Source organism: Burkholderia perseverans (assembly GCF_022870505.1).
Taxonomy (GTDB): domain Bacteria; phylum Pseudomonadota; class Gammaproteobacteria; order Burkholderiales; family Burkholderiaceae; genus Burkholderia; species Burkholderia plantarii.
This window is the reverse complement of record NZ_CP045094.1, coordinates 1093772-1206125: the sequence shown is the minus strand read 5'-3', so window position 1 is coordinate 1206125 and position 112354 is coordinate 1093772. Positions and strand designations below refer to the sequence as shown.

111 protein-coding genes and 3 tRNA genes (2 of these 114 cut by a window edge) are annotated in these 112354 nt (G+C 65.9%); 31 read left to right on the top strand and 83 right to left on the bottom strand.

Annotated elements, in window-relative coordinates; translation table 11 throughout:
* Window positions 1–1785, top strand: partial view of a phosphocholine-specific phospholipase C gene (locus tag BpN12_RS20075; protein ID WP_246797206.1) — the 3' portion only. 312 nt of this gene lie to the left of the window's left edge; only the last 1785 of its 2097 coding nucleotides appear in the window; its start codon lies beyond the left edge, outside the window; its stop codon occupies window positions 1783–1785.
* 136 nt (window positions 1786–1921) lie between these two features.
* Here BpN12_RS20075 and BpN12_RS20070 read toward each other — a convergent pair whose 3' ends face one another.
* The 5 genes from BpN12_RS20070 to BpN12_RS20050 form a co-directional block, all read right to left on the bottom strand.
* Window positions 1922–2764, bottom strand: a complete 843-nt coding sequence (locus BpN12_RS20070; RefSeq protein WP_246797205.1) for an NAD-dependent epimerase/dehydratase family protein — start codon at window positions 2762–2764, stop codon at window positions 1922–1924.
* Window positions 2765–3009: 245 nt separating this feature from the next.
* Entirely contained in the window at window positions 3010–3768 is a 759-nt protein-coding gene (locus BpN12_RS20065) for a FadR/GntR family transcriptional regulator (protein WP_055138221.1), read from the bottom strand.
* Window positions 3769–4022: 254 nt separating this feature from the next.
* Window positions 4023–4490 (bottom strand): DUF2214 family protein, encoded by a 468-nt coding sequence (locus BpN12_RS20060; RefSeq protein WP_246797204.1) that lies wholly within the window; start codon window positions 4488–4490, stop codon window positions 4023–4025.
* 130 nt (window positions 4491–4620) lie between these two features.
* Window positions 4621–5793: a hypothetical protein gene (locus tag BpN12_RS20055; RefSeq protein WP_246797203.1), complete on the bottom strand. Its 1173-nt coding sequence runs from the start codon at window positions 5791–5793 to the stop codon at window positions 4621–4623.
* Between the two features lie 220 nt (window positions 5794–6013).
* On the bottom strand, window positions 6014–7078 hold the full coding sequence (locus tag BpN12_RS20050; protein ID WP_042624252.1) for a glycosyltransferase family 4 protein: 1065 nt from the start codon (window positions 7076–7078) through the stop codon (window positions 6014–6016).
* 643 nt (window positions 7079–7721) lie between these two features.
* Between BpN12_RS20050 and BpN12_RS20045 the strand changes: the two genes are divergently transcribed.
* The 7 genes from BpN12_RS20045 to BpN12_RS20015 all read left to right on the top strand — a co-directional run bounded on the left by BpN12_RS20045 (window position 7722) and on the right by BpN12_RS20015 (window position 15909).
* Window positions 7722–9554, top strand: a complete 1833-nt coding sequence (locus BpN12_RS20045; RefSeq protein WP_246797202.1) for an ABC transporter ATP-binding protein — start codon at window positions 7722–7724, stop codon at window positions 9552–9554.
* A 458-nt stretch (window positions 9555–10012) separates the two neighbouring features.
* Entirely contained in the window at window positions 10013–10390 is a 378-nt protein-coding gene (locus BpN12_RS20040; protein ID WP_246797201.1) for a DUF2946 domain-containing protein, read from the top strand.
* Between the two features lie 93 nt (window positions 10391–10483).
* Window positions 10484–12676: a TonB-dependent receptor gene (locus tag BpN12_RS20035; protein WP_246797200.1), complete on the top strand. Its 2193-nt coding sequence runs from the start codon at window positions 10484–10486 to the stop codon at window positions 12674–12676.
* 15 nt (window positions 12677–12691) lie between these two features.
* Window positions 12692–14164 (top strand): PepSY-associated TM helix domain-containing protein, encoded by a 1473-nt coding sequence (locus tag BpN12_RS20030; protein ID WP_246797199.1) that lies wholly within the window; start codon window positions 12692–12694, stop codon window positions 14162–14164.
* Window positions 14165–14177: 13 nt separating this feature from the next.
* A complete protein-coding gene (locus BpN12_RS20025; RefSeq protein ID WP_246797198.1) occupies window positions 14178–14558 on the top strand; it encodes a DUF2946 domain-containing protein in 381 nt (126 codons plus the stop codon).
* 252 nt (window positions 14559–14810) lie between these two features.
* On the top strand, window positions 14811–15374 hold the full coding sequence (locus BpN12_RS20020; protein ID WP_246797943.1) for an SCO family protein: 564 nt from the start codon (window positions 14811–14813) through the stop codon (window positions 15372–15374).
* A 76-nt stretch (window positions 15375–15450) separates the two neighbouring features.
* Entirely contained in the window at window positions 15451–15909 is a 459-nt protein-coding gene (locus tag BpN12_RS20015) for a copper chaperone PCu(A)C (RefSeq protein ID WP_246797197.1), read from the top strand.
* Window positions 15910–16068: 159 nt separating this feature from the next.
* Here the strand turns inward: BpN12_RS20015 and BpN12_RS20010 are convergent, their stop codons facing one another.
* The 24 genes from BpN12_RS20010 to BpN12_RS19895 form a co-directional block, all read right to left on the bottom strand.
* The gene (locus tag BpN12_RS20010; protein ID WP_246797196.1) at window positions 16069–16785 is read right to left on the bottom strand and encodes a GntR family transcriptional regulator; all 717 of its coding nucleotides are present in this window, start codon (window positions 16783–16785) and stop codon (window positions 16069–16071) included.
* A gap of 32 nt (window positions 16786–16817) precedes the next feature.
* Window positions 16818–20420, bottom strand: a complete 3603-nt coding sequence (gene uca / locus BpN12_RS20005; protein WP_246797195.1) for an urea carboxylase — start codon at window positions 20418–20420, stop codon at window positions 16818–16820.
* Between the two features lie 12 nt (window positions 20421–20432).
* Window positions 20433–22265 carry an allophanate hydrolase gene (gene atzF, locus BpN12_RS20000; RefSeq protein ID WP_246797194.1) on the bottom strand — a complete coding sequence of 611 codons (1833 nt, stop codon included), beginning with the start codon at window positions 22263–22265 and terminating at the stop codon, window positions 20433–20435.
* A gap of 241 nt (window positions 22266–22506) precedes the next feature.
* On the bottom strand, window positions 22507–22758 hold the full coding sequence (locus BpN12_RS19995) for a hypothetical protein (protein ID WP_246797193.1): 252 nt from the start codon (window positions 22756–22758) through the stop codon (window positions 22507–22509).
* A complete protein-coding gene (locus BpN12_RS19990; RefSeq protein ID WP_246797192.1) occupies window positions 22745–22978 on the bottom strand; it encodes a DUF2274 domain-containing protein in 234 nt (77 codons plus the stop codon). Before BpN12_RS19990 ends, BpN12_RS19995 begins: the two co-directional genes overlap by 14 nt.
* Entirely contained in the window at window positions 22975–24258 is a 1284-nt protein-coding gene (locus tag BpN12_RS19985; RefSeq protein ID WP_246797191.1) for a TraB/TrbI/VirB10 family type IV secretion system protein, read from the bottom strand. The genes BpN12_RS19990 and BpN12_RS19985 overlap by 4 nt, the downstream gene beginning before the upstream one ends.
* A 2-nt stretch (window positions 24259–24260) precedes the next feature.
* Window positions 24261–25250, bottom strand: a complete 990-nt coding sequence (trbG, locus tag BpN12_RS19980; protein WP_246797190.1) for a P-type conjugative transfer protein TrbG — start codon at window positions 25248–25250, stop codon at window positions 24261–24263.
* Window positions 25247–25954, bottom strand: a complete 708-nt coding sequence (trbF, locus tag BpN12_RS19975) for a conjugal transfer protein TrbF (RefSeq protein WP_246797189.1) — start codon at window positions 25952–25954, stop codon at window positions 25247–25249. Before trbF ends, trbG begins: the two co-directional genes overlap by 4 nt.
* A 25-nt stretch (window positions 25955–25979) precedes the next feature.
* Entirely contained in the window at window positions 25980–27371 is a 1392-nt protein-coding gene (trbL, locus tag BpN12_RS19970) for a P-type conjugative transfer protein TrbL (protein WP_246797188.1), read from the bottom strand.
* Window positions 27368–27664: an EexN family lipoprotein gene (locus tag BpN12_RS19965; RefSeq protein ID WP_246797187.1), complete on the bottom strand. Its 297-nt coding sequence runs from the start codon at window positions 27662–27664 to the stop codon at window positions 27368–27370. Before BpN12_RS19965 ends, trbL begins: the two co-directional genes overlap by 4 nt.
* An 11-nt stretch (window positions 27665–27675) precedes the next feature.
* Window positions 27676–28404: a P-type conjugative transfer protein TrbJ gene (gene trbJ / locus BpN12_RS19960; RefSeq protein ID WP_246797186.1), complete on the bottom strand. Its 729-nt coding sequence runs from the start codon at window positions 28402–28404 to the stop codon at window positions 27676–27678.
* Entirely contained in the window at window positions 28401–30851 is a 2451-nt protein-coding gene (gene trbE, locus BpN12_RS19955; protein ID WP_246797185.1) for a conjugal transfer protein TrbE, read from the bottom strand. The genes trbJ and trbE overlap by 4 nt, the downstream gene beginning before the upstream one ends.
* Window positions 30852–30864: 13 nt before the next feature.
* On the bottom strand, window positions 30865–31134 hold the full coding sequence (locus BpN12_RS19950; RefSeq protein WP_094854453.1) for a VirB3 family type IV secretion system protein: 270 nt from the start codon (window positions 31132–31134) through the stop codon (window positions 30865–30867).
* Window positions 31131–31514, bottom strand: a complete 384-nt coding sequence (locus tag BpN12_RS19945) for a TrbC/VirB2 family type IV secretion system protein (protein WP_246797184.1) — start codon at window positions 31512–31514, stop codon at window positions 31131–31133. Before BpN12_RS19945 ends, BpN12_RS19950 begins: the two co-directional genes overlap by 4 nt.
* The gene (gene trbB / locus BpN12_RS19940) at window positions 31511–32533 is read right to left on the bottom strand and encodes a P-type conjugative transfer ATPase TrbB (protein ID WP_246797183.1); all 1023 of its coding nucleotides are present in this window, start codon (window positions 32531–32533) and stop codon (window positions 31511–31513) included. The genes BpN12_RS19945 and trbB overlap by 4 nt, the downstream gene beginning before the upstream one ends.
* Window positions 32530–32994 (bottom strand): ribbon-helix-helix protein, CopG family, encoded by a 465-nt coding sequence (locus BpN12_RS19935; protein WP_246797182.1) that lies wholly within the window; start codon window positions 32992–32994, stop codon window positions 32530–32532. Before BpN12_RS19935 ends, trbB begins: the two co-directional genes overlap by 4 nt.
* Window positions 32991–35006 (bottom strand): conjugal transfer protein TraG, encoded by a 2016-nt coding sequence (locus BpN12_RS19930; RefSeq protein ID WP_246797181.1) that lies wholly within the window; start codon window positions 35004–35006, stop codon window positions 32991–32993. Before BpN12_RS19930 ends, BpN12_RS19935 begins: the two co-directional genes overlap by 4 nt.
* 221 nt (window positions 35007–35227) lie before the next feature.
* Entirely contained in the window at window positions 35228–35476 is a 249-nt protein-coding gene (locus BpN12_RS19925; RefSeq protein ID WP_246797180.1) for an EexN family lipoprotein, read from the bottom strand.
* Complete coding sequence (locus tag BpN12_RS19920; protein WP_246797179.1) at window positions 35473–36420, bottom strand: LysR family transcriptional regulator; 948 nt, start codon at window positions 36418–36420, stop codon at window positions 35473–35475. Before BpN12_RS19920 ends, BpN12_RS19925 begins: the two co-directional genes overlap by 4 nt.
* A 103-nt stretch (window positions 36421–36523) precedes the next feature.
* Window positions 36524–37504, bottom strand: a complete 981-nt coding sequence (locus BpN12_RS19915; RefSeq protein WP_246797178.1) for a zinc-binding alcohol dehydrogenase family protein — start codon at window positions 37502–37504, stop codon at window positions 36524–36526.
* Window positions 37501–38226, bottom strand: a complete 726-nt coding sequence (locus BpN12_RS19910; RefSeq protein ID WP_246797177.1) for an SDR family oxidoreductase — start codon at window positions 38224–38226, stop codon at window positions 37501–37503. Before BpN12_RS19910 ends, BpN12_RS19915 begins: the two co-directional genes overlap by 4 nt.
* 57 nt (window positions 38227–38283) lie before the next feature.
* On the bottom strand, window positions 38284–39123 hold the full coding sequence (locus tag BpN12_RS19905; RefSeq protein ID WP_246797176.1) for an SDR family oxidoreductase: 840 nt from the start codon (window positions 39121–39123) through the stop codon (window positions 38284–38286).
* A 39-nt stretch (window positions 39124–39162) separates the two neighbouring features.
* On the bottom strand, window positions 39163–40476 hold the full coding sequence (locus BpN12_RS19900) for an aldehyde dehydrogenase family protein (protein WP_246797175.1): 1314 nt from the start codon (window positions 40474–40476) through the stop codon (window positions 39163–39165).
* Window positions 40477–40617: 141 nt separating this feature from the next.
* Window positions 40618–41244, bottom strand: coding sequence for an NADPH-dependent F420 reductase (locus BpN12_RS19895; protein ID WP_246797174.1), 627 nt, complete (start codon window positions 41242–41244; stop codon window positions 40618–40620).
* Window positions 41245–41342: 98 nt separating this feature from the next.
* Here BpN12_RS19895 and BpN12_RS19890 point away from each other — a divergent pair, with 98 nt between their 5' ends.
* A complete protein-coding gene (locus BpN12_RS19890; protein WP_246797173.1) occupies window positions 41343–42233 on the top strand; it encodes a LysR family transcriptional regulator in 891 nt (296 codons plus the stop codon).
* A 36-nt stretch (window positions 42234–42269) separates the two neighbouring features.
* Here the strand turns inward: BpN12_RS19890 and BpN12_RS19885 are convergent, their stop codons facing one another.
* From BpN12_RS19885 to BpN12_RS19840, 10 genes are all read right to left on the bottom strand, one after another.
* Complete coding sequence (locus BpN12_RS19885) at window positions 42270–44243, bottom strand: relaxase/mobilization nuclease and DUF3363 domain-containing protein (protein ID WP_246797172.1); 1974 nt, start codon at window positions 44241–44243, stop codon at window positions 42270–42272.
* On the bottom strand, window positions 44240–44695 hold the full coding sequence (locus tag BpN12_RS19880; protein WP_246797171.1) for a hypothetical protein: 456 nt from the start codon (window positions 44693–44695) through the stop codon (window positions 44240–44242). Before BpN12_RS19880 ends, BpN12_RS19885 begins: the two co-directional genes overlap by 4 nt.
* On the bottom strand, window positions 44692–45282 hold the full coding sequence (locus BpN12_RS19875; protein ID WP_246797170.1) for a S26 family signal peptidase: 591 nt from the start codon (window positions 45280–45282) through the stop codon (window positions 44692–44694). Before BpN12_RS19875 ends, BpN12_RS19880 begins: the two co-directional genes overlap by 4 nt.
* Window positions 45279–45824, bottom strand: a complete 546-nt coding sequence (locus BpN12_RS19870) for a DUF2840 domain-containing protein (RefSeq protein WP_246797169.1) — start codon at window positions 45822–45824, stop codon at window positions 45279–45281. Before BpN12_RS19870 ends, BpN12_RS19875 begins: the two co-directional genes overlap by 4 nt.
* On the bottom strand, window positions 45821–46096 hold the full coding sequence (locus tag BpN12_RS19865; RefSeq protein ID WP_246797168.1) for a chromosome partitioning protein ParB: 276 nt from the start codon (window positions 46094–46096) through the stop codon (window positions 45821–45823). Before BpN12_RS19865 ends, BpN12_RS19870 begins: the two co-directional genes overlap by 4 nt.
* Entirely contained in the window at window positions 46093–46731 is a 639-nt protein-coding gene (gene parA, locus BpN12_RS19860; RefSeq protein ID WP_246797167.1) for a ParA family partition ATPase, read from the bottom strand. Before parA ends, BpN12_RS19865 begins: the two co-directional genes overlap by 4 nt.
* Window positions 46732–46972: 241 nt before the next feature.
* Complete coding sequence (locus BpN12_RS19855) at window positions 46973–47809, bottom strand: replication initiator protein A (protein WP_246797942.1); 837 nt, start codon at window positions 47807–47809, stop codon at window positions 46973–46975.
* Window positions 47810–47835: 26 nt separating this feature from the next.
* Window positions 47836–48117 carry a helix-turn-helix transcriptional regulator gene (locus BpN12_RS19850; RefSeq protein ID WP_246797166.1) on the bottom strand — a complete coding sequence of 94 codons (282 nt, stop codon included), beginning with the start codon at window positions 48115–48117 and terminating at the stop codon, window positions 47836–47838.
* A gap of 125 nt (window positions 48118–48242) precedes the next feature.
* Complete coding sequence (locus tag BpN12_RS19845; RefSeq protein WP_246797165.1) at window positions 48243–48998, bottom strand: DUF7011 domain-containing protein; 756 nt, start codon at window positions 48996–48998, stop codon at window positions 48243–48245.
* Between the two features lie 323 nt (window positions 48999–49321).
* On the bottom strand, window positions 49322–49672 hold the full coding sequence (locus BpN12_RS19840; RefSeq protein WP_027793668.1) for a DUF2958 domain-containing protein: 351 nt from the start codon (window positions 49670–49672) through the stop codon (window positions 49322–49324).
* Window positions 49673–49990: 318 nt separating this feature from the next.
* Between BpN12_RS19840 and BpN12_RS19835 the strand changes: the two genes are divergently transcribed.
* Window positions 49991–50284 (top strand): helix-turn-helix domain-containing protein, encoded by a 294-nt coding sequence (locus BpN12_RS19835; protein ID WP_246797163.1) that lies wholly within the window; start codon window positions 49991–49993, stop codon window positions 50282–50284.
* A gap of 70 nt (window positions 50285–50354) precedes the next feature.
* On the opposite strand, the gene BpN12_RS19830 is transcribed toward BpN12_RS19835, so the two are convergent.
* On the bottom strand, window positions 50355–50672 hold the full coding sequence (locus tag BpN12_RS19830) for a DUF736 domain-containing protein (protein WP_246797162.1): 318 nt from the start codon (window positions 50670–50672) through the stop codon (window positions 50355–50357).
* A 273-nt stretch (window positions 50673–50945) separates the two neighbouring features.
* On the opposite strand from BpN12_RS19830, the gene BpN12_RS19825 reads away from it, so the two are divergent.
* Entirely contained in the window at window positions 50946–51197 is a 252-nt protein-coding gene (locus tag BpN12_RS19825) for a hypothetical protein (RefSeq protein WP_246797161.1), read from the top strand.
* 239 nt (window positions 51198–51436) lie between these two features.
* Here the strand turns inward: BpN12_RS19825 and BpN12_RS19820 are convergent, their stop codons facing one another.
* Together BpN12_RS19820 and BpN12_RS19815 are read right to left on the bottom strand one after the other, a co-directional pair.
* Window positions 51437–53488, bottom strand: a complete 2052-nt coding sequence (locus BpN12_RS19820; RefSeq protein WP_246797160.1) for a ParB/RepB/Spo0J family partition protein — start codon at window positions 53486–53488, stop codon at window positions 51437–51439.
* A gap of 78 nt (window positions 53489–53566) precedes the next feature.
* Window positions 53567–54391 (bottom strand): DUF932 domain-containing protein, encoded by an 825-nt coding sequence (locus tag BpN12_RS19815; RefSeq protein WP_246797159.1) that lies wholly within the window; start codon window positions 54389–54391, stop codon window positions 53567–53569.
* 614 nt (window positions 54392–55005) lie between these two features.
* Here BpN12_RS19815 and BpN12_RS19810 point away from each other — a divergent pair.
* The 5 genes from BpN12_RS19810 to BpN12_RS19790 all read left to right on the top strand — a co-directional run bounded on the left by BpN12_RS19810 (window position 55006) and on the right by BpN12_RS19790 (window position 59712).
* Window positions 55006–55896: a LysR family transcriptional regulator gene (locus BpN12_RS19810; protein ID WP_246797158.1), complete on the top strand. Its 891-nt coding sequence runs from the start codon at window positions 55006–55008 to the stop codon at window positions 55894–55896.
* A 136-nt stretch (window positions 55897–56032) separates the two neighbouring features.
* Window positions 56033–56701: an epoxyqueuosine reductase QueH gene (locus tag BpN12_RS19805; RefSeq protein WP_246797157.1), complete on the top strand. Its 669-nt coding sequence runs from the start codon at window positions 56033–56035 to the stop codon at window positions 56699–56701.
* A 272-nt stretch (window positions 56702–56973) separates the two neighbouring features.
* Window positions 56974–57957 (top strand): DUF1852 domain-containing protein, encoded by a 984-nt coding sequence (locus tag BpN12_RS19800; RefSeq protein WP_246797156.1) that lies wholly within the window; start codon window positions 56974–56976, stop codon window positions 57955–57957.
* A 27-nt stretch (window positions 57958–57984) separates the two neighbouring features.
* On the top strand, window positions 57985–59013 hold the full coding sequence (locus BpN12_RS19795; RefSeq protein ID WP_246797155.1) for a methionine synthase: 1029 nt from the start codon (window positions 57985–57987) through the stop codon (window positions 59011–59013).
* A 189-nt stretch (window positions 59014–59202) separates the two neighbouring features.
* Window positions 59203–59712, top strand: a complete 510-nt coding sequence (locus tag BpN12_RS19790; protein WP_246797154.1) for a flavin reductase family protein — start codon at window positions 59203–59205, stop codon at window positions 59710–59712.
* 22 nt (window positions 59713–59734) lie between these two features.
* Here BpN12_RS19790 and BpN12_RS19785 read toward each other — a convergent pair whose 3' ends face one another.
* From BpN12_RS19785 to otsB, 7 genes are all read right to left on the bottom strand, one after another.
* Complete coding sequence (locus tag BpN12_RS19785) at window positions 59735–61189, bottom strand: methylenetetrahydrofolate reductase C-terminal domain-containing protein (protein ID WP_246797153.1); 1455 nt, start codon at window positions 61187–61189, stop codon at window positions 59735–59737.
* A gap of 188 nt (window positions 61190–61377) precedes the next feature.
* Complete coding sequence (locus tag BpN12_RS19780; protein WP_246797152.1) at window positions 61378–61701, bottom strand: helix-turn-helix domain-containing protein; 324 nt, start codon at window positions 61699–61701, stop codon at window positions 61378–61380.
* 33 nt (window positions 61702–61734) lie between these two features.
* The gene (locus tag BpN12_RS19775) at window positions 61735–62070 is read right to left on the bottom strand and encodes a helix-turn-helix domain-containing protein (protein ID WP_246797151.1); all 336 of its coding nucleotides are present in this window, start codon (window positions 62068–62070) and stop codon (window positions 61735–61737) included.
* Window positions 62051–62431 carry a type II toxin-antitoxin system RelE/ParE family toxin gene (locus BpN12_RS19770; RefSeq protein ID WP_246797941.1) on the bottom strand — a complete coding sequence of 127 codons (381 nt, stop codon included), beginning with the start codon at window positions 62429–62431 and terminating at the stop codon, window positions 62051–62053. Before BpN12_RS19770 ends, BpN12_RS19775 begins: the two co-directional genes overlap by 20 nt.
* Before the next feature lie 176 nt (window positions 62432–62607).
* On the bottom strand, window positions 62608–63813 hold the full coding sequence (locus BpN12_RS19765) for a tyrosine-type recombinase/integrase (RefSeq protein WP_246797150.1): 1206 nt from the start codon (window positions 63811–63813) through the stop codon (window positions 62608–62610).
* Window positions 63814–64055: 242 nt separating this feature from the next.
* A complete protein-coding gene (gene otsA / locus BpN12_RS19760) occupies window positions 64056–65459 on the bottom strand; it encodes an alpha,alpha-trehalose-phosphate synthase (UDP-forming) (protein WP_246797149.1) in 1404 nt (467 codons plus the stop codon).
* Window positions 65456–66208: a trehalose-phosphatase gene (gene otsB, locus BpN12_RS19755; RefSeq protein ID WP_246797148.1), complete on the bottom strand. Its 753-nt coding sequence runs from the start codon at window positions 66206–66208 to the stop codon at window positions 65456–65458. The genes otsA and otsB overlap by 4 nt, the downstream gene beginning before the upstream one ends.
* A gap of 406 nt (window positions 66209–66614) precedes the next feature.
* On the opposite strand from otsB, the gene BpN12_RS19750 reads away from it, so the two are divergent.
* Together BpN12_RS19750 and BpN12_RS19745 are read left to right on the top strand one after the other, a co-directional pair.
* Complete coding sequence (locus BpN12_RS19750; RefSeq protein ID WP_246797940.1) at window positions 66615–67226, top strand: SCO family protein; 612 nt, start codon at window positions 66615–66617, stop codon at window positions 67224–67226.
* A 37-nt stretch (window positions 67227–67263) separates the two neighbouring features.
* Window positions 67264–68136, top strand: coding sequence for a cytochrome c oxidase assembly protein (locus BpN12_RS19745; RefSeq protein WP_246797147.1), 873 nt, complete (start codon window positions 67264–67266; stop codon window positions 68134–68136).
* A 40-nt stretch (window positions 68137–68176) separates the two neighbouring features.
* Here BpN12_RS19745 and BpN12_RS19740 read toward each other — a convergent pair whose 3' ends face one another.
* Together BpN12_RS19740 and BpN12_RS19735 are read right to left on the bottom strand one after the other, a co-directional pair.
* The gene (locus BpN12_RS19740; protein ID WP_246797146.1) at window positions 68177–68680 is read right to left on the bottom strand and encodes a GNAT family N-acetyltransferase; all 504 of its coding nucleotides are present in this window, start codon (window positions 68678–68680) and stop codon (window positions 68177–68179) included.
* 140 nt (window positions 68681–68820) lie between these two features.
* Window positions 68821–69687 (bottom strand): pirin family protein, encoded by an 867-nt coding sequence (locus BpN12_RS19735; RefSeq protein WP_246797145.1) that lies wholly within the window; start codon window positions 69685–69687, stop codon window positions 68821–68823.
* Window positions 69688–69812: 125 nt separating this feature from the next.
* Here BpN12_RS19735 and BpN12_RS19730 point away from each other — a divergent pair, with 125 nt between their 5' ends.
* The gene (locus tag BpN12_RS19730; RefSeq protein ID WP_246797144.1) at window positions 69813–70718 is read left to right on the top strand and encodes a LysR family transcriptional regulator; all 906 of its coding nucleotides are present in this window, start codon (window positions 69813–69815) and stop codon (window positions 70716–70718) included.
* A gap of 144 nt (window positions 70719–70862) precedes the next feature.
* Window positions 70863–71366 carry a GAF domain-containing protein gene (locus BpN12_RS19725; protein WP_246797143.1) on the top strand — a complete coding sequence of 168 codons (504 nt, stop codon included), beginning with the start codon at window positions 70863–70865 and terminating at the stop codon, window positions 71364–71366.
* Window positions 71367–71512: 146 nt separating this feature from the next.
* On the opposite strand, the gene BpN12_RS19720 is transcribed toward BpN12_RS19725, so the two are convergent.
* The 5 genes from BpN12_RS19720 to uvrC all read right to left on the bottom strand — a co-directional run bounded on the left by BpN12_RS19720 (window position 71513) and on the right by uvrC (window position 75005).
* Window positions 71513–71586, bottom strand: a tRNA-Cys gene (locus BpN12_RS19720).
* Window positions 71587–71698: 112 nt separating this feature from the next.
* A tRNA-Gly gene (locus tag BpN12_RS19715) sits at window positions 71699–71774 on the bottom strand.
* Between the two features lie 61 nt (window positions 71775–71835).
* Window positions 71836–71911 (bottom strand) — tRNA-Gly (locus BpN12_RS19710).
* A 163-nt stretch (window positions 71912–72074) separates the two neighbouring features.
* Complete coding sequence (gene pgsA / locus BpN12_RS19705) at window positions 72075–72668, bottom strand: CDP-diacylglycerol--glycerol-3-phosphate 3-phosphatidyltransferase (protein ID WP_246797142.1); 594 nt, start codon at window positions 72666–72668, stop codon at window positions 72075–72077.
* A 78-nt stretch (window positions 72669–72746) separates the two neighbouring features.
* Window positions 72747–75005: an excinuclease ABC subunit UvrC gene (uvrC, locus tag BpN12_RS19700; RefSeq protein ID WP_246797141.1), complete on the bottom strand. Its 2259-nt coding sequence runs from the start codon at window positions 75003–75005 to the stop codon at window positions 72747–72749.
* A gap of 77 nt (window positions 75006–75082) precedes the next feature.
* Between uvrC and earP the strand changes: the two genes are divergently transcribed.
* The 3 genes from earP (at window position 75083) to BpN12_RS19685 (ending at window position 78745) form a co-directional block, all read left to right on the top strand.
* Entirely contained in the window at window positions 75083–76282 is a 1200-nt protein-coding gene (gene earP / locus BpN12_RS19695; protein ID WP_246797140.1) for an elongation factor P maturation arginine rhamnosyltransferase EarP, read from the top strand.
* Window positions 76283–76522: 240 nt separating this feature from the next.
* Window positions 76523–77080 (top strand): elongation factor P, encoded by a 558-nt coding sequence (gene efp / locus BpN12_RS19690; protein WP_042624240.1) that lies wholly within the window; start codon window positions 76523–76525, stop codon window positions 77078–77080.
* A gap of 264 nt (window positions 77081–77344) precedes the next feature.
* Window positions 77345–78745, top strand: a complete 1401-nt coding sequence (locus BpN12_RS19685) for a sigma-54-dependent transcriptional regulator (RefSeq protein ID WP_246797139.1) — start codon at window positions 77345–77347, stop codon at window positions 78743–78745.
* Between the two features lie 63 nt (window positions 78746–78808).
* Here BpN12_RS19685 and nagZ read toward each other — a convergent pair whose 3' ends face one another.
* The 22 genes from nagZ to BpN12_RS19575 form a co-directional block, all read right to left on the bottom strand.
* Window positions 78809–79837, bottom strand: coding sequence for a beta-N-acetylhexosaminidase (gene nagZ, locus BpN12_RS19680; protein ID WP_246797138.1), 1029 nt, complete (start codon window positions 79835–79837; stop codon window positions 78809–78811).
* Window positions 79838–79881: 44 nt separating this feature from the next.
* The gene (acpS, locus tag BpN12_RS19675) at window positions 79882–80304 is read right to left on the bottom strand and encodes a holo-ACP synthase (protein ID WP_246797137.1); all 423 of its coding nucleotides are present in this window, start codon (window positions 80302–80304) and stop codon (window positions 79882–79884) included.
* Window positions 80305–80314: 10 nt separating this feature from the next.
* Window positions 80315–81088 (bottom strand): pyridoxine 5'-phosphate synthase, encoded by a 774-nt coding sequence (gene pdxJ / locus BpN12_RS19670; RefSeq protein WP_246797136.1) that lies wholly within the window; start codon window positions 81086–81088, stop codon window positions 80315–80317.
* A complete protein-coding gene (gene recO, locus BpN12_RS19665) occupies window positions 81085–81948 on the bottom strand; it encodes a DNA repair protein RecO (protein WP_246797135.1) in 864 nt (287 codons plus the stop codon). The genes pdxJ and recO overlap by 4 nt, the downstream gene beginning before the upstream one ends.
* Window positions 81935–82834 carry a GTPase Era gene (gene era / locus BpN12_RS19660; protein ID WP_198249822.1) on the bottom strand — a complete coding sequence of 300 codons (900 nt, stop codon included), beginning with the start codon at window positions 82832–82834 and terminating at the stop codon, window positions 81935–81937. The genes recO and era overlap by 14 nt, the downstream gene beginning before the upstream one ends.
* A gap of 60 nt (window positions 82835–82894) precedes the next feature.
* Complete coding sequence (rnc, locus tag BpN12_RS19655) at window positions 82895–84181, bottom strand: ribonuclease III (RefSeq protein WP_246797134.1); 1287 nt, start codon at window positions 84179–84181, stop codon at window positions 82895–82897.
* A gap of 144 nt (window positions 84182–84325) precedes the next feature.
* Window positions 84326–85222 (bottom strand): signal peptidase I, encoded by an 897-nt coding sequence (lepB, locus tag BpN12_RS19650; protein WP_246797133.1) that lies wholly within the window; start codon window positions 85220–85222, stop codon window positions 84326–84328.
* 16 nt (window positions 85223–85238) lie between these two features.
* Window positions 85239–87032 carry a translation elongation factor 4 gene (gene lepA, locus BpN12_RS19645; protein ID WP_246797132.1) on the bottom strand — a complete coding sequence of 598 codons (1794 nt, stop codon included), beginning with the start codon at window positions 87030–87032 and terminating at the stop codon, window positions 85239–85241.
* Window positions 87033–87245: 213 nt separating this feature from the next.
* On the bottom strand, window positions 87246–87494 hold the full coding sequence (locus BpN12_RS19640) for a glutaredoxin family protein (RefSeq protein ID WP_246797131.1): 249 nt from the start codon (window positions 87492–87494) through the stop codon (window positions 87246–87248).
* Between the two features lie 7 nt (window positions 87495–87501).
* Complete coding sequence (locus BpN12_RS19635; RefSeq protein WP_246797130.1) at window positions 87502–89037, bottom strand: DegQ family serine endoprotease; 1536 nt, start codon at window positions 89035–89037, stop codon at window positions 87502–87504.
* Window positions 89038–89054: 17 nt separating this feature from the next.
* Window positions 89055–90107 (bottom strand): MucB/RseB C-terminal domain-containing protein, encoded by a 1053-nt coding sequence (locus BpN12_RS19630; protein WP_246797129.1) that lies wholly within the window; start codon window positions 90105–90107, stop codon window positions 89055–89057.
* Between the two features lie 5 nt (window positions 90108–90112).
* Window positions 90113–90727 (bottom strand): sigma-E factor negative regulatory protein, encoded by a 615-nt coding sequence (locus BpN12_RS19625; protein WP_246797128.1) that lies wholly within the window; start codon window positions 90725–90727, stop codon window positions 90113–90115.
* 86 nt (window positions 90728–90813) lie between these two features.
* Window positions 90814–91413, bottom strand: coding sequence for an RNA polymerase sigma factor RpoE (gene rpoE, locus BpN12_RS19620; RefSeq protein WP_042624228.1), 600 nt, complete (start codon window positions 91411–91413; stop codon window positions 90814–90816).
* Between the two features lie 94 nt (window positions 91414–91507).
* A complete protein-coding gene (locus tag BpN12_RS19615; RefSeq protein ID WP_246797127.1) occupies window positions 91508–91978 on the bottom strand; it encodes an RNA polymerase subunit sigma in 471 nt (156 codons plus the stop codon).
* Window positions 91979–91989: 11 nt separating this feature from the next.
* Window positions 91990–93228 carry a beta-ketoacyl-ACP synthase II gene (gene fabF, locus BpN12_RS19610; RefSeq protein WP_246797126.1) on the bottom strand — a complete coding sequence of 413 codons (1239 nt, stop codon included), beginning with the start codon at window positions 93226–93228 and terminating at the stop codon, window positions 91990–91992.
* Between the two features lie 163 nt (window positions 93229–93391).
* Window positions 93392–93631, bottom strand: a complete 240-nt coding sequence (gene acpP, locus BpN12_RS19605; RefSeq protein WP_012735022.1) for an acyl carrier protein — start codon at window positions 93629–93631, stop codon at window positions 93392–93394.
* A gap of 149 nt (window positions 93632–93780) precedes the next feature.
* Complete coding sequence (gene fabG, locus BpN12_RS19600; RefSeq protein WP_246797125.1) at window positions 93781–94530, bottom strand: 3-oxoacyl-ACP reductase FabG; 750 nt, start codon at window positions 94528–94530, stop codon at window positions 93781–93783.
* A gap of 44 nt (window positions 94531–94574) precedes the next feature.
* Window positions 94575–95507 carry an ACP S-malonyltransferase gene (gene fabD / locus BpN12_RS19595; protein ID WP_246797124.1) on the bottom strand — a complete coding sequence of 311 codons (933 nt, stop codon included), beginning with the start codon at window positions 95505–95507 and terminating at the stop codon, window positions 94575–94577.
* Between the two features lie 72 nt (window positions 95508–95579).
* Entirely contained in the window at window positions 95580–96569 is a 990-nt protein-coding gene (locus BpN12_RS19590; protein ID WP_246797123.1) for a beta-ketoacyl-ACP synthase III, read from the bottom strand.
* On the bottom strand, window positions 96570–97676 hold the full coding sequence (gene plsX, locus BpN12_RS19585; protein ID WP_042624222.1) for a phosphate acyltransferase PlsX: 1107 nt from the start codon (window positions 97674–97676) through the stop codon (window positions 96570–96572). It lies immediately after the preceding gene.
* Window positions 97677–97811: 135 nt separating this feature from the next.
* A complete protein-coding gene (gene rpmF / locus BpN12_RS19580; protein WP_012735017.1) occupies window positions 97812–97991 on the bottom strand; it encodes a 50S ribosomal protein L32 in 180 nt (59 codons plus the stop codon).
* 100 nt (window positions 97992–98091) lie between these two features.
* Entirely contained in the window at window positions 98092–98736 is a 645-nt protein-coding gene (locus BpN12_RS19575; protein WP_198252593.1) for a DUF177 domain-containing protein, read from the bottom strand.
* A gap of 243 nt (window positions 98737–98979) precedes the next feature.
* On the opposite strand from BpN12_RS19575, the gene BpN12_RS19570 reads away from it, so the two are divergent.
* Together BpN12_RS19570 and BpN12_RS19565 are read left to right on the top strand one after the other, a co-directional pair.
* Complete coding sequence (locus tag BpN12_RS19570) at window positions 98980–99606, top strand: Maf-like protein (protein WP_425306353.1); 627 nt, start codon at window positions 98980–98982, stop codon at window positions 99604–99606.
* Complete coding sequence (locus BpN12_RS19565; RefSeq protein WP_246797122.1) at window positions 99603–100325, top strand: SAM-dependent methyltransferase; 723 nt, start codon at window positions 99603–99605, stop codon at window positions 100323–100325. Before BpN12_RS19570 ends, BpN12_RS19565 begins: the two co-directional genes overlap by 4 nt.
* Window positions 100326–100418: 93 nt before the next feature.
* On the opposite strand, the gene BpN12_RS19560 is transcribed toward BpN12_RS19565, so the two are convergent.
* The 4 genes from BpN12_RS19560 to BpN12_RS19545 are packed head-to-tail and all read right to left on the bottom strand — an operon-like array spanning window position 100419 to window position 103516.
* Window positions 100419–101411, bottom strand: coding sequence for a S49 family peptidase (locus BpN12_RS19560; protein WP_246797121.1), 993 nt, complete (start codon window positions 101409–101411; stop codon window positions 100419–100421).
* 55 nt (window positions 101412–101466) lie between these two features.
* Entirely contained in the window at window positions 101467–101850 is a 384-nt protein-coding gene (locus tag BpN12_RS19555) for a Rieske (2Fe-2S) protein (RefSeq protein ID WP_246797120.1), read from the bottom strand.
* Window positions 101847–102506 (bottom strand): HAD-IA family hydrolase, encoded by a 660-nt coding sequence (locus BpN12_RS19550; protein WP_246797119.1) that lies wholly within the window; start codon window positions 102504–102506, stop codon window positions 101847–101849. Before BpN12_RS19550 ends, BpN12_RS19555 begins: the two co-directional genes overlap by 4 nt.
* A 5-nt stretch (window positions 102507–102511) precedes the next feature.
* Complete coding sequence (locus BpN12_RS19545; protein ID WP_246797938.1) at window positions 102512–103516, bottom strand: RluA family pseudouridine synthase; 1005 nt, start codon at window positions 103514–103516, stop codon at window positions 102512–102514.
* A 722-nt stretch (window positions 103517–104238) separates the two neighbouring features.
* On the opposite strand from BpN12_RS19545, the gene BpN12_RS19540 reads away from it, so the two are divergent.
* From BpN12_RS19540 to BpN12_RS19515, 6 genes are all read left to right on the top strand, one after another.
* Window positions 104239–107640 carry an Rne/Rng family ribonuclease gene (locus tag BpN12_RS19540; protein WP_246797118.1) on the top strand — a complete coding sequence of 1134 codons (3402 nt, stop codon included), beginning with the start codon at window positions 104239–104241 and terminating at the stop codon, window positions 107638–107640.
* Window positions 107641–107898: 258 nt separating this feature from the next.
* Window positions 107899–109011 (top strand): GTP 3',8-cyclase MoaA, encoded by a 1113-nt coding sequence (moaA, locus tag BpN12_RS19535; protein WP_246797117.1) that lies wholly within the window; start codon window positions 107899–107901, stop codon window positions 109009–109011.
* A 112-nt stretch (window positions 109012–109123) separates the two neighbouring features.
* Window positions 109124–109678 carry a molybdenum cofactor guanylyltransferase MobA gene (mobA, locus tag BpN12_RS19530; protein WP_246797937.1) on the top strand — a complete coding sequence of 185 codons (555 nt, stop codon included), beginning with the start codon at window positions 109124–109126 and terminating at the stop codon, window positions 109676–109678.
* Between the two features lie 118 nt (window positions 109679–109796).
* Window positions 109797–111062 (top strand): molybdopterin molybdotransferase MoeA, encoded by a 1266-nt coding sequence (moeA, locus tag BpN12_RS19525; RefSeq protein ID WP_246797116.1) that lies wholly within the window; start codon window positions 109797–109799, stop codon window positions 111060–111062.
* A gap of 38 nt (window positions 111063–111100) precedes the next feature.
* Window positions 111101–111376, top strand: coding sequence for a hypothetical protein (locus BpN12_RS19520; RefSeq protein WP_012735005.1), 276 nt, complete (start codon window positions 111101–111103; stop codon window positions 111374–111376).
* Window positions 111373–111870 (top strand): GNAT family N-acetyltransferase, encoded by a 498-nt coding sequence (locus BpN12_RS19515; RefSeq protein ID WP_246797115.1) that lies wholly within the window; start codon window positions 111373–111375, stop codon window positions 111868–111870. Before BpN12_RS19520 ends, BpN12_RS19515 begins: the two co-directional genes overlap by 4 nt.
* Window positions 111871–111937: 67 nt before the next feature.
* Here BpN12_RS19515 and BpN12_RS19510 read toward each other — a convergent pair whose 3' ends face one another.
* On the bottom strand, window positions 111938–112354 hold the 3' end of the coding sequence (locus BpN12_RS19510; protein WP_246797114.1) for a DNA recombination protein RmuC. 1053 nt of this gene lie beyond the right edge of the window; the window shows 417 of its 1470 coding nt (coding positions 1054–1470); its start codon lies off the right edge, out of view; the stop codon is at window positions 111938–111940.

Sequence of the window (112354 nt, the reverse complement as noted above, 5' to 3'; positions counted from 1 at the left end):
TCGAACCTCGGCCTGCAGTTCATCCAGGATCTGCCGCACGGCTGGCAGGACATGCACGCGGCCTGGAACCACGGCCGCTACGACCAGTGGGTGCCGAACAAGGGCACGACGTCGATGGCCTACCTGCAGCGCGAGGACATCCCGTTCCACTACGCGCTCGCCGACGCGTTCACGATCTGCGACGCCTACCACTGCTCGATCCCGAGCTCGACCGACCCGAACCGCTACTACATGTGGACCGGCTACGTCGGCAACGACGGCCAGGGCGGCGGCCCGGTGCTCGGCAACGACGAATTGGGCTACGGCTGGACCACCTATCCCGAGGTGCTCGAGAAGGCCGGCGTGTCGTGGAAGATCTACCAGGACATCGGCGAGGGGCTCAACGCGGCCGGCTCGTGGGGCTGGACCAGCGACAACGCCTACATCGGCAACTACGGCGACAACTCGCTGCTCTACTTCAACCAGTACCGCAACGCGCAGCCGGGCAACCCGCTGTACGACAAGGCCCGCACGGGCACCAACATCAGCGCGGGCGGCACGCTGTTCGACGTGCTGAAGGCCGACGTCGCGAACGGCACGCTGCCGCAGGTGTCATGGATCTGCTCGCCGGAAGCGTATTCGGAACACCCGAACTGGCCGGCCAACTACGGCGCCTGGTACGTCGAGCAGGTGCTCGCGACGCTGACCTCGAACCCCGAGGTGTGGAGCAAGACCGCGCTGTTCATCACCTACGACGAGAACGACGGCTTCTTCGACCACGTGCCGCCGCCGTTCGCGCCGCAGTCGCGCGACAACGGCCTGTCCACCGTGGCCACCACCAACGAGGTGTTCGCCGGCGACGCGAGCCACATGGCCGGCCCCTACGGCCTCGGCCCGCGCGTGCCGATGATCGTGGTCTCGCCGTGGACCAAGGGCGGCTGGCTCTGCTCGCAGACCTTCGATCACACCTCGCTGCTGCAGTTCATCGAGGCGCGCTTCGGCGAGCAGTACGACATCGCGGCCTCGAACGTCTCGCCGTGGCGCCGCGTGGTGTGCGGCAATCTCACCACCGCGTTCGACTTCCGCGATCCGGACGCGCGCCTGCCGCAGTTGCCCGACACGAGCGGCTACGCGCCGCCCGATCGCACCACGCACCCCGACTACGTGCCGGTGCCGCCCGCCTCGCAGGCCGTGCCGCAGCAGGAAGCCGGGCTGCGTCCGGCGCGCGCGCTGCCCTACGAGCTGTTCGTGTTCGGCCGCATCGACGCCGCGAGCGGCAAGTACAAGCTGACCTTCGCGAACAGCGGCCGGGCCGGCGCGGCGTTCCAGGTGCAAGCCGCGAACCGTATCGACGGCCCGTGGGCCTATACCGTCGAGGCCGGCAAGAAGCTCGCCGACAGCTGGAGCACGGCGGCCACGCTCGGCCTGTACGACCTCTCGGTGTATGGCCCGAACGGCTTCTTCAGCCGCTTCCGTGGCACCACCGCGGCCGGCGACGGCCGCACGCCGAACCCCGAAGCGCTGTACGGCTACGACGTGATCAACGGCAACCTCACGCTGCGCCTCACGAACCGCGGCAAGGCGCCGGTGCGGCTGACCGTGTCGAACGGCTATGGCGGCCACACGCGCACCTGGGAGCTGTTCCCCGGCCAGCGCATCGACGACTACTGGGATCTGCGCGGCAGCCACGGCTGGTACGACCTGACGATCAGCGACGGCACCGCGTCCGGCTTCCTGCGCCGCTTCGCCGGCCACGTCGAGACGGGCCGCGCGAGCACCAGCGATCCGGCGATCGCCACCGCGTAAACGGCGACGGCGCCCGTCGCGCAATGCGACGGGCGCCGTCTGCCGGGTCTTCGCGCCGCCGCGCGCCTCGCGCGCGGTGGTGCCCCGCCCCGCCGTGCCGCTCACGCGACCGGCGGGTTGCTTGTTTCTGGCCGCCTCAGTTCGTGAGCTTCGGCTCGCCCTGCGGTTCGCCCACCACGAAGCCACCGCCCTGGTAGCGCTGCGCCGGATCGTCGAGATTGCGGTCCGGGCCGGTCGACGGGAACAGATGCTCGAACGGCGCCGAGCTGTCCTGCGGGCGGAAGCCGAGGAACGCGGCCTTGGCGTTGTCGATCCACTTGGTGCGGTTGTCCGACACGCCGTAGACGATCGCGTGGCCAACGCGGTTCGTCATCAGCGAGCAGCGCACCAGCTCGATGAAGTCACGGAAGCTCAGGAACGTGACCAGCATGCGCGGGTTCTTCGGCACCTCGAACGACGAGCCGATCCGCAGGCACACCGTCTCCAGGCCGAAGCGGTCGAAGTAGTAGCGCGACAGCGACTCGCCGAAGCACTTCGTGACGCCGTACAGCGAATCGGGACGTTGCGGCGAATCGACGTCGACAACCTCGGTGACCGGATGAAAGCCGACCACGTGGTTCGAGCTCGCGTAGACGATGCGGCGCACGCCGAACTGGTGCGCGGCCGCGTAGAGGTTGTAGACGCCGCGGATGTTCGCCTCGATCAGCGCGTCGAACGGCGCGTCCACCGAGATGCCGCCGAGGTGGATCACGGCGTCCACGCCCTCAACCAGCGCGTTGACGGCCGCACGATCGGCCAGGTCCGCCACCACCGCTTCCTCGTGCGGCGCGACCTCGCCGAGCGGTGCGATGTCGCTGACGCGGACGATGTCGGCCCAGTCGCCGAGCGCGGCGCGCAGCTGGCGGCCGAGATTGCCCGCGGCGCCGGTCAGCAGCAGGCGGCGGAACGGCTTGGCGGTCGTGGAAGTCGGCGAAGTCACGGCGGAATCCTCTCTGGATGGCGAGTCGAAGCAGGTGGCAAGGCGCCGATGCGGATGCATCGAAGCGCGAAACCGCGATCTTATACGATGACTGACGTTTTAGGCTACTCGGCGAGAACCCCTAGCCGCGCCGGCCTCGCCTCATGCAGGCATATCGCGGACGGCGGCCCCGGCGCGGCCCGCCTACGCTTGTTTCCTATCCCGGCGGCGCGTCCGGTGACGCGCCGCCGAGATGGACCGGACCGTCAGTCGGCGCCGTCGCGGCCCGCTTCGGCCGCTTCGTGCGCGCGACGCAGCCGTTCGCGGCTATTGGTCAGGTGGGTGCGCATCGCGGCGCGCGCCGCCTCCGGATCGCGCCGCGCGATCGCCTCGAAGATCGCCTCGTGCTCGTGGTTCAGGCGCCCGACGTAGCGCTCCAGATCGTCGCCGGCAAAGCGCGCCGAATTCACGCGCGCGCGCGGAATGATCGAGGTGCCGAGCTGCGTCATGATGTCGACGAAATAACGGTTGCCGGTGGCCTGGGCGATCTGCAGGTGGAAATGGAAATCGAGCTGGGCCGTGTCGCGGCCGCCCGAGGCGCTCTGCGCGATCGCGTCGAGCGCGCGGCGCAGCGAGCCGAGGTCGGCGTCGTTGGCGCGCTGCGCGGCGAGGCTCGCGCATTCGCTCTCGAGACTGATGCGCAGCTCGAGCACGGCGAGCACGTCGCGCAGCGTGGTAATGGTGGCCGGATCGATGCCGAGCGTGCGGCGCCGCTCCGGCGCCAGCACGAAGCTACCGATCCCGTGGCGCGTCTCGATCAGGCCGCTCGCCTGCATCCGCGAGATCGCCTCGCGCACCACCGTGCGGCTCACGCCCTGCGTCGCCATCACTTCCGTCTCGGTCGGCAGCTTGTCGCCGGGACGCAGCGCGCCGTTCTCGATCTGCGAGCTCAGCGCGTCGACGACGTCTTGGGCGAGGCTGCGGGCGCGGCGGCGCGGGGGCACGGGAAGCGCGGGCACGGACATGGGGCCTTATCCTTAAAATAGAGATCCGACCCGACGGGAAGCGGATCAGATCGAAATGGCGCGGCCATTATACTGCGTCACAAGTCATCCGATGACTGATGTTTCCCCCAATCCCTTGATGGACGGGGCCGCGGCGGCGTGGCGCACACGGCGGTCGGATGTCGAATCATCGCACTTCTTGACGGGCGTGGACAGGTCGGCCTGTCCGGCCGCCGCCGCGGTCGGCACGGCAAAGCCGAGCCGCCGCAGCCGCCTCAGCCGGCACCGACGCCGCGCGCCATGCCGGCGGCGGCGAACACGATGATGATGATCAGCGCGGCCTGCGCATGGCAGATACGCGAATAAGTGAACGCGCGCGCGACGTCGGGCAGCTCGCCGCGCCGCACCGTCGCGCGCCACCGCCACAGCGCGCTCATCGGCCGGATTTCGAGGATCAGGATGATCACGAAGGCCGTCATCTTCAGATGGAACAGCGGCTCGTGCAGGTAATAGGCGCTGCCCTTCTCGAAGCCGCCGAACGCGCGCATCAGCCCTGTGACGAGCAGCACCAGCGCCGTCAGCCCCCAGCCCGTGTCGGCGCGGAACACGGCCTTCAGGTCGGCGACCTGCGTGACCGGCGCGGCGGCCACGCGCTTGAACGCGCGGTTGCGCGTAGCGCTCGCGGCCAGCGCGAGGCCGAACGCGCTCAGGTGGATCGCGGCCAGCAGCCAGTGGATGATCATCGGGATGTCCTTTCTCGGGCGCGCCGGCGGGCGCGACTGTCGTGCCATGCATGCGCGGTGCGGCGGGCAAGACCATCGGGGAGACGGCCGGACCGCCGCTGCGCGAGGCGATCGTGCCACATGACAGGCGTCAGCCGAACTGCCGCAGCGTCGCATCGAGCGCGCGCGCGGCGGCGCGATCGCCCTCGGTCGCGAGCGGCGCGCGCATCACGATCTTGCGGTTGTGGCCGACCGCCGCCGGCGAATTCCAGAGCAGTTCGACCTTCGGCCGCGAGAACGGCCGACCGCGCGGCATGTCCGAGGTCGCCGGCACGCCGGGTCGGGAGGGATCCGGCTCGGCCGGTTTCGGCCCGGCTGGGGTGGCCGCTTCTGCAGCCGCTTCTGCGACGGCAGGGGCCGGCACGGGCCCGGAATTTGCGTCGACGGGCGCCGGTTCGAGGTTCGAAGAACGGTTCGACGGCACCGCGCCCTCGCCCGAATCCGGCCCGGCTGCGTGAGCAACAGGATGATCGGCCGCATGACCGACGACGGCATCGGATGTGTTGCCGTTGCCGGCCGCCGTGCCCACGCCGCTCGGCGCGACCGCGGCCTCCGGCCCGGCCTGCGAAACCCGTGCAACCGGCGCAACCGGTTCAGCCGCCGCCGGCGCAAGCGGCGCCACCTCGGCCGGGACGACGGCAGCCTGCGGTTCACCCACTGCCGCGGGCGGCAGCACGGTGCCGCGCGGCCAGCGGATCGCCAGCTCGCGCGCATCGTATTGCCCGACCTTGCGGCTTTCCATCCAGACGACCACGGTGCGCGTCAGCACGTCGAGCGAGATCGCGTAGCGGCCGATCGCGAAGCGGCGCGCGGCGATATTGGTGCGCCAGAGCGGCTGCGGGCGGCAGATCCAGACCACGGCGGCGTAGAGCACCGGCGCGGCCAACAGCCAGCCGTTGCTCGCGATCACCGCGTGCAGCGCGCGGCGCCAGCCGGCAAACCAGACGAACGCGCCGACCGACCAGGCGGCGAACAGGAAGCCGAGCAGCGCGAACAGGCGCAGCGCCTGGCGCAGCCATTGCGGCAGCGGGTGGCTCGGCCGCTCGGCGCGCGCGGCGGCGCCGGGCAGCGTCATCAGCAGGAACAGGAACACCAGGTTCACGCAGGCCCACGGCGACGACGCCATGGTCGACAGCGTCGACCAATCCATCTGCGCCATCGCGTGCAGCCAGCGAACGAACAGCACGAGACCGATCGCGCGCAACGCGAAAATGACGCCGGCTCCGGGGGCCGGACTCGCGCGCGTGATTTTCGTTCTCGCCAAAACCTCTCTCCTGTCGATCTCGCTGGTGCCGGATTTTACGGCACGGCCATTATAGGGGCATGACCTGCCGCGTCAGACGAAACCCGTCGCATTGCCGTCAAACGCACCGGCCGCGCGGCGCGGATACAACACCGGCGCGCCCCAATGGACAACGCCCCGCGGGGCAAACCCTGCGGGGCGTCGGAACGCGCCGGACCGGCCGGCGCGTTACTGCATGCGATCAGTTCGCGTTGACTTCGCGCAGCACCGTGCGGCGGTTCTGGCGCAGCAGCTCTTCATAGACCTTCACGTAGTTGGCGGCCATCACCTTCGACGAGAAGCGCGATTCGAACGCGCCGCGCACCTTCTCGCGCGGCAGCGTGTCGAGCCGCTTGACGGCGGCGATCGCCGAGATCTCGTCTTCGACGACGAAGCCCGACACGCCGTTGTCGATCACTTCCGGCACCGAGCCGCGCTTGAACGCGATCACCGGCGTGCCACAGGCCATCGCCTCGATCATCACCAGGCCGAACGGCTCCGGCCAGTCGATCGGGAACAGCAGCGCGTGCGCGTTGCCGAGGAATTCGGACTTCTGCGATTCGTTGATCTCGCCGATGTACTCGACGTGCGGCAGCGCGAACAGCGGCTTGATCTTCTCTTCGTAATAGGCGCGGTCGGCCTTGTCGAGCTTCGCGGCGATCTTGATCGGCATGCCGGCCTGCTCGGCGATGCGGATCGCGGTGTCCACGCGCTTTTCCGGCGAGATGCGGCCAAGGAACGCGAGGTAGCCCGGCTTGGCGTCCTTCGGCGGCGTCAGCAGGTTTTCCGGCAGACCGTGATAGACGGTCGGCTGCCAGTTGGCCTGCGGCAGCGGAATGCGCTGGTTGTCCGAGATCGACACCACCGGCACGGTGTTGAACGTATTGAAGATCGGCTGCAGTTCCGGCAGGTCCAGGCGGCCGTGCATCGTCGTGACGTGCGGCACCGGCTGGCGCGAGAACAGCGAGAACGGGTAATAGTCGATGTGGAAATGCAGCACGTCGAATTCGTCCGCGCGGCGGCGCACTTCCTCGAGCAGCAGCATGTGCGGGGCCATCACGTCGCGGATCGTCGGGTCGAGGCGCAGGGCCTGCGGCCAGAACGCTTCGAGCTTCGCGGACGTCTGCGAATCGCCGCTGGCGAACAGCGTCACGTCATGCCCCATCTCGACCAGTGCCTCGGTCAGGTAGGACACCACCCGTTCGGTACCGCCATACAGCTTCGGGGGAACCGCCTCGTGCAACGGAGCGATTTGAGCGATTCGCATCTGAGTAACTCCTAAAATATCGGCAAAAAGTCAGGCTGGATCAACCGTAAGCCTTGCCGTCCGGCGAGCCGGACTGATCAAAACGTCGGACAAAAAACGACCGGCTCGCGGTAACGAGGCGCCGCCTGCTGACGGCGCACTTGCATTCAACGCAGGGTGCCGCGCGCCGTTGACAGCATCCCGTAAAATTTCCTTCATCCTGCGGGAATCGGCACCGGGCATCCTGTAAAAATGACTCAGGGTTAGCCCGAGGGCCATTATCAGACCGAACAAAAGCCCCGGCGCGGAACATTTCAAAGACTTTACCTTGTTACAAAGGCGCAACATTTTGCAACCCTTGGATTTTCAAGGCGGAATTAGAGTAGGACCATCGCTGGCGGCGCCGCGGCAACCTGACTGGTCGGCGTCGCCTTTTCGTTTCGACGATTCCCGACGTCCGCGCGTGCCGCGCGGAAAGCATGCGAGCCGGCGGATTTTATCCCAAAATGGATCGCAGACCGTAGCTCGATCGGATGCGATCGGGTGCGGCACAAACTCCGGGCTTGTTTACAATGCCGGCTTTCGTCCGCTTCGTGGACCATCGCGGCACGCTGTCCGCACCGCGCGCGCCGCTTAACCTCCGTTTCGACCACACGCACAAATTTTGGAAGCTCTCACACCTGCCCAGCGCAACGCCCACAACGCGAAGCTCTCGAGCTATGCGAGCCACCCTCTTGCGTTTCTGTTTCGCTACATCCGCAAGCATCCCGTCGCCCACCTGATCGTGCTGGCCAGCGTGCTGGCCGCCGTCGGCTGCGCGCTCGGCTCGCAATACGCGATCAAGCACCTGATCGACGTGCTGGCCGGCGGCCGCCATCACCCGGGGCCGCTGTGGGCCGCGTTCGGCCTGCTGGTCGGCCTGATCGCGGCCGACAACCTGCTCTGGCGCATCGGCGGCTGGGTCGCCGCGCATACGTTCGTCGCCGTCACGGGCGACCTGCGCCGCGACCTGTTCCAGTACCTGAGCGGCCACTCGCCGACCTATTACGCCGAAAAGCAGCCCGGCACGCTCGCGAGCCGGATCACGGCCACCTCGAACGCCGTCTACACGTCCGAGAACACCATGGCGTGGAACGTGCTGCCGCCGTGCATCGCGGTGGCCGGCGCGATCGTCATGATCATCGTCGTCAATCCGATGATGGCGCTGGGCCTGTTCACCTGCTCGGCGGTCCTCGCGATCGTGCTGTTCAAGCTGGCCGGGCGCGGCTCGGCGCGCCACCATGCGTTCGCGACCAAGGCCGCGGCCGTGGACGGCGAGCTCGTCGACGTGATCGGCAACATGGCGATGGTGCGCGCGTTCGGCATGACGCTGCGCGAGCAGAAGCGCTTCGGCCAGACCGTCAAGGCCGAGATGGACGCGCGCCAGCAGAGCCTGCTCTACCTCGAAAAGCTGCGGCTGCTGCACGCGGTGATCACGGCGATGCTGTCGGCCGGCCTGCTCGGCTGGGCGCTGCTGCTCTGGGACCAGGGCAAGGCGACCTCGGGCGACATCGTGCTGGTCAGCTCGCTCGGCTTCACGATCCTGCACGGCACGCGCGACCTGGCGGTCGCGCTGGTGGACGTCACGCAGCACATCGCGCGGCTCGCCGAGGCCGTCAAGACGATCCTCGAGCCGCACGGCATGCCGGACCGCTCCGACGCGACCGAGCTGAAGCCGAGCGGCGGGCGCGTCGAGTTCGAGCACGTCACGTTCGCCTATCCGGGCCGCCGGCCGATCCTCGACCATTTCGACCTGCGCATCGAGGCGGGCCAGCGCGTCGGGCTGATCGGCAAGTCGGGCGCCGGCAAGTCGACCGTGCTCGCGCTGCTGCAGCGCTTCTACGACGTCCAGCAGGGCGCGATCAAGATCGACGGCCAGGACATCGCGGCGATCACGCAGGACAGCCTGCGCCAGCAGATCGCGCTGGTGCCGCAGGACATCTCGCTGCTGCACCGCTCGATCTACGAGAACATCGCCTACGGGCGCCCCGAGGCAAGCCGCGAGGAAGTGCTGGCCGCCGCGCGCGACGCGCGCTGCAGCGAATTCATCGAGGCCATGCCCGACGGCTACGACACGATCGTCGGCGACCGTGGCGTGAAGCTGTCCGGCGGCCAGCGCCAGCGCATCGCGATCGCGCGCGCGATCCTCAAGGACGCGCCGATCCTGCTGCTCGACGAGGCCACCTCGGCGCTCGACAGCGCGTCCGAGGAAGCGATCCAGGCCGCGCTCGACCGGCTGATGGTCGGCCGCACCGTGATCGCGATCGCGCACCGGCTCTCGACGCTGCGCAACTTCGACCGGATCATCGCGATGAGCACCGGCAAGGTGATCGACGACGGCTCGCCCGAACAGCTGCGCAACCGCCCCGGCATCTATCGCGACCTGCTGACCAAGCAGCACGGCCGCCACATGATGCCCGACGACGACGCGACGCTCGGCGACGAACGCGTCGCCTGACGCCTCGCGCGACGCGTACCGATAAAAAATGGCCGTTGTCAAGCCTCTCGTAAAGCTAGACAATGGCACGAAAGATCTTGTGGGGCAAAGGGTTGTGACAGATTTCGATTGCCCCTCCCTTTGATCGCCTTTTGGGCTAGGAGCCACATAGGCGCTTCGTGGTGGTAAGCCCGTGGCCGTCATAGCGAACAAGATCGCACTGAAGCCTCCCAGCCGAAGAGCAGCGACCGTACCGTCGCGCCAGTTAGAGTTATCTCATTCCACGAGAAAAATGCGATCGCCGTAGCGGTTTTCGGTGCAACGCGTTCGACACCGCGCGGCGTGGTCCACGCACTACTTGTGCAACGAGTGCGAGATTAGCAGATAGCCGTTGGTTGTTGTGTCTTACACCGACTTCTGCAAGCGACCGGACGCTGTTCAGGTGATAAACTGTTACTACTTGTTTCTGCCTGTGCTCCATGCTCGCCCGATCCCGCAACCACCTGACTGCATGGCTTGGCCTCGTCGCCATGTGGCTTGTCGTGCTTGCGCCGCTCGTCAGTCAACTGGTGGTGTCGTCACATCTGCACAATCTCGACGATGCGCCGATCTGCTCTGTCGTGCCGATGCCCGGCGATATGTCGCAACACAGCACGCACAGCCAAAGTGACATGCTCGCCGCGTGCGGCTATTGCGACCTGCTGGCCGACCACATTGCGATTCCATCAATGCCGCCCGTGGTGCCGCCGTTTGTGATAATGGTTGTGTTTGCTGCCGTAGCGGTGCTGTCCACTCGCTTTACTCCTCTAGGCGCTTTCCCATCCGGAAAACCGCGCGCCCCTCCCGTTTTTTCCTGATCGCAAGCCAGTCAGTTCACGACGCCTGAACGCGTCGTGCCGCCGTCGCGCACGCAGACGGTATGTCTTGTCACGAATCGAAAAAACGAACTCATGAAGTTAACCATTCTCGCCACTTCGCTGGCGCTGCTTCTGCCTGTGCAGGCTGCACTGGCAGACAACACGGAAAACACGGAAAACACGGCCACGCTGCCACAAATCGTCGTCAGCGCCAGCCGCGACGACGCCACGCTCGCGGAAATTCCACAGAGCACGACGATCATCACGCGCAAGGACATCGAAGCCAGCCCGGCCCAGACCGTTGATCAGTTGCTGCGCAACGTCGCCGGCATCAACCTGAGTACCGTGCCCGCGACGTCCAAGGACCCGACCGGCCAGTCGCTCGGTATGCGCGGCCTCGGCAATGTCACGGTGCTGGTCCTGCTCGACGGCGTGCCGATCATGGACCCCTTCTACGGCACCGTGCAGTGGAACAAGGTGCCGCTCGCCAACGTCGACCGCATCGAGATCGTGCGCGGCGGCTCGGTCGTGTGGGGCAACATGGCGGTCGGCGGCGTGATCAATATCGTGACGAAGAAACCGACCGACAACTCGGGCACCGTCACAGCCAGCTACGGCAGCTTCGGCACGCGCTCGGCCTCGCTGAACCAGAACTTCAAGGTCAACGACAAGCTGGCCTTCAATTTCTCCGTCGACCAGCTCGACTCGCACGGCTATCAACTGACGCCGGCACAGTATCTCTGGCGCTTCCCGAACAAGGGGCCGATCTGGACGCGCGACACCAATGTCCAGTTGATCACCTACCTGCATCCGTGGGCGAGCCTGACGGGTTACATCCGCTTCGGCTATCACATCAACGACGAGGAGATCTCGTACCAGTACGGCAGGAACCGGCAAACCAGTCCGGATTTCGCCACCAGCTTTACGCAGAAACTGGACAAACACAGTTCGGTGACTGCCAGCGCCTGGGCTCAGGAAGTCAGCTTCGACAAATACAACGGCGCGAGCTGCTACTGGAAAGCTTCGGGCGGATGCCTGTCCCTGCCCGCCACGCTGACCGGCCTGCCGGCTGCGCAGGCGGGCGACAGCATCGACCAGTATTACACGCAGCATGGCGACCAGAGCTACCATGAAGTCGGCTTTTCGACGATGTATTCGCGCACGATCGGCAAGGTATGGCGCGACTTTCAGGTGGGCGTCGACTACCGGCGCCTGAGCGCGTCCGACAGCGAGCTGATCTACAACACGCCGACCGTGTTTGGAGCACCCACCGGCACGCTGGCCGCGTCGGTCGGCGGCAGCGGTGTGCAGAGCTATAGCGGCCTGTTTCTGCAAACCCGTATCGCGCCGATCGATCCGCTGCTGATCACGCTCGCGGCACGGGTCGACCGGTTCTCCAGCAGCATCGCCTCCACCGAGGGCAACAATCCTCAGCTCGGCGGCGGCACGACCGTGACGCGCTTCGATCCGAGCATTTCGGCCCGCTACTTCGTCACCGACGAGCTGTCGCTGCGCGCGTCGCTGAACCGGACCTTCCGCGGGCCGGGCCTGAACAATACGCTGCGCTCCTACGGCAGCGCCGCATCGACGCCGTCGATCGCCGACCCGTCGCTGGTTCCGCAGAACATGCTGGAACGCGAAATCGGCCTCGACTACGACCGCGGCCCGCTGGATCTCAGCGCGACCTACTTTTCGTACTCGATCAAAAACGCGATCCTGTCGACGACGAGCCCGGCATCGGGCGCACCGTCTGCCTATCAGCAGGCACTCTGCCGCGATTTCCTCGCGGGTTCGTCCGGCACCACCTGCAACTTCTACAGCAACGCCGGCAACGAACGCTCGCGCGGCGTCGAGCTGATCGGTTCGTACCGGGTCATGCCGCAACTGGGCTTTAACGGCTCGTTCACGTGGACCGATGCGACCCTGACCAGCACGACCAGCAATACGCCGCTCGGCGTGCAGATCGCGGGCATCCCGCGATTGATGGGCAATTTCGGCGTGACCTGGACGCCGTTCAGCCAGCTCGAACTGACGGCCCAGGCGCACTACATCGGCCGCATGAATTACGCAAGTTCGATCTCCACCGGAACCCATACGCAGGGCTCGAATACGGTGTTCGACATCGGCGCGCGTTATCACGTCACCCATGCCATCGACGTGACGCTGGCAATCGACAATCTGACGAACCGGACTTACACCGACAACACCTGGACCTACAATTCGCCGTACACGCAGACGCTGTCGCCGCCGCGCATGGCTTTTGTAGGCGTTCAGGCGAAGTACTGAAAGAGGTGACGCACGATGAATCCACGTCCTGAATCCGTGACCGGCCCCGCAGCCGGAACCCGTGGCTACCGCACGCTCTGGCGCTGGCATTTCTACGCCGGCCTGTTCGTGATGCCATTTCTCGTGGTGCTGGCGATCACCGGCACGATCTACTGCTTCCAGCCGCAGATCGAACCGCTGCTGTATCCGCACCGGCTCGTCGTCGCGCCGCAGACAACGCCGCGTCTCGACGCGGACACGCTGCTCGCCGACGCCCGCGCCGCACTGCCGGCGGCCGCCGTCGTGACGACGGTCCGCATCGCGTCGCGTGCGGACCGCAGCACCGAGTTCATCGCCCGGCTGCCGGACGGGCGCAAGGAAAGCGTGTATCTGAACCCCTACGACGGCGCACCGCTCGGCACACTCGACGTGGACAGCCGCTTCATGCAGGTCGACCGGATGATCCACCGCAAGCTGCTGCTCGGCAAGCCCGGCGAACTGCTGATGGAACTGGTCGCGTGCTGGACGCTCGTGATGATCGGCACCGGCGTCGCGTTGTGGTGGCCGGCCGGCAAGACCCGTCTGGGACCGGCGCTGAAACCGGATTTACGGCTGCGCGGGCGTCCGCTGTGGAAGAGCATTCACGCGACGCTCGGCATCTGGTTTGCCGTCGGCGCGCTCGCGTTCGTTGTGACCGGCCTGCCGTGGACGGGTTCGTGGGGCAGGCACTTCAAGGAGCTCGCCACCAGCGCCGGGCTCGGCTCGCCGCGGGGCGCATGGGGTGGCGGCCTGCCGCTGCACTCGAAGCTGCCCGGCAAGGCTGCCGGCAGCTCCGCTTCGCCGCCTGCCCATGCAATGGCGTCCGATATGGGTTCGATGCCCGGCATGACGATGGACGACACGCCGCTGCCCCAGGTGCCCTGGGCGGTGGGCGCCGTGCGCGTACCGGATTCGCCTGATGCGGGCTCGCCCGGCGTCCATCCGCTGTCGCTCGGCAAGATCGTCACGCAGATGCGTGCGGAGGGACTTGAGGACGGCTACGACATCCTGCTGCCGAAATCGCGGGACGGCGTGTACGTCGTGTCGTATTTCCCTGTCGATCCGAAGGGCGAACACACGATCTACATCGACCAGTACAGCGGAGCGGTCCTGAAAGACATCCGCTATCAGGACTACGGCGTCGTCAGCAAGGTGATCTCATACACCACGGCGCTGCACATGGGCCGCTATTTCGGCCTCGCCAACCAGATCATCTGCACCGTGCTGTCACTCGGCATCGCAGGGCTGGCCGCGACCGGCTGCGTGATGTGGTGGAAACGCCGGCCCGCGCGTTCGCTCGGCGCGCCGGCAAGAGACTTGCGCGCGCCAGCGATGCGCGGCTGGAAAATCGCGCTGGTCGCGCTCGGCATCGTGTTTCCGCTCATGGGGATGACGCTGATCGCGGTCTGGCTGCTCGACCGTATTGCGTTCAGGGACACAGCGCGAGCCTCGTCCCAACCCAACGCCTGACCGATACCGGAACATGACGGCCCGCTCCCGCAACCACCTGACCGCATGGCTTGGTTTCATTGCCATGTGGTCGGTCGTGCTTGCGCCGCTCGTCAGTCAACTGGTCGTGTCCGCACGTCTGCACGACCCAGGCAACACGCCGCTGTGCTCGGCCATGCCGGTCTCCGGCCGCGCAGTTCATAGTGGCCCGGCCGATGTACTCGCGGCGTGCGGCTACTGCGATCTGCTCGCGGACCATGCCGCACCGCCCGCCGTGCCGCCGTCACGGCCGCTGCTCGTGCTGCTGCTCATAGGCGCAGTGGCAACGACGCTCTCTCTCCGTCATACGCCACCTGGCCGCTTCCCCGCCGGGCGCCCCCGTGCGCCACCCGTGCTCCGTTTCTCGAACCCGTAAGCGCCTGACGTGAAGCCGCGCCATTCCGCGCGGTGGCTTCGCGTCTGCTACTTTCTCGCGCCGCCATGCGGAGCCCGCTTCACGACCTGCGGGCTGGCCCGGCACGCATACGCGAGAGTCGAAGTACGACCTGGACAGAAAACGACATCGGCTGTCATGAACCACAGATCAACTTTCCCGCGCCCGTTCATTGCGGGCCGCCGATGCTGGGCGGCCCGTGTCACTACCGTTGCGCTCATCGCCGCCTGCTCGATGGGCGGTGCCTTGCTCGCCGGCTGCAACCAGCAGCAGGCGCCGGCCTTCCAGAACCTGAACATCACCGGCAATACGCAGTTCGGGCACGACTTCACGCTCGTGGATACGAACGGCAAAACGCGCTCGCTTGCCGACTACAAGGGCAAGGTCGTCGTCCTGATGTTCGGCTACACGCACTGCCCGGACGTCTGCCCGACCACACTGGCCGAGCTGTCGCAGGCCATGCAACAGCTCGGACCCGACGCGCAGCACGTCCAGGTTCTGTTCGTGACCGTCGATCCACAACGGGATACCGCGCCGATCCTGGCGCAATACATGGCCGCGTTCAACCCGACGTTTCTCGGACTGCGCCCGGCCGACAACGCGCAGCTCCAGCAAGTTACGAAGGCGTTTCGGATCGTGTACCAGAAGGTGCCGGGCGCGACGCCGGACAGCTACACGGTCGACCATACGGCGGCCAGCTTCGTCTTCGACCAGAACGGCAAGCTGCGCCTCTATGCACGTGACGGGCAGGGTTCGACACCATGGATTCATGACCTGAAACTGCTGCTCGATAACTGAACGGCAATCGCCGCAAACCCGGTGCCCGCGTTTCGTCACGTTCGCGCCGGAACCTTCACTCCAACCGGAGACAATGATGAAAATCCTGATGAAGAAAACGTTCGTTCTCGCCGCCACACTCTGTGCAGGCTCCGCAACGGCATTCGCCGCGCCCGCTTCGTCCGTGATGATATCGGACTGCTGGGTCCGCGCCTTGCCCGGCAACCTGCCGTCCGGTGGCTATTTCAGCGTGATGAACATGAGCGACAAGCCGGTCGACCTGACCGGCGTGCAAACACCGGCCTTCGGAATGGCGATGCTGCATCAGACACAGAACAACGGCAGCATGTCGAAGATGGTGATGGTCGGCAAGGCCACTGTGCCCGCGAACGGCACGCTCAAGTTTGCGCCGGGCGGCTATCACGTGATGCTGGAGAAGCCGAAGCAGTGGGTCCAGGCCGGAGCGTCGATCCCACTGACGTTCTCGTTCAGCGACGGCGAGAAGGTCACTAGCGACTGTGCCGTGAAAAGCGCTGGCACTGCTTCGCCGAACTGAGCGCCCTCGCACGCCGGCCTGCCATTGGTAGGTCGGCGCACCGACAGGCACCATTGCGCGGCGCACGATGCAGCCCAAATCAAAGAGAAAGTCCCGATCAGGGTGATGTCGGTGCGCGACAGCGCCATCGTAGTGCGCCGCGCACGTATACGGGACGGGCTATGCGCCTTGCTGGGCGGCGTAACGTTCGCGGGCGGTCTGCATCATGTAGAGCGTGATGCGTTTGACTTCGGCCTGACTCTCGCCGATGTGAGCACGGATCATCTTCTGCGCGAGTGCGGCATCGCCCGCGCCGACGGACTTGAGAATTTCCGCATGTTCTTCGTAGGTCGCGGCAACCCGCAGCGGCTTCGTGAAGTCCAGCCGGCGGATGATGCGGATGCGTTCAGTCACATCCGAATGCATCCGGGCCATTTCCAGGTTGCCGACCGCTGCAACCAGTCCGGCATGGAATCCCTCGTCGAGCGCGGCCGCCTTCGCCGGGTCCTGCTCACGCTTTTTAGCCGGCACACACCAGATTTCCCTCAGCGGATCGAGCTTCAGGTTCAGTTTCTCCGCGACGATCCGACTGATCGCCGTGGTCTCCATCATCACGCGAATCTCGTACAGATCCTCGAAATACTTGAAGTCGAATGCACGGACCTGCCACCCGCTCTTGAAGCTCACGTCCACGTATCCTTCGCGCTGCAACCAGAACAGCGCCTGCCGGACCGGCGTGCGGCTGACCTGCATGCGCGTCGCAATATCGCCCTCGCTGAATTTGTCGCCGGGCAGCAGGCGGAAATCAAAAATGTCCGACTTCAGCTGCGCATATATCTGCGCGGCGAGATTGCTCGCGCTCCTTGCCGGTCCGACCGGCGTGTCGTTGTCCACCATCGAAAATTCCACAGACAGTTAGCAGGAGACGGTCATTCCAGCGAGACCAGCGGATCGCCAGCATTGATCATCATACCGGGACGACAGTGGATGCCCTTCACGACGCCATCGTGAGGCGCGGAGATGTGAAACTCCATCTTCATCGCCTCCAGGATCAGGAGCAGATCGCCCTCACGCACCGCGGCACCCGGCTCGACAACCAGCTTCCACACGTTGCCCGTGATGTCCGCAGCAACAACCGAGCCAGTCAGCGCCTCGTCTGGGACAGCATCGTTGACCAGTTCGCCGCTTTCGTCCGCACCCGACGACTGGGTTGCCCAGTGTGCCACCTCGGCATCGAACGCCTGTTTCTGCGCGGCCCGGAACCCTTCGAGTTCCGGCTCGATCCGCCTCAGGAACGCGTTGTATTCGCCGAGATCGAATACCTCTTCCTCGATACGGACGCCCTGCCTCCCTTCCCGGAAGTCGTTGCGCAGCGTGTCAAGTTCGCTCTCGGTGACCGGATAGAACCGCACCTGATCGAAGAACCGCAGCAGCCACGGCTTGCCGTCGACAAACACCTCGTTCTTGAGGAACTTGTTCCAGATCGGCAGTGTGCGTCCGACGAGCTGGTAGCCGCCGGGCGAGTCCATGCCGTAGATGCACATATAGACGCCGCCGATGCCTACCGTTCCCTCCGCCGTATACGTCCGTGCCGGGTTGTATTTGGATGTGAGCAGGCGATGGCGCGGATCGACCGGTACCGCGCAGGGCGCGCCCAGATAGACGTCTCCCAGCCCCAGCACCATGTAGCTCGTCTGGTAGATTGTGTCGCGCACTTCGTCGGCAGACTGCAGACCGTTGATCCGGCGGATGAACTCCGTATTGCTCGGCAACCACGGCGCCGTGTCGCGTACCGACTGGCGATAGCGGGCAACCGCGTCCAGCGTCGCGGAATCCTCCCAGGCCATCGGCAGATACACGACACGGCTCGACACCTTCATGGTCGCGATACCGGTCAGCGTCGCGTCGGTTGCCGCCAGCGCATCGACGAGCACCTTCTGGTCGATGATGCGGCTGTCGTAGCGCACCTGCAGCGAGCGCACGCCGGGAGAAAGCTCCAGCACGCCGGGCACGGCGCCCGTCTTCAGCGCTTCCATCAGCGCGTGAATGCGGAACCGCAGATTCAGGTCGAGCACGTTCTCGCCGTATTCGACCAGGATGTACTTGTCGCCCGCCTGACGGAATACCGTCTTCGGCCGGTCGCCCTGAGCGGCCGCCTCGAAGAGGACCGGCGAACCCCGCTCTGCGGAGAAAGCCGGACCGCACAGCAACGCATCGCTCCAGTCGCGAATGAAGGCGTCCTGCCGCTGCTCCAGCGCGAGTGCCTCGTCAAACGACATTTCGCGGAAACGGATGCGGTCGCCCGGCTTGACCTGCCCGACCTTCCACAGCTCGCCCTTCGCGATCGTCACCGGGCAGACGAACCCCCCGAGACTTGGACCATCACGCGTCAGGATCACCGGCATGTCGCCCGTAAAGTTGATGCTGCCGATCGCGTACTCACAGTCGTGGATATTCGACGGATGCAAACCCGCTTCGCCACCGTCCGAACGGGTCCATTCGGGCTTCGGACCATTGAGCCGGATGCCGAGCCGGTTCGAGTTGTAATGAACCTCCCACTCGCTGTCGAAGAATTTCTCGATCGATGCGGGCGAGAAGAAATCCGGCGCGCCATGCGGGCCGTACAGCACGCCGATCTCCCAGGTGCGCCCATAGGCCGGCACGAGTACTGACGGCAACGGTGCGGGGGCGTACAGCGGCGCGAGATCGGCGGTCGCGGGCAGCAACGGATCGGCAATCGGCAGCACGTCAGACGGACGCAGCGTGCGCCCCGCGTGACCACCGAACTGCCCGAGAGCGAACGTGGAACGACTACCCAGATACAACGGGACGTCCAGACCGTTGCGCACGGCCAAATAGGTCCGGCAGCCGCTCGTCGCTTTGCCGATCCGCAGCGTCTGCCCGGCCTGAACGGGAACGGGCGACCAGAATGCAACCAGCACCCCGTCGAGTTCGGCATCGGTCGGCGCACCGGTCAGTGCAATGACGGTATCGCAGTGAAAACGAAGCGTCGGACCCAGCACCGTCGTCTCGATGCCTGCGGCTTTCTCTCCGTTACCGACGATCCGGTTGGCAAGACGGAACGCCCAGTCGTCCATCGGCCCCGAGGGCGGCACACCGATGTCCCAGTAGCCGACGCGGCCCGGATAGTCCTGGATGGTCGTATAGGTTCCGGCGTCCACCACTTCGATGACGGCGGGGCGGTAGGCAAAGCCGTCGAGATAGCGGGTGGACACGTCGCCCGACCGGAAGCCGTCGCTCGCGATGATCCGGCGCAGGTAGTCCAGATTCGTCGTGATGCCCGACAGGCGGGTTGCATCCAGTGTGCGCGCCATCGCGACGATCGCCGCCGCACGGTCTTCACCATGTACGATCAGCTTTGCGATCATCGGATCGTAGTGCGCGGATACCTCGGTGCCGGTCTCGACCCAGCCGTCCACCCGCACATCAGGCGGAAAGCTCACTTCGGTCAGTGTGCCAGGACTCGGCGCGAAGTTGCGCAGCGGATTCTCGGCGTAAATGCGAACTTCGATCGACGCGCCCCGGGGCGTCACCGGCCGGTCGAGCGCAGGCGGTACACCTGCCGCCGTGAGGATCATCCACTCGACGAGATCGATGCCGGTCACGCTTTCCGTGATCGCGTGCTCGACCTGCAACCGCGTGTTGACCTCCAGGAAGTAGAACGCCTGCTTCGCGGCGTCGTAGATGAATTCGACCGTGCCCGCCGAACGGTAACCTACCGAACGGCCCAGGCTCTCCGCAGCAGCAAGGAGCCGCGAACGAACATCGTCCGGAAGATTCGGCGCGGGCGTTTCCTCGACCACCTTCTGGTTGCGCCGCTGCAGCGAGCAGTCCCGCTCGCCCAGCGCCACGACGTTACCGCTGCCATCGCCGAAAATCTGCACCTCGACGTGACGGGCGCGATCGACGAAGCGCTCGACAAATACGCCGCCATTGGCAAAAAACGACTGCCCGAGGCGCTGCACGGACTCGAACGCCGCAACGAGTTCGGCTTCGTCATTACAGCGCGTGAGGCCGATTCCGCCACCGCCCGCCGTGCTCTTGAGCATGACCGGATAGCCGATCGAGCGCGCCGCTTCACGTGCGCAGTCGGCGTCGGCCAGCAGACCCGAACCCGGCGTGAGCGGCACGCCAGCCTTCTCCGCCAGTTCGCGCGCCGCGTGCTTCAGGCCGAACTGTTCCATCTGCTGCGGCGTCGGGCCGACGAACGCGATGCCTTCGGCTTCGCATCGGGCCGCGAATTCCGCATTTTCCGACAGGAATCCGTAGCCGGGAATGATGGCCTGCGCGCCGGTCTGCTTCGCGGCGGCAATGATGAGGTCGGCGCGCAGATAACTTTCCGCCGCGGTATTGCCGCCCAGCGGTACGGCAACGTCCGCAGCCGTCACGTGCAGACTGTTGCGGTCCGCATCGGAATAGACGGCCACCGAGCGGACATCCATCCGCTTGAGCGTACGCGCAATGCGGCACGCGATCTCGCCACGATTGGCGATCAGAACAGTATCGAACATGGCAACCCCGGATCAGGAACGTGACGGTGCGTTATTGGCGCGCTGGCTCTCGATGTAGCTCGCCCAGCCACCGAATCCGGTGATGTCGCGCGCCTCCTTTAGCGCATAGGGCTCGCAGATAAAGCCCTTCACCTGCCGGCCATCGGCAAGCGTAAGCGTACCGATGCCGAGCGGCGCGGGCACACCAGCGACGAACGAACCAAACTCCGCCACGGGCACGTCCCACAGTTCGACCTTGATCGGCGCGCCCGCATCCGCGCGTGCGAGTCCCGGTTTAGGCGGTGTGGTATTGGCAAGCGCATAGAGCCGGTACGTGTCCGCCGTAGTCGTCGCCTCGGCGAAGCGCGCATTGCGCGAGGTCAGTTCGTGATTGAGCGGCATGCCGCGCAGATGGGCGCCGACAACGGCGACACGGATCGTGTCATCCGCTGCACTGGCGTTACCGGCAGGCTTCGTCGCGTCGCCTGCAGCGAGGGGCAGCCCGGTCGCGCCGCGCGTGAGCCCCGTTGCCTGATGCCACGACGCTGCGAACTCCGCGAGCGCCTTCTCGCGCCATGCGTCACCGATCAGCGTGATGCCGAACGGCAACCCGTCTTCACGCAGGCTGGCCGGCACCGCAATCGCGCTCCAGTCAAGCAGATTCACGAAATTCGTGTACTTGCCGAGGTTGCTGTTGAGGCGAACCGGATCGGCCAGCAGTTCGGCAATCCGGTAATGGGTCGGCGCGGTCGGCACCAGTAACGCGTCGAACTGGATCAGCAGTGCGTCGGCGCGGCGCTTGAGATCCGCCAGACGGTAGAGGCCGTCGAACGCATCGGCGGCCGAGAAGTTGCGCGCCTTGAAGATGATGTCGCGCACGACGGGATGGATGTCGGCCTCGTGTTCCACGGCGAAATCACGGATCGCGGCGTAGCGTTCCGCCACCCATGCGCCGTCGTAAAGCAGCGCGGTCACTTCGTCGAACACCGAAAAATCGACCGGCACGCAGGTCGCACCGAGTGCCTCGATGTGGGCCACCGCTGCCTTGAAGGCTTTTTCCGACACGGCATCGCCGAAGAATTCCGGCTTTGCGGGAATGGCGAAGCGCGGCGCCGCAGGCACACGCCATTGGCGGGAAGACGGCGGCGCCTCGCGCGACAGGCCATCGGTCAGATCAAGCGATGCCGCGACGTCGTAGACGCGGGTCGCGTCCTCAACCGTCGTTGCGAACACCGAGACGCAATCCAGGGTACGGCAGGCCGGTACCACACCGGTATTGCTGAACGCGCCGCGTGTCGGCTTGAGCCCGACGATGTTGTTGAGGCCGGCCGGCACGCGGCCCGAACCCGCCGTATCCGTGCCAAGCGAAAACGGCACGATGCCGCGTGCGACGACAGATGCCGAGCCTGAACTCGACCCGCCGGAGATGTACTCCGGGTCGAACGCGTTGGACGGAATGCCGTAGGGCGTGCGCACGCCGACGAGCCCGGTCGCGAACTGATCGAGATTGGTCTTGCCGACCAGGATGGCCCCCGCGTCCGTCAGCCGCCTGACCAGCGTGGCGTCGTTTTCCGGGGTATAGGCGAATGCGGGGCAACCGGCCGTCGTCGCGAAACCCACGGCATCGATGTTGTCCTTGACCGCGAACGGCACGCCGTAGAGCGGAAGACGGTCGATGTCGCCACCCACGGCATCGAGCCGATGCTGCAACGCCTGAAGTTGCGACTGAAGGATTTCAGATGGGGCGACCGAAATCCATGCCGCGTCGGGCTTCGTGAGTGCTTCCCGCAGATCGGCCAGCAGGCTTGCCGGCTTTGCTCCGCCACGGTAGGCATTGAGCCAGTCTGAAATTGTCCATCCGCGCATCTGGTATTCCCTCTTGTGTACAAGTTTGAGGGAACCCTACTCAAGATCTGTGCCAGGAGATAGCAAATGACCTTAGAAGGCTTTGCGCTCAAGGCGGCGGCCCGTCAGGCGATGCACAAAGAACCCAGGCGCGCACAGACATGGCGCATCACGATGTTCTGACGTGGGGCGCAGGCTCATGCTTGGTGCGCATCACACCACCGGTCGTCCGCTAAGTCTGCGATCAGAGACCACCGGCAGGTCAGACGTGCAGGTGCTCGTGACGCTCGGCGACGTCGCCGTGTCGATGCAATGAACGCTCAACCAACGCAGAAATCATGTGAAGGCTCGCAAACCGGACACCCCGCTGGCTGGTGATGCTATCGGCGAAAACCGCCACATCTGTGTGTATGCATGATTCTTGATGTTCACGCATAAAACAATGATTTTGTGCGTGAAAAAGTTGAATCATGTTGAGCAGACCGGCTGCACTCAAGCTATTACTCTTCTTCACGCACCGGATTCGTTCGCCGAAAAATGCGATCCCCCACTATGAATGCTTCCAGCATATGCGGAATCAGCACCGTGGCATCGACAGCTTCGCCATAGGTCTGCGCGTGCAGCGCGGCGTAGCGATCGAGGTCAGCCTTGAGCGTGGTTGGACACGCGAAAGTCAGCTTCACGCTTTCGGTTTTCGGCAGCGGCCCGAGCCGCAGTTTGCGCGAAGTGCTCATCGTGAAGCCCCCCGGTTGAAGAACAACGGCTGGTACGGCCGCAGCACCAGATCGCGGTTGACGATAATGCTGACCGGCAGGCCCGGCCGCTCGGTCAAGGTCGGCTGGATGTTGAGGTTGCGGCGCGTGAACTCCTGGCCGACCTGATTGGCCGTGTCCTGCGAGCTATCCCGTAACGCGATGACGGTATTGCCATTGGCGTTTCCCTGATTCGAGACGGCCAGCTCGGAACCCACACCCAGCACGGTGGACAGTGCAGCACCCGCGAGGATGCGTCCCCAGTGCCAATCGACGCCATCCTCCAGACCGGCATAACCGGCCGGATCGGCACCGGCCAGGTTGTCGAGCGTGAGCGAAGACGTGTCCGGCAGGATGATGCGGTTCCACACGATCTGCACGCGGCTCTGCCCGTAGGCGACCTGGCTGTTGTATTTGCCAAGGATGCGCGAACCCTGCGGGATCAGCAGATAGCGGCCCGTCGCCGTGTCGTACACCGGCGCCGTCACGGTGCCGATCACGTCGCCCGGCAAATCGGACTTGATGCCCGTCACCAACGCCGCCGAAATCACGGTGCCCGCCATCACCTGATACGGCGAGGCCGGCATTTGCAGATTGCCGGAATTACGGGTTTCCGTAGTTCCGGCTTTCTGGAATGCCTCTTTCTGGTCTTGCCGGTTCTGCACAGCGGTCGGGTCGGTAGGCTGCGCCGCCGTCGAAGCCGGGCCGGCCGCCTGTGGGTCGAATCCGGTCAGGCCCGATGCCGGCGCGGCGGAAACAGCCTGCGTGGGCGCCGCCGCGGTGTGCTGGCTGCTGGAACGGAAGAACACCGACGATCCCGCCGCGTCCTCGGCCTCCTTGCGCATCGCGTCGCGCTCGGCAGCGGCCGGGTCGTTGCCCGGCGGCATGGCCGGCAACGGCGGTTGCGCGTTCACGATGGCCGGGCCGAGGTCGCCCGGCAACGGCGGCCCGAGGGGCGGCACGTTGGCCGCGGGCTTCGGCGGCAGCTTCGAGTAATCGGCCGGCAGTTGATCGAGTTCTTCCGACTTTGCTACCCGATCGACATTGTAGAGCTCCTTCGCGTCGCCCGCGTCGCGGTGCTTCGGTGCTTGCAGCGACCACATCGTCGCGCCCATGACGGCGACGGCCAGGCCGCCCGCGAGCATCGTCAACGTGCGCCGGTTCAGGCGCGTCACCGGACGCGGTTGTGCGCGCAACGTCACGTTCTCCGGCGCGACCTTCGGGGCGACGCCTGCCACGTCAGGGGTTTCGTCCTGGCTCATGGTCAGTTCCCCCGCGCGCTGTCCGTGCGCTCGATCCGCACGACGTCGCCCTTGTCGCCGCCCAGGCGCAGCTCGGCCGCGCCGAACAGGCGATCGACGATGTAGTACGGCGCACGGAAACGGTAGTTCACCAGTTGTCCGTCGCCCTGCGCGCCGATCACGAACAGCGGCGGCAGATCGCCCTGGGCGATGCCCGGCGGGAACTGAATATAGACCTTCTCGCCATCGTCGAAGGCACGCAGCGGCTTCCACGGCGGATTGCTGCCGCTGATCGCGTAGCGGAAACGGATCTTCTCCAGCGACAGGCCGGTATCGACGGGCGCGGCGGCTTGTGCGGCCTGATCCTGATGCTGCAAGGCCAGTATCTGGTCTTTCGGATATTCCCAGGACACGGACGCCATCCATGTCTTCTCCGTCGAGGTCAGCTCGATCAGGTAGGTGCGCCGGCTCGTCGTGATGACCAGATTCGTCTTGAGGCCCGAGCGAATTGGCTTCACCAGCAGATTGACGCGCAGATCGCTGTCGGCACCGCTGGACGTGTCGCCGACGATCCAGCGCACAGTGTCGCCGGCCGCGACCGTCACCAGTTCCTCGCCGGGCTGGAGCGAAACCACGGTCACGCGCCCCGGCGCGGTATAGACCTGATACAGCGCGCCGTCGCTGAAGGGCCACACCTGGATCGCATTGACGTAGCCCTCGCGCGTCGGTGCCATGCGTGCTTCGGCATTGGCGCGTGACACGCGCGCGGCTTCGTCCGCGGGTTCCGGTGCTGGCTTCGCGTCGGTTGCATCGGGCAGCGGCTTCATCTGCGCCGGCATCGGCAGCACCTTCGGCACCTCCACCACTTCGACCGGCTTGGGCGGCTCGGGTTGTGGCTGCGCCTGCACCGGCTCGTCGAGCGAGATATGCGGCGGTGGCTTGCCCGGCGAGGCGCAGCCCGACAGGGCCGCGAGCGTCAGCACGAAAGCGTAAAAACGGAAAGACGGGCTCATGGTTTGGCTCCTTCGGCAACATCCAGATCACGGCTCCACGACAGGCCATGCACGTAGAGTCCCAGGGGGTTCTTCCGCACCCGTTCTTCCGTGTGCGGGGTTTGGTGGACAAGCGTGATGGCCGCCGTCCAGTGTTCGGGCTTCGCTGCCGCTGCACCGTTGACGTAGTGCTGTTCGTTCCAGCGCACGTTGAACGACATGTCGCTGACGCGAACCACGCTGACGACCTCGACCGTCACCGACTCCTTGCCAACGCGAGCAAAGGGGTCGTTCCTGCTCGCGTAGTCGTTGAGAACAGCCGCGCCGCGATCGGTGGTGTAGTTGTAGGCTTCGATCCAGTTCTGGCGGACAACAATCGGGTCGATGGAAAGCGAGCGGGTCAACTTGATGAAGTCCTCCAAGAACTTGCTGATGTCCGCATCTCGCGGGTTGTACTGCGTCTTGGCTTCTCCGACGGCCAACACCTGGCCCGCATCGCTGACGCGCACCACGTAAGGCGTAACCATCGACTGCGTGGAGCGCCAGACCAGGCCGCCCGCCATCAGCAGCGCGAGCGCGAGACAACCGAAGGCCATGAGGCGCCAGTTCTTCGCCTGCACGCGCGCCGAGCCGATGCGCTCGTCCCACACCTGCGCGGCGGACTGATACGGAGTGGCAGGCTGCGGCGTACTGGCGTAGCGCACCTGGGGTCGCTTGAATCGCATGGCAGGTTCTCCTCAAAAGGTCACGTCATTCGTCGGGCTGGCCCAGGCTTGGGCCTTGTCCCGACCCGCCGCCATCCCCGCCGCGCAGCGTGTGTGCGGCCGTACTCGCGGCATGGCTGATCTGCTGGCGGCGATGCAGCCGCTTGGCCCAGGTGGGTTGTTTCTGGTCGGCGGGATTGGTCGGCGCATCGCCGGCTGCGGTCTGGCCAGAGGCCGATGCGGCAGCACCGGGCGAAGCACTGCCGCCAGCCGCCGGCCCGGCACTGTCCGGCCGGAACGCGGCTGCGGCACGCTGTCCGAACGAACGCGCACCGGTAGCGGCCTTCTGGCCGACCGCCTGCGCGCCGGTTCTGGCGACGTTGCCAAGGCCCGCTGCTGCGCCTTTCGCGCCACCTCCGGCAGCAGCAGAGCCGGCCTGAAATGCCGCGCCAGCACTGCCCGCCGTGGATGCGGCCATGCGCGCGCCCTTGCCGAGCGCACTGGCGGCGGCCGGCGCCATACGTGCGCCAGCCACTACCGCACCACCGACGCCGGTAGCGGCAGCGCCGATAGCAACGGCAGTTCCGGCGGCGCCCAGCGCCGCACCGGCCATCGCGCCCGCGCCGAGCTGCGGCGCACCAGACACAAGGCCGGTCGCAATGCCCGGCCCGTAGATGCCGAGCGCGAGCATGGCGAGCGAGGCCAGCATCACGACCAGCGCGTGGTCGATGGACGGTTCGGCCGGCGTCGTCGGGAACTGGGCAAACAGGCCCGTGCCGATGCCGACGATGACGGCCAGCACCAGCACCTTGATGCCGGCCGACACGACATTGCCGAGCACCTTTTCGGCGAGGAACGCGGTCTTGTTCCAGAGCGCGAACGGCACCAGCACAAAACCCGCGAGCGTAGTCAGCTTGAACTCGATCAGCGTGATAAAGAGCTGCACTGCCAGCACGAAAAAGCTAACGATGACGGTGAACCACGCGAGGAACATCACGACGATGGGCGTGATGTTGATGAAAACTTCGGGGAAGCCGGCCATATCGCCGATCTGTTGGAGGATCGGCATACCGGCGTCGATGCCGGTCTTGGCGAGATGCCCCGGTTGCAGGAACGTCTCCATGCTCACGGCCGAGCCGGTCGCGGTCAGGCCGAGGCCCGCGAACGAACGGAACACGATGCCGGCCAGCCAGTTGAAGTTGCCGATGATGTAGGCGAAGGCACCGACATAGAGCACCTTGCGGATCAGCTTGGCGAGCACGTCTTCGCCCTGGCCGGTCGCATGGCCGAGCGCCCAATACAGCCCGGCCAGCGTCATGTCGATCACCACCAGCGTCGCGGTCAGGAACGCGACTTCGCCGTGCAGCAGACCGAATCCGCTGTCGATGTAGGTGGAAAAGACGTTGAGGAAATGGTCGATGATCGAAACGTCGTTCATGGCGTTTCTCCTTCATTCGTAGCCGGCACTGGCCCGTCGAACGTGGCTGGAATCGGCGGCAGGTCGGCAAGCGTCTGGTATTCGTCCGGGCCGACATGCCCGGAGAAGAAGCGCCGCACGTTCGCCTGCGTCACCTGCGCGCAAAACGCGCCGTCGTGTTCGCCGCGACGGCATTGCGCGACGAGCGTGTGCAGCCGCGTCGGGTCGGCTGCTAGCGCATCGACCGAGAGCGCCTGCGGCCGGTCGCAGCCAGCCAGCAGGCACAAGACGATGAGGACAGGTGCGCGTGTCATGGCTGTGCCCGTCAGTTCCCGTAGAAGCTCACTGATTCCGGCGTGTACGTCGTGCCGGTGCCGAGGAACCGCTGCGTGATAAGACGGCCCTGTTCGACGGCCGCCGCCTGCCGCGCCAGTTCCAGCGACGCGGCACGTCCCTGCGTGAGCTGGAGCTGCTGCGTCTGGATGGATTGCTTGGCCTGCAACGCGAGAAGCTGGTTGGTCGCCTGCTGCGCTTGCAGCGCGCCAGTCGCCGATTGGCTCTGGCCGACGAGATCGGTCAGCACGCCCTGATCGTCGGTCAGGTTCTGCGACACCTGCGCCTGCATCTGCATCGCGGTCTGCAAGCCGGTGAGCGAGTTCTGCCAACGCTCGTGTGCGTCCTGGTACATCTGGTTGCTACTCGTGGTCGCCGCGTACTGCGTCGGATACAGGCGCGCGAACTGCTGATCCATGTTCTGCACCTGGAACGCCAGCCCCTGCGCCTGCGCGATAAGCTGCTGCGTGGTGGCGAGTGTCGATTGCAGCCGGCCAACTACGTTGAACGGCAGGCTCTCCAAGTTGCGAGCCTGATTTATCAGCGACTGCGCCTGGTTCTGAAGTTGTCGGACCTGGTTGTTGATCTGCTCCAGCGTGCGCGCGGCGGTCATCGTGTTCTGCACGAGGTTGGTCGCGTCGATGACGGCCCATTGCGCGTGCGCGGCCGGCATGACGCCGACGAAGGCTGCGACAGCCAGGGCGAGAAAACGGATTTTCATGGCGAGTTCTCCAGCGACTGGGAAGCGAGGAAGGACGCGGCGGATGGCGCGGACGGCAGCAGGTCGGCGGCCCAATCGAGGCCGCGATGGCGCAGCCAGGCACCGGCGAAGCCCGGCACGCCGGCATCGGCCAGCACACCGTCGATGTCGCGCTGGTCTTGCGGCGTGGAGGCACCCGCGAATGCGAGCGCGACCGACCCCAGGTCGAGGTCGAACAGGCGGTTGCCCGCGATGGACTGGTAGTAGTAGTCGCGCTTGGGCTGCGCGGTGGCGACGATCTCGATCTGCCGGCTGTTGAGGCCGAAGCCTTCGTAGATCGTGCGAATCTGCGGCTCGGTGGCCTGCGGATTCGGCAGGAAGATGCGGCTCGCGCAACTCTCGATGATCGCGGGTGCGATCGACGAATCCTTGATGTCCGCGAGCGACTGCGTGGCGAAGATGACGCTAACGTTCTTCTTGCGCAGCGTCTTCAGCCATTGCCGAATGCGTGCGGCAAACACCGGGGCATCGAGGAACAGCCAGGATTCGTCGAGGATCAGCAGCGTCGGCGCACCGTCGAATCGCTCGTCGAAGCGCGCGAACAGATAGCCGAGCACGGCCAGCACCGCGGCCTTGCTGTGCATCAGTTCTTCCATCTCGAAGCACTGCACGTCGGCCGCACCGAGCCGGTCGTGGTCGGCATCGAGCAGCCGGCCATGTGCGCCGCCGAGCACATACGGCGCGAGCGCCTGGCGCAGCGCATTGGATTGCAAGAGCACCGACAGGCCCGTGAGCGTGCGCTGTTCGAGCGGCGCACCGGCCAGGCTGCCGAGTGCCGACCAGATGGCGGCTTTCTCGTCCGGGCCGACCGTGACGCCTTCATGCAGCAGACGGCCTTCGACCCATTCGGCCGCCCAGGTACGGTAGCCCTCGCGGTCGATGCGGGCGAGCGGCTGGAACGCGATCGACCCATCCGCGCCGAGGTCGTAGTGCTCGCCGCCCAGGCCCAGGACGGTTGCCCGCATCGAGCGGCCCATGTCGAAAGCGAAGATGCGCACACCGGGATAACGACGGAACTGCATCGCCAGCGTGGCGAGCAGGACGGATTTACCCATGCCGGTCGGGCCAGCGATCAGCGTGTGGCCCACGTCGCCGATGTGCGTGACGAGCCGGAACGGCGTCGCGCCTTCGGTGCGCGTCACGATCAGCGGCGGGCCATCGAGATGCGCGTTCTTCTCCGGCCCGGCCCATACTGCCGACACCGGCATCAGATGCGCGAGGTTCAGCGTCGAGACGATGGGCTGGCGCACGTTCGCATACGCATTGCCAGGCACGGCCGACAGCCACGCCTCTACCGAATTGAGGGTTTCGGGAATCGTCACGAAGCCCCGGCCCTGAATCGCGCGCTCCACCATGCGCAGCTTCTCGTCGGCCGTATCGGCCTCGGCATCGAGCACCGCCACGGTTGCCGTGACAAAGCCATAGGCGACCTGATCGCTGCCGAGTTCCTGCATCGCGGCGTCCGCATCGACCGACTTGTTGCTGGCGTCGGTGTCAACGAGCGGGGTTTCCTGCTGGAAGATCGTTTCGCGCAGCAACGCGAGGACGTTCTTGCGCTTGGCGAACCACTGCCGGCGCAGGCGGCCGAGTTCCTTTTCGGCCTCCGACTTGTCCATGCAGATAAACCGCGTGCTCCAGCGATACGCGAAACCGAGCCGGTTGAGGTCGTCGAGAATTCCCGGCCAGGTCGAGGTCGGAAAACCGCGCACGGTCACGATGCGCAGGTGCTGGTCGCCGAGCATGGGTGCGAGGCCGCCGATCAGCGGCATGTCGGCCAGCAGCGCGTCGAGGTGGAACGGTATTTCCGGCACGCCGACGCGAAAGCGTCGCGTCGAGACGGTCGCGTGCAGATAGGTCAGCGTTTCGCCGTCATCGAGCCAGTCTATTTCCGGCATCACGCCGTCGAGCAGATCGAAGACGCGCGCGGTTTCCGCGACGAACGCGGTCAGGCGCTCGCGCCAGTCCACGCCGGCCGTTGGCGTGTTCTCGTAGAGCAGCTTCGCCGCACGCGCACGGGACTCCTCGGGCGGCAGGTATTGCAGCGTCAGGTGGTAGCCGCTCTCGAAGTGGTTGCCCGATTCCTCGAAGGTCGCGCGGCGTTCTTCATCCACCAGCCAGGACAGCGGTTCGGGGAAATCCGAGTGCGGATAGTCCGCCGCCGTGCGGCGTTCGGCTTCGACGTACAGCACCCAACCCGCGCCGAGCCGGCGCAGCGCGTTGTTCAGTCGGGCCGTGGTGGCAATCAGTTCGCCTTGCGTGGCGCTGTCGAGGTCGGGGCCGCGAAAGCGCGCGGTGCGCTGGAAACTGCCGTCCTTGTTCAGCACGACGCCTGGCGCGACCAGTCCGGCCCACGGCAGCCAGTCGGCAAGCAAGGCCGGACGCTGGCGGTATTCGGCGAGGTTGAGCATCGCGGCATCCTCCTCACACGTCCAGCAGCGGCTTGTGCTTCAGGTGCCGGGCGAACACCTGCATGAACTGCGGATCGACGCGCGCACCCCACACGGCGAGCGAATGGCCGACGATCCATAGCGCGATGCCGGGAATCCACAGTTGCAGGCCGAGACCCACGGCACCGGACAGCGTGCCGTTGGCGATCGCCACGGTGCGCGGCGCACCGCCCATCAGGATCGGTTCGGTGAGCGACCGATGCAGTGGCACCTCGAAGCCCGGCAGGTCGTTGGCCGTGCTCATACGACAGCCCCGCCGGAGAAGCTGAAGAACGACAGGAAGAACGAGGACGCCGCGAACGCGATGCTCAACCCGAACACGATCTGGATGAGCTTGCGAAATCCGCCGCTGGTGTCGCCGAAGGCGAGCGCCAGACCCGTCGAAATAATGATGAGCACCGCGACGATCTTGGCGACCGGCCCCTGGATCGAGTCGAGGATGGATTGCAGCGGCGTTTCCCACGGCATCGACGAACCCGACGCCTTCGCCGTGCCGGCCGCCATCAGCATGACGACGGCGAGCATCAGCCCGTGGCGTGCCGGCCCGGCCAGGCGACGCAAGCGCGCGAGAATGGAAAGCGGATTCACGGAAAAACAGAAAGCAGCAACGTGCATCTGCGTCATGGCAGTTCTCCAGAGTGGTCGGGGGACGGGAAAGGCAGTTCGGGATGCGGCGACAGCTCCAGCGCATCCGCCAGGCGGTAGCCCTCGCCGTCGAAGCCGATGACGCGGGCGATGCTCTCGATGCGGCGCTTGCGGCCGCGGCCGGCGATGTGGATGACGACGTTGACCGCCTCGGCGACCAGCGCGCGAGGCGGGTTCACGGCCACTTCGAGAATCAGTTGTTCCAGGCGCAGCAGTGCGCCGACGGCGGAGCCGGCGTGGATCGTGGCGATGCCGCCGGGGTGGCCGGTGCCCCAGACCTTGATGAGATCCAGTGCTTCGCCGCCACGGACTTCGCCGACGATCACGCGATCGGGACGCAGGCGCATCGTGGCGCGTACCAGCTCGGTCATCGACACGACGCCCGCGCGCGTGCGCAGCGGAACGTGGTCGCGCGCCGTGCATTGCAGTTCGATGGTGTCTTCGAGCACCAGCACGCGATCGCCCGTAGCGGCGATTTCCGCGAGCAAGGCATTGGCGAGCGTGGTCTTGCCGGTACTGGTGCCCCCCGCGATCAGGATGTTCTGCCGCTCGCGCACGGCATCGCGCAGGAACGTCGCCTGCGCGTCGGTCATCATGCCGTCGGCGACGTAGCGATCGAGCGGGATCACGCCCACGGCGCGCTTGCGCAGCGCGAACGCCGGGCCGGGAGACGCTGGCGGCAGGATGCCCTCGAAGCGTTCGCCGGTTTCGGGCAGCTCGGCGGTCAACAACGGCTGGCCGCGATGCACTTCCGCACCGACGTGTGCGGCGACCAGGCGGATGATGCGTTCGCCGTCGGCTTCGGACAGCTCCACGCCCAGCGGCGCGCGACCGGACGACAGCCGATCGACCCACAGGGAGCGATCGGGGTTGAGCATGATTTCCACCACGTCCGGGTCTTCGAGCGCGGCGGCGATAACCGGCCCCATCGCCGTGCGCAACATGCGGATGCGCCGGTCGAGCGAGGTGCTGGCGAAGGATTGCGGTTGCGCGCTCATGAAGCACGCTCCTGCGCTTCGGCCTGCGCCGCCGCATCGTCGAACCGCACGGCGTCGGGGTTCAGTTCGTCCACTACGTCACGCACGAGGCTGCGCCCGCGCAGCAGGTGCCGGCCGAGCTGTTCGACGAACTGCTCGAAACGCGCTTTGCCCTGCGCGCGTGCCGCGTCCTGGTGCGCTTCGGGAACGGGCGTGCTGACGGTCAGGAAGTAACGGACGAACAGCGCCAGCGTCTCGATCTCGATGTTCTGGTCGCGCTCCAGCCGCTCGAACTGGCGCGTGAGCCGGTCGAGCCGTTTGGCAATCGCCGCCTCGCGCTGGTCGCCGGCATCGGGCGACAGCCAGGACGCGAGCGCCGCCGCGACGATGGACGACTTGGACACGCCTTTCTTGGCGGCTAGCTCGTCGAGTCGTTTGGCGTGTTCGCGCGGAATGAACAGGTTGAGGCGGTACTGGCTCATAGTTCGATCCCGTCCTGTTGGTCGAGAGACGCCAGCCGGGCCGTGCGCTGCATGGCCGGGTCGAGCTGGCGGGGGGAAGAGGGAAAAGCGGGCAACGGCAGGTCGTCGTCGTCATCGAGCAGCGCCAGGTCGGTGCCGGCAGGCTGCGGTTCGGGGCTGTATTCGGCGACCTCGGAGAGTTCCGGCTGCCGGCGCGGGCCGCCGTCATCGACGGTGCCGGTGCCCGACAGGTCGGCGGCAACGGCTGGCGTTGCCGGCATGGCGGGAATCGCCAGCGCGCTCCAGTCGTCGGGGCGAGCCGGCGGCACATCGGCGTAGCGCCCGGCGGCGAGCGCGGGCGGTGGCAGCACGCGGCGCTTGAAATTGGCGTCGGTGTAATAGCGCAGCTTCTTCGCGCGGATCGGTGCCACGCTGGACACCATCACCACGGCGTCGTCGGGCGGGAGCTGCATCACTTCGCCCGGCGTCAGCAGCGGGCGCGCGGTTTCCTGGCGCGACACCATCAGGTGCCCGAGCCACGGCGCGAGCCGGTGGCCGGCGTAGTTGCGCTGCGAACGCAGTTCGGTTGCGGTGCCGAGCGTTTCGGAAATGCGCTTGGCGGTGCGTTCGTCGTTGGTGGCGAACGTCACCCGGACATGGCAGTTGTCGAGGATGGAATGGTTCTGGCCGTAGGCTTTGTCGATCTGGTTGAGCGACTGCGCGATCAGGAAGCTGCGGATGCCGTAGCCGGCCATGAAGGCGAGCGCCGTCTCGAAGAAGTCGAGCCGGCCCAGCGCCGGGAACTCGTCGAGCATCAACAGCAGCCTGTGACGGCGAGCGATGCCGTCGCTGCCGTCGAGCGATTCGGTGAGTCGTCGGCCGATCTGGTTGAGGATCAGGCGCACCAGTGGCTTCGTTCGGCTGATGTCGGACGGCGGCACGACGAGGTACAGCGAGACGGGATGTTCGGACGCGATCAGGTCGGCGATGCGCCAGTCGCAGCGCGAGGTGACTTCGGCCACCGTGGGATCGCGGTACAGGCCGAGGAACGACATGGCCGTGGACAGCACGCCCGACCGCTCGTTGTCCGACTTGTTGAGCACTTCACGCGCAGCGGACGCGACGACGGGATGCGGCGCATCGCCCAGGTGCCGCGTCGTCATCATCCGGTGCAGCGTCAGCTCGAACGGGCACGCGGGATCGGACAGGAAGTTGGCGACGCCGCGCAGCGTCTTGTCCTCGCCCGCGTAGAGCACATGCAGGATCGCGCCGACCAGTAGCGCGTGCGAAGTCTTTTCCCAATGGTTACGGCGTTCGAGAGCGCCTTCGGGATCAACGAGAATGTCCGCGATGTTCTGCACGTCGCGCACTTCATGCGCGCCGCGCCGCACTTCGAGCAGCGGGTTGTACGCGGCCGACTTCGCATCGGTCGGGTTGAACAGCAGGCAATGCGAGAAGCGCGAGCGCCAGCCAGCGGTGATGCTCCAGTTCTCGCCCTTGATGTCGTGGATGACGGCGGACGCCGGCCAGCTCAACAGCGTTGGCACCACGAGGCCGACACCTTTGCCAGAGCGCGTCGGCGCGAAGGTCAAGACGTGTTCCGGGCCTTCATGGCGCAGGTATTGCCCGTGATGCAGGCCGAGGAACACGCCGGCGGACTGGTCGAGTCCGGCCTTGTGTATATCGGCGGCTTCGGCCCAGCGTGCCGAGCCGTATGTCGTGACAAGCTTTGATTGCCGCGAGCGCCACACCGACATGGCGATGGCGACCAGCGCGGCAACCAGACCACCGCTGCCCGCGATGGCACCACCTATGCTGAAGATGTGCGGCGCATAGCCATCGAACAGGAACCACCACTCGAACAGTCGCCACGGGTGATAGACCGGCGTATCGAGAAAGTCGAACCACGGCGAGCCAAGGCGTAGTTGGAAGCCCAGGGCAGCGGCTGTCCATTGTGTGGCAGCCCACACGCCGGCGAACACGATGCCGAACACCACGGCAATCTGCCCGAACAGCACGCCTTGACCTTGCATCCCGGCCTCCGCTTTTTCCTGCGCGACACGCGGCACAAAGGCGTGCCGCAGTTGCGAGGATTGGCGTCAGGTCAAGGGGTGGTCAAAGACCGTTATCGGGAGAAATGTCGAGGAAAAAGCAAGATTTCGCGCAGGGGCGAACAAAAAGAAAACGCCGCAAGCGAAAACGCGTTGCGGCGTATCGAACCAGGGAATCGAAATTTTAGGTGAGACGGCAACAATCAGAACTTCGGCTTGTCCTTCGGCGGGGTGTATGGAGCTTTGCCGTTGCCGAGGAAACGCCGGTTCGTTGCCTCGGCCACGCGATTGCAGAGTTCGTCGCCGAGCTTATCGCGATCCGTCTTGCACTGCTGGCGCAGATCCTTCAAGTGCTCGGGATTAGCGACAAGGGAGTCCACGGTTTCAGTCGGCTCGGATTTTCCGCAGGCAACCAGCAACACGACGAGCATCACCAGCATGACAGTTTTCATGGCTCGACTTCCTCCGAAGTATCGGAATCGGGTAATTCGGTGGGCACTATTGCAACGGAAGACTCTTCGAGATTGCCGACTCTCTCGATGAACCTAGCCAGTAGGTCCGTTGGCTCGCTGTCTAGGCGCAGTATGTAGGTAGTAAGCATTGGCGTGCGTCCAGCCAGCGGGCGGGCCACTACGTTCTGTTCGTGGCACGCAGCAATTTGCGAGGCACCGGCCAGACCCAAAGCGAACCCTGCCGCCACAAGGGCCATCATCAAGTCAACGGATGCCACCCGTTCTGCAATCATGGGTTCTTGATCGACTCGTCGCAGTACCCGTTCAATTTGCCGTGAGTAGCCTTCGCAGGCGTGAAGATCGCCAAGTACTAACGGATAACGCAACACCTCCTCTAAAGGGATGCGTTTGTAGGACAGCAGAGGATGACGGGCAGGCACTGCCACTACCAAAGGATCGTCCCAAACGGGTTGAGCAACGATACCGTCACCGACTTCATCTGATCGCGAGAACCCTACGTCGTATAGGTCGTCGTGTAGTCCTTTGATCTGCTGCGCCAGTGGAGACTCGAATAGACGAATCTCGATTTCTGGCTCTTCCTGGCGGCACAACGCTAGGAACGTCGAAAAGCGCGACGGTTGGATGCCATCCGAGAGAGCAACCCGCAACTGACTGTGAAAACCATTCACGGCAGCCTTCACGCTGTCACGCGCCTGCTGCAAGGCAATGAAAATCCGCGGTACATGCTCAAGGAAAAGCTTGCCGGCATGAGTTAGCCGAGTACTGCGCGTGGTACGGACGAAAAGCTGTGTGCCTAGGTCTTCTTCAAGCTCCTTGATAGCCCGCGACAATGGAGATTGTTCTATATGAAGACGCTCGGCTGCCCGCGCAAAGTGAAGCTCCTCTGCTACCGCGATAAAACATCGAAGATGCCTGATCTCCATTCCTATTCACTTCGATACGAGTGCCAAATAGCTTTATCGGATCAGTTTTCAAATCGTTCCGCTAAGACGAACTCCAGTATGTCGTTCGGCGAGTTGGGAAGCTTTACGGCAAGACTACTATTTTTCCACCGGCCATATTCGCTTCCATACAGCGATGCGCTTCGACAATCTCATCCAGGCGGAACGTCCTTCCGACAGGGACGTGCAACTCCCCACGGGCTATTTGATCGGCCATCTCGTCGATAGGGGCATCGACGAATTTGGCGACCGTCGTGCGGAAGTCCGTCAAGCAAACCGTATGGGGAATCGCGTCCATAGGCATGAAGTCCTTGAATGCCGGCTCGTTATCGACGAACCCCGTCATGCAGACGATGCCCCGAGGTCGCGCGCATTTCAAGGAGTCCTTCAGTGCTGTCGCGCCAACCAATTCAAGCACTTTATCGAAACCATTCTTGTCAACTTCACCGATTTGGTTTGCTACGTGACCATCATCAATAAAGACCTGATCTGCACCGTTCGAGCGAAGGAGATTTTCTCGATCAGGGCGACGAGTCGTTGCAGCAACAAAAGCACCGTGTCGTTTTGCAATAGCCGCCGCCGCGAGTCCGACCGACGTGGTGCCACCTCGGATAAGCAGCCGCTCGCCGGTTTCAAGTCGAAGCGCCTGAAACAGTGACCCCCAAGCGGTGTGTAGCATTTCTGGGATCGCTCCAAGCACTTCCCACGGAAGTGTGGCTTTAATTGCTAGCACCTGACGTGCGGGCACGAGCGTGAAATCAGCATAGCTTCCGTCAAACTGACCACCCATACCCCCCATGGCTGTCGCTACGACTGTGCCAGGCACGAACTCTCCACCGGGAGCCGCCTCGACCACGCCAACGGCCTCAATGCCGAGCACGCGCGGTAACGCAGGTCTGAAATGTTCACCCCTACGAATGAACATCTCTGAACGGTTGAGTCCAAACGCCTTAACTCGAATAAGAACCTGTCCCGGCTGCGGCTGAGGCACGAGCCGAGATTCAATCTTCAGCACTTCAGGTCCACCCGTCGTGCGCAGCACTACCGCTCGCATCGTATCAGTCATCGTTGCCCCCCATCGACATCCAGTACCGCACCGGTAGTGAAGCCATTTTCCATGAAGAACTGGATCGCGTGCGCGACATCATCGGCGCTTCCTGATTTTCCAACCGGAAGAGTTTCGGCTGTCGTTGCGAAAAAGGCGCGCTGCTCATCTTCCGACAGCCGGGATCGCCAAAGTGGCGTCTCGATCATGCCCGGTGTTATCGCATTAATACGGAGCGGCCCCAGTTCCAGCGATGCGACCCGGGTAAGCGCTTCGATCGCGGCATCGACGGCGGCCAGCGTGGACGTGCCAACCATTGGTTTGCGGCTAATCCAGCCCGAGAACAAGGTGATCGAACCGCGTGCAGATAATCTGGGAGCACCATATTTCACAAAATAATACTGCCCCCAATATTTGCTCTCGAACAGAGCACGGGCCGCTTCGATATCCAAGTCAACAATTGTTCCGCGAACGCTACCTGCTGCCGCCGTAACGATATGGTCAATCGATTCAAATTGACTCAATGCAGCAGCGACGGCGCTCTCGTCAGTTACATCCAGAGCTATCGCAGTCGCCGCGGCACCTAACTCATGGATGGCTGTAGCAAGTTTCGCTTCGTCCCTTCCGATCAGGACTGCCGATCCGCCGACGCTAATAACGCGCTTAGCAACAGCGAAGCCGATACCGGAAGATCCGCCCGTGATGAGCACGCGGCGGCCTTTGAGTGGCGAAACATAACTCATGAATTTTCACCTGATTTCGTCATCGACTCCAACTCGTCGCAAAGCGCGTTAGGCAGGTTAGGCGCCTTCGGAGACGTCCGTGCTGTACGCCAGCTCCTTTTGGGCTTCCAGTGCAGCCAGTCTCTCGGTGAGAGCCTGATGGACCATCTGATAGGCGTCACTGCCAAGAGTCAGGCGCTTCGGCGCGGGCATTTGCTCCGTGGAAGCGATGATCGCCAGCGCGACCTTGCGCGGGTCTCCCGGCCAGAATGCCAGGCCGCCTGCCGCAACCATGCGGCGAAATTCGCCGGCGCCGGTATTCTCATAGACCGGGTCCGGTTCGGACATCACGATAGCCGCGCCGAAGCCCGTGCGCGAAGCGCCCGGCTCGACGAGCGTCACGTCGATGCCGAAGGCGGCGATTTCTGGAATCGTGCCTTCGAAGAAACCCTCGATGGCCCATTTCGTCGCGGCATAGACGCCCGTGGTCGGGAAAGCCGATTGGCCGAGCGACGACGATATCTGAATGATCCGACCGCCGCCCTGGTTACGAAGATACGGGATCACCGCCCGCGCGACCTGGATCGAGCCGATCAGATTGGTGTCGATCTGACGCCTGATTTGCTCGTCCGCCAGCTCCTCGGCCGCACCGGAAAGCGCATAGCCCGCGTTGCTAACCACGACGTCGATCCGCCCGAGATCAGCGAACGCCTTCGTAATGACCGACCGGATCGCTGCCGTGTCCACGACGTCGAGAAGGCCGACCCAGAGCCGATCGCCATGCGCGGTTTTCAAATCCTGAAGCGCATCGGGCTTGCGTACCGTCGCGGCGACGCGATCACCGCGCTCCAAGAGTAATTCGGTGAGCTGTCGGCCAAAGCCGCTGCTCGCACCTGTAATGAACCAAGTCTTTGACATTATGATTTCCTATGTTGGGTGAAAAAGTGACTCGATGATTTAGCGCGTGTAGACCATCGCCCGTTGGTTTGAGAGTTCACGGAAGCCGTAGACGCCGTGATATCGGCCCGTGCCGCTCTTATTGACGCCGCCGAAGGGCAGATCGTTGTTGAAGAGGTTCTTCACCCACGAGTTCACATTGGTATTACCCGCTGAAATGTTATCGACGACGTGTTCGACGAACGTGGCGTTGTTGGAGTAGACGAAGAGGTTCAGCGGCTTGCCGGTCGCATCGACGAAGTCATAGACCTCCTCGATGTCCTCGTACTCGATCACGGGAATGACCGTGCCGAAGATCTCGTTCTGCATGATCGCCGTATCGAGCGGCACGTTGCGCAGCAGGGTGGGCTCGATCGCGAGCTTGTCCTCGAAGGCGCGGCCGCCCAGGGCGATCTCGGCGCCACGCGCCACGGCTTCGTCCATGTAGCCCTTCACGCGCTTGAAGTTGGCCAGGTTGACGAAGTGCGCCATGGCGTCGGGATTGTATTCGCCGTCCTTGTACCAGATGTTCTGAAGCACGCCGGACACCGCCACCTTGAATTCGTCAAAGCGCCCCTTCGGCAGGACGACATAGTCGACGCACTGGCAGGTCTGGCCCATGTCCATGGTCGCGCCATAGGCGATCCACGGGGCCGCAGCCGCCATCGGGTAATCCTTGTCGATGACTGCGGGGCACTTGCCGCCGAGTTCGAGGGTGACCGACGCCAGGTGCTTGGCCGCTGCCGTCATCACAAGCTGGCCGACGCGCGGGCTTCCGGTCAGGAAGAAGTGGTCGAAGGGCAGTTCAAGCAGCTCGTTGGCGAGCGATACGTCGCCCTCGAACACCGCCACATGCGCCTCGTCAAAGGTTTCCTGGATGATCTTTGCCGCGATCTTGCCGGCCTCCGGCGTCATCTCGTTGGTCTTGACGATGCAGGTGTTGCCGGCCGCGACGATAGCGGTCAGCGGTTCGAATAGCAGGTCGATCGGGAAATTCCACGGCGTGAACAGCAGCACCGTACCGCGCGGTTCGTAGCGGACCATCGCGTCCGTGTCTTCCGCTGAGGGCACATTCGTCGGCTTCATCCATTCGGCAAGATTGGCGACGGCATGGTCGATGCCTGCGACCACCAAGCCGATCTCGCCCCGAGCGTCGTCGGGCTGCTTGCGGCCGAGGTCGGCAGCCAGCGCGGCGTTCACCTCGGGGCGGTACTTGATCAGGGCATCCTTCAGCCGCACGAGCGTCCGGATGCGCTCGTCTGCGGTCGTCGCTTTGATCTTGCGCTGGTTCTTCTTCTGAAGGGTGAAGACGCGCTTTATTTCGTTCTGGCTCATTTCACAAATCCTTGACTATGCGGTGACGAAGGGAGCGTGGAGATGTTTGGCTTAACCAGTTCGAGAAAAGCGCGCGCATCAAAAACGACTTCGGTGATTCGTCAGCAGGCGATTTTTATAATTGGCCTGATTGACTGAACTTCAGAAAGTGACCCATGCCGGAGCAACCGAAGTACCCTGGCCGAGAAAGAAGCCGAAATGGATATTCATTTCACCGATCGGCTCGATGAACCGACTGTTGCTCAACGGCCCGCTTTCGACGGCTTCAAAACCGACCGATTCGACGAGGGTCGATACCAATTTCTTGGCATCCGCGTCGTTACCGGCGACATAGGTTTGCAGCGGCTTACCTTTGCGAGCTTCCCGAGAGAGCAGTTGCGCGAAGACCGTGTTGAACGCCTTGACGACCTTCGCGTGAGGCGCGTGATTCTGCAGCTCTTCGGCCGCGGACGTGGTGTGGCCGACAACCAAATCCTTGTAGTCGGCCGTGATCGGATTGGAAATGTCGATGACCACCTTGCCAGCGAGCTTCCCCGCCGCGTCGGCCGTGTCCTTCAATGCACCGTAGGGCACGGCCAGCACAACGACTTCCGAGGATTGCGCAGCGGTGGCAATGCTTGTTGCCGTGGCGTTATGTCCGACTTTGGCGGCTAAAGCTTGCGCCTTTTGCTCGTCACGCGATCCGATGACGACCTGATGGCCGGCACTTGCGAGAACTTCGGACAGGCCGGTGGCCATGTTGCCCGTACCGACGATTGCAACCTTCATAGCGAACTCCTTGTTGAAAAAACCAGGAGATCGTAGACTTGTTCACATTCCGCGATAAATAGCCAAATTTCACCAACACTTGAAACATTCTGTTTGCAATGGATAGATTCATCAGCATGGGGGTTTTCGCTAAAGCGGTGGAATGTGGTTCTTTTTCCGCTGCGGGCGATGAGTTGGGGATGTCGTCCCAACTTGTGGGGAAGCATGTCCGGGCACTGGAGGAGTTGCTTGGCGCCCGGCTGTTGAATCGAACGACGCGTCGGCAGCATCTAACCGAAATTGGCACGATCTATTACGACCGCGTAAAGGCCATTCTTGCCGACATGGAATCTGCCGAAGGGTTAGTTGCCGAAACCCATCGCATACCTCGTGGACGCCTAAAAATCAGTGCTCCAGCGACATTCGGCATGTACGCACTGTCAAAATCGCTACCGGTTTATATGGCGCGCTACCCCGAGCTATCGGTGGAGCTTACGCTGTCAAACCGATATGTAGACCTCATACACGAAGGGTTCGACGTAGTTTTGAGAGTCGGTGAACTGACCGATAGCGGGCTCGTGGCAAGACCTCTGGAACCGTATAGGTTGAAGCTTTGTGCATCCCCTAGCTACCTTAACTCCAAGCCACCGATTAAGCATCCAAATGACCTTCAGCATCACGAATGTCTTCGATTTTTCCATCCACAATTAAGCTCGCATTGGGCATTCAACAGTCCAGAGGGAGTGATCTCTGTTCCTGTAAGCGGACGATTGATAGTGGATAACGGTGAAAGCCTGATGGCCGCTGCTCGTGCAGGTATGGGGTTGTTGTTCCAGCCCAATGAATTGGTCCAAGACGACTTGGCCGACGGACGCCTCGTCGAAGTTTTAGAAGATTTTCCGGCCCCCGCTCGGCCGTTTCATATTCTCTTCGCACCTGACCGGCAGATGACGCCTAAACTACGGACGTTTATTGACTTCGTTCTAGAGGTCTTTGGGAAGCCTGAGTAATTTCGTTCCATGAATGACGGTGCGCAGCGCACTTATCTAGGTAATGGATGGTCCGCGTTTCCATCTAATGTCCCAAGATACGCCATTGCCGCGCACCGTAGCGGCAAGCTGCTGGCCCAACTGTTGTTCAATCACTGGCCTCCATGGGACCAGCGAGAAACTCATGCCGTCGTCAAGCATCGCGTAGCGGCCGCTCGCGAGCATAACGCTACGCCGGTAGATGCCAGCAACGCGCTGCCCGTCGGCCACGGGACGATGCTCCAGGCCGGTTTCGGCGGCTATGTCCTTCGCCGCCTTCGCCAACTCGCGCCCGCGCAGCGTTGCCAGCAGGTTGCGTGCGAGAACGACACGCTGCCCGCGCTGTTCGGCCAAACCCTGTTCGGCCAGGAAGTCAGCACGCTCGCGTAGCGCATCCTTGACCTCGGCCCCAAAGCCCAGGTCGCCCAGCTTCTTGCCGCCGTCGATCAACTGCTGGTCGAGCCAGGTGGCACCGATTACGCGGGCCTGCCGCTCTATGGGCAGGTGCGATTTCAGTTCCACCGCCACGCCACCACCGGGCCGCTGCGCATCGTACTGGCGGCCTCGTTCGGCCAGGTCGCCGGGGATGCGCCAGACGCCTTCGGCTTCGCGCTCCACGATGCCGGCACGGCGCAAGGCTTCGAGCCGACGCACATGCGCGGCCACCACCTCGCGCGGGTCGCGGTCGGGCCTGGCCTGTCCCTGCACCACGGCCAGATGATGATCGGTGCGGTACACGCCATCGACGGCCAGTGCCGCGATGTTCCGGTCGGCCGCGCGCACGTCGGCCGCGCCTTTGACTTCCACCACGGCGCCGGCCGGGTACTGCTCCAGTTCCGACCGCGGCGGCAGCGCGACATAGTGCGCCTTGCCGTCCGTACCATCGACGATCAGATAGCCCTTGTCGTACAGCTCGTCGGCCAGCCCTTTGCCGACGACGCGGCCCACGATGGCGCGGCCATCCTCGCCGCCGGGCCGGAACACGGCCAGCTCGCGCTGCTGGCCGCTCATGGCCCGCTGCATGGTGCGAATGATGTCGCCGCGTTCGCCCATTGCCCGCAACGTGGTTTCGGCATCGGCGTGGATGGCCCAGGTGCCGGGCTGCTGTTCGGCCGCCAGCCCCATGCGCTGCAAGCGTTGCAGGCGGCCGATCAACATTTGCCGCTGGCGATGCAACCGGGGTTCGGCCAGCATCTCCGGCTGCACCAGGCCGTCCACGGCCTCGCGCTGCAAGGTGCGATCCAGCCCCGTCCACCGCTCTTGATCGACTTCGCGCTGCATGGCGTGCTGCATCTCCAGTTCGGTGCGCGGCCCCAGCCATTCCGTCGCCAGTTCCGATGCCCTCCGGCGCATCCCCTCGGCGATGTAGTCGCGGGAAATGATGAGGTCTTTGCCGGTGTCGTCCTTGCCGCGCAGGACGACGTGCGTGTGCGGGTTGTCGGTGTTCCAGTGATCGACCGCGACCCATTCCAGCCGCGTGCCCAGGTCGGCCTCCATGCGCGCCATCAGGTGCCGGGTGTAGGTGCGCAAGTCATCGAGCTGTTCGGCATCCTCCGGGGAGACGATGAACCGGAACTGGTGCCGGTCGCCTTCACCGCGTTCCTTGAACGCTTCGAGGTCGGCATCATCGGTCGTCGGCCCGTAGGCATGGCCCGGGCCGCCCTGGCGATCGACGCCTTCGCGCTCGATGTAGCGCAGGTGCGCGGCGGTCGAGCGCGGCCCGGCCTGTTTCAGATTCACCAGCCTTGCCTTGATCGTCACGCGCCGGGCGTTCGCGCCCAGTCCGCGACCCGCGAAGCGCGCCGCGACATGGCCGCGCCCCAGCCGGGAACCGGGGCGATGGCCGACCTTGCCCGCCGCCTTGCCAAGCTTCGCGCCGGCCTTGCTGGTCTGGCGCAGCACCTTGTTGACGAAGGCATCGCCGCGCTGCTTCGGCGCACCGGGACGGACGCGGAAACGGTCGCTGCCGTTCTGATCCTTGCGCTGGCTCATGGCGTAGCCCCATCCAAGACCGGCGCAGTCCAGCGGACGAAGCACGCGCTTTCGTCAACGCCAATGCGGCGTTGCGCACCTTCGCGGCACGCTGCCGCCCCATAGCGCGTGCCGCGCTCCCCCCATGTGCAGACAAGGTTTTCAAGCGGCCATGTGCCGCGACCTTTTATCTTGCCTTCCGCCTTTGCCTTTCGCTGTCGCTCCAGGCATCGGCGGCCCGGCGGCGCTGCGCTGCTCGCAGCCAGCGCGCCGGGGAACGCGGCCACGGCCATCGGCCGGGCGCGTTCAAGGCAAGATGCCTGCACGGTGGAAAGCGTCGCCGGATGTTGCGCGACGTGCAGCGCGAATGCGCTCGCACGACACGCGCGACGACACGGCGACGGCCAGCGGAAGCACACGTCGGATGACACGATCGAATGCACAACGCTATGCAGCGAACCGGCGGCCATCATCGGCGTGTCTCCAGCCAGACCGGATGCGCGACACCGATTACAGTGGATGCGCTGACCGGGCCGAAATACCGGCTGTCGAATGACGCCGGATTGGTCGTGCTCAACAGGAACAGCTCGCCCGGTTCGAGGCGGCGGCACTGTCGCCACGATGGCAGCGGGCGGCCCATGCGGTCGGCACGCAGTACGGTGGCCGAAGGCACGCCGTCGATGCGGACGATGCCGCCCGAAATGCACACCTGCTGCGGCGCGATAGCGGCCACCGGCTTGAGTAGTGGAACGCCAGCCGGCAGGTAGCCGCGCTGCGCAGCGAGCGTGGCAGCCTTGGCCGGCAGCGGCACCAGCACGATGCTGTCCACGAACAACGGACGTGACGGCGAGTCGGTGCGCGGGTCGATGCGATACCAGCCGACCGCCACGCTGTCGGACGGGTTGTAGGTCAGGCGCGGTAGCGGCGACACGAAGGACGCCCAGGCCAGCGCAGCGAAGCCGACGGCGGCCAGTATCGCCACGACGATGCGAACGCGACCGCGCGAGCGAGAACGTGGCGGAACGATGGGCGCGTTGGCCGTGGTATTCGGGGCTGTCATGGCAGCGCCCTCCCGGCCAGCCAGGCGGCGTGCCGCTCGGCGGTGTATGCCGGCAGCGGCAAGCGTGAAGCGAGCCGGTTGCCGAGCGTGCGCCAGTACGCGGGCGACACGTCGGCGGGTGCGATGCTCTGCGCCTCAATGGCGTCGAGCTGCGCCAGCACCGCGCGCACGGCGGGTTCGCCCTCGACGTGCAGCAGCAGGCGCGCGCCCGGCAGCACGCCGGGGATGCGCTGCGCCGCGTCCAGAGGCGTGCAAGCCTGCATCACCATGAGCTGCCAGCGGATCGTGCCGTAGTCGTTCGCCTGCCAGCGAATGCGGCAGAACATCGCACGCGGCAGGAACACCGCGACGCGACGCCAGCGGTCGAGCCGGACGGTGCGCGCCGGCACGCCGAAGCGCAGATACACGTCGATGCGCTGCTCGATGTAGGCGAGCGAAACGCGCGTCAGCGGCGTGATGCCGGCCTGGCCGGCGAGCACCGCGAGCGATGGCGCGGTTGTGCCCGATGAGGCAGCCGTGGCCGCCAGAGCGGATGCGTTCATGGCAGGTTCTCCATGCGTTTTTCGGGAAACTCGCGTTGCAGCAGCGCGCGCAGCAGTTCGGCCACGGTCACGCCTTGCGTGAAGGCCGACACCTTGATGCGCGCCCGCATGGCGGGCGTAATGTCGAGGGTCAGGCGTGCGGTGTATAGGTCGCCTTTCCGGATGCCGTCGGCATCACCCTGGCGAACCCACGCCTCGGCGTGCGGGTTCGCTGGTGGACGTGCGCCGATGCCGACGCGCTTGCCCGGCCGCTTGCTGATCGGCTGGCTCATGTCGGCCACCGCAGCAGCTCGTCGGTCAGCGCGGCGATTTCGCGGGCGGCGGCGCTGTCCGGTGCCGTCTCGCGGGCGAGCCGGCCAGCGGCCACGCTGTCGGCGAACACGATGCGTTGATGCACGTCGGCGCGCAGCGCCGGCAGCGATTGCTCGGCGAGCGCACTGCGCGCCTCGCGGCCGATGATGGTGGTGCTGATGCGCCGGTTGACGACGAAGGCCGCGCGCAGCGCAGGCCGGAACACCTGCGCCTCGCGGATCAATGCGACCATCTCCGACGACGCCCACAAGTCGTAGGGGCTGGGCTGCACGGGAATCAGCACGCGCTCGGCCGCCAGCAGCGCGGAGCGCGCCAGGGCGGCGATGCGCGGTGGGCCGTCGATGACGACGTGATCGGCGCGACGGGCCAGCTCCGGTGCTTCCTGATGCAGCGTCTCGCGGGCGAGGCCCACGGCGCTGAACAAGCGCGGCAAGCCCTGCTGGCTCCTGCGCTGCGTCCAGTCCAGCGCCGAACCTTGCGGGTCGGCATCCAGCAGGATGACCGACTGCCCGCGCATCGCCAGCTCACCGGCAACATGGGTGGCGAGCGTGGTCTTGCCGACGCCACCTTTCTGGTTGAGGAAGGCAACGATCATGGCGCGGCCCTCCGGGGTGAAGGGACGGCGCGCGCGTGCCGTTCGGCGGTTGTCCACAGACGCGGCGTGCCTCTACTATTTGTTAGAGCTTTTAGGTTAGATAAGTTAAGGGACGCTGAAACCCGCGCCGTTATTGGCTTTGCGGCGGTTTCATACTCCTGATAGCACGATAGGCGTACTCCTGATAGCACGATACCCGGTACGCCTGATAGCACGAGTCCGTCCACAGGATGTCCCCGGGTTATCCCCGTGCCGTGTACGGCACGGGCCGGAAAATCAGCAGCTCGGTTCCGTCGTCCGGCATCCGTTCGATGCCGAGCACGTAGCCGGGCAACGATTGCCGCGCTACCAGCGCGCGCAGGTCGTAGGCGAAGTCCGAGAAGCGGGCCGCGCTGCCCGATTTGCGGTGAAGGTGCCGGAAGTCGAATTGCCAGCCATGCTCCTGCCGTCCGGCGTGCTTGCGCACCAGTCGGTACAGCCACCGCTCGATGCCGCCCGTGAGCCGGAAATACGCCGGGTCGATGGTCAGCACCAGGGCGGCATCGAGCACACCGGCATAGAACCAGTCCGGCAGGATCAGCTCGACGCCCAGCGGCGTGCCGCGGGCGTCGGCCAGCTCCTTCCACTCGTTGATCCACGAGAAGCGATGCAGCCGCCGCCCGGTCGTCTCGCGGATGGACGTTGCCACGCTGGTCGATTGCAACCTGTCGAGTGCGGCTTTCAGGCGCAGATAGTCGTTGAGCGACGTACCGCGCCCGATGAAGCGCAGGATCTCGTAGGGCGTCGCATGTATCCAGCGCGACGGGCGCAGGCCCGCGTCGCGCGCCTCCACGATCTGCGAGGCCGCCCATATCAGCACGTCCGCATCCCAGATCGTGGCAATGCCGTGCTCCTGCGTGCCCTCCACGCGGATCGTGACGTTGCCGCTGCGAAAGTCGATCGGCGCGATGCGCCGCGACTTTGCCAGCGAAAAGAACGGAAAAGCCATCAGGTCCTGGCTGTCGCGCGGCACCATACCGTCGCCCGGTAGCGCGCGGAACAGGTCGAGCTGTTCCCGCTTCCCCGATGGGCTTGACATGGCGACGGCCACCGGCGAGCCACCGATCAGCGCGCACGGCTGTCGGCCGAATGGCATTCGGCGTACTCGGGATCGGACGTGGTTTCGTAGCTGCGCTGGTCGGCCCAGGCGTCGAGGTCGGCCATCGCGTACATGACGCGGCGGCCAAACTTGCGAAACTTCGGCCCGTTGCCGATCACGCGCTGCTTTTCGAGCGTGCGCGGCGACAGCCGCAGGTATTCGGCGGCTTCGTCGTTGGTGAGGTAGCGTTGCGGTTGGGGTGTCGTGGCGACGGCAGCGGCGGCAGGCCGCAAGGGAGCGGGACGCATGGGGTGAACCTCCATCGGTCGGGAACGCCCGGCCACACAACGCGACCGGATGGAGACAGTCTTGGGAAAGCCATGCGTTGTGCAGAGGGTCGTTTTGCTACGCAGGCAAAACGACCCTGTGGCGGTCAGGCGATCTGTGCCAGGCGGCGATATCCGCCGCGCATCAGCGCCTGGCCGCGCCGAACGAGGCGGCGCACGCGCGAGCGCAGGCCGCCGTCGGTGTACCAGTCGGCGGCCGCGGCCTCGGCGCCGAACAGTCCGACAGCGATCTCGCGCAAGGACGCGCCCGCGAGGGCCGCGTCGAGCGCCTGCAAGGTGTGCAGTTCCAGCAGCGCAGCAGGCGTGGGCCGGGAACGGGCCGCCGCCGCAGGCGCAGCTCCGTCCGCCGTCGCCAGCTTGTCCAGCTCGGCCGTGACCGTGCGATAGGTTGCGCACGGCGCGGCGCAAGCACGGACAGCGTAGAGGTAGGCCATACCATCGGCCAGACCCGGCGCGAGTGCGAGTCGCACGCAGCAGCCGGGCCAGTCTGCGGTCAGCACCAGGCGCTTGCCGTCGTGGATCAGGTGCTTGTGGCCGGGGATACGCCAGAACGCGAAAGCGTCAGCCTCCGGCGGCGGATCGGCATCGGGATAGAGCTGGAGCACGCCAGCGGGATCGGGGAACCAGTCTGGATGCGCGTCGCGCGCATCCAGCGCCGGGTCTTCCAGCATACGCAAACCCCAGGCGTGCGCCGCTTCCGGCTGGCGGCGACGGCGCAGCCAGTCGCGCCGGTAGTCGGGATGCCGGCGCAGGTATTCCCAAGCCAGCGCGGGGCCGTCCAGATGCAGCGCGTACAGATACGCGGCGGTCGGATACCAGGCGTCGGTGCTTCGATCGGCCATGACGTTACCTCCTGTCGAGCAGGCACGTCGCCACGGGCGTCGGTCATGGGAGCTACGGCATCAACATCAAAGCGCCATCCATCAGGCGTAAACTCAAGCTGTAATGAGGGGTGTCAAGATTGATTGGCTCCGAAGCCTTGCACGAAACGTCCGGGTGCGGCGGCTACGCCGCACGCAAATGGCGCGCAGCACCGGACACCCTGCCGCAAACCGCACTGCATATCCTGTCTTATTCAGTCAGGGTCGCGCCCGAACGGTGCAAGAGTGCCGATCCAGACCGTCACTGTCTGGACCCAGACCGAGAAAGACACAATATGCCGCGGTCAGTCGGGAATGGAACCGTCGCGCTGCGCGAGCCGGACATACTCGGATAACGGCCGCGCCGCACGGAAATACACGTCGCGCAGCACGGGGCGCTGCTGCGGCCCGACGATGCCGGCCAGGTCGGACAGCTTGACCGTCCCCAGCGCCGGCATCCCGATACCGAGGTCGATCAATCCCCACGCGGTATTGCCATCGGCGGGATCGAGCGCAGCGAGCAGCCAGATGGCGTGCGCGTCGGGGGTGAACAGCCGCACCACGGGCAGCGGGTCGATGTGCTGGCCGGCGGCGCGTGCCGCGCCGTTGGCAAGCAGTTGCGTGCGTTCGTCGGCGGTGGTCAACGGCAGCGTCATGGTCAGGAACCGCACAAAACCAGAGATGTACGAATCCGCCTTTGCACTGAAGCACGAAGCGGCAAAACCGGGTTTGTGCTTTCGTGCGTAAGCACGGATGCACAAACCATCGAATCCGTACAGGTACGGAAACACGAAAGCGGAATCGTGTATGTCTGGAAAGGCACAGATGCGGTTTCCCGATTCTGTCGGAATCCGCCGATGCGGATTTCCGTAAAAGCACGAATACGGAAATCAACATCACCAAATGAACACTATAGATTGTAGCCCTATAGGGCGCAATCGGCTGTCATCTTGGTTTTTGAGGGGAAACCATAGGTGGCGGCAAAGCACTCGTTAGCGACGGCGATACGGACAGTCAGGAAAGCGCGTGGCTTGAGCCAGGAAGCGTTCTCCGACGTGTCCAGCCGCACCTACATGAGTTCGCTGGAGCGCGACCAGAAGAACCCGACCTTGCACAAGCTGACTGAGCTGTGCGAAGTGATGGAAGTGCATCCGCTGACGTTGCTGACGCTGGCCTACGCCGGCGACAGCTCGCGCAAGGCCGAGCAGCTTATGGCGCGCGTTCGCCAGGAGCTTGAGGCCATCTTGAAGGAACGCGACGCGCCGTAGGCGCGTGCGTGACGTGCTGCGCCAGCAGCACAACGCCCCGCCGCAATGGGCGGGGCGCGGTGGGCGGCGGTCAGTCCGCCGCCTGCGGCTTGCTGCGCGACCAGATCAGGTCGTGCGTGCCGTCCTCGCCTTCGATCAGACGGGCATAGACCGTTGCCGGGAACGAAGGATCGTCGAGGGTCACGGACACGTAGGGCCGTTCGGCCTTGCTGACTTTCTTCCACGCCGCGCCGATGTCGTGGCTCGCCGCCTGCACGCGGAAGTCGGGGGCGTTCTCGCTGTCGCCCTTGTCGTTGGGAACCAGCTTGACCTTGACGTTGAGTGTCAAGGTGCGGAGCGTGCCGGTGAAGCCGTCTTTCTCTGCGGCGAAGGTGCCGATGTTAGCCATGATGTTTCTCCTTTCGGGTTGAACAGGGTCGCGCCCATCGCGTCCTTGTTGTGAACCGGCCGGCGGGGGATGGGCTGGCGGCACCGCGCAGCGGGCGCAACATCGTGGAGCACCTGGAAGCGAAAACAATTTGTCCCGCGAGGAAGCCGCGCAGCGGCGGGGAAATTGTTTTCGCTGGAAGGTTGCAGCCATGAAGCCCAAGGCGCAGCCGTGCCCTCGCCAGGATTCACGACAAGCCAAGGACGCAATGGCCGCCCGCTTCCGAAAGGAGATATGGCCGACCTCGGCATCCCGCATGACGGATGCACTGGCTCGTGCCCTGACGCGGGCAAGGCCAACACCAACGACAAAGACGAGAATGCCCCTGCCGCCGCAGGCGGCCTCGTGCGTGAGGCGTGGCGTGGAAGCTCCATGAGCAAGGCCGGGCGGCGTGTCGATGAACCGTCTTTCGTGACGGACAGGCGAACCGCCAGCGTCGAGGACGGCGCGCTTTCGCACAACCTGCCGCAGCAAGCGGGGGCGTAGCCCCGCACACGCCCCGTCGATTGTGGAGGGGCGTGATCGAAAATCTTGCCCGCGCCAGCGGGCACCGATTCGCTGTGCCGCGCGCAAGCAGCTTGCGCGCCCGCGCCGTCGCCACCTGGCCGAAGGTGGCGACGGCGCGGTTTTGCTATGGACGTTGAAACCGGGCGCGGCAAACTTGCCGCGCCCGGTCATGGATGGAAGAAAGCCCCGGTGCCATACACCGGGGCGATGGGACTACCTCACGCGGCCAGCGCGTGCGCTTCCACTTCGTCGGCGGCATCTTCCGGCGTATCTGCTTCGACCACCTGCGGCACGCCTTCCGGCTCGGTATCGTGGTCAATATGGAACACGGCAGGCATCCACCCCGTGCCATCGGCCAGCCGTTCGGCTTCGCTGGCAATGTCGCCTTTCTTCAACTTCGACAGGCGGGTGACGTGCTCCGGCGCGTACTGGCCGACAGCTTCCAGAATCGCGGGCTTGGCGATGTGACGGAAATAACCCTCGGCGGTCGGCTTCCACCATGCGGCCATGTCCAGCCCCACGGCCTGCGCCAGTTCCGCGCCGGGTTGATGCTGCGCAGCGCGGGGCGTCACCACGTCCACGGTGGATGCCACGCACACGGCCAGCAGGCGTACCAGTTCGTCTTGCGACTTATCCAGCAGCGCGGCGAACAGTTCGGTGCTGTCCTGTGGCAAGGCTTCACTTGCGACTTCCTGCAAGGTGCGCAGCGCCACGGCAGCAGCCGATTCCGGCACGTCCGGGGCGAAGCCTTCCAGCCGGTCTTGCACTTTCAGGCTCACGCCCAGCGGCAGGTCGTGGCCGTAGTGGCTGCCCTGCAAGACGGCCTGCACCATGCCATGCGCCAGCGCGGCCAGCGCGACGTGCGGATGCCGTGCGACTTCGATTTGCAGCGCCGCCGTGCGGTGGGCGCTCAACCGCTGCGCCAGCCGGTCGGACAGGCTCGCGGTCTTGGGCGCGTCGTCGGTGTCGTCGCCTTCCTCGTCGTTCGCACCGTCGCCCGCGCTGAAACCCTGCCGCAGCTTTGCCAGCGTCCGCAACGCCTTCGCCTCGGCCTCGCGTAGCAGGCCGCGATGAATCACGGCTTCGCCGTCGCGGTCGAGCGTCACGATGGCACCGGCCACGGCGCACACGTCCGGGGCGTAGCCCTGCAAGGCATCTTCCACGGCTTGCAGTTCCCCGGCCACCTGTTCACGGCGCGATTCCAGCGGCCCGGTCTTGTCCTCGTCCACGTCCTCGGCGTCGTAGGCATCTTCCAGTTCAGCGTCGATCTTGTCGAGACGGGTTTGCAGCGAAGTGATGCGGCGGGCTTCGCGGGCGGTCGGTTCGCGGCGCTGGCGCGGCGCGTTCTGGAACGTCTGCCGGTCGGCATGGCTCATGTGCGGCACGGCTTCCACCCACGCCCAACCCTCGGCGCGCACGTCCTCGGCCTGCGCGTCCAGCTTCCCGCGTACCAGCGTTTCCAGCAGCGCGGCGTCGGTCAGATAAGTTCCGGCATCGCCTTCGGCGAACAGATCGCGGCGGATGCCGCCGCCTGCTGCCGTGTAGGCGTCCAACCCGACGAAGCGCACCAGTGGATGCGTGGCAGTGATTTCGCGCTCGGTCAGGCGGTCGCGTAGCGCGGATGCGCCGCGCTGCCATTCCGGCGCACCGTAGAACGCGGCTTCCTGCGCGGCGTGGTCGTCGGTGATGGTCAGGGCCATCAACTGTTCCAGCGTCACGCTACTGGCGCGGTAATCCGTCATCAGGCGCGGCGACACGTTCGCCAGCTTCAAGCGGCGCTGCACCACCAGCGGCGACACGCCGAAGTCGGCGGCAATGTCCTCGACGGGGCGACCTTCCTTTACCAGCGCGGCAAAGGCCGCGAACTGGTCGGCGGGGTGCATGGCCTCGCGTTGCACGTTCTCGGCGAGGCTCACGGTACGGGCGGACGCATCGGCCACCAGCAGGCACGGCACTTCGTAATCGGCAGTGATGCGCTTCTTCTTTGCCAGCAGTTTCAACGCGGTCAGACGGCGATCGCCCGCAACGACTTCGTACTGTTCGCCATCGGCGGACAGAATGACGATGAGGTTTTGCAGCAGGCCGACGCGGGCGATGCTCGCGGCCAGTTCGGGGATGGACTGGCGCGGGGTCGTGCGGACATTGCGCTTGGAACGGCGCGGCAACAACTGCGACAGCGGAACCAGAATCAGGTTCTTGGTCGGGTCGGCCACTTCCAGCGGCGCGGCGGTTTCGATGGCATGGATTTCGGTTTTCAGAACGGCGTTCATGGTGATAGCTCCTAGCGATTGGGATGCAGCAGCGAGAGAAGCGGCAAGGGCTGCTGCCTGCCCCTGCCGCGAGGGGAATCAGGCTTTCAACTGGCGCAGGCCATCGGCTAGCAGCCACAAGGCACGATTCAGGCGGATACCGTTGTCAATGCCTTGCACCGGGCGCGTGGTCTGGCGGCGACCGTTCGCGGCGCGAGCGGACAGGCCGCCTTTAATGAGGTTTTCTTGGGTGCGGTTGAACACGCTCCACAGATCACGGCGGCTGTCGTCGTGGCGGCGCGGCAGCAGGATTTGCGATTCCGTGATGGGCGCGGGCGTGGCCTCGTCGTACTTCAACGCCAGCGCGGCACGGGCGAACACTTCCGATTCCCCGGCATCCAGCGTGATTGCCTGCATGGCATCGCGGGATTCCTGCGCTCGGTCGAAGCCATGCAGGACTTCATAAGCGCCTTCGATGACGTGCCCGGCCACGTCGCCCTTGTGGGGTACGCGCACGTCCGCCACGGTGTCGCCGCAAACAAGGCCGTTCTGGCACACGAAGCGGAACATCCCGGCCAACATCTGATAACTACTCGTGCCGTCATGCGAGTTCAGCAGGATGATTTCGTTGGCCTCGCGGCCGTTGATCTGGCTGGCGTGGCGCAGCCGGATCATGTGCTTGGTGTAGTCGCGGCGGTCGTCGTGGCGCACGCGGGTCTGGCACACCATGAAAGGCTCGAAGCCTTCCCCGCGCAGTTCTTGCAGCACGGTGGCGGTGGGGATGTAGCTGTACCGTTCCGAACGGCTTTCGTGTGGGGCGTTCGCAAAGATGGAAGGCGCTACGGTGCGAATCTGGTCATCCGACAGCGGATAGTCGGAACGCAGCACCGGCGAACGTGAAGCGAAACGGGTAGCGAGTTGCATGGCACTTCTCCTGACAAAGAAAGGGTTGGCTGTTCACCGCAACCGGATTCCAAGATTCGGAGCCCGCTTTGGACTTCCGGTGCGCTCGGCACGAAGAACCCGGTTGGCCTCGTTGCCACCGTCTTTCCTGAGTTCATCGCCCGCGACGGTCAGGAGCGCGCGGACGGGGGGCGTCAAGGAGAAAAGCGCAGGGTTGGTGCGGCCCGCAGGCGTAGCCGAGGACACGGCCCTGCGCGCCTTGACGGCACACGGCCGTGGGCTACAGTCGCGGATAAGGGGATGAAGTCAGGGAAGACGGCTGGACAGGCAACGGCCGCCTCGATGTGCCGACCGCACGCAAGCGAAGCGCGCAGGCCCGGATCAGGGAATCTGGGCCGTAGGCGTCAGCGATGGAAGCCCGAAGGGGGCGAAACTCGCGCAGCGAGGTTCGATGCAGAGCACGACAGCGCGACCGGCTATGCAGCCGGGGACGCGCAGAGAGAAGTTGAATCGTATTGCGGCGCTATTGGCAGCGGGCGTAGCAGAAAAAAACCGTGAATTGTCGGATCGCAGGGGTGTTGATGATGACGTAAAATAGACTTATCTCAATAAAATATGAATTTTACTCATTCATCATGCTTGACCGTATTCATTTGTCCATCGTGCAGGAAGTAGAAAAGCAAGGTTCGCTGACCGCGGCCGCAGGCGTCCTGCACGTCACGCAATCGGCCTTGAGCCACAGCATGAAGAAACTGGAACAGCAACTGGGCACCGACATCTGGTTGCGCGAAGGCCGCAGCCTGCGCCTGACCCAGGCAGGCCAGTACCTGCTGGCGGTAGCCAACCGGGTGCTGCCGCAACTGGATCTGGCCGAAGAACGCTTGCAGCAGTTCGCCCAGGGTGAGAGAGGTACCCTGCGCATCGGCATGGAATGCCACCCCTGTTACCAGTGGCTGTTGAAAGTCGTGTCGCCCTATCTGGCCGCGTGGCCGGATGTGGACGTGGACGTCAAACAAAAATTCCAGTTCGGCGGCATCGGCGCACTGTTCGGTTACGAGATCGACCTGCTGGTTACGCCCGATCCGCTGGACAAGCCTGGCCTGGTATTCGAGCCGGTATTCGATTACGAGCAGGTCCTGGTCGTTGCCGGCAACCACAGGTTGGCGAAAGAGGAATACGTCAAGCCCTGGCAGTTGACCAATGAGGTACTGGTGACTTACCCGGTGCCGGTCGATCGCCTGGATATTTACAGCATGTTCCTCACGCCAGCCGGCATTACGCCCAAACGCCATAAGCCGATCGAGACCACCGACATCATGCTGCAAATGGTCGCCAGCGGCCGCGGCGTCGCTGCGCTGCCGCGCTGGCTGGTGCTGGAATACGCGGACAAAATGGATGTGGTGCCGGTACGGCTGGGTAAGAACGGTATTGCCAAACACATCTACCTAGGTGCGCGCGAGGCGGACGTAAGTACCGATTACCTGCGGGCCTTTGTCGATCAGGCGAAACGGGCGGACGTGGCTTGATGCCGTGCGGCAGTTGGTTCCATGAATGCGGCTCATAAGGACATGAAAACATATCCATTTTCATTTCCTCCGGTTGGAAACCATAATGCAAGGTTTTCCAGTCCGGCGAGCGCGGGCGTATTCATGGAGACTGCTCATGACATCCACAACCGAACGCAAGCCGCTGGCGTTGCCGGGCGGGCACAAGAAGGTGCTACTGCATTCCTGCTGCGCGCCTTGTTCGGGTGAAGTCATGGAAGCCATCCAGGCCTCCGGCATCGACTTCACGATCTTCTTCTACAACCCGAATATCCATCCGCTAAAGGAATACGAACTGCGCAAGCAGGAGAACATCCGGTTTGCAGAGAAATTCGGTATTCCGTTCGTCGATGCCGACTACGACCGCGACAACTGGTTCGAGCGTGCCAGGGGCATGGAGAACGAACCGGAGCGCGGCATCCGCTGCACCATGTGCTTCGACATGCGTTTCGAGCGCACGGCACTGTATGCGCATGAACATGGCTTCCCCGTCATCACCAGCTCGCTGGGTATTTCGCGGTGGAAGAACATGCAACAGATCAACGATTGCGGCGTGCGCGCAGCCTCGCACTATCCCGACATGCTGTATTGGGAGTACAACTGGCGCAAAGGCGGCGGCTCGGCGCGCATGATCGAGATCAGCAAGCGCGAAAACTTCTACCAGCAAGAATATTGCGGTTGCGTCTACTCGCTGCGCGATACCAACCAGCACCGCCTCGAAAGCGGACGGGAACGCATTCAACTCGGCGTGAAGTTCTACGGCGACGACTCTGCAATCGAGTCGTGATCTTGCCATCTGTAGCTGCCTTCCACAGGCAATGCAAGGCGGGAATAGAGGGGAACCCAATCCGCGTGCGAACCAACGCGCGCCTCGGTCCATGAGCACATCTAATGGTTTTATGAAATAACGTCACTTTTGTTCATTGATGTTTTGACATAGAATCCGCCCTGAATATCAACACCAGATGGTGCCCGGCAGAAAATCAGGAATAAAACCGGGAGGTGCTGGACGATTAATAATTCAAGGGTTGACCTCGCAAATCAGGGTGAAGGATCGCAATGAGCAAAGATTTTACGTTTTCTATTAAGAGCACTTGTTTTGATGAGGATTATCACCCTTCGGAAAATACGCGCATCACAACCAATTTTGCCAACCTGGCCAGAGGGGAGAGCCGCCAGGAGAATCTGCGCAACACTTTCAGGATGATTGACAATCGTTTCAATGCCCTTGCGCATTGGGACAACCCCAAGGGTGATCGCTACGCCGTCATACTCGAAATCATTTCTGTTGAGATGAATATTGATGGCGAAAGCGGTGGCAACTCTCTGCCTTTGATTGAAATCCTGAAAACGACTATCGTCGATCGGAAAACCAACGAACACATCGCGGGCATGGTCGGGAATAATTTTTCCTCTTACGTGCGCGATTACGACTTTAGCGTTCTATTGCTGGCTCACAATAAGAGCCAGCCTGAATTCAGCACCCCGGATAATTTTGGCGATCTGCATGGCAAGCTGTTCAAGTGCTTCGTGAATTCGGATACATACAAGGCTCACTTCGACAAGCAGCCCGTTATCTGCCTGAGCGTTTCGAGCAGTAAGACCTATTACCGGACTACTAATCAACATCCGGTACTGGGCGTCGAATACCGGCAAGACGAATATTCCCCGACTGACGAATATTTCAAAAAAATGGGGTTAAAGGTTCGCTATTTCATGCCGCCGGATAGCGTTGCACCTTTGGCTTTTTATTTTTCTGGCGACTTGCTCGGCGACTACAGTGATCTTGAGCTTATCAGCACCATCAGCACGATGGAGACGTTCCAGAAGATTTACCGGCCTGAAATTTACAATGCGAATTCTGCGGCAGGGGAAACCTATCAGCCAAGTCTGAAATATCAGGATTTTTCGCTGACCCGAATTGTTTACGATCGGGAAGAACGTAGCCGGCTGGCTATCGAGCAGGGAAAGTTTGTCGAAGAGTGTTTTATCAAGCCATACCGGGCGATTCTTGAGCAGTGGTCTGCCAACTACGCTCTCTAATCAATCGGAAACTCAAGGTCATTTATTGTGAAGAAATTGCTCCCCACTTCCACTGCTGGCAGCCTGCCCAAACCCTCCTGGCTTGCACAACCCGAAACCCTCTGGTCGCCCTGGAAGTTGCAGGACGAGGGATTGATTGAGGGCAAACAGGATGCCTTGCGTCTGTCACTGCAAGAACAGCAACACGCGGGCATCGACATCGTCAGCGATGGCGAACAAACGCGCCAGCATTTTGTGACCACGTTTATCGAGCATCTGGACGGCGTCGATTTCGAGAACCGCAAGACCGTCAGAATCCGGGATCGCTATGATGCAAGCGTACCGACGGTCGTTGGCCCGGTTGCGCGCCGGAAGCCGGTTTTTGTCGAGGATGCCCGGTTCCTGCGTCAGCAGACGAAGCAACCGATCAAATGGGCGCTACCCGGCCCGATGACGATGATCGACACGCTCTATGACGATCACTACAAGAGCCGCGAAAAACTGGCCTGGGAATTTGCGACGATCCTGAATCAGGAAGCCAGGGAGCTGGAGGCGGCCGGTGTCGACATCATTCAGTTCGATGAGCCGGCATTCAATGTTTTCTTCGATGATGTGAATGATTGGGGCATCGCCACACTGGAAAAGGCCATTGAAGGGCTCAAGTGTGAAACGGCCGTCCATATCTGCTATGGCTATGGCATCAAAGCCAATACGGACTGGAAAAAGACGCTCGGGGAAGAGTGGCGGCAATATGAAAGAATATTTCCCAAGCTGCAAAAATCCAGTATCGATATAGTCTCGCTGGAATGCCAACACTCTCACGTTCCGATGGAACTCATCGAGCTTATCCGCGGCAAGAAAGTGATGGTGGGGGCTATTGACGTGGCAAGCGATACCGTCGAAACGCCGGAGGAAGTTGCCAATATCTTGCGGAAGGCACTTCAATTCGTCGATGCCGACAAGCTCTATCCTTGCACCAACTGCGGCATGGCTCCGTTGTCCCGTGCAATAGCGAAAGGCAAGCTGGAAGCCTTGAGCGCCGGCGCAGAAATCGTTCGCGGAGAACTCTCGAACTAATTCTGGCGCGGAAAATGGTCGCCGTGGGTAGCTAACGACGGCCAGACGCGAAGAATTGAGTGGGTGATCTGGCCGATCCTTGATCGGCCGTCCGCTTTCAACATTGGCAAAGGCTGAAGTCCGCTCATATTACCGGCCGGCCGGCTTCACGCCTTCCCTGGCACTTTCGAGCTGCATCCAGCATCTACTATGTCACTCCCCAGTACTGCTATCGAGCCATTGAGCTTTCGTGAGGCGCTCGGGCACTACGCATCCGGTATCACGGTGATTACGTCACGCATCGATGGCGAGTCGGTCGGCTTCACTTGCCAATCGTTCCATAGCGTGTCGATGAGCCCGCCGCTGGTGTCATTCAGCGTCATGTCCACTTCGACCAGCTATCCCAAAATCCGCCAGGCAGGTCGATTCGCCGTCAATATCCTGTCAGATGAGCAAATCGGGATTTCCGACCAATTCTCCCGGCGAGGCACGGACAAGTGGCACGGAATCGAACGGCGTGAATCGCCGCTGGGTAATCCGCTGATTGCCGGCAGCCTGCACTGGCTCGATTGCGAAATTTACGCCGAACACGTCGCCGGGGATCACCTGATCGTGATTGGCGAGGTGAAAGCTCTCGACCTGCAAAAAACGGCTGCGGCGCAGCCATTGCTGTATTTCAAAGGCCAATATCGCAACATCGCTGCGCATAGCGTGGTTTGAACGCTTCCCTGCGCCGCTCGATTCAACTCTCTGATGTCGAATCGGCGGCCTCGAACCATTCAGGCCAGGAACTGCGGTGCCGGCTGCCCGCTTCTATGCAGGGAATCAACGTCTGCGCCAGCACAGGCAACTGATTGGCGGATTTGGCGATCCGGTATTTGACGCTGTGTACGCACTCGCGGTCGCCAAATTCGCAACGATTGAACTGGGTGCCGCCACAGGGGCCGTTTGCCAGGCCTTTGGGGCACGTCTCGGGGCAGACGTAGAGGGTGTCCTGCAAGCGGCATCGGCCGCAGGTATCACAGCCGACCAGCGGGCGTTTGACCGTCCGCTCGACAGCATGTAGCGCGCTCGCCGCCACGCCGGCCTTCCAGATCGGCCGTGTCACGCTCCAGCCAAAAGCTCGGCTGAGCCATCCCGTGCGACTGAAGAACAGGTCGTGTACCGTAGAAAGTAGCGTGTATCGCAGGCGCTCCCGGCGGGTGGCGGTGACAGTGAATTGCCCCATTTCCCAGGCACCGGGTTCGGGGGCGAAGCACACCTGGGGCACTCCAGGCATTTGCCAGCTTGCCTGCCATCGTTCGGCCCAATCGGTCAGCGAGGTAACGCTATCCCGCTGCTCGATGATCGCCTGCTCCAACGACAGCAGTTCGTCCAGCGTATGCACCCCTGACACATGAACGCCGGCATAGCCCATCAATTGCAGGCCCACGATCTGAAGCGCCAGGCGTTCGAGACTTCGTGCGCTGGCATAGGCCTGCGATACCTGCCGCTCCCTGCTCAACAGCTCGCGCACGGATTCGGTGATAACGATGCCGGGCACGGCCTGCATAACGGTTGCGCGCCTGTCGGTCAGCTTCATCACGCAAGCCAGCATGGGTTTCATACGCGCTTGGGTGCGCATCCAGCTCTGGGCTTCAATATGTTTGGCGGCGTCGAAGCCGAGTTGCAGGGTCAGGAAATCAGCGCCCGCCAGAAGCTTTTTCTGCGCCTTCAGATACTGTGCGCCGCCTTCTTCCTCGCGGTATTTGAACGGGTTCAACGCCGCGCCCAACAGCCAGTCCGGGCCGTGCTCGCGGGCAATCTGCAACGCGGAGACCGACTCCAGATAACGCACCGGTGCCCGGCCAGGATGGTGGCCCGGCAAGCGATCACCACTGAGCAGCAGCAATTGTTCCAGACCCTGCGCCTTCATCGACTCCATCTGGTGCAGCAAGTCCGCACGCTCCCGATCCTTGCCTGAGAAATGCAGCAAGGACGAAGCCGGATTTCCTAATGCGCCAGCGCCTTCCATCGGACTCAAATCCGAGTGCAGACCGACACGATCGGCAAAGGCCGGCAGTAACGACCAGCCTGCCAAGTGCCCGCGTTGCACGATTTGCTCAAGCGCGGCCAGGCGCGAAGGAGATTGTTGAGGAACGACCTCCAGTACGCAGGCGAAGCGTCCTTCATTTAGCGCCTGTTTCAATGAACTCAAGACAGCTCGATACCTTGTCAATCAGAGGGGCGTCGTTGCCGTAGCCTCTTGGTGATAGTGCAGCGCAACGACTGCACCGATGGCCAGCAGCAGGCTGGTGGTATAAAAAAACGATTGCGCGGGTGCCCGACTTGCGTCTGGCAGCCAGCCGGATAGATTTGAGATGCAAACGTGTGGAGGTTCGCCGTTCAAGCTGCGACGGTGATGCCGTGCGCGCCGGCTTGCTGCGCGGGCCGCACCACGATTTCGACATGCTGGTCAAGCGACACCAGCGCCTGCATCAACACTTCGAGCGAAATCGTCTGGAGCTTGTAGCGACGCACAAGCGACACCTTGAGCTGGCCCATGCCGGTCATTGTCGCAGCTTCGGACAGACTGAGGCCGCGCTGGTCGATCAGTTCGTTGAGCTTGAGCGCGAGTGCTGCCTTCGCCAACAGCGCCTTGTCCTCATCAAATCCGAGGTCGTGCAGCACGTTGTCAGTGCCCTTGGGAAAGTCAGTGTGTGTCGTCATGATGTGTGGCCGATAGGCGTGACTGGTCGCCGATCAGGCAGGCGTGAGCATCAGGTGTCCGACGCTCGCGCTGGACGCATGAACGCGAATTTCAATGTCATAGCCAAGCCGGGTCAGGCAGTCCATCAGCTTGCGCTCGGAAAAATTCGAGAACGACCCGTGCAGCAGCGCGGAGACCTTGGGCTGCGTCAGCCCCATGAGACGGGCCGCCTCGGCCTGGGTCAATCCACGCTCGCGGATGGCCCGGGCGATTTCGATGGTCAGCCCGGACTTGATCTTGAGCTGGTCGGCGTCGGGCAATTCCAGGTCGGCAAATACATTGCCCGAACTGGCCTCGACCTCGATACCGTCAATGACGCGCTTCTTCATTTCCCAACTCCTGTGCCACGATTGCAGCCATCTGCAACCGCTTTCGGATGATTTCCATGTCTGCCTGCGGCGTGGCGATGCCGCGCTTGCTCTTTTTCTGGAAGACATGCAGCACGAACACCGCCTCAACGAAACGCACTGTATAGACGGCGCGGTATGTGCCGTCCGCATCGTCTTCCACGACTTCCAGCACGCCGGCACCGCCAAAGCCCTTGAGCACCTTGGCAGCAGCGTGCTGGCCGCCGTGCTGCGCGAAATCCAGCGCGTGCCCGAAGAATTTTCGTACCGGAACCGGCAGCGCCAGTAAGTCCTTCTTGCTGCTGCCAAGCCACATCAGGGGCCGTTCACGATTCCCATCCATAATATACCATTTCAAGGATATTTATTGCGACAAGCGCACTGGCATCGTTATTTCGACGGTTGCACGACACGTAAGCAGGATGGATCGGCCGTCGGCGCGCCGCCTCAATCAGTGCCCGAATGCCCCCCGCAGCGCGGCTGGCGCGGCGGACGACGATATGGATACCGTGCGCCGAGTCATGCCGTCGCCTCCGCAGCAAGAGTGCGTTTAGCCCCAGTGATGGTCTTGCGCCGGTTCGCCACCAGTTCGGCCGCTTCCCGCACCGGCTTGTCCTCGGTGTGGACGTAGCGCATGAACATCGCCACGGTCTTGTGCGCCGTCAGCGCCATGCCGACCTTGACCGGGATGCCTGAATTGGCAATGTCGGTCGCCGAGCGGTGGCGAATGCCGTGCGTACCGACGTGCGGCACATTGGCGGCCTTGAGCACGCGCGTCCAGCCCCCGTAGTGCTCGCCATGAGTCAGGTGCCTGATCGGATCGTTGGGCGATGGTAAAACGTAGGGGCAGCCCTCCCGGCGCGGCGCTGTCGAAAGCAGACGATGGGCTTCTTCGCTCAAGGGCTTGGACATGCCGCCGGTCTTGCTGTCCGGCCATACGACGCGCCGGTTCTCCAAGTCGATCCAGTCCCATTCGAGCGCGCAGATTTCAGAGCGTCGGCCGGCGAACTCGAATTGCAGCCGGATCGCCAACGGGATGACGTAGTTCTCCAGCCCCTCGGCCTCCAGAAGATCGAGCTGGCGGAAGATTCGCGCCATTTCTTCGTCATTGATTAGACGAGTAGCCTTGCCGGCCGGGAACATGGGGACGTGCCGGCAGGGATTCGTGCCGTCCGGGCGGTAGCCCCACACTTCGGCCATGTTGAACATCTTGCGCAGCACGCCGAAAGCATGGTTCGCCTCGGCCGGCTTGTAGGCCAGCTTTTCCATCAGCCCCGCAATGTCGGGCCGCTTCACGTCCTGTACTTTTTTGCGGCCTAACAGCGGAATGATGCAGCGATCGATGACGGCCTGATAACCATCCTGCGTGCTCGGCTTGTTGCGCTTCCTGGAGTAATCCTCCATGAACTTCTTGCACAACGCTTCGACCGTCGGTGCCTTGCGGGCTTCGGCCTTGGCACCGCCGGGATCGCCGCCCCGGCGAACCTCGGCCAGCCAGTCCTGCGCCATGACACGAGCCTGTTCCACGGTCAGTTCCCCGAACCGGCCCAAGGCGGGCTTGCGGCGCTCTCCGGTGTTCGTCCGGTACTGGAGCATGAACACCTTACGGCCCGTTGGGGTAATCTTGCACAGGAAACCGGGGACGACCGTATCCCGTAGTTCGATGGCCTGCGCCTGGGGTTGCGCCGCTTCTACGGCGGTTTTGGTGAGTTTGATTTTTGCCACGATGACTCCTCGGAAACCCCGGTTCCCAAGAGCCGCATGAGGGCCACGCGGGCAGGAGCCGGGTCAAGTTTCGGAAAGCACCGGCATATGTTGAACTCGCCTAAGTTCTTGATAAACCTGCTGTATCGAGCCTTGGCGTAGTCCAGCAAAATTCGATGCTGGAGTCATCGTGAAATAAAAAACCGCCGGTCCAGCCGGCGGTTTTTTCATGGGCGCAATGCAAGCAACGCGCGGCGCGCGGCTCAGCCGGCCCGCTGTAGATCGCGCAGGAAGTTGTCGCGCCAGACCGAGACGTTGTTCTCGCGCAGCTGCGCGATCATGTCCGCGTAGCGCGCGCGGCGCTCGGCCACCGGCATCGACAGCGCCTGCGCGAGCGCCTCGGCCATCCCGTCGATGTCCATCGGATTGACGATCAGCGCGCCCGTCAGTTCGCGCGCGGCGCCCGCGAAGCGCGACAGCACCAGCACGCCCGGATCCTCGGGGTCCTGCGCCGACACGTATTCCTTCGCCACCAGGTTCATGCCGTCGCGCAGCGGCGTCACGAAGCCGACGCGCGCGAGCCGGTACAGCGCGGCCAGCAGTGGCCGTTCGTACTGCCGGTGGATGTAGAGGATCGGCGCCCAGTCGAGTTCCGCGTAGCGGCCGTTGATGCGCCCCGACTCGCCCTCGAGCTGCAGCCGGATGTCCTGGTAGGCGCGCAGGTCCGCGCGCGTGGACGGCGCGATCTGCAGGAACGACACGCGGTTGCGGTACGACGCCTCGTGTTCGAGCAGCTTCTCGAACGCGCGGAAGCGCTCGACGAGCCCCTTCGAGTAATCGAGCCGGTCCACGCTCATCACGAGCTGGCGGCCGTGCAGCGAGGTGGCGAGCGTGCGCACCGCGCGGCCGTTCGCGCCCGCCTGCGCGAGCGAGGCGATCTCGTCGGGATAGATGCCGATCGGATAGGCATGCGCCTGCAGCACGCGGCCGAACGCGCGGATCGTCACCGGGCCGCCGCCGCGGATGCCGGCTTCGCCGCCGCGCTCGAGGCTGCCGCCCGCCTCGGCGTCGATGTAGTCGCAGAACGCGCGCAGGTCCGGCTCGGTCTGGAAGCCGAGCAGGTCATACGAGCACATCGCCTCGACCAGCGCGCGGTGCGGCGGCACGTTGACGAGCACCTGCGCGGCCGGAAACGGGATATGCAGGAAGAAGCCGATCCGGTTCTTCACGCCGGCCGCGCGCAGCGCCTGCGCGAACGGGATCAGGTGATAGTCGTGGACCCAGATCACGTCGTCGGCGCGCAGCAGCGGCACCAGCTGCTGCGCGAGCCAGACGTTGACGCGGCCGTAGCCCTCGAATTCGTGGCGGTCATACTGGATCAGGTCGGTCCGGTAGTGGAACGCCGGCCACAGCGTCGCGTTCGAGAAGCCTCGGTAGTACTGGTCGTAGTCGCGGCGCGCGAGGCCGATGGTGGCGAACGTGACGGGGCCGCGCTCCTCCACGCGGATCTGCGGCGCGCCCGAGGCGACCACCTCGCCGCTCCAGCCGAACCACATGCCGCCGGTTTCCTTCAGCGCGTCGTAGACGCCGATCGCGAGGCCGCCCGCGGCCGGTTCGCCTTCGGAGATCGGCGCGACGCGATTCGATACGATGATCAGCCGGCTCATGCGCGAGTGCGCTCCGCCGCGATCCAGGCCGCGATCTGCGCGCGCATCGCCTCGACCGAATCGAGCCGCGTGCGCGCCGTGGTATCGCCCGCGCCGATCTTGATCGACAGGCCGCCCGCCGCGTCCACCACCGCGAAGCCCTTCTCGTCGGTCAGGTCGTCGCCGGCGAACACCGGCGTGCGGCCCGCGAACGGCGGCTCGTTCAGGAATGCCGCAATCGCGCGGCCCTTGTCGACGCCCTTCGGCTTGATCTCGAACACCATCTTGCCGGGCTGCAGCACGTAGGCGTCGGGATAGTCGGCGACCAGCCGTTCGGCGGCCTCACGCGCCACCGCCTCGCGCTCGGGCGCGTTGCGGAAATGCAGCGCGACGGCCGCGCCCTTGATCTCGAGCAGCATGCCGGGATGGTGCTCGACCACCGCGGCGAGTTCGCGCTCGATGCGCAGCAGGCGCTCGTCGTTGAAGCCGACGCGCTGCGTGTCGCCGTTCGCGTCGCGCCGTTCGGCGCCGTGCAGGCCGGCGATCGGCAGGTCCGTCAGGCCGAGGAAGCCGTCGATGCTGTCGATGCCGCGGCCCGAGACGATCGCCACCGCGCCGCGCGTGAGCGTGCGCAGCTCGGTCAGCAGCGCGGGCAGCGAAGCGGGTACGTGGATGCCGTCGGGCGTCGGCGCGAGATCGACGAGCGTGCCGTCGAAATCGAAGAAGAATGCGGTATCGGTCAGGGAGAGGGAAGCCGGGACGGATTGCATCGGATCTCGGAGGAGGGTGGCGTGGGTGGCGTGAGAATGGCCGCCGACGGCGCGAAAGCCGACGAAAGCATGACGGCATCTTACCGCGCCGGCCGGGCCGAGGGCAAAGCCGCCGGCGCCGCGCGGGCCGCGCGAGGCGCCCGATGCGGCCCGGACGACACGGGTTCGCGCACGATCCGTATCCGTTTTTCGTGATCGCCGGCATCGCGCATGGCCGCCCCTCGTCCGGAAAAATTGCGCTACAGTCGGACGATTCGAGGACGGGCCGTGCAGCGCTTACACGCCGCCGCTTCGTCCCGCCCTGCTCCGGTACTCACACCGGTGTTCACCTCCGCCGACGAGCCGATCGATGCCCTTCCTGCCCGGCGCCACCCGATGCCCCTCCCCGCGCGGCTCGCGCGCCGCGATGGCGCGCGCGGGATCGGCGGCGGCCGCGGCGCTGCTGCTGGCCTGCGCGCTGGCCGCCTGCTCGCCGCGCGGCACCGGCACCCCCGCCGCCACGCTGACCGACGTCACGGGCCACTTGCCCGACCTCGCGTTCTCGCTGACCGGCGAGGACGGCCGGCCGATCGACGCGTCGGCGTTTCGCGGCCGCGTCGCGCTCGTCTATTTCGGCTACACGCACTGCCCCGACGTCTGCCCGGAGACGATGGCGCGGCTCATGCAGGTGCTCGCCCGGCTCGGCCCCGACGCGAACCGGGTGCGCATCCTGTTCGTGTCGGTCGATCCGGCGCGCGACACGCCGGCCCTGATGCGCGCCTACGTCGGCGCGTTCGACGCCGCGCACGCGGTCGGGCTGACCGGCAGCGCGCGCGAGATCGAGACGCTCGCGAAACGCTACCGCGTCGCCTATCAGATGGAAGCGCCCGATGCGTCGGGCGACTACGCGGTCACGCACAGCTCGGCCGTCTACGTGTTCGATGCGCGCGGCCGGGCGCGGCTGCTCGCCACCGACCAGGATTCGCCCGAGGCGTTCGCCGCCGACCTGCGCGGCATCCTTGCGGCATCGGCCTCATGACGCCGCCCCTCAACCTGTCCCGGCAAAGGCTCCCACGATGAACCCGCTCGTCTGGCTCGATCCCTGGGAGCCGTCGCCGACGGTCGTGATCGCGATCCTCGGCGCGGCCGTGCTGTTCGCGCGCGGCGCCCGCAAGGCGCGCGTCACGCCGCTGCGGCGGCTGTCGTTCTGGTTCGGGCTCGGTGCGCTCTACGTGGCGCTGCACACGCGGCTCGACTACTTCTTCGAGCACGAGTTCTTCATGCATCGCGCACAGCATCTGGTGCTGCATCATCTCGGGCCGTTCTTCATCGCGCTGTCGTATCCCGGCGCCGCGATCCGCGCCGGCATCCCGTTCGCGTGGCGGCAGCGCGTGGTGCGGCCCGCGCTTGCCGCGCGGCCGGTGCGCGTCGCGCTCGACATCGTGTTCCATCCGGTCGTCGCGGTGCTGCTGTTCGTCGGGCTGGTCTATTTCTGGCTGCTCGCGCCGATCCACTTCGTCGCGATGCTCGACTGGCGGCTCTATCGCGTGATGAACTGGAGCATGGTGATCGACGGGCTGCTGTTCTGGTGGCTCGTCGTCGATCCGCGCCCCGCGCCGCCGGCCCGCCTCGCGCCGGGGCGGCGAATCCTGATCGCGATCGCCGCGATCCCGCCGCAGATCCTGCTCGGCGCGCTGATCTTCTTCACGCCGCGCGAGCTCTACCCGATCTACTCGATCTGCGGCCGCGCGTTCACCTGGCTGAGCCCGCTGCGCGACCAGCAGATCGGCGGCCTGCTGCTGTGGATTCCCGGCTCGATGATGAGCGTGCTCGGCGCGCTGGTCGCGCTGCGGCACTGGATGCGCCTGTCGGCGCGCGGCCGGCTGCGCGAGCGGGCCGGTACGGCGCCGCGCGCGACGGGCCGGGGCCACGCCGCCGCCCCGCGCTAGACGCCCGGCGTCGGACGACGGGCCGCGTCTGGCGCGCGCGTTACGCGGAACGCATCCAGATGTGCGGAATGCCGTCGTCGTCGTGAACCTCGGAACTCGGCGCGAAACCGAACGCGCCGTAGTACTTCTGCAGATGCGCCTGCGCATGCAGGCTGATCGGCGTGGCTGGCCATTGCTCGCGGATCCGTTCGAGCGCGTTGCCGAGCAGCGCGTTGCCGAGCCCGATGCCGCGGAACGGCGCCGCGGTCAGCACGCGGCCGATGCGGATGTCGGGCGAGCCGGCATCGGGCAGCAGCACGCGCAGGTAGCCGGCCAGCCGGCCGTCGGCATCGACGGCGCTGAGGTGCCACGCGTCGAAATCGGCGCCGTCGATGTCGCCGTAGATGCAGCGCTGCTCGACCACGAACACGGCGCTGCGCGCCTCGAGCAGCGTGTAGACGTCGCGCGCGGACAGCGCGCCGAACGGCTGCCAGCGCCATTCGAGCGCGGCAAGCGATGCGGAACGGGACGAGGACGGCAGGGAGGAAGCGTTGGAAGACGACATGCGGCGGCTCAGAATGAAAACGCGCGCCCGGGCGGGCGCGCTTCAATCGGCCATTATGCCTGCCGCGCGGCCTGCCGGGCAGACCGCTGACACACCCCGGCGCCGCCCGAAAACGGCGCCGGGACCGTGGCCGACCATGCTCAGGCCGGCATCCGGCCGAACCGGCCGCTGTTGAAATCGTCGACGGCCGTGCGAATCTCCGCCTCGCTGTTCATCACGAACGGACCGTAGCCGACCACCGGCTCGTCGATCGGCTCGCCGCTCAGCACCAGCAGCGTCGCGTCGTTGTTCGCCTCGATCTCCACGCCGGCGCCGTCGCGCGACAGATGGATCACCTGTGCCTCGCGCACGACTTCGCTGCCGTTCACCAGCACCGTGCCGCGCAGCACCGCGAGCGCCAGCGTGCGGCCGTCCGCGATCTCGAAGCGGGTGCGGCCGCCCTGCGCGAGCCGCACGTCCCAGACGTCGATCGGGGTGAAGGTACGCGCCGGACCGCGATGCCCGTCGAACTCGCCCGCGATCACGCGCACGCGCCCCGCGCCGTCGGCGAGCGGCACCGACGGAATCCCGGCGTCGCGCAGCGTCTGGTAACCGGGCGCGGCGAACTTGTGCTTCGCGGGCAGGTTCACCCACAGCTGCACCATCTCCAGCGCGCCGCCGCGCTTCGCGAACGCGTCGGAGTGGAATTCCTCGTGCAGGATGCCGCTCGCCGCGGTCATCCACTGCACGTCGCCGGGGCCGATGTGGCCGCCCGCGCCGGTCGAATCGCGGTGATCGACTTCGCCGTCGTAGACGATCGTCACCGTCTCGAAGCCCCGGTGCGGATGCTGGCCCACGCCGCGCCGCTCGCTGGTCGGCTCGAAGCGAGCCGGGCCGGCGTAGTCGAGCAGCAGGAACGGGCTCAGGTGCGCGCCGGTGCTGTGATAGCTGAACAGCGAGCGGACCGGAAAACCGTCTCCGACCCAGTGCGGACGCGGGGCGCTGTAGGTGCCGACGATCTGTTTCATCTGCGTTCTCCTGAATCTGCGTGCCCACGGCGATCTGCCCGGGCGATAGGTAGAAGCATAAGATCGGAACGATCGTTTCGGTAGTATGGGAAAATCGCACTCAGCGTTCTATCTGGTGAACGATGATGCGGGATCTGAACGACCTTTATTTCTTCGTGCAGGTGGTGGACCATGGCGGCTTCGCGCCGGCCGGGCGCGCGCTGAACCTGCCGAAATCGCGGTTGAGCCGGCGCATCGCCGGGCTCGAAGAGCGTCTCGGGATGCGGCTGATCCAGCGCTCGACGCGGCGCTTCACGCTGACCGAGGTCGGCGCGACCTACTACGCCCACTGCCGGGCGATGCTCGTCGAGGCCGACGCGGCCGACGAGGCGGTCGCGCTGCGCCACGCGGAACCGCGCGGGATCGTGCGCGTGACCTGCCCGATCGCGCTGCTCGATTCGCTGGTCGGCGAGATGCTGGGCGCGTTCATGGCGCAGTGTCCGCATGTCGAGATCCATCTCGAGGAAACCAACCGGCGCGTCGACGTGGTCGGCGAAGGCGTCGACATCGCGCTGCGCGTGCGGCCGCCGCCGCTCGAGGACAGCGAACTGGTGCTGCGCCCGCTCGCCGAGCGCGGCCAGTGCCTGGTGGCGAGCCCAGCGCTGCTCGCGCGCGTAGCGCCGCCGCGCGTGCCGGCCGATCTCGCCGCGCTGCCGAGCCTCGCGCTCGGCCAGCCGCAGGACGATCATGTCTGGAACCTGCGCGGACCGGGCGGCGCGCACGCGACGATCCCGCACCGGCCGCGCTTCGTCACGCGCGGGATGTTCGCGCTGCGCGCGGCGGCCGTGGCCGGCGTCGGCGTGGTGCAGCTGCCGACCATGATGATCCGCGACGCCGTCGCGCGCGGCGAGCTGCAGGTCGTGCTGCCCGACTGGGCGCCGCGCCGCGAGATGGTCCACGCGGTGCTCGCATCGCGGCGCGGCCTGCTGCCGGCGGTGCGTGCGCTGCTCGACTTTCTCGTCGAGCGGTTCGCGGCGCTCGAAGCCGATTGATCGAGTCCGATCGAACCCGATTGGATCGCCGTGCTCTTCGTCGCCGCGACGCGCTTCAGGCAAGTCGCGGCAATTTCTTTTAGACTGCGCGGATTCCGTGCGGCCGTGGCCGTGCGCCCCGAAATGCCCTGCTCCCTTTTGATCATGTTCGAACTCTCCGCCTCGCCGTCCACCTCGAAACCCGAGCTCTACGCCACGCTCGTCGAGCAAGCGCGCTCGCTGCTCGAATCGGAAACGGATCTCGTCGCGAATGCGGCGAACTTCTCGTCGCTCGTCTACCACTCGCTCGACGGCCTGAACTGGGCCGGCTTCTACTTTTACGACGGCGCCGAACTGGTGGTCGGGCCGTTCCAGGGCAAGCCCGCCTGCGTGCGGATTCCGCTCGGCAGGGGCGTGTGCGGTACGGCCGCGCAAACGCGCGAGACGCAGGTGGTGCGCGACGTCCACGAATTCCCGGGCCATATCGCCTGCGATTCGGCTTCGCAATCGGAAATCGTCGTGCCGCTGGTGGCTGGCGACGGCACGCTGATCGGCGTATGGGACGTGGACAGCCCGAATCTCGCCCGCTTCGACGCGACCGACCGGGAAGGCATGGAAGCGCTGTGCCGCGTGTTCGTCGCGGCCTGGGAGCGACGCGGCAAGGCTTGAATGCGGGTGGCGAGCGGCCCGTGACGGGCCGCGCCGGTCGAGCGGTGCGGTATCAGCTGACGAGCCGACCGTATCGAGGCACTTCACACGATCGCCGGCCCGAAAAAGAAAAAGCCCCGCATTCGCGGGGCTTTTTCTTTCCAACCTGGAGGCGCGAGCCGGAGTCGAACCGGCCTACACGGCTTTGCAGGCCGCTGCATAACCGCTTTGCTATCGCGCCGAAAGCGGACTGCCGATCATCGCGATACAGCCTGACGCAACGACCGCAGATTGTTGCCCGACAGATCTGAAAATCTGCCAAACAAAAAGGGAAGCGTTGCTTCCCCTTGTTTTGGAGCGGGAGACGAGTCTCGAACTCGCGACCTCAACCTTGGCAAGGTTGCGCTCTACCAACTGAGCTACTCCCGCATTGTCCTGCATGCGCAGACTTTGCCGAACTACACTGCTTCAACAAAACGCCGCTTGAATCTGGAGCGGGAGACGAGTCTCGAACTCGCGACCTCAACCTTGGCAAGGTTGCGCTCTACCAACTGAGCTACTCCCGCGTTTTGCTGCTTCTTGCTGCCTTCTCCGCTTTACTGCTTCGTTCGCTGCTGCGTTCGTTTCAGTGCAGCGGAGAAGTGAGATTATGTAGAACCTGTTTCAGTGTGTCAAGCGTTTTTCGCGCCCTTTTTGTCGACACCTTCAACGACCACGTCCGACACCCCCTCACATCGCGCCGCCACGCTCACGAATCTGCGGCCACGCGAGCTTCATGTAGTACAGCATCGACCAGATCGTCAGCACCGCAGCGAGGTAGATCAGCCAGAGCCCCAGCATGCGTGTGTCGATGGTGATACCGCCCCAGATCGGCAGCGCGCCATAGTACAGCAACATCGGGATCGCGACCATCTGGCAGGCGGTCTTGAACTTGCCGAGCGAATTCACCGCCACGCTCTTCGAGGCGCCGATCTGCGCCATCCATTCACGCAGCGCCGAGATCGCGATCTCGCGGCCGATGATCACCAGCGCGATCGCCGCATCGATGCGCGTGAGCTGCACCAGCACCAGCAACGCGGCCGTCACCATCAGCTTGTCGGCGACCGGGTCGAGGAACGCGCCGAACGCCGAGGTCTGGTTCCACTTGCGCGCGAGGAAACCGTCGAACCAGTCGGTCAGCGCGGCCAGCACGAAGATCAGCGCCGCCGCGAGATTGCGGTGCTCGACGCTCATCATCACGTTCGGCAGGTAGAACACGCCGACCACGAGCGGAATCAGCACGATTCGCACCCAAGTCAGGAAAATCGGGAAATTGAACGGCATGACGGGCTGGACGGGTAAAGGATTTGCAATTGTGCCGCGCCGCCCGCACCGCCACAAGCCGCGCGGGTACACGTCGCTTCAATGGAGCTGCCGGTAGATCTGCTCGGCGAGCGCGTGCGAGATGCCTTCGACGCTCGCCAGCTCCTCGACGCTCGCGGCCACCACGCCGCGCAGGCCGCCGAAGCGCGCGAGCAGCCGCTGGCGCCGCTTCGCGCCGACGCCCTCGAGTTCCTCGAGGCGCGAGGTCTGGCGCGCCTTGGCGCGTTTCGCGCGCATCCCGGTGATGGCGAAGCGGTGCGCCTCGTCGCGAATCTGCGCGACCAGCATCAGCGCGGCGCTCTCCTTGCCGAGTTCGAGCGAGGGCCGGCCGTCCGCGAAGATCAGCGTCTCCAGGCCGACCTTGCGGCCTTCGCCCTTCGCCACGCCGACCAGCATCGAGCAGTCGAGGCCCAGCTCGGTGAACACCTGCCGCGCAACCTCCACCTGTCCCTTGCCGCCGTCGATCAGCACGATGTTCGGCAGCAGCGCGGCCGAGGCGCTGGCGCGCGTCGCGTCGCCGTCGATGCCGGCCTGCGTATCGGCCGCGGCCGCCTCGCCCGCCTGCTCGATCATCTTCTCGTAGCGGCGCGTCAGCACCTGGCGCATCGCCGCGTAATCGTCGCCGGGCGTGATCCCGGTGATGTTGTAGCGGCGATACTCGCCCGACTGCATCTTGTGATGGTGAAACACCACGCACGAGGCCTGGGTCGCCTCGCCCATCGTGTGGCTGATGTCGAAGCACTCGATGCGCAGCTGCGCGAGATCGTCGGCCTCGAAACTCAGCGTCTCGGCCAGCGCGCGCGTGCGGGCCTGCTGCGAACCCTGCTCCGACAACAGCCGCGCGAGCGCGAGCCGCGCGTTCTGCTCGGCCATCGCGAGCCACGCGCGCTTCTGCCCCTGCGGCTGGCGCAGCACGGCCACCTTGTGGCCGGCCTGCTCGATCAGCAGGTCGATCAGCTCGCGGTTGGCCAGCGCATGGCTGACCACCAGCACCGGCGGCACGCGGTTGCCGAGATAGTGCTGGGCGATGAACGCCTCCAGCACTTCGGTCTCGATCGGCGCGGCGATCGCCTCGGCGTCGGCATCGGTGCCGGCTTGCGCGTCGTCCGACGGCGGCTGGCCGGCGGCTTCGTCGGCGCCGGTGGCGACCCCGGCCTCGGCGCCGGCCGCCGCGAGAGCCGGCGCCGCGTCATCCGGCGTCCGCGCATGATCGTCGGGCACCACATCGGCCAGCGCGTCGGCACCGGTGACACCGGCGTCCGGCACGGTGCCAACCGCCGCCGCGAGATCCTCGACGATCATCCCCGCACCCTCATCCGGCGCCGCCTCCTGCGCACCGCCCGTCGCCAGCGCGAGCGCGCCGTCGGCGTGCGCGGGGAAGTAGGCCTTGTCGCCGAGGTGCCGCCCGCCGCGCACCATCGCGAGATTGACGCAGACGCGCCCGCCATGCGCGACCACGGCAAGGATGTCGACGTCGCTCTCGCTGCCAACCTCGATCGCCTGCTGATGCAGCACCGTGGCGAGCGAACTCATCTGGTTGCGCACCGCGGCGGCCTGTTCGAACTTCAGCTCCGAGGCGAAGCCGTGCATCTTCTGCTCGAGCTCCTTCATCACTTCGTTCTGCCGACCGAGCAGGAAGCGCGAGGCGTTCGAGACGTCGCGAGCATAGTCCTCGGCCTCGATCGCGCCGACGCACGGCGCGGAGCAGCGGCCGATCTGGTGCAGCAGGCAGGGGCGCGTGCGGTTGTTGAAGACCGAATCCTCGCAGGTGCGCAGCTGGAACACGCGCTGCAGGATCTGGATGCTCTCGCGCACCGCCCAGGCGCTCGGGAACGGCCCGAAATACTGGTTCTTGCGATCGACGGCGCCGCGGTAATAGGCCATGCGCGGAAACGCGTGGCCGGTCAGCTTCAGGTACGGATACGACTTGTCGTCGCGAAACAGGATGTTGTAGCGCGGCGTGAGTGCCTTGATCAGGTTGTTTTCGAGCAGCAGCGCCTCGGCTTCCGAGCGCGTCACCGTGGTTTCGATCCTGGCGATCCGCGTGACCATCATCGCGATGCGCGGCGAGAGCTGCGTCTTCGTGAAATAGCTCGAGACGCGCTTCTTCAAGTTGCGCGCCTTGCCCACGTAGAGCACCGCGCCGCCGGCGTCGTAATACCGGTAGACGCCGGGCAGGTGCGGCAATTGCGCGAGGATCGGCTTCGGCTCGAACGGCGCGGCGGCCGGGCTCGTCGGGGCTGGCTGGCCGGAATGGCCGGAGGTCTCGGGTTGATCGGACGTATCGGGGGATGTCATGCGAAATCCGGGCGCCATGCGTGCGCGAACGGGTCATTTAGAATCGCCAGTTTAGTGCATTCGCCCCGATTCCTTCGATGCCCCCGATCCTCTCCGCCGCGACGAACTCGCCTCCGCGCCCCGACACGGGCCCGCTCGCCTGCGACATCTTCTGCGCGGTCGTCGACAATTTCGGCGACATCGGCGTCTGCTGGCGGCTCGCGACCCAGCTCGCGCGCGAGCACGGCTGGCAGGTACGCCTGTTCGTCGACGATCTCGCCACCTTCGCGCGGCTCGCGCCGGGGCTCGATCCGGCCACCCGGCGCCAGACTCGCGACGGCATCGCGATCGAGCACTGGGGCGAGCCGGTGCATGCGGGCGACACGCTCGCGATCGCGGACGTCGTGATCGAGGCGTTCGCCTGCGAACTGCCGGCCGAATACGTCGCGGCGATGGCGCGCCGCGAGCGCGCGCCGGTCTGGATCAATCTCGACTACCTGAGCGCCGAGGACTGGGTGACCGATTTCCATCTGCGCCCGTCTCCGCATCCGCGTTATCCGCTGCGCAAGACGTTCTTCTTTCCCGGGCTCGGCCGCGGCACCGGCGGCGTGCTGAAGGAAGCCGGCCTCGATGCGCGGCGCGAGGCGTTCCTGGCCAGCGCGGCCGAGCGCGAAGCCTGGTGGCGGCAGGCCACCGGCGGGCCGCCGCCGGACGCCGATACGCTCGTCGTGTCGTTGTTCGCCTACGAGAATCCGGCGCTCGGCGCACTGCTCGAACAATGGCGCGACGGCGCGCGGCCGGTACGGCTGCTGGTGCCCGAAGGCCGGATCTGCCCGGCCGTCGCCGCCTTCTTCGGCACCGGCCGGTTCGGCGCCGGCAGCCACGCCGGCGCGGGCCGGCTCAGCGCGCACGGGCTCGCGTTCGTCGCCCAGCCCGACTACGACAAGCTGCTGTGGGCCGCCGACCTCAACTTCGTGCGCGGCGAGGATTCGTTCGTGCGGGCGCAGTGGGCGCGCAAGCCGTTCGTCTGGCACATCTACCCGCAGGCCGACGACGCACACCTGCCGAAGCTCGACGCCGCGCTCGCGCACCTGAGCGCGACGCTGCCGGCCGCCGCGCGCGATGCCACCGCGCGCTTCTGGCATGCCTGGAACGGCGCCGGCGCGCCGGACTGGGCCGACTTCCTCACGCATCGCGCCGCCCTCGAGGCCCGCGCGCATGCCTGGGCGGACGAGCTTGCCACACTCGGGGATCTTGCCGGAAATCTGGCGGAATTCTCAAAAACTCAGTTAAAATAAGCGGTTATCCAACGGCGGACCACGCAAGCGAGTCGCGGTCGGCGTCCCGGGCGGGTGGCTTCGATGCCGCCGCGAACGGCGCGGGCCGGCGGCACGCAGCCGAACCGCGCGTGCGAGCGACGCCCAGCGAGCGTTCCGGCCCCGGCGGCAAGCCGGAGCAACGGCGCGTCGCCCGCCCCGCTTGCGTTGTCGGCCGTTGCGCAACGTCAGGAAAATTTTTTTGCACAGGACAGTTTTGATATGAAAACCGCACAGGAACTCCGCGTAGGCAACGTCGTGATGGTCGGCAGCGACGCATGGGTCGTCTCGAAAGCCGAATACAACAAGTCGGGCCGTAACTCCGCCGTCGTCAAGATGAAGCTGAAGAACCTGCTGACGAACGCGGGCCAGGAATCCGTCTACAAGGCCGACGACAAGTTCGACGTCGTCGTGCTCGACCGCAAGGAAGTGACGTACTCGTACTTCGCGGACCCGATGTACGTGTTCATGGACGCCGACTACAACCAGTACGAAGTCGAAGCCGAAATGATGGGCGACGCACTGAACTACCTCGAAGACGGCATGACCTGCGAAGTCGTGTTCTACAACGAGAAGGCGATCTCGGTCGACATGCCGACCGTCATCGTGCGCGAGATCACCTACACGGAACCGGCCGTCAAGGGCGACACGTCGTCGGGCAAGGTCCTGAAGAACGCCAAGCTCGCGACCGGCTACGAGCTGCAAGTGCCGCTGTTCTGCAACACCGGCGACAAGATCGAAATCGATACGCGTACCAACGAATACCGCAGCCGCGCCTAAGTTCGCGCAACCTGCACGAAAAAGCGCCCTTCCGGGCGCTTTTTCTTTTTGAAGAACCGTATTGTTGCAGGTGCGTGACAGGCCGCGAAACGCTGCGAAACGTCATTCCGAAAAGGCATCAATTTGTATCTTCGGTAACTCTTTTGCTTACATCGGCAAATATCGTACGCTTTACGCGCCGAGGGACATAAAATCCGACTCTAATCAAACAATGGGGCGAACACGCCCGCCATGCACGGCCGCCCTTTGAACATCCAGCACACCATGCCACACGCCCTCATAGTCGAAGACGATCCCAACAGCTTGTCCGGCCTGACGGCGCTGCTCGCCGCGGACGGATTCACGGTCGATACGGCCACCTCGCTCGCCGAGGCCCGGGCCGCGCTGGCGCGGACGATCCCCGACGTCGTGCTCGTCGACCTGAACCTGCCGGACGGCAGCGGCTTCGACCTGCTGCAGCATCTGCCCCAACCGCAACAGCCGAACGGCGGCCTGCCGGTGATCGTGCTGACCGGCAACGCGACGGTCGAGAGCGCCATCGAGGGCTTGCGGCATGGCATCTGGGACTACCTGCTGAAGCCGGTCAACATTCCGCGGCTGCGCAGCCTGCTGGCGCGCATCCCGCGTCCGTACGAGCTGATCGAGGAAGTCCAGGCGCTGCGTACCACGCTGCGCAAGCTCGGCCGCTTCGGCCCCCTGATCGGGCGCAGCGACGCGGTCCAGCACGTCTACGACATGATCGAGCGCAACGCGCGCAGCGAGGCCGCGGTGCTGGTGTGGGGCGAGGCCGGCACCGGCAAGGAGACGACGGCGCGGGCGCTGCACGACCTGAGCCGCCGCCGCAAGGGGCCGTTCATCAAGTTCGACTGCCGCGCCGCACTGCAGCTGCCGCGCGTGATGGAGTTGGGCAGCATCGTGATCGAAAGCATGCTGTTCGGCCGCGAGCGCGGCTCCTACGGCGGCGCCGAGCGGCGCGAGCCGGGCCTGTTCGAACAGGCGAGCGGCGGCACGCTGCTGCTCAAGGACATCACCGCGCTGCCGCTGCCGATCCAGGAATCGCTGCTGCGCGCGCTCGACTCGCAGAGCTTCCGGCGCATCGAAGGCACCACCGAGGTGGCCACCGACTTCCGGCTGATCGCCACCTCGCGCCGGCCGTCGCGCGAAGCGCTCGACAACGGCACGCTGCGCGAGGATCTGTGGCTGCGGCTCGACGCGGCTTCGATCGCGCTGCCGCCGCTGCGCGCGCGCGACGACGACATGCTGCAGATCGCCGAGGCGTTCGTCGACGACCTGAATCGCCAGGCGCACGAAGCTGGCCTCGGCGCCGTCGACAAGCGGATCGCGCCCGACTTCATCCGCGAGTGTCTCGCCTACGACTGGCCCGGCAACGTGCGGGAACTGCGCGATCGCGTGCGACTCGCCTACGAGGCGTCGGGCGATTTCATCGAGACGCTGCGCGCCAACGACGGCGTGTTCGTGCCGGGCGCGGCGCTGAACGGCAGCAGCGTGCAGGTGCGCGTCGGCACGCCGCTGTCGGATGTGGAAGACCTGCTGATCCGCGCCACGCTCGACGCGGTCGGCGGTACGCGCCATCGCGCGGCCGCGCTGCTCGGCATCAGCCCGAAGACGCTCTACAACAAGCTGCAGCGCATGAAGATGAACTGACGGCGACGCGGGCGGCGCGGGTGAAACGCGCCGCCCGCCGCCGTTCGCGTTCCGGCTTCGGCTTCAGCCGAACGTCTCGCGCAGCAGCGCGCAGGCGCGCTGGTACTCGGGCCGACGCATCAGCTTGTCCCAGCCCGACGCCTTGCCGCGCGGCCGCAGCCGCCGGATCCGCCGCGCCGATTCCGGCGACACATCCACCGTCATCTCCTCGAGCACCCGTTCGGCCGCCTCCGGCTGGTTGCAGACCAGCACCATGTCGCAGCCGGCCTCGAGCGCCGCGTCGGCCGCCTGCGCGAGCGTGCCGCCCGCGCGCGCCGCTTCCATGGAAAGGTCGTCGCTGAACACGGCGCCCGTGAAACCGAGCCGCTCGCGCAGCACGCGCTGCAGCCAGATCGACGAGAAGCCGGCCGGCCGCGAATCCACCTGGGTATAGATCACGTGCGCCGGAATCACGGCCGCCAGCGCCAGCCCGAGCCAGTCATACGGCGCGGCGTCGAGCTTGAGGATCTGCTCGAGCGGGCGGTCGTCGGTCGGCAGCGCCACGTGCGAATCGGCCTCGGCATAGCCGTGGCCGGGGAAATGCTTGCCGCAGTTCGCCATGCCGGCCAGCGCGAGCCCGTGGTTCAGGCTCTTCGCCAGCAGCGTGACGACGCGCGGATCGCGATGGAACGCGCGGTCGCCGATCACCTTCGAGCGGCCGTAGTCGAGATCGAGCACCGGCGTGAAGCTGAGGTCGATCCCGCAGGCGCGCAGCTCGGCGGCCAGCACGTAGCCGACCGCGGTTGACGCGCGCGTGGCGTGCAGCACGTCCTTGTCCCACAGCTCGCCGAGCCGGCGCATCGCCGGCAGCACGGTGAAGCCGTCGGTGCGGAAGCGCTGCACGCGCCCGCCCTCGTGATCGACGGCGATCAGGATGTCGTCGCGCACCGCGCGGATCGCCTCGGTCAGCGCGCACAGCTGCTCGCGGCTCTCGAAGTGGCGCGCGAACAGGATCACGCCGCCCGTGCGCGGATGCGCGAGGCGTCGCGCGTCGTCGCGCGTGAGCGTCGTGCCGACGACGTCGAGCATGACGGGGCCGGGAGTCGGTTTCATCGAGTCGGGTCCGTGAAATGAAAGGGGGAATCAGGCGGGAGGATTCAGCCGGCAGCGCTCGCCGGCGCCGCGTCCGGCACTTCGGCGACCACGAACGACACCGCGTAATCGCGCTCGTCGCTGACAGTCACGCGTGCGGTGATACGCTGCGCGGCGAGCCAGTCGGCCAGTTCGCCGGAGGCCACCACGTAGGGCTGGCCGCTCGGCTCGTTGAGGGTTTGCAGGGCACGCCAGGTCATCGGCCAGCGCATCCCGAGGCCGATCGCCTTCGAGAACGCTTCCTTCGCGGAAAAGCGCGTCGCGAGGAACGCGATGCCGCGCGCCTCCGAGCGCTTGCGGCGCGCGTGGAACACGCGCAGCTCGTCGGGGCCGAGCACCTTCTCCGCGAACCGGCCGTCGGTACGTTCGAGCACCGCCGCGATCCGGCTCACCTGGACGATGTCGGTGCCGATGCCGTAGATCGCCATGAGGCGGCGCTCAGCGGCCGCCGTGGCGCGCCGCCACGCGCGCGGCGACCATGATCGCCTTCATCTCGCGCACGGCGTTGTCCCAGCCCGTGAAGATCGACTGCGCGACGATCGCGTGCCCGATGTTGAGCTCGACGATGCCGTCGATCGCCGCGATCTGCTGCACGTTCGTGTAGTGCAGGCCATGGCCCGCGTTGACCTTGAGGCCAAGCGCGACGCCGGCGTCGACCGCGGCCACCACGCGCTCGTACTCGCGCTGCTGGCCGGCCGCGTCGCGCGCCTCGGCGTAGGCGCCGGTGTGCAGCTCGACCACGGGCGCGCCGGCCTCGTGGGCCGCGCGGATCTGGGTCTCGTCCGGATCGATGAACAGCGACACGCGCACGCCCGCGTCGGCGAGCTGCCGGCAGGCCGCGCGCACCGCCTCGAAATGGCCGGCCACGTCGAGCCCGCCCTCGGTGGTCAGCTCGGCACGCTTCTCCGGCACGAGGCAGGCGTCGTGCGGGCGCACCTCGCAGGTGATGTCGAGCATTTCCGGCGTGACCGCGCATTCGAGGTTCATGCGCGTGGTCAGCAGCGGGCGCAGCGCGCGCACGTCGGCGTCGCGGATGTGGCGGCGATCTTCGCGCAGATGCAGCGTGATCGCGTCGGCGCCGGCCTGCTCGGCCGCGAGCGCCGCGCGGATCGGATCCGGATAGGCGGTACCGCGGACGTTGCGCAGCGTCGCGACGTGATCGATGTTGACGCCGAGATCGATGGCGTTCGGCGCGGTCAGGAAGAAGCTCATAGGTTTTGCAGGTCGATGAGGATCTGGCGCGTCGCGAGTGGCGTGCCGCCCAGATAGGTATTGAGCAGGAAGCGCATCAGCGTCTTGCTTTGCGCAACCGTCTGGGCACGATGGTAATCGTCCTCCTCCATGTCGAGCAATGTCTGACCCGAGACGATCGGCCAGTGCGACGGTGTGTCCTCACCGGCCTCGCGCACGCCGCGCTCGGGGTCGAACACGTAGCGGCCGTCGGCGGTGACGGCGCGGCGCGCCACGGTGCGGTTCAGCGCCCGCGCGTAGCCGGTCTCGCGCAGCAGCACGCGCTCGAACGAGCGCAGCACCTGCACGGCCGGCTCGTCGTGGGCGAGCCGCGCGAGCGTCACCAGATAATGCTGGAACAGCGCCGGAAACGGATCCTCGCGCGCGCAGAACTTGACCAGCAGCTCGTTCACGTAGAAGCCGCAGAGCAGCGCGTCGCCGCCGAGCGGCAGCATCCCGCCCACCCACTCCGCGCCCGTCAGCGTGCGCATCTCCGACTTGCCGGACCACGACAGCGCGAGCGGCTGGAACGTCTGCAGCACGCCGCGCAGCGCCGAATGCGGGCGCTTGGCGCCCTTCGCGACGAGCGCGACGCGGCCGTGGTCGCGCGTCAGCACGTCGATGATCAGGCTGGTTTCGCGATAGGGATGGCTGTGCAGCACGAAGCCGGGCTGCTCGGCGACGCGAAAATCGGATGCGCGCGGCGCGGCGCGGCGCGCCTTGCGGGGCCGCGCCGGCTCGGCGGGCGGCGCGGAGGCCGGCGGTTCCACGACGGAGACGGGCGCCTCGTCGGCCTCGTCGACCCCGTCGGAGCCATCGTGCCTGCCGTCATTCGTACCCATAGGCACGCAGCCCCGCTTCGTTGTCCGCCCAGCCGCTCTTCACCTTGATGAAGGTTTCGAGATAAACCGGGCCGTCGAACAGCTTCTCCATGTCGAGCCGCGCCTCGGTGCTGATCTGCTTGAGCTTGGCGCCCTTCTTGCCGATCACCATCGCCTTGTGCGAATCGCGCTCGACGAGGATCGTCGCGAACACGCGCGTGAGGCGCCCCTCCTCCTCGAACTTGTCGATGATCACGGTGCTCGTATACGGCAGCTCGTCGCCGGTCCAGCGGAACACCTTCTCGCGCAGGATCTCGGCCGCGAGAAAGCGTGAGCTGCGATCGGTCAAGTCGTCCTCGCCGTAGATCGGGTCGCCCTCGGGCAGGTAGGGCTTGACCGTGTTCATCAGGCGGCGGATGTCGTCGTCCTGCTTGGCCGACAGCGGCACCACCTCGGCAAACGGGCGCAGTTCACCCATCTGCTTCAGGAACGGGAACAACGTCGATTTGTCGTTGATGCGGTCGAGCTTGTTGAGAATCAGCAGCGTCGGCACCTTGGGCGGAATCAGGTCGAGCACTTTCTGGTCGTCCGGGCCGAAGCGGCCGGCCTCGATCACGAACAGGATCGCGTCGACCGCGGTCAGCGTCGAGGTGACGGTGCGGTTCAGCGTGCGGTTCAGTGCCGTGCTGTGGCGCGTCTGGAAGCCCGGCGTGTCGACGAAGATGTACTGCGCGTCGGGCAGCGTGTGGATGCCGGTGATGCGATGGCGCGTGGTCTGCGCCTTGCGCGAGGTGATGCTGATCTTCTGGCCGACGAGCGCGTTCATCAGCGTCGACTTGCCGACGTTCGGCCGGCCGACGATGGCGATCATGCCGCAACGGAATGCGGGGGTGGCGGGTGCGTTCATATCAGGCTGCTGCGATTCGAGGCGGGCCGCACGACGCGGCCCGCGGATAGGATCAGGCGTTCAACGACCGGCATCGGCCACGCGCAACGGCGTGACGGACAGGTCGGCGTCCGCGTCGGGCACCGCGCTCGCGGTGTCGCGCGCGCGCAACGTGCGGTCCGGCGCGCCTGCGCCGCGCGGCGCGGCATCGGCCTTGTCGGTGGAGACCGGGTTGCTGGCGGGCGCGGATTTTTCGGCGGCAGACTTGTCGGTCGCGGGCTTCTCGGCGGAAACCGGCGGCTCCACGCCGGGCACCGGGCCCGTCATCGGCCGGTCGGCGGCCGGCTGCCCGGCCAGGGCCGGCTTCTCCGGCGCAGTGGGTGCGGAGAGTGCCGCCGGTTTGTCGGCGCTCGCGGGCTTGTCGGCGGCGGACGGCTTCGCGCCGCGCTCGGTCTTCTCCGGCGCCGCGTCGGCGTGCGCGACCGCGCGAATCACGGCCACCGGCGGCGCACCGCGCTCGGCGGCCTCGGCCGGCGCCTTCGCCGCGCCCGGCACCGAGATCACGGTGCGTTCCTTGTGCTCCGGCGCCGCGCGCAGATCGAGCGCTTCCTGCACGCCCTTCACGCCAGGCACGATTTCGGGCTCGCTCTTCGAGGCGCGCGCGCTCTTCGAGCGCTTCGACTTGGCGGCCGCCATCGGGCGCGCCATCACCTCGTCGAGCGCCTTCTTCGCGGCGGCCTGCTCGGCCGCGCGGCGGCTCGCGCCGGAACCCGACACCTTCACGTCGAGCTTCGGTACCGTGCATTCCACCTCGAACTGCTGATTGTGCGCCGCACCATGCGTAGCCACGACCGTGTAAGTCGGCAGCGCGATCTTGTGGCCCTGCAGGTATTCCTGCAGTAGCGTCTTCGCGTCCTTGCCGAGCGTGCGCGGGTCGATATGGTCGAGGATCGGGATGTAGAGGCGCTTGATCACCCCCTGGGCGGCTTCGAAGCCGCCATCGAGGAACACCGCCCCGATGATGGCTTCGAACGCGTCCGCGAGGATCGACGGCCGGCGGAACCCGCCGCTGCGCAGTTCCCCTTCGCCGAGCCGCAGGCCGTCGGCAATATTGAGGGCCTGGGCAATCTCGTACAGCGATTGCTGCTTGACGAGGTTCGCGCGCACCCGCGACAGGTCGCCTTCGTCCAGTTTGCCGAAACGCTGGAATAAAAGGGCCGCTACCGCGCAATTCAGAACGGAGTCGCCGAGGAACTCGAGCCGTTCGTTATGCGTGGCGCTATGGCTACGATGGGTCAAAGCCTGACGCAGCAATTCCGCATTGCGGAATTCGTAGCGCAGCCGGCTTTCCAACTGGGACTGAGACATGAGCAGGAGTATAACGCGGGCGCCGGTTCCGTCTAGCGGCGGACGCCGGGCTCGAAAAGGCGTGTCGAAGCGGTGTTACCGCCGGTTCTTGAAGTGATTTGCCAGCATCGCGCGCGGCCATCGCGCGATGCCGGCGAGCGCGGCTCAGTGGAACGAGCCGATCCGCTTCAGGTCGCTGAAGTTCATCCAGATGAAGAACGCGCGGCCGACGATGTCGCTGTCGGGCACGAAGCCCCAGTAGCGGCTGTCCGCGCTGTTGTCGCGGTTGTCGCCCATCATGAAATAGTGGCCCGGCGGCACCTTGCAGATCACGCCGTGCTCGTTGTACGTGCAGTTGTCCTTGTACGGGAAATCGTAGGCGCCCATCACGAACGGCGGCACGGCCGGATTGTTCAGGATCGCGTTCTTGCGCGTGCCGTCGAGGGTCTCCTCGTACTGCTTCGCATAGTTCATGCGCTCTTCATCGAAGAAGTCGGGCAGCGGCGTCTCGGGTACCGGCTGGCCGTTGATCGTCAGCTTCTTGTCGAGATACTGGACGGTGTCGCCGGGCAGGCCGATCACGCGCTTGATGTAGTCGACCGACTCGTCCTTCGGATAGCGGAACACCACCACGTCGCCGCGCGAGAGCGGGCTGCCCTGGGTGATCTTCTGGTTGCCGATCGGCAGGCGCAGGCCGTACTCAAACTTGTTCACGAGGATGAAATCGCCGACCAGCAGCGTCGGCACCATCGAGCCCGACGGGATCTTGAACGGCTCGACCACGAACGAGCGCACCACGAACACCGCCAGGATCACCGGGAAGAAACTCGCCGTGTATTCGAGCCACCACGGCTGGCGCAGCTTGTCGTCGCGCAGCTTGGCGCGCGTCTCGGCCGCGTTCTCGTCGACGAAGCGTTCACCGACGCGCGCCTGCTGCCGGTCGAACTCGGCGGCGGCCTCGTCGGCCGCCTTGCGCCGGCGCGGCAGGAACACCAGTTTGTCCAGCACCCACGCGATACCCGTCAAGACGACGAGCACAAAAAGAATCAATGCGAAATTCATAAAAGGATCAGTCCTGTTATTTGTCTTCGACACGCAAGATCGCGAGGAACGCTTCCTGCGGGATCTCGACCGAACCCACCTGCTTCATGCGCTTTTTGCCTTCCTTCTGCTTTTCCAGCAGCTTCTTCTTACGCGTGATGTCGCCGCCGTAGCACTTGGCCAGCACGTTCTTGCGCAGCGCCTTGATGTTCTCGCGCGCGATGATGTGCGCGCCGATCGCCGCCTGGATCGCGACGTCGTACATCTGGCGCGGGATGATCTCGCGCATCTTCGCCGCCACCTCGCGGCCGCGGTACTGCGACTGCGAACGGTGGACGATGACCGACAGCGCATCGACCTTGTCGCCGTTGATCAGCATGTCGACCTTGACCACGTCCGAGGCGCGATATTCCTTGAACTCGTAGTCCATCGACGCGTAGCCGCGCGATACCGACTTGAGTCGGTCGAAGAAGTCGAGCACGATTTCCGCCATCGGGATCTCGTAGGTCAGCTGCACCTGGCGGCCGTGGTACTGCATGTTGATCTGCGAGCCGCGCTTTTGCGTACAGAGCGTGATGACCGAACCGACGTAGTCCTGCGGCATGTAGAGGTTCACGGTCACGATCGGCTCGCGCACCTCCTCGATGCGGGCCGGCTCCGGCATCTTGGCCGGGTTCTCGACCTTGATCGTGCTGCCGTCGCTCTGCACCACCTCGTAGACCACCGTCGGCGCGGTGGTGATGAGGTCCATGTCGAACTCGCGCTCGAGCCGCTCCTGCACGATCTCCATGTGCAGCAGGCCGAGGAAGCCGCAGCGGAAGCCGAAGCCGAGCGCCTGCGAGACTTCCGGCTCGTACTGCAGCGACGCGTCGTTGAGCTTGAGCTTCTCGAGCGATTCGCGCAGCGCGTCGTACTGGTTCGCCTCGACCGGATAGAGGCCCGCGAACACCTGCGGCTTCACTTCCTTGAAGCCCGGCAGCGGCTCGGTGGCGGCCTTCGTCGCGTGCGTGACGGTGTCGCCGACCTTGGCGGCCGTCAGTTCCTTGATGCCGGCGATGATGAAGCCGACCTGCCCCGCCGAGAGCGATTCCAGGTTGCGCGACTTCGGCGTGAACACGCCGATGTGCTCGACCGGGAACTGCGCGCCGGTGGCCATCAGCTTGATCTTGTCCTTCGGGCGCAGCGTGCCGTTGACGATGCGCACCAGCATCACCACGCCGACGTAGTTGTCGAACCACGAATCGATGATCAGCGCCTGCAGCGGCGCTTCCGGATCGCCCTTCGGCGGTGGCACCTTGGCGATCAGCGACTCGAGCACGTCTTCCACGCCGAGCCCCGTCTTCGCGCTGCAGCGCGTCGCGTCGGTCGCGTCGATGCCGATCACGTCCTCGATCTCGGTGATCGCGTTGTCGGGGTTCGCCGCGGGCAGGTCGATCTTGTTCAGCACCGGCACTACCTCGACGCCGAGCTCGATCGCCGTGTAGCAGTTCGCGACAGTTTGCGCCTCGACGCCCTGGCTCGCGTCCACCACCAGCAGCGCGCCTTCGCAGGCGGACAGCGAGCGGCTGACTTCGTAGGAGAAGTCGACGTGTCCGGGGGTGTCGATCAGGTTCAGGTTGTAGACCTTGCCGTCGCGGGCGCGGTACGTGAGCGCCGCCGTCTGGGCCTTGATCGTGATGCCGCGCTCGCGCTCGAGATCCATCGAGTCGAGCACCTGGGCTTCCATCTCGCGGTCGGTCAGACCGCCGCAAACCTGGATGATGCGATCCGCGAGCGTCGACTTGCCATGGTCGATGTGGGCGATGATCGAGAAATTGCGAATATGATCCATTCAGTGCCGATCAAGCGAAAAAGGCGCGCTCGACGACTGCGGAGCACGCCTTGTAAGTCGGTGAAAAAACAGCCTATTTTAGCCGAAAAGGTCTGTCCGGGGCGGCATTTTGGACGCCGCGACCGGCCGCGCGGCACGAAACCTGCAGGAATGACCGGCCGCGGGCACACTCGAGCCCCGCCGCCGGGGTCCGCCGACGGCGCGCGACGCGATTCAGCCGGCCGCCGCGCGACGTTCGAGCGCCGCCCGCACGCGCGCCGAATCGAGTCGATGCCGGCACAGTTCGACGCCGTCGAGCAGCAGCACCGGCACGTCCTCGTCATAGCGCGCGACGAGCGCCGGATCGGCGTCGATGTCGAGATAATCGACGGCCACGTCGAATTCGGCCGCGAGCGGCGCCAGTGCGGCACGCATCTCGTCGCACAGGTGGCACCAGCCGCGGCCGTACAGCGTGAGCGGCATGCGTGGCCTACTTCTGCCGCGGCCGCAGCGGGATGAACTGCGTGTTGTCGCCGCGCCGGACCAGCACCGCGACCATCTTCTGCGGATCGAGCTTCGCGGTGACCTCGACGAACTGCTTCGCGTTCGTGATGTCGGTGTCGCCGACCCGGATCACGATGTCGTCGCGCTTCAGGCCCGCCCGCGCGGCAGGCCCTTCGGCCAGGTCGACGTGTACGCCGTTCGGCACCTTCGCCGCCTTCAGCTGGTCCGCCGTCAGGTCGCTGACCGTCAGCCCGAGCGCGTTGCTCTGGCGCGGCTTGGCGGGCTGGCTCGGCTTGCCGTCGGTGCGCGCATTCTTCTCGGTCGGCACCTCGGCGATCATGATCGGCAGGTCGCGCGCGCTGCCCTTGCGCCAGATCGTCAGCGTCGCCCTGGTGCCCGGCTTGGTATCGCCGACCATGCGCGGCAGGTCGGTGGCTTCGTCCACCTGGCGGCCGTTGAACTTCAGGATGATGTCGCCCGGCTGCACGCCGGCCTTGTCGGCCGGGCCGCCCGCCTCGACGCTGCTGACCAGCGCGCCTTCCGCGCGCGGCAGCCCGATCGAGTCGGCCACGTCCTTCGTGACCTCGCCGATCGCCACCGCGATGCGGCCGCGCGTGACTTTGCCCGTGGCCTTCAGCTGCTCGGCCACGCGCATCGCCTCGTCGATCGGAATCGCGAACGAAATGCCCATGAAGCCGCCGGTGCGGCTGTAGATCTGCGAGTTGATGCCGATCACCTCGCCCTGCATGTTGATCAGCGGGCCGCCCGAGTTGCCGGGATTGACCGCCACGTCGGTCTGGATGAACGGCAGGTAGTCGCCGGTGTTGCGCCCCTTCGCGCTGACGATGCCGGCCGTGACCGTGTTGTCGAGCCCGAACGGCGAGCCGATCGCGACCACCCACTCGCCCACGCGTACCTTGTTCGAATCGCCGATCGCCACGGTCGGCAGGCTGCTCGCGTTGATCTTGACGATCGCCACGTCGGTGCGCTCGTCCACGCCGATCAGTTTGGCCTTGAACTCGCGCTTGTCGGTCAGCGTGACGTAGATGGTGTCGGCGTCGTCGACCACGTGCGCGTTCGTCATCACGTAGCCGTCCGGCGACAGGATGAAGCCCGAGCCCACGCCGCGGTTCTGCTCGGTGTCGGGTGCGTCGGGCGGCGCGTTCTTCGGCGTGCCGGGCGAGCCCGGCGCCCCCGGCAGCGGAATGCCGAAGAAGCGGCGGAAGAACTCCGACATGTCGCCGTCGTCCGGCCCCTGCGGGAACGCGCCGCCGCGCGGGTCGGCCGGCACGGTCGCGGTGGTGCGGATGTTCACGACCGCCGGGCCGGCCTTCTCGACCAGATCCGCGAAATCGGGCAGCGCCGCGCGCGCCGCCGGCGCGCTGGGCGGTGCGACCGGCACGGTGACCGGTGCGGACGCGCCCTGCACGGGCGCGGCGGTTTGCGCCGCCGGCGACGCGACGGGCAGGCAAGCCGTCAGCGCCGCTGCGGCCATCCAGGGACGCAGCGTGAACTTGATCATGTCGGGAAACCGGAAGGTTACTTCGAAGGCTTGTATTCTATGGCAGCCGCGAACTGCTGCAACGTCGCCGGCGGCACTTCGCCGAGCAGCGTGATCCAGAAATCACCACGGCGCTTCACCAGCACGTGCGTCGCGCCCGTGCTGCCCGCGCCTTCCTTGCGCGCGCCCTTCTCCACCGGTTCGAGAAATACCGAGATCGTCGCGAGCCCGTCGGTGAAGACGGCCTGGTCGACCGGAATCGGCGGCTCGTTCGCGTCACGCGCGGCCATCGGGCGGCGCACCTCGCGGATCTTGCGGAAACCGGCCACGCTCGGCGCGATCCGCCAGCCCTGCGATTCGATGTCGACCGGCTGCACCGGCGGGCGCACCACCGTGCAGCCGCTCAGGTTGTGGATGCCGTTCGCGATCGCCGTCTTCTGGGCCGGGCTCTCCTGGCCGATCTGCAATTGCGAGAATGCCACCTGTTCGAGCACGTGATCGTCGGCGTCGAGCGTCTGGGTACGCAGCAGCAGGCCCGTCTTCGCGTCGGTCCAGAGCTTGTAGGCGTAGCGGTAGCCGTCCTTCGGCACCAGTTCGGCGACCTGCGCGTCGACGCCGGCCACGCGATCCTGGCCAAGCGGCTTCAGGTCGTACACGGACAGCACCTCGGCGCCGCTCGCGCCGAGCAGCGCCGGGAACGCGTCGCGGTTCTGGCGGCGCTCGACCACGCAGAGCTGGCGCTCCGGCACGAACGTGACGAGATCGTCGTTGTGGCGCAGCAGCTTGCGCGGCTTGCCGTCGAGGCTTTCGATCTGCTCGTACTCGCCGCCCCTGGCGGCGATATGGGTGATGCGCGAGGACTGCACGTAGGTGCCGCGCTGGAACACGAACGTGCCGTCGTAGCTTTGCTGCTGCGCGGCCTGCTGGATGCGGTCGAGCCATGCAGCGGCGGCTTGCGGGCCGGCGGCCGGATCGACCGGCTGCTGCGCGATGGCGTGCGAGTGAACGGAAAGCAAAGCGGCCGCGCAGAGCACGAGCGCAGGCAGCCGCGTCCAGCCGGAAGTGGCGCGATTCAACAGCAATGTCCGCATCGGGTTTATTGGCCTTGCGTGGCGACGGCGGTACGAATGAGCGGCATCGAGCCCGATACGACGGGCTGCTGCGCGAATTGTTGGTGGGCTTCGAGGTACTGGTCGAGGCTCGCGTCACGGATGATGTTGACATCCTGGCGGCTCGACGCGGCCACGCGCTGCAGATCGTGCGGCGCGACCGAGGCGACCTGCACCGTGCCGACGGCCTGCCCAGCCGTGCCCTGCAGTTGCGGCACGACGATCCAGGTCAGCGTCGCTGCGGCAGCGGCAACCGCGAACGCGGGCAGCACGCGGCGGCGCAGCGGCTGGCGCCGCGCGGCCGCTTCGGCCGTGGCGGCCGACGCCACCGTGACGGCGGCCGGCGCGATCAGGTGCGGCTCGGCCGCGAACGCGGCCGCGAACCGGGCACCGAAAGCCTGGCTGACGGCCGGTTCGATCGCGAGTTCGTCGGAACGCAGCGCGTCGCCGATCGCGTGATAGTCGGCCCAGGTGCGACGCTCCGTGACGCCGAAACCGGCCAGGATCTGCCCGAGCGAACCGGCCGACGCTTCACCGTCGACCAATGCGGACACTTGCTCGCCGTGCGAGCCTGCTTGCGATTGCGTAGAGACCGACCCCATGATGCTCCCCATCTTCCGATACCCCGTCGTGACCACGACTCAATCTGTAACTGGACCCCGTGCCGATCCTGCCGCCGGACAGGCGCCTACCAGCGCTTGCCTTCCGGCGTGTCGAGCAGCGGCCGCAACTTGTTGGCGATCGCTTCCCGGGCCCGGAAGATACGTGAACGCACGGTGCCGATGGGGCAATCCATCATTTCCGCGATTTCCTCGTAACTCAGGCCTTCGATTTCCCGCAGCGTGATGGCCGTGCGCAATTCCTCGGGCAACAGCGCCATCGCCGCGTTCACCGTTTCGGCGATCTGCTTGCTCATCAACATCGACTCGGGCGTGTTGATATCCCTTAGTTGGTCCGCGTCGGAGAAAGTTTCAGCCTCTTCGGCATCCGCTTCAGTCGAGGTCGGCGCGCGGCGCCCCTGGGTCGCAAGGTAGTTCTTCGCCGTGTTGACGGCAATCCGGTACAACCACGTGTAGAACGCGGATTCGCCGCGGAATTGCGGCAGCGCCCGGTAGGCCTTGATGAACGCGTCCTGGGCCACGTCCTCGACCTCGGCGGGGTCACGCACGAGGCGCGAGATCAGCCGGAGGATCTTGCGGTGGTATTTGGAGACCAGGAGTTCGAACGCCGCCTTGTCGCCTTTCTGTACGCGCTCGACCAGGACCTGATCGATTTCTTTTTCACTCACCTGACAAATCCGTTAACTAGGGATGCAACGCGGAGCGCTATTGTAGCAACGCCACCTGGCGCGCCGCGAAACGCGGGCGGCGCGTGCTGCCAGCCTAGCCGTGCGTGGCCTGCCTGCCGTAGACGGACAGGGCGCGAAAGGCCCGCGCGTCGAGCGCGTCGGCCGGCACCACGAACGGCACCGGACGGCCGCGCTCGCGAGCGATCGCTAGCACCAGCAGGCGGTCCGCCCACTGCGTGCAGCCGACCACCGGGCCGAACGCCACGCGCCGGCCGCCGCGATCGAACACGGCGAGCGCGCCGCTGCCCGCTTCGATCCGCAAGGCAGCCGGCACGCGGCTGGCACTGGTCCGCCGCGCGACCGACGCGAGATACGCGCCGCTCAGCATCCCGACGAGCATCGCTCCCGTTTGATCCATGAACCAGCCTGGCAGCGCCGCGGCGCCCGCGGCGACGGCCGCCGTGCAGAGCACGACGAACGCCGCCAGCGCGACGCGCAGCGTCGCCGAGGCACGCAGCGCGACGGGCTGCGTGCCGGCGGAAAACGGGAGGAAGGGATCCGTCAAGCGATCCCGCTTCAGACGCGCTTGAAAACCAGCGTGCCGTTAGTCCCGCCAAAACCGAAGGAGTTCTTCAGCGCGACATCGATCTTCATGTCCCGTGCTTCGTTCGCGCAGTAATCGAGATCACATTCGGGATCCTGATTGAAGATGTTGATGGTCGGCGGCGACACCTGGTTGTGAACGGCGAGCACCGTGAACACCGACTCGAGGCCGCCCGCGCCGCCCAGCAGGTGGCCCGTCATCGACTTCGTCGAGTTGACCACCATCTGCCTGGCGCGATCGCCGAACGCGCGCTTGATGCCGATCGTCTCGGCCAGGTCACCGAGTTGCGTCGAAGTGCCGTGCGCGTTCAGGTAGTTGACCTCGTCGGGGTTGACGCCGGCGTTGCGCAGCGCGGCCAGCATGCAGCGGCGTGCGCCGTCGCCGTCCTCGACGGGCGCGGTCATGTGATAGGCGTCGGCGCTCATGCCGTAGCCGGACACTTCGGCGTAGATCTTCGCGCCGCGCGCCTTCGCGTGCTCGTACTCCTCGAGCACCATCACGCCGGCGCCCTCGCCGAGCACGAAGCCGTCGCGGTCCTTGTCCCACGGACGGCTCGCCGTCGCCGGATCGTCGTTGCGCTGCGACAGCGCGCGCGCGGCCGCGAAGCCGCCGATGCCGAGCGGCGAGACGGTCGCTTCCGCGCCGCCCGCGATCATCACGTCGGCGTCGCCGTACTCGATCAGGCGCGCGGCCTCACCGATGCAGTGCAGGCCGGTGGTGCAGGCCGTCACGATCGCGAGGTTCGGGCCTTTCAGGCCGAACTTGATCGACAGGTGGCCCGAGATCATGTTGATGATCGAGGCCGGCACGAAGAACGGCGAGATCCGGCGCGGGCCGCGATTGAGCAGCTCGGTCTGCGTGACCTCGATCATCGGCAGGCCGCCGATGCCGGAGCCCACGACGACGCCGATGCGCTCCGAATTCTCGTCGGTCACTTCGAGGCCACAGTCCTTCATGGCCTGCATGCCGGCGGCGATGCCGTAATGGATGAAGGTATCCATGTGGCGCGCTTCCTTCGCCGGCAGGTACTCTTCGACGTTGAAGTCCTTCACCTCGCCCGCGAAGCGGGTCGAAAAGTTCGTGGCATCGAACTTGGTGATGTTGACGATGCCGGATTTTCCGGCAACGAGATTGGCCCAACCGTCGGCAACATTATTGCCAACAGGCGAAATCAGCCCCAGGCCTGTAACGACAACTCGGCGGCGGCTCACGGTACCCTCTTTTCCATTGAATGACTAAAGCAAAAGCCACAGGGGCCGCAGGAACCAGCCCTGCGAGCCCTGTGGCTGTTAGCGCGGCCGGCATCGATGCCGGCTGCGAGATCGAGCGCCAATGCAGCGTTCCAGAAAACGTTGCAGACGGCGTGTGCCTGTCTCAGGCCTTGACGTTCGCGCGAGCGTAGTCGATCGCTTGCTGAACCGTCGTGATCTTTTCGGCCTCTTCGTCCGGGATTTCCATGCCGAACTCGTCTTCGAGCGCCATCACCAGCTCGACCGTGTCGAGCGAGTCCGCGCCCAGATCGTTCACGAACGAGGCTTCGTTCTTGATTTCGCCTTCGGCGACGCCCAGTTGCTCGGCGACGATCTTCTTGACACGTTGTTCGATGTTGTCCATTACCCCTCCGAGGGAAAGTTCAGATTTACAAGTGCGCGCATTTTATCAGGTTTGATGCCGCCAAAAATGCGTGCCGGCGTTGTGGTTCGACAGGCGCCCAATGCGCCTTTCTCCATCCGTCACACGGCGCGGATGGTAAACGAATTCCGTTACGACATGTACATGCCGCCGTTCACGTGCAGCGTCGTGCCGGTGATGTAACCGGCCTGCGGCGATGCGAGGAACGCGACGGCGTGGGCGATGTCGTCGGTGCTGCCGAGGCGGCCGAGCGGAATCTGGGTCTTCAGCGCCGCCTGCTGTTCTTCAGGCAGCGTCTTGGTCATGTCGGTATCGATGAAGCCGGGCGCGACGCAGTTCACCGTGATGCCGCGGCTGCCGATCTCGCGCGCGAGCGCGCGCGTCAGGCCCGCGACGCCGGCCTTCGCGGCAGCGTAGTTGGCCTGGCCGGGATTGCCGAGCGAGCCGACCACCGAGGTGATGTTGATGATGCGCCCGCCGCGGGCCTTCATCATCGGGCGCAGCACCGCGCGCGAGAGGCGGAACACCGACTTCAGGTTGGTGTCGATCACCGCGTCCCAGTCGTCGTCCTTCATGCGCATCGCGAGCTGGTCCTGCGTGATGCCGGCGTTGTTGACGAGCACGTCGAGGCGGCCGAATTCCTTCACGGTCGCGTCGATCAGCGCTTCGCCGGCGGCCGCGTCGTTGACGTTGAGCACCGCGCCGCGGCCGGTCGCGCCGGCCTCCGCGAACGCGGCGCCGATCGCCTGCGCGCCGGCCTCGCTGGTCGCGGTGCCGATCACCGTCGCGCCCTGGCGTGCCAGTTCGAGCGCGATCGCACGGCCGATGCCGCGCGACGCGCCGGTCACGATCGCCACCTGTTTGTCGAGATTCTTGTCCATGTTGGTTCCGTGAAGCGGTGGAAGCGGAATACGTGGGCGCCGCGTTACGCGGTGACGAGCTTGAGCACGTCGTCGAGCGTGGCGGGATCGAACACCGAGGCGCCCGCGAGCGTGCCGTCGATGCGCTTGGTCAGCCCCGCGAGCACCTTGCCCGGGCCGCATTCGACCAGCTGCGTGACGCCGGTGCCGGCGATGTGCTTCACGCACTCGACCCAGCGCACCGGGCCGGCCGCCTGGCGCACCAGCGCGTCCTTGATCGCGGCGGGATCGGACACCACGGCCACGTCGATGTTGTTGACCACCGGGATCACCGGCGCGTTCACCGTGACGCCCGCCAGATAATCGCGCAGTTGGTCCGAGGCCGGCTTGAGCAGCGACGAATGGAACGGCGCCGATACCGGCAGCGGCAGCGCGCGCTTGGCACCCTTCGCCTTGGCCAGTTCGCAGGCCTTCTCGACCGCGGCCTTGCCGCCGGCGATCACGACCTGCGCCGGCGCGTTGAAATTGACCGCCTCGACCACGCCCTCGGCCGAGGCCTCGGCGCAGATGGCGCGCACCGTGTCGTCGTCGAGGCCGAGGATCGCGGCCATGCCGCCCTGGCCGACCGGCACCGCGCTCTGCATCGCCTGCGCGCGGAACCGCACCAGCGGCACGGCATCGCGGAACGCGAGCGCGCCGGCGGCGACCAGCGCCGTGTACTCGCCGAGGCTGTGGCCCGCGACGATCGACGGCGCCGGGCCGCCCGCCTCCTGCCATGCGCGATAGCAGGCGTAGGCGGCCGTCAGCATGACGGGCTGGGTATTGGTCGTCAGGTTCAGTTCTTCGGCCGGACCTTCGGCGATCAGCTTGCCGAGATCCTGGTTCAGTGCGTCGGACGCTTCCTGGACGGTGTCACGCACGACGGCGAGATCGGCGAATGCGTTGAGCATGCCGACCGACTGCGAACCCTGTCCCGGAAAAACAAAGGCAAATTTCATTTCGTCCTCATTGAATCGATTCGAGCGGCGCCCCCGCGGCAGCGGGCGCGGCCGCGAGGGGCGGCGTGGCGCTCAGAAGCGGAATACCGTCGCGCCCCAGGTGAAGCCGCCGCCGACGCCTTCGATCAGGACCGTCTGACCGCGCTGGATCCGGCCGTCGCGCACAGCCACGTCGAGCGCCAGCGGGATCGAGGCGGCCGAGGTGTTGCCGTGCTCGCCGACGGTGACGACCATGCGCTCCTGCGGCAGGCCGAGCTTGCGGCAGGTGCTGGTCATGATACGGATATTCGCCTGGTGCGGAATCAGCCAGTTGACCTGGTCGGCCGACAGGTTCGCCTTTTCGAGCGCCTCGACGGCCACCTTCTCGAGCACGTTGACGGCGAGCTTGAACACCGCCTGGCCGTCCATGTGCAGGAACGCGCTGCCGGCGATCACGCCGCCGTTCACGTTGCCCGGCGTGCAGAGGATGTGCGAGTAGCTGCCGTCCGCGTGCAGCGCGCTGCCGAGGATGCCCGGCTCGTCGGAAGCCGACAGCACCACGGCGCCGGCGCCGTCGCCGAACAGCACGCAAGTGGTGCGGTCCTTGAAATCGAGGATCCGCGAGAAGGTCTCGGCGCCCACCACCAGCGCGTTGCGGTGCTGGCCGCTGCGGATGAAGCTGTCGGCCGTGGCCAGCGCGTAGGCGAAGCCCGAGCAGACCGCCTGCACGTCGAACGCGGCGCCGCCGTTGCGGATGCCGAGCTTGTTCTGCAGCAGGCAGGCGGTGCTGGGAAAGACGAAATCGGGGGTCGAGGTGGCGACGATGATCAGGTCGATCGACTGCGGATCGATGTCGGCGGCTTCGATCGCGCGCTGCGCGGCGACCAGCGCAAGATCGCTGGTCGTCACGTCCGGATCGGCGAAGTGGCGGGCGTGGATGCCGGTGCGCGCGACGATCCACTCGTCGCTGGTTTCGATGCCGTCTTTCGCGAGGCGCTCGGCGAGCGCCTGGTTCGTGACCCGGTTGGCAGGCAGATGGCTGCCCGTGCCGAGCACGCGGGAATAGAGAGTCGATTGGGCCATTTAAGCTTTCGAGGACAAAGCGGAAGAAGGCTCGGCCTGCTGACCGGCGGACGGACCCGCCTGGCCGGCACCGCCCGCGTCGTGACCGCTTTCGCCAAGCGGCATCGCGTTTTCCGCCATGGCCCGGGAAAGGCGCTCCAGCACGCCATTTTTGACCGCATCATACCCGCGTTTGATGGCCCACTCAAACGCGTAGGCATCGGCCGAACCGTGACTCTTGATGACGAGGCCGCGCAGGCCGAGCAACGCCGCGCCATTGTACTGGCGATGGTCGACGCGCTTCTTGAAACGCAGCAACACCGGCAGCGCGAGCACGGCCATCAGCTTGGTCAGCCACGAACGGCTGAACTCTTCCTTGATGATGTCGGCGAGCATCTGGGCGAGGCCTTCCGAGGTCTTCAGCGCGACATTGCCGACGAAGCCGTCGCAGACGATCACGTCGACCGTGCCCTTGTAGATGTCGTTGCCCTCGACGTTGCCGCGGAAGTTGAGCGTGCTGGCGCGCAGCAGTTCGCCCGCGCGCTTGATCGTGTCGTTGCCCTTGATCACTTCCTCGCCGATGTTGAGCAGGCCGATCGACGGACGATCCCTGCCCTCGAGCGCGGCGACGAGCGCGTGCCCCATCTCGGCGAACTGCAGCAGGTGCTGCGGCTCGCAATCGACGTTCGCGCCGAGGTCGAGCATCATCGTGTAGCCGCTCGGGTTCGGCAGCGCGAACGCGATCGCCGGGCGTTCGATGCCGGGCAGCGTCTTCAGCACGTAGCGCGACACCGCCATCAGCGCGCCGGTGTTGCCGGCCGAGACGCAAGCCTGCGCCGCGCCGTCCTTGACGTGGTTCAGCGCGACGCGCATCGAGGAATCTTTTTTCCGCCGCAGCGCGATCTCGACGGAATCATCCATCGCGACCACTTCCGTAGCCGGGACGATCGAGAGCGTGGGCTCGTCGAGCGCCTTGAGCTTTTTCAGCTGGGCACGTATCGCGGTATCGATGCCTACCAGCATCAGATGCGCATCGGGGTGCGCACGGACAAACTTGACTGCCGCGGGAACGGTCACGGACGGGCCGTGGTCGCCTCCCATGCAATCGATCGTGAGCTTTACTGTCATGGAGTGCGACGAATTTCAGGCACAAAAAAGCGGCAGTTGAATGCCGCCTTTTTGTCGAGCCAGGAAAGTGTCAAGCGAACCGGTCGTCGTGCGAAGCGCCCGGGCATGGGCCGGACCTCGCGCGACGAAACGCGCTTAGTCGTTCTTCGTCTTGACGACTTTCTTGCCGCGGTAGTAGCCGTTCGGGCTGATGTGGTGACGCAGATGCACTTCACCCGTGCTCGGCTCGACGGCCAGCGGCGTGGTCGTCAGGAAATCGTGCGAACGGTGCATGCCGCGCTTCGACGGCGACTTCTTGTTTTGCTGAACTGCCATGACTAACTCCTAAAAATTTTCCGGATTCTAACACAGCCCGATACGGCGCCTAACCACATCCGGGCACTGCCGCCCGACGCCTTCCCGTGCTCCACCTACGTCAGTGTTTCTTGTCGCCGTCCCGCTTCAGCGCTTCGAGCGCCGCGAACGGATTGGGCCGCTTTTCACCGCCCTCGTCGCCTTCGCTTTCAGCCTCTTCGTCGGCCACGAAATCCTCGGCGGGGCCGCTGACACCCGACACGAGACTTTCATGCACCGCCGGACAGACTTCATGCTTCGGCACGAGCGGCAGCGAGAGCAACAGCTCCTCTTCGATCAAGTCGACGAGATCGAACTGGCGCGAACCCACGATCACATCGACTTCATCGTCCTCATCGAGCGGAATGGCTTCCGCTTCCTCCTCGGTCGCGACGATCCGATACACCATGTCGATATCGAAGGCCTGCGAGTACGGCGTCATGCAGCGCTGGCATTCGAGCCACGCGACGCCGTGCAGCGCGAGCCGCAGATACGGCTGCTGGCCTTCGCTGCCGTCGTCCTGCAGCTCCGACTGCGTCGAGCCTTCCGCCTGCCACGTGAACGCGGTGTCACGATCTGGCGCATCGGCCGGCACTTCGTTTAACATGCGCGGCAGTTGCGAGAGCCGCACCGCGCCGGCCGATTGCCGGGCGCTGCGCGCGAACTCGAACAGGTCGACGACGTGCGGATCGAGCGATACCGCAGGTTTGCCTGAAGAAGGATTCATGTGCGCTCCTGCCGTATTGTGCTTGCCGTCATCGACGTCGTACCGGATTGCCGGACGCGCCGGCTTGCGTACCGGGCCCGCGGCGATCGATCGAGGCCGGCATCCACGAGGCCAGCACCTACGAAGCCGGCACCCAATAACCGCTGCCGATGAAAAGCGCAAAACTATATCTGTTTTATCTTTTCGAGTCAATCACTTAAGACCCCGCCTCGCGCCACGCCGCGAGGCCCCTTCCGACGCGCCATGATGACCACGTTTTCCCGTCCGCCCAGGCTGATCCTGGCGTCCAGTTCCCGTTACCGACGCGAGTTGCTCGAACGCCTGAGGATCCCGTTCGAGGTCGCCACGCCCGATCTCGACGAGACGCCGCGCGCCGGCGAATCGCCGGCCGACACCGCGCTGCGGCTCGCCGCCGGGAAGGCGCGCGCCGTCGCCGGCCGCGTCGCCGCGCCCGAGGGCACGATCGTGATCGGCTCCGACCAGGTCGCGACCTTCGACGGCCGCCAGATCGGCAAGCCCGGCACGCACGAACGCGCGCTCGAACAGCTGAAATCGATGCAGGGCCGCCGCGTCGAATTCCATAGCGCGCTATGCGTCTACGACAGCCGCACCGATCGCGCGCAAGTCGAGGACGTGGTCACGCGCGTGCGCTTCCGCTCGCTGTCCGAGGCCGAGCTCAACGCCTACCTGCGCGCGGAGACGCCCTACGACGTGGCCGGCAGCGCCAAGTCGGAGGGGCTCGGCATCGCGCTGCTCGAGGCGATCGACTCCGACGACCCGACCGCGCTGGTCGGCCTGCCGCTGATCGCGCTCACGCGCATGCTGCGCGAGGCCGGCGTGGCGCTGTTCGGCGCGGAGGTGCGGGCATGACGAAGGGCACGCTCTATCTGATCCCGAACACGCTCGGCGAAGGCGACGCGTCGATGCTCGCGGCCGTGCTGCCGGCCGCCGTGCAGGCGCGCGCCGCCGCGCTCGGCTATTACATCGGCGAGAACGCGAAGACCACGCGTGCGTTCCTGAAGAAGATCGGTACCGAACGGCCGATCCAGGAAATCGAGATCCGCGAACTGAACGTGAAGACGCCGGCGGGCGAAATCGAGCGGCTGCTCGGGCCGATCCTGGCCGGCGCCGACGGCGGCCTCGTCTCCGAAGCCGGCGTGCCGGCCGTGGCGGACCCGGGCGCGCTGCTGGTGCGGCGCGCGCACGAGCGCGGCGTGCGCGTGGTGCCGCTGGTCGGCCCGAGTTCGATCCTGCTCGCGCTGATGGCCTCCGGCCTGAACGGCCAGACTTTCGCGTTCCACGGCTACCTGCCGGTCGACGCGGCCGCGCGCACGAAGCGCCTGCGCGAACTCGAACAGCAGTCGCGCAAGGCCAGGGAAACCGAGATCTTCATCGAGACGCCGTATCGCAACCAGGCGATGCTGGAAGCGCTGGTCGCGAACTGCGCGCCGTCGACGCTGATCTGCGTCGCGGCGGACCTGACGCTCGATACCGAGACGATCGTGAGCCGCAGCGCGGCCGACTGGAAGAAGGCGCCGCCGCTGAACCTGCAGAAGCGGCCGGCGATCTTCCTGCTGCTCGCGAACTGAGCGCAACGGCCGGCCCGCCGATGGTGGCGGCCGGCTGGCTTCCTAGGCCTCGCGCACCGGCGGCGGCGCACCTGCCCGGGTACCCGCGAGGCCTCAGCGCAGCCGGATCCCGCTGTCCGACAGCGCGGACTTCACCGCCCCGCCGCCGATCGCCGCGCCGAAACGCCGTGCCACGCGGTTGCTCAAGCTTTCCTTGACCGTGTAATCGACGATGTCGGGCGCCTTCAGCACGTCGCGCGCGACCGAGTCGGTGGTGCCGAAGCCGTCCGCGAGGCCGAGATCGACGCTCTTCGCGCCGGTCCAGAACAGCCCCGAGAAGAGATCCGGCGAGTCGTGCAGCCGCTTGCCGCGGCCGTCCTTCACGGCCTGGATGAACTGCGCGTGGATCTCGTCGAGCATCGCCTGCGCATGCTCGTTCATCTTCGGCGTTTCCGGCGAGAACGGATCGAAAAAGCCCTTGTTCTCGCCCGACGTATGCAGCCGGCGCTCGACGCCGAGCTTGTCCATCAGGCCGGTGAAGCCGAAGCCGTCCATCAGCACGCCGATCGAGCCCACGATGCTGGCCTGGTTGACGTAGATCTTGTCAGCCGCCGCGGCGATGTAATAACCACCCGATGCGCACATGTCGCTGACCACCACGTAGAGCGGCTTCGACGGGTATTTCTTGCGCAGCCGGCGGATCTCGTCGTAGACGATGCCGGCCTGCACCGGGCTGCCGCCCGGGCTGTTGATGCGCAGCACGACGCCGACCGTGCCGGAATCGTCGAACGCGTCGTCGAGCGCGGAGTTGATGTCGTCGGCGTTCGCGTTGGTGCCCGCCGCGATCTCGCCGTCGATCGTCACGAGCGCGGTATGGCGGCTGCTCGACAGCTTGCCGTCGCCCGAGAAGTCGAATACCGCGAACACGATCGCCACCACCAGGATCAGCCAGAGGAAACGGAACGCGATGCGCCAGCGGCGCGCCCGGCGCTGCTCGATGATCGCCGCCATCGCGATCCGCTCGAGCGCCGCGCGCTCCCAGCCGGGTTCATGGCCGGCGCCGCGCGCGGTGCCGGAGGAATCGGGAGAAGTCGGTTGGTCGGTCATGCGTGGGCCAGTGAGGGTCGAAAAAGAGGAATCGGCGACGAATCAGGCCGGCGGATCAGGGCGCCGGCGGCCGCAGTTCGGCATCGGGCAGCCAGTAGACGGCGCGGCCCTCGGGCGTGTCGCGCTCGTCGACCGCGACCGCGCGCAGCCGGGCGCCGCGGCACGGACCGCCGACGCACTTGCCGGTGTCGGGCGCGTAGATCGCGCCGTGCGTCGCGCACATCAGGTACAGGCCCGAGGATTCGAAGAACTGGCCCTCGTTCCAGTCCAGCTCCATCGGTACATGCGCGCAGCGGTTCAGGTAGCCGTAGGCGCGCCCGTCATAGCGAACGAAGAAGACGACAACCTCCTCGCCGCGCAGGCGAGCCGTCTGCCGCACGCCGAGCCCGCCGTCGACGAGCGCGTCCGACGCGCAGATAAATACGGCCTCGTCGCTCATGCGTGCAGGCGCAGCCAATCGGCCAGCGCGCCCACGTCGGCGGCGATGAAGCGCGGCTCCAGCGCGGCCAGCGACTCGGCCGGATGGGCGCCGTAGGCCACCCCGACGCCGGCCGCGCCGGCGCTCGCCGCCATCTGCAGGTCGTGCGTGGTGTCGCCGATCATCACGGTGCGCGCCAGATCCTGCCCCAGTTCGCGGCTCAATTCGTGCAGCATCGCCGGATGCGGCTTCGAGAAGGTTTCGTCGGCGCAGCGCGTGCCGTCGAAGAAGCGCGTCAGCTTGGTCTCGTCGAGCGCGCGGTTCAGCCCAACGCGGCCCTTGCCGGTCGCCACCGCGAGCAGGTAGCCGGTGTCGCGCAGTTCCTCGAGCAGCTCGCGCACGCCGGCGAACAGCTCGATGCGCGGGTCCTTGACCAGATAGTGGAACCGGTACCGCTCGGCGAGCCGCGCGTACTCGGACGGATCGAGCGTGGGCGCGGCAATCGCCAGCGCGTCGCGCAACCCGAGGCCGATCACGTAGCGCGAGGCCTCGTCGGACGGCGTCGGCAGGCCGAGGTCGCGGCAGGCCGCCTGGATGCTCTGCGCGATGTGCGCGGTCGAATCCATCAGCGTGCCGTCCCAGTCGAAAACGATCAGGTCAAATTGCTGTCGGGCCATGCGGTTCATGCGGCGGGTGCGCGCATGTCGTTGAGTTGGTCGAGGAAGCGCCGGCACTCGTCGGGCAGCGGCGCATCGAATTGCAGCGGCTCGCCGGACAGCGGATGCGCGAGCTTCAGGCGGTAGGCGTGCAGGAACATCCGTTTCAGCGACGGACGCGCGTTGGCGCGGGCCAGCGCCTTGTTCAGCGCGAAATCGCCGTACTTCGCGTCGCCCGCGATCGGCAGCCCGAGATGCGCCAAGTGTACGCGTATCTGGTGGGTCCGACCCGTTTTGAGTTCCGCCTCGACGAACGCGTATTCGGGCCAGCGCTCGATCAGGTTGAAGACGGTATGCGACGGCAGGCCGTCGTCCTGCACCCGCACGCGGCGCTCGCCGTCGGCGGTCGAATACTTGAACAGCGGCACCTTCACGGCGCGCCGGCGGCCCCAGTCGGCGGCCCAGTCGCCATGCGCGCAGGCGTAGTAGCGCTTGTCCATGCGGTTCTCGCGGATCTGCTCGTGCAGCGCGACCAGCGCCGAGCGCTTCTTCGCGAGCATCAGGATCCCCGAGGTCTCGCGGTCGAGCCGATGCACGAGTTCGAGAAACTTCGCGGTCGGCCGCGCGGCGCGCATCTGCTCGATCACGCCGAACGACACGCCGCTGCCGCCGTGAACCGCGACCCCGGCCGGCTTGTTGATGGCGATCAGCGCGTCGTCCTCGAACAGGATCTCGAATTCGACGGCCGGCACTGGCGCCGCCTCGCGCGCCGGATCGACGGCGGCCACGCGGATCGGCGGGATCCGCACCACGTCGCCGAACGCGAGCCGGTATTGCGCATCGATCCGGCCCTTGTTGACACGGACCTCGCCGCTGCGCAGGATGCGATAGATGTGACTTTTGGGCACGCCCTTGCAGACGCGCAGCAGGAAATTGTCGATGCGCTGACCGGCAGCGTCTTCACCGACTTCGACCATGGAAACCTGACCGCTTGCGACCGATTTCTGGGATATTTTGCCTAACTCATTCATACTGAATATAATTTTGCCCAGCTTTCCGCTGCGGGCGGCCGGATTGGCCGGTTCGGGCGGATTGCGCAAAGGCGCAAGCGCAAACCGCTATTTTACTTGCGCCCGGGGTCCGCTGCTCGCCCTGTACAAAAGAGAAGCAGCAAGTTGCACGCACGGCACCCCGCGCCGGCAGGGATCGCGCCCACAGGCGGATTCGGTTGGCGGTGTGCCGCGGTAACGGAAGGTTGGACAAAAAGAATTCAATTGGCAGCGGCGACCCGGCGCGAAGTAAGCCGGTCGCGCTGCCGGTTGCGAATATGACGGCGTGCGCCCGGTGTGGTCTCGCGAAGCGTGCGGAACCAGGCGACGTCAAACCAAGGTAGAACACCCCAGGCGGGGAAGTCGGGCTGGATTCGATACTCCCCGCTGCGGCCCGGCCGCAGCACATGCCGCCCCAGCGACGTCGCGCGCAACTTGCGCCGCGTGCTGCGTGCGGCATTGCCCGGCAGCAGGCTTAGCGCGCCGCATGGCGCGCGGGGTGGACACCCGTGCTTTGAAGCCGCGTTCGCAGGTGCCCATGGCCGCCGACCAGTCGTATCGGTCCGCGCCTCTTCAGGCAATTCTCCCGCCATCATTCCCGCTCCAGCGTGCTCGTGACAACACAACAAGGCGCGGCCTGCTGTCGCCCGCGTTCCGCCTGACAACCGGAACGCGCCGCCGGTAGCGCCGCCTGGAGCCGTTTTATGAAACGCATGCTGTTCAATGCGACACAGCAGGAAGAACTGCGTGTCGCCATCGTCGATGGGCAGAAGCTCATCGACATCGATATCGAAACCGCCGGCCGCGAACAGCGCAAAGGCAACATCTACAAGGGCGTCGTCACCCGCATCGAGCCCTCCCTCGAAGCCTGCTTCGTCAACTACGGCGAAGACCGCCACGGCTTCCTGCCGTTCAAGGAAGTCGCCCGCCAGTACTTCCGCGACGGCGTGGACATGCGCTCCGCGCGGATCCAGGATGCGCTGCGCGAAGGCCAGGAGCTGATCGTCCAGGTCGAGAAGGAAGAACGCGGCAACAAGGGCGCCGCGCTGACCACCTTCATCTCGCTGGCCGGCCGCTACCTGGTACTGATGCCGAACAACCCGCGCGGCGGCGGCGTGTCGCGCCGCATCGAAGGCGACGAGCGTCAGGAACTGCGCGAAACCATGGCGCAGCTCGAAATCCCCGAGGGGATGAGCATGATCGCCCGCACCGCGGGCATCGGCCGCAGCGCCGAGGAACTGCAGTGGGACCTGAACTACCTGCTGCAGCTCTGGCACGCGATCGAGGCCGCCTCGAAGAGCGGCCACTCGGGCCAGCCGATGCTGATCTACCTGGAATCGAGCCTCGTGATCCGCGCGATCCGTGACTATTTCCAGCCCGACATCGGCGAAATCCTGATCGACACGACCGAGATCCACGATCAGGCGCGTGCATTCATGGACATCGTGATGCCCGACAACGTCGGCAAGGTGAAGCGCTACCACGACGACGTGCCGCTCTTCTCGCGCTTCCAGATCGAGCACCAGATCGAGACCGCGTACTCGCGCACGGTGCCGCTGCCCTCGGGCGGCGCGATCGTGATCGACCACACCGAGGCGCTGGTCGCGATCGACGTGAACTCGGCGCGCGCCACCAAGGGCGCCGACATCGAGGAAACCGCCACCCGCACCAACCTCGAAGCTGCCGACGAAGTCGCACGCCAGCTGCGCCTGCGCGACCTCGGCGGCCTGATCGTGATCGATTTCATCGACATGGAATCGGCCAAGAGCCAGCGTGAGGTCGAGCAGCGCCTGAAGGACGCGCTCAAGCACGACCGCGCGCGCGTGCAGATGGGCAAGATCTCGCGTTTCGGCCTGATGGAGCTGTCGCGCCAGCGGCTGCGCCCGGCGCTGTCGGAAGGCAGCCACGTGACCTGCCCGCGCTGCAACGGCACCGGTCACATCCGCGATACCGAATCGTCGGCGCTGCAGGTCCTGCGCATCATCCAGGAAGAGGCGATGAAGGAGAACACCGCGGCGATCCATTGCCAGGTGCCGGTCGAAGTCACCGCCTTCCTGCTCAACGAAAAGCGTCAGGAAATCAACAAGATCGAGTCGCGCTTCAAGGTCGGCATCGTGCTGATCCCGAACAAGCACCTCGATACGCCGCACTACAAGCTCGAACGCCTGCGCCACGACGACGTACGCCTCGACGATCCGCGCGCCTCGTGGAAGATGGCCGAGGAAGCGGCTCGCGAACTCGAGTCGGAAACCGGCTACAGCAAGCGCACCGGCGACGTGAAGCCGAAGCAGGAAGCGGCCGTCAAGGGCATCACGCCCGAGCGTCCGGCACCGGGCGCGCCGCAGCGCGAGGCCGCGCCGGCGCCGGTGGCCGCTCCGGTCGCACCGGCGCCCGCTCCGGTCGCCGCGTCGGGCGGTGGTTTCTTCGGCTGGATCAAGAGCCTGTTCGGCGGCCAGCCGGCCGCCCCGGCTCCGGCCCCGGCGCCCGTCAAGGACGTGGCGGCGGAAGCGCGTCCGGCCCGCGAGCGCGGCGAGAAGTCCGAGCGCGGCGAACGCGGCGGCGATCGCAACCGCAATCCGAATCGTCGCAACGGCCAGCCGGCCGGCGCGCGCGACGCGCAACCGGCGGTGGCCGGTGGCCGTGCGCCGCAGGCACGCGGTGAACGCGAGGGCAAGGAAGGCCGCGAGCCGCGTGAAAACCGCGGTGAGGCACGCGAAGGCCGCGGCAATCGCGAACCGCGCGAGGCACGCGAAGGCCGTGAGGGTCGCGAACCGCGCGAAGTGCGCGAACCGCGTGAGGCACGCGAGCCGCGCGAAGGCCGTGAGCCGCGCGAGGCACGCGAGCCGCGTGAAAACCGCGAGCCGCGTGAACGCGTGGTGACGGCCGACGGCGCGGAAGCCCCGCGCCAGCAGGAACGACGCGAGCGCGGCGAGCGCCGCAAGGCCGTGCCGCACGCGGCCACGCTCGAAACCGTGAATCGCGGTGAGACGGCGCACACGGAAGCGACGGAAGACGCGGATCCGCTGGCACCGGGCGCCGAGTTCGCCGCCGACGCCGAAGCCGGCGCGCGTGACGGCGAGGAACGCCGCCGTCGCCGCCGCGGCCGTCGTGGTGGTCGCCGCGATCGCGAGGAAGGCGTGGCGGGCGCCGCGCCGGAAGGCGCGGAAGCGGGTGAAGGCGCCGAGCAGGCAGCGGAAGCCGAAGCGGGTCATGCCCACGACGCCGACGCACCGGTGGTGGCAGCCGTCGCCACCGTGACGGCCGCCACGGCCGCAGTCGCCACTGAAGCGCTGGCCACGCATGCCGCGGAAACGGCCCAGGCCGAAGCGACGCCGGTCGAGGCAACGCCGGCTGAAACGGCATCGGCCGCGATCGAGCCGGCACCGGCTGCGATCACGCCGGCACCGGCCGAGCAGGCCGTGACGCCTGCCGCCGAGCCCGTCGTGCCGGCCACGCCGGCCCCGGTGGAACCGGCCCCCGCGGCCGAACCCGCGCCGGTCGAGACGGCCCCGCAGGAAGCCGCACCGGCCGCACCGGTCGAGGTGAGCGAAACGCCGGTCACGCCGACGGCACCGATCGTCGAACCGGCGGCTCCGGCAGTCGAGCCGGCCCAGGCCGCGCTGTTCGAACCGGCACCGGTGCCGACCGCGGTCGAGCCGGCCGCCGAGGCAGCACCGGCCGCCGAATCGGCACCGGAAGCGGCACCGGCCGAGCCCGCGGTGGCGGACGCCGTGCCGCTGATCGCGCCCGCGCCGGTCGAACCGGCTCCAGTCGCGAACGAACCGCAGGTGGCGGCCGAGCCGGCACCGGTGGCGGCCGCCGAGCCGCAGCCGGTCGCACCGACCTATGCTCCAGCGCCGGTCGAAACCGCCGCGGCGCCGCAAGCGGCCCCTGCTCCGGCCCCCGCACCGGCGTCGCGCGGCCTCGAAGCCGCGCTCGACGCCGCCGGCCTGACCTGGGTCAACACTGACGCGGACAAGCTGCGCGCCGCCCAGCAGGCCGCCGCGCAGATCGCCCCGACGGTGCGCGCTCCGCGTGAGCGCAAGTCGCTGCCGCCGGTCGACCCGACGCCGATGCAGCAGGTCGAGACCCGTTCGCAGCAGTAAGCGACACCGGCTTGAGACCCCGCAAACCCGCCCTCCCGAGGGCGGGTTTTTTCATGCCCGCGCGCTTTGCGTGGATTTCACTCGGATTTCGCGCGCGCCACGCCGCCTCACCGCCGTTTCGCGCGTGCTTCACGCGTCCCCAGCCCGGCACGCCGCCATCTGTGCTCTTTTCCTAGGGGTTTGCGTGCGCCGGTCCGATCGGCCGCTTGCCGTTAAAATGACGGCTTGGTCGTCATTTTCGAACGAGCTTCAGTCACCATGTCCCAACGCATCATCCCGGTCACCGACGTCAGCGGCATTCCGGATATCTCCGGCACCCCGTTCGCGCCGAGCGGCATCCTGCGCGACACTCTCGCGCGGCCGTTGCGGGATCTGCGCATCTCGGTCACCGATCGCTGCAACTTCCGCTGCGTCTACTGCATGCCGCGCGACGTGTTCGACAAGGACTACCCGTTCCTGCCGCACAGCGCGCTGCTTTCGCTCGAGGAGCTCGAGCGCGTGGCGCGGATCTTCGTCGCGCACGGCGTCGAGAAGATCCGCATCACCGGCGGCGAGCCGCTGCTGCGCAAGAACCTCGAATTCCTGATCGAGCGGCTCGCGCGGATGGAAACGGTGGACGGCCGCCCGCTCGACCTGACGCTGACGACCAACGGCTCGCTGCTCGCGCGCAAGGCACGCAGCCTGCGCGACGCGGGCCTGACGCGCGTCACGGTCAGCCTCGACGCACTCGACGACACGCTGTTCCGCCGCATGAACGACGCCGATTTCGCGAGCGCCGACGTGCTCGAAGGAATTTTTGCCGCGCAGGACGCCGGGCTCGCGCCGATCAAGGTCAACATGGTGGTCAAGCGCGGCACCAACGACGCCGAGATCGTGCCGATGGCGCGCCGCTTCAAGGGCACCGGCATCGTGCTGCGCTTCATCGAATACATGGACGTGGGCACCTCGAACGGCTGGAACATGACCGACGTGCTGCCGTCGGCCGAGGTGCTCGAACGGATCGACGCGCAGTTCCCGCTGGTGCCGCTCGAAGCGCATTCGGCGGCCGAAACCGCGCAGCGCTGGGGCTATGCGGACGGCAGCGGCGAGATCGGCGTGATCTCGAGCGTCACGCGCGCGTTCTGCGGCGCCTGCACGCGCGCGCGGCTGTCGACCGAAGGCAAGCTCTATCGGTGCCTGTTCGGCTCGTCGGGCCACGACCTGCGCGCGCTGCTGCGCAACGGCGCCACCGATGCGCAGCTCGCGACCGCGGTCGCGCGGATCTGGCAGGCGCGCGACGATCGCTATTCGCAACTGCGCGGCACCGCGCAGGCCGGGCAGCGCGCCGACGCCGGCGCACCGCGCGTCGAGATGTCCTACATCGGCGGCTGAGCGCTGTCGCCGCCCGCCTCGCCCCGCTCCCGTGATCGCTCCCGCGCCGTTGCCACATGACGCCACACGGCCATTGACCGGCCTGCTGCTGGCCGGCGGCCAGGGCTCGCGCATGGGCGGCGTCGACAAGGGGCTGCAGCCGCTGCGCGGCGAACCGCTCGCGCTGCACGTGCTGCGCCGGCTCGCGCCGCAGGTCGCGGCGATCGTGATCAGCGCGAACCGCAACCCCGACGCCTACGCGACGCTGGGCCATCCCTACGGCGCGCGGATCGTCGCCGACGCGACGCCGGGCTTCGCGGGGCCGCTGGCCGGCCTGCTCGCGGGCCTGCGCGCGGCGGCCACGCCGCTCGTGCTGAGCGCGCCGTGCGACACCCCCTATCTGCCGGACGACCTGGCCACGCGCCTGCTGGCCGCGCGCGAAGCAAACAGCGCCGCGATCGCGATGGCCGTCAGCGTGGCAGCCGACGGCCGCACCCATCCGCAGCCGACCTTCGCGCTGGTGCCCGTCGCGCTCGCCGACGATCTCGAGGCCGCGCTGGCGTCCGGCGAGCGCCGCGTGCGCGCGTGGTACGCACGCCACACGGCCATCGAAGTGCCATTTGACAACGAGCGCGCGTTTTACAATGCCAACTCTTTGCAGGAATTGACACGCCTCGAACGCGACTGACGGCGGCCCGCGTTTCATCCGCCGCCGCCCGCTTCCGTCGACGCGACCCGCCGCTGCGGCACGCCGCTGCCGCCTGCCGGCGCGAACCCGATCCCCGCCTCGCGGCGCTCCTTCAGCCATGACCACGCCACCGTCTCCCGAAACCCTGTCCGTCGAAGCCGCGCGCACGCTGGCGCTGCATGCGATCGTGCCGGTCGCGGAAACGGAACGCGTCGCGCTGCACGACGCGCTCGGCCGCGTGCTCGCCGACGCCATCAGGTCGCCGCTCGACGTGCCCGCCTACGACAACGCGGCCATGGACGGCTACGCGTTCGCCGGCGCGGCGCTCGCGACCGCGGCGAACGGCGAACTCGCGCTGCCGGTCGCCGGCATCGCGCTGGCCGGCCATCCCCACGCGGGCGCCTTGCCGCCCGGCGCCTGCATCCGGATCATGACGGGCGCGCCGCTGCCGGCCGGCAGCGACACCGTGATCGCGCAGGAGCGCGTGAACGCGACCGATACGCTGGTGCGCTTCGCGGCGAACGCGGTCGCGCCCGGCGCCAACTGCCGCCGCGCCGGCGAGGATCTCGCGCGCGGCTCGATCGTGCTCGAAGCCGGACGGATCGTGCGGCCCGCCGATCTCGGCCTGCTCGCCTCGCTCGGCATCGGCCTAGTCCACGTGCGGCGCCGGCTGCGCGTGGCGTGCCTGTCGACCGGCGACGAGCTGCGCGCGCCGGGCGAGCCGCTCGGCGCCGGCGGCCGTTACGACAGCAACCGCGCGACACTGTTCGGGATGCTCGCGGCGCTCGGCATCGAGGTATTGGATGGCGGGATCGTCGGCGACGATCCCGCCGCGCTCGAAGCGGCGCTGCGCGACGCGGCCGCGCGCGCCGACGTGGTGATCACCTCGGGCGGCGTATCGGTGGGCGACGCCGATTTCACGCGCGAGCTGCTCGAACGTCTTGGTGAGATCCGCTTCGCGAGCCTCGCGATGCGGCCGGGCCGGCCGCTCGCCTGCGGGCGCCTCGCACCGACCGCGCCGGGCGCGCGCGCGGCGCTGTTCTTCGGGCTGCCCGGCAACCCGGTGGCGGTCGCCGCGACGTTCCAGGTGATCGTGCGCGACGCGCTGCTCGCCATGATGGGCGCGCGGACCGAGCCGGCCCCACGCTATCCGGCACGCACCAGCGCGGCGATCGACACGCGCGCGGGCCGCACCGATTTCCTGCGCGGCGTGGCCAGCCGCGAACCGGACGGCGCGTGGCGCGTCGCCCCGGCGGGCTCGCAGAGCTCGGCGTCGCTGAAGGGCCTCAGCGACGCGAACTGCTTCATCGTCGTGGGCGCCGACCTCGCCCGCGTCGAAGCCGGCGACAGCGTCGAGATCCTGCCGTTCGCCGGCGCACTCTAAGCAACGATTATTTTCAGCACTTACGGGGCAACTCGATTATGAAAAAGCAAATCTCCTCGATCGCGGCAGGGCAGACGGCCAAGGCACTGATCCTCGTCTACCTGACGTTCAGCGTGCCGATCGTGCTGCTCGGCATCGTCGTCGCGTTCGTGCGCTACGGGTCGGTCGAGCTGAGCACCATCTTCAGCGCGCTGCTGCTGAACGCGATCATCGGCTTCGTGCTGCTGTGGATCGCCTGCCACGCCTACAACTGGGTCGCGTCGCGCTTCGGCGGTATCGAGATCGTGCTGTCGGACGTGCCGGAGGAAGCATGAAATTCGAGATCCGCGACGCAGCACCGAGCGACGTCGCGGCACTCATCGCGCTGACCCGCGAACTCGCCGAATTCGAGTCGCTGACGCATCTGTTCGTCGCGACCGAGGCCGATCTGGCCGATGCCCTGTTCGGGAAAAACCCGGCCGCCGGCGCGCTGGTGGCCACGCATGACGACGACGTGATCGGCTATGCGCTCTACTTCCAGAATTACTCGACCTTCGTCGGCAAGCGCGGCCTCTATCTGGAAGATCTCTACGTGAAGCCGGCCTGCCGCGGCACCGGGCTCGGCACGCGGCTGCTGCGCGCGGTCGCGGCGCTCGCGGTCGAACGCCGCTGCGGCCGCTTCGAGTGGACCGTGCTTGATTGGAACCGCCAGGCGATCGATTTCTACGAACGGATGGGCGCGGTGGTCCTGCCGGACTGGCGCGTGGTGCGCGTGACGGGCGACGCGCTCGACGCGCTCGCGCAATCGCTGCACGACGACGACTATTGAGCCGGACGGCGCGCGCCGTCCGTCAGCCTGCGCGCTGCGCGTTCACGCCGCGCGCTCGGAGACCCACTCAGGCATCCTCGCCATCGCCCGCCTGGCCGGCCACGCCGCCGAGCAGACCGGCCGCATCGTCGCCGGGCAGCGCCTCGACTTCCTTGAGCTTGCGATTCATCACGCGCGTGCGCTGCTCGGCCGCTTCGATCGAGCGCGTCACCGTCTCCAGCTGCGTCTTGGTGCGCGCGAGCACCTCGCCGAACTTGCCGAACTCGGTCTTCACCGCGCCCAGCACCTGCCAGACCTCGCTCGACCGACGCTCGATCGCGAGCGTGCGGAATCCCATCTGCAGGCTGTTGAGCAGCGCCGTCAGCGTGGTCGGGCCGGCCACCGTCACGCGATAGTCGCGCTGCAGCAGGTCGGTGAGCCCGGGCCGCCGCAGGATCTCGGCATAGAGCCCCTCGGTCGGCAGGAACAGCAGCGCGAAATCGGT

What these genes read in the sequence shown, in the direction of transcription:
- otsB (WP_246797148.1), bottom strand. Translation starts at nt 66,208, where the DNA reads ATGCAATCCGTCCCGGCTTCCCTCTCCCTGACCGATACCGCATTCTTC.
- uvrC (WP_246797141.1), bottom strand. Translation starts at nt 75,005, where the DNA reads ATGACATCCCCCGATACGTCCGATCAACCCGAGACCTCCGGCCATTCC.
- rnc (WP_246797134.1), bottom strand. Translation starts at nt 84,181, where the DNA reads ATGTCTCAGTCCCAGTTGGAAAGCCGGCTGCGCTACGAATTCCGCAAT.
- trbJ (WP_246797186.1), bottom strand. Translation starts at nt 28,404, where the DNA reads ATGAAAATCCGTTTTCTCGCCCTGGCTGTCGCAGCCTTCGTCGGCGTC.
- BpN12_RS19870 (WP_246797169.1), bottom strand. Translation starts at nt 45,824, where the DNA reads ATGAACGCATCCGCTCTGGCGGCCACGGCTGCCTCATCGGGCACAACC.
- BpN12_RS19850 (WP_246797166.1), bottom strand. Translation starts at nt 48,117, where the DNA reads ATGCGTCCCGCTCCCTTGCGGCCTGCCGCCGCTGCCGTCGCCACGACA.
- BpN12_RS19545 (WP_246797938.1), bottom strand. Translation starts at nt 103,516, where the DNA reads ATGAATGAGTTAGGCAAAATATCCCAGAAATCGGTCGCAAGCGGTCAG.
- BpN12_RS19890 (WP_246797173.1), top strand. Translation starts at nt 41,343, where the DNA reads ATGGATAGATTCATCAGCATGGGGGTTTTCGCTAAAGCGGTGGAATGT.
- fabD (WP_246797124.1), bottom strand. Translation starts at nt 95,507, where the DNA reads ATGAAATTTGCCTTTGTTTTTCCGGGACAGGGTTCGCAGTCGGTCGGC.
- BpN12_RS19895 (WP_246797174.1), bottom strand. Translation starts at nt 41,244, where the DNA reads ATGAAGGTTGCAATCGTCGGTACGGGCAACATGGCCACCGGCCTGTCC.
- BpN12_RS19770 (WP_246797941.1), bottom strand. Translation starts at nt 62,431, where the DNA reads ATGGATGGGAATCGTGAACGGCCCCTGATGTGGCTTGGCAGCAGCAAG.
- BpN12_RS19905 (WP_246797176.1), bottom strand. Translation starts at nt 39,123, where the DNA reads ATGTCAAAGACTTGGTTCATTACAGGTGCGAGCAGCGGCTTTGGCCGA.
- BpN12_RS19865 (WP_246797168.1), bottom strand. Translation starts at nt 46,096, where the DNA reads ATGAGCCAGCCGATCAGCAAGCGGCCGGGCAAGCGCGTCGGCATCGGC.
- BpN12_RS19730 (WP_246797144.1), top strand. Translation starts at nt 69,813, where the DNA reads ATGCGGGATCTGAACGACCTTTATTTCTTCGTGCAGGTGGTGGACCAT.
- BpN12_RS19740 (WP_246797146.1), bottom strand. Translation starts at nt 68,680, where the DNA reads ATGTCGTCTTCCAACGCTTCCTCCCTGCCGTCCTCGTCCCGTTCCGCA.
- trbF (WP_246797189.1), bottom strand. Translation starts at nt 25,954, where the DNA reads ATGCGATTCAAGCGACCCCAGGTGCGCTACGCCAGTACGCCGCAGCCT.
- pgsA (WP_246797142.1), bottom strand. Translation starts at nt 72,668, where the DNA reads ATGCCGTTCAATTTCCCGATTTTCCTGACTTGGGTGCGAATCGTGCTG.
- BpN12_RS19885 (WP_246797172.1), bottom strand. Translation starts at nt 44,243, where the DNA reads ATGAGCCAGCGCAAGGATCAGAACGGCAGCGACCGTTTCCGCGTCCGT.
- BpN12_RS19520 (WP_012735005.1), top strand. Translation starts at nt 111,101, where the DNA reads ATGAAAAAGCAAATCTCCTCGATCGCGGCAGGGCAGACGGCCAAGGCA.
- BpN12_RS19800 (WP_246797156.1), top strand. Translation starts at nt 56,974, where the DNA reads ATGAGCAAAGATTTTACGTTTTCTATTAAGAGCACTTGTTTTGATGAG.
- BpN12_RS19815 (WP_246797159.1), bottom strand. Translation starts at nt 54,391, where the DNA reads ATGCAACTCGCTACCCGTTTCGCTTCACGTTCGCCGGTGCTGCGTTCC.
- otsA (WP_246797149.1), bottom strand. Translation starts at nt 65,459, where the DNA reads ATGAGCCGGCTGATCATCGTATCGAATCGCGTCGCGCCGATCTCCGAA.
- BpN12_RS19830 (WP_246797162.1), bottom strand. Translation starts at nt 50,672, where the DNA reads ATGGCTAACATCGGCACCTTCGCCGCAGAGAAAGACGGCTTCACCGGC.
- BpN12_RS20040 (WP_246797201.1), top strand. Translation starts at nt 10,013, where the DNA reads ATGCTCGCCCGATCCCGCAACCACCTGACTGCATGGCTTGGCCTCGTC.
- BpN12_RS19550 (WP_246797119.1), bottom strand. Translation starts at nt 102,506, where the DNA reads ATGGCCCGACAGCAATTTGACCTGATCGTTTTCGACTGGGACGGCACG.
- BpN12_RS19685 (WP_246797139.1), top strand. Translation starts at nt 77,345, where the DNA reads ATGCCACACGCCCTCATAGTCGAAGACGATCCCAACAGCTTGTCCGGC.
- BpN12_RS20060 (WP_246797204.1), bottom strand. Translation starts at nt 4,490, where the DNA reads ATGATCATCCACTGGCTGCTGGCCGCGATCCACCTGAGCGCGTTCGGC.
- moaA (WP_246797117.1), top strand. Translation starts at nt 107,899, where the DNA reads ATGTCCCAACGCATCATCCCGGTCACCGACGTCAGCGGCATTCCGGAT.
- BpN12_RS19560 (WP_246797121.1), bottom strand. Translation starts at nt 101,411, where the DNA reads ATGACCGACCAACCGACTTCTCCCGATTCCTCCGGCACCGCGCGCGGC.
- BpN12_RS19950 (WP_094854453.1), bottom strand. Translation starts at nt 31,134, where the DNA reads ATGAGCACGGCCAACGACCTGCCGGGCTTCGAGGTGCCACTGCATCGG.
- BpN12_RS19985 (WP_246797191.1), bottom strand. Translation starts at nt 24,258, where the DNA reads ATGAGCCAGGACGAAACCCCTGACGTGGCAGGCGTCGCCCCGAAGGTC.
- BpN12_RS19825 (WP_246797161.1), top strand. Translation starts at nt 50,946, where the DNA reads ATGGCCGACCTCGGCATCCCGCATGACGGATGCACTGGCTCGTGCCCT.
- BpN12_RS19735 (WP_246797145.1), bottom strand. Translation starts at nt 69,687, where the DNA reads ATGAAACAGATCGTCGGCACCTACAGCGCCCCGCGTCCGCACTGGGTC.
- BpN12_RS19575 (WP_198252593.1), bottom strand. Translation starts at nt 98,736, where the DNA reads ATGAATCCTTCTTCAGGCAAACCTGCGGTATCGCTCGATCCGCACGTC.
- BpN12_RS20020 (WP_246797943.1), top strand. Translation starts at nt 14,811, where the DNA reads ATGGGCGGTGCCTTGCTCGCCGGCTGCAACCAGCAGCAGGCGCCGGCC.
- BpN12_RS19990 (WP_246797192.1), bottom strand. Translation starts at nt 22,978, where the DNA reads ATGAGCACTTCGCGCAAACTGCGGCTCGGGCCGCTGCCGAAAACCGAA.
- BpN12_RS19920 (WP_246797179.1), bottom strand. Translation starts at nt 36,420, where the DNA reads ATGGAGATCAGGCATCTTCGATGTTTTATCGCGGTAGCAGAGGAGCTT.
- BpN12_RS19915 (WP_246797178.1), bottom strand. Translation starts at nt 37,504, where the DNA reads ATGACTGATACGATGCGAGCGGTAGTGCTGCGCACGACGGGTGGACCT.
- BpN12_RS19810 (WP_246797158.1), top strand. Translation starts at nt 55,006, where the DNA reads ATGCTTGACCGTATTCATTTGTCCATCGTGCAGGAAGTAGAAAAGCAA.
- BpN12_RS20035 (WP_246797200.1), top strand. Translation starts at nt 10,484, where the DNA reads ATGAAGTTAACCATTCTCGCCACTTCGCTGGCGCTGCTTCTGCCTGTG.
- parA (WP_246797167.1), bottom strand. Translation starts at nt 46,731, where the DNA reads ATGATCGTTGCCTTCCTCAACCAGAAAGGTGGCGTCGGCAAGACCACG.
- BpN12_RS19630 (WP_246797129.1), bottom strand. Translation starts at nt 90,107, where the DNA reads ATGCGGACATTGCTGTTGAATCGCGCCACTTCCGGCTGGACGCGGCTG.
- BpN12_RS19515 (WP_246797115.1), top strand. Translation starts at nt 111,373, where the DNA reads ATGAAATTCGAGATCCGCGACGCAGCACCGAGCGACGTCGCGGCACTC.
- BpN12_RS19935 (WP_246797182.1), bottom strand. Translation starts at nt 32,994, where the DNA reads ATGAGCCAGTACCGCCTCAACCTGTTCATTCCGCGCGAACACGCCAAA.
- BpN12_RS19540 (WP_246797118.1), top strand. Translation starts at nt 104,239, where the DNA reads ATGAAACGCATGCTGTTCAATGCGACACAGCAGGAAGAACTGCGTGTC.
- trbB (WP_246797183.1), bottom strand. Translation starts at nt 32,533, where the DNA reads ATGAGCGCGCAACCGCAATCCTTCGCCAGCACCTCGCTCGACCGGCGC.
- BpN12_RS19635 (WP_246797130.1), bottom strand. Translation starts at nt 89,037, where the DNA reads ATGATCAAGTTCACGCTGCGTCCCTGGATGGCCGCAGCGGCGCTGACG.
- BpN12_RS19820 (WP_246797160.1), bottom strand. Translation starts at nt 53,488, where the DNA reads ATGAACGCCGTTCTGAAAACCGAAATCCATGCCATCGAAACCGCCGCG.
- BpN12_RS20030 (WP_246797199.1), top strand. Translation starts at nt 12,692, where the DNA reads ATGAATCCACGTCCTGAATCCGTGACCGGCCCCGCAGCCGGAACCCGT.
- BpN12_RS19780 (WP_246797152.1), bottom strand. Translation starts at nt 61,701, where the DNA reads ATGACGACACACACTGACTTTCCCAAGGGCACTGACAACGTGCTGCAC.
- uca (WP_246797195.1), bottom strand. Translation starts at nt 20,420, where the DNA reads ATGTTCGATACTGTTCTGATCGCCAATCGTGGCGAGATCGCGTGCCGC.
- BpN12_RS19555 (WP_246797120.1), bottom strand. Translation starts at nt 101,850, where the DNA reads ATGAGCGACGAGGCCGTATTTATCTGCGCGTCGGACGCGCTCGTCGAC.
- trbG (WP_246797190.1), bottom strand. Translation starts at nt 25,250, where the DNA reads ATGAGCCCGTCTTTCCGTTTTTACGCTTTCGTGCTGACGCTCGCGGCC.
- BpN12_RS19875 (WP_246797170.1), bottom strand. Translation starts at nt 45,282, where the DNA reads ATGACAGCCCCGAATACCACGGCCAACGCGCCCATCGTTCCGCCACGT.
- nagZ (WP_246797138.1), bottom strand. Translation starts at nt 79,837, where the DNA reads ATGAAACCGACTCCCGGCCCCGTCATGCTCGACGTCGTCGGCACGACG.
- BpN12_RS20025 (WP_246797198.1), top strand. Translation starts at nt 14,178, where the DNA reads ATGACGGCCCGCTCCCGCAACCACCTGACCGCATGGCTTGGTTTCATT.
- trbL (WP_246797188.1), bottom strand. Translation starts at nt 27,371, where the DNA reads ATGAACGACGTTTCGATCATCGACCATTTCCTCAACGTCTTTTCCACC.
- BpN12_RS19625 (WP_246797128.1), bottom strand. Translation starts at nt 90,727, where the DNA reads ATGGGGTCGGTCTCTACGCAATCGCAAGCAGGCTCGCACGGCGAGCAA.
- BpN12_RS19845 (WP_246797165.1), bottom strand. Translation starts at nt 48,998, where the DNA reads ATGGCCGATCGAAGCACCGACGCCTGGTATCCGACCGCCGCGTATCTG.
- pdxJ (WP_246797136.1), bottom strand. Translation starts at nt 81,088, where the DNA reads ATGAGCTTCTTCCTGACCGCGCCGAACGCCATCGATCTCGGCGTCAAC.
- atzF (WP_246797194.1), bottom strand. Translation starts at nt 22,265, where the DNA reads ATGCGCGGATGGACAATTTCAGACTGGCTCAATGCCTACCGTGGCGGA.
- BpN12_RS19880 (WP_246797171.1), bottom strand. Translation starts at nt 44,695, where the DNA reads ATGATGGCCGCCGGTTCGCTGCATAGCGTTGTGCATTCGATCGTGTCA.
- trbE (WP_246797185.1), bottom strand. Translation starts at nt 30,851, where the DNA reads ATGCTCAACCTCGCCGAATACCGCCAGCGTCCGGCCTTGCTTGCCGAC.
- BpN12_RS20010 (WP_246797196.1), bottom strand. Translation starts at nt 16,785, where the DNA reads ATGGTGGACAACGACACGCCGGTCGGACCGGCAAGGAGCGCGAGCAAT.
- lepA (WP_246797132.1), bottom strand. Translation starts at nt 87,032, where the DNA reads ATGGATCATATTCGCAATTTCTCGATCATCGCCCACATCGACCATGGC.
- era (WP_198249822.1), bottom strand. Translation starts at nt 82,834, where the DNA reads ATGAACGCACCCGCCACCCCCGCATTCCGTTGCGGCATGATCGCCATC.
- lepB (WP_246797133.1), bottom strand. Translation starts at nt 85,222, where the DNA reads ATGAATTTCGCATTGATTCTTTTTGTGCTCGTCGTCTTGACGGGTATC.
- BpN12_RS19925 (WP_246797180.1), bottom strand. Translation starts at nt 35,476, where the DNA reads ATGAAAACTGTCATGCTGGTGATGCTCGTCGTGTTGCTGGTTGCCTGC.
- BpN12_RS19945 (WP_246797184.1), bottom strand. Translation starts at nt 31,514, where the DNA reads ATGACGCAGATGCACGTTGCTGCTTTCTGTTTTTCCGTGAATCCGCTT.
- plsX (WP_042624222.1), bottom strand. Translation starts at nt 97,676, where the DNA reads ATGACAGTAAAGCTCACGATCGATTGCATGGGAGGCGACCACGGCCCG.
- BpN12_RS19910 (WP_246797177.1), bottom strand. Translation starts at nt 38,226, where the DNA reads ATGAGTTATGTTTCGCCACTCAAAGGCCGCCGCGTGCTCATCACGGGC.
- BpN12_RS20065 (WP_055138221.1), bottom strand. Translation starts at nt 3,768, where the DNA reads ATGTCCGTGCCCGCGCTTCCCGTGCCCCCGCGCCGCCGCGCCCGCAGC.
- rpmF (WP_012735017.1), bottom strand. Translation starts at nt 97,991, where the DNA reads ATGGCAGTTCAGCAAAACAAGAAGTCGCCGTCGAAGCGCGGCATGCAC.
- BpN12_RS19640 (WP_246797131.1), bottom strand. Translation starts at nt 87,494, where the DNA reads ATGCCGCTCACGCTGTACGGCCGCGGCTGGTGCCACCTGTGCGACGAG.
- acpP (WP_012735022.1), bottom strand. Translation starts at nt 93,631, where the DNA reads ATGGACAACATCGAACAACGTGTCAAGAAGATCGTCGCCGAGCAACTG.
- BpN12_RS20015 (WP_246797197.1), top strand. Translation starts at nt 15,451, where the DNA reads ATGAAAATCCTGATGAAGAAAACGTTCGTTCTCGCCGCCACACTCTGT.
- recO (WP_246797135.1), bottom strand. Translation starts at nt 81,948, where the DNA reads ATGGGTACGAATGACGGCAGGCACGATGGCTCCGACGGGGTCGACGAG.
- BpN12_RS19790 (WP_246797154.1), top strand. Translation starts at nt 59,203, where the DNA reads ATGTCACTCCCCAGTACTGCTATCGAGCCATTGAGCTTTCGTGAGGCG.
- BpN12_RS20050 (WP_042624252.1), bottom strand. Translation starts at nt 7,078, where the DNA reads ATGCGAATCGCTCAAATCGCTCCGTTGCACGAGGCGGTTCCCCCGAAG.
- BpN12_RS19745 (WP_246797147.1), top strand. Translation starts at nt 67,264, where the DNA reads ATGAACCCGCTCGTCTGGCTCGATCCCTGGGAGCCGTCGCCGACGGTC.
- BpN12_RS19565 (WP_246797122.1), top strand. Translation starts at nt 99,603, where the DNA reads ATGACGAAGGGCACGCTCTATCTGATCCCGAACACGCTCGGCGAAGGC.
- BpN12_RS19750 (WP_246797940.1), top strand. Translation starts at nt 66,615, where the DNA reads ATGGCGCGCGCGGGATCGGCGGCGGCCGCGGCGCTGCTGCTGGCCTGC.
- earP (WP_246797140.1), top strand. Translation starts at nt 75,083, where the DNA reads ATGCCCCCGATCCTCTCCGCCGCGACGAACTCGCCTCCGCGCCCCGAC.
- BpN12_RS19855 (WP_246797942.1), bottom strand. Translation starts at nt 47,809, where the DNA reads ATGTCAAGCCCATCGGGGAAGCGGGAACAGCTCGACCTGTTCCGCGCG.
- BpN12_RS19965 (WP_246797187.1), bottom strand. Translation starts at nt 27,664, where the DNA reads ATGACACGCGCACCTGTCCTCATCGTCTTGTGCCTGCTGGCTGGCTGC.
- BpN12_RS19570 (WP_425306353.1), top strand. Translation starts at nt 98,980, where the DNA reads ATGATGACCACGTTTTCCCGTCCGCCCAGGCTGATCCTGGCGTCCAGT.
- BpN12_RS19930 (WP_246797181.1), bottom strand. Translation starts at nt 35,006, where the DNA reads ATGCAAGGTCAAGGCGTGCTGTTCGGGCAGATTGCCGTGGTGTTCGGC.
- fabG (WP_246797125.1), bottom strand. Translation starts at nt 94,530, where the DNA reads ATGGACAAGAATCTCGACAAACAGGTGGCGATCGTGACCGGCGCGTCG.
- mobA (WP_246797937.1), top strand. Translation starts at nt 109,124, where the DNA reads ATGGGCGGCGTCGACAAGGGGCTGCAGCCGCTGCGCGGCGAACCGCTC.
- acpS (WP_246797137.1), bottom strand. Translation starts at nt 80,304, where the DNA reads ATGGCGATCTACGGCATCGGCACCGACATCGTCCAGGTGAGCCGGATC.
- BpN12_RS19775 (WP_246797151.1), bottom strand. Translation starts at nt 62,070, where the DNA reads ATGAAGAAGCGCGTCATTGACGGTATCGAGGTCGAGGCCAGTTCGGGC.
- BpN12_RS19900 (WP_246797175.1), bottom strand. Translation starts at nt 40,476, where the DNA reads ATGAGCCAGAACGAAATAAAGCGCGTCTTCACCCTTCAGAAGAAGAAC.
- efp (WP_042624240.1), top strand. Translation starts at nt 76,523, where the DNA reads ATGAAAACCGCACAGGAACTCCGCGTAGGCAACGTCGTGATGGTCGGC.
- BpN12_RS19590 (WP_246797123.1), bottom strand. Translation starts at nt 96,569, where the DNA reads ATGGCCCAATCGACTCTCTATTCCCGCGTGCTCGGCACGGGCAGCCAT.
- BpN12_RS19725 (WP_246797143.1), top strand. Translation starts at nt 70,863, where the DNA reads ATGTTCGAACTCTCCGCCTCGCCGTCCACCTCGAAACCCGAGCTCTAC.
- BpN12_RS19805 (WP_246797157.1), top strand. Translation starts at nt 56,033, where the DNA reads ATGACATCCACAACCGAACGCAAGCCGCTGGCGTTGCCGGGCGGGCAC.
- BpN12_RS19840 (WP_027793668.1), bottom strand. Translation starts at nt 49,672, where the DNA reads ATGACGCTGCCGTTGACCACCGCCGACGAACGCACGCAACTGCTTGCC.
- moeA (WP_246797116.1), top strand. Translation starts at nt 109,797, where the DNA reads ATGACCACGCCACCGTCTCCCGAAACCCTGTCCGTCGAAGCCGCGCGC.